This is a genomic window from Winogradskya humida (assembly GCF_016862215.1).
Lineage (GTDB): Bacteria > Actinomycetota > Actinomycetes > Mycobacteriales > Micromonosporaceae > Actinoplanes > Actinoplanes humidus.
Genome location: NZ_BOMN01000117.1, coordinates 1 through 93234 on the forward strand (window position 1 = coordinate 1; position 93234 = coordinate 93234).

At 69.1% G+C, this 93234-nt stretch carries 85 protein-coding genes, 3 pseudogenes and 1 riboswitch; of the genes and pseudogenes, 42 read left to right on the forward strand and 46 right to left on the reverse strand.

Annotation, left to right across the window (positions count from 1 at the left end):
* Positions 1 to 206 precede the first annotated feature (206 nt).
* The 4 genes from rdgB to Ahu01nite_RS40985 form a co-directional block, all read right to left on the reverse strand.
* Positions 207 to 821, reverse strand: coding sequence for an RdgB/HAM1 family non-canonical purine NTP pyrophosphatase (gene rdgB / locus Ahu01nite_RS40970; protein WP_203842156.1), 615 nt, complete (start codon positions 819 to 821; stop codon positions 207 to 209).
* Complete coding sequence (rph, locus tag Ahu01nite_RS40975; RefSeq protein WP_203842157.1) at positions 818 to 1546, reverse strand: ribonuclease PH; 729 nt, start codon at positions 1544 to 1546, stop codon at positions 818 to 820. The genes rdgB and rph overlap by 4 nt, the downstream gene beginning before the upstream one ends.
* 189 nt (positions 1547 to 1735) lie before the next feature.
* On the reverse strand, positions 1736 to 2980 hold the full coding sequence (locus tag Ahu01nite_RS40980) for a glycosyltransferase (protein WP_203842158.1): 1245 nt from the start codon (positions 2978 to 2980) through the stop codon (positions 1736 to 1738).
* A 62-nt stretch (positions 2981 to 3042) separates the two neighbouring features.
* Positions 3043 to 3789: an MBL fold metallo-hydrolase gene (locus tag Ahu01nite_RS40985; protein ID WP_203842159.1), complete on the reverse strand. Its 747-nt coding sequence runs from the start codon at positions 3787 to 3789 to the stop codon at positions 3043 to 3045.
* Positions 3790 to 4050: 261 nt separating this feature from the next.
* Here Ahu01nite_RS40985 and Ahu01nite_RS40990 point away from each other — a divergent pair, with 261 nt between their 5' ends.
* Positions 4051 to 4473, forward strand: coding sequence for a hypothetical protein (locus Ahu01nite_RS40990; protein ID WP_203842160.1), 423 nt, complete (start codon positions 4051 to 4053; stop codon positions 4471 to 4473).
* Positions 4474 to 4986: 513 nt separating this feature from the next.
* On the opposite strand, the pseudogene Ahu01nite_RS40995 reads toward Ahu01nite_RS40990, so the two are convergent.
* The 4 genes and pseudogenes from Ahu01nite_RS40995 to Ahu01nite_RS41010 form a co-directional block, all read right to left on the reverse strand.
* Positions 4987 to 5567 (reverse strand): annotated as a pseudogene (locus Ahu01nite_RS40995) (dihydrofolate reductase family protein).
* Positions 5568 to 6420: 853 nt separating this feature from the next.
* Entirely contained in the window at positions 6421 to 7386 is a 966-nt protein-coding gene (locus Ahu01nite_RS41000; protein ID WP_203842161.1) for a PLP-dependent cysteine synthase family protein, read from the reverse strand.
* Between the two features lie 5 nt (positions 7387 to 7391).
* Entirely contained in the window at positions 7392 to 7706 is a 315-nt protein-coding gene (locus tag Ahu01nite_RS41005; RefSeq protein ID WP_203842162.1) for a MoaD family protein, read from the reverse strand.
* A 66-nt stretch (positions 7707 to 7772) separates the two neighbouring features.
* Positions 7773 to 8275: pseudogene (locus Ahu01nite_RS41010) on the reverse strand (M67 family metallopeptidase).
* A gap of 154 nt (positions 8276 to 8429) precedes the next feature.
* Between Ahu01nite_RS41010 and Ahu01nite_RS41015 the strand changes: the two are divergent.
* A complete protein-coding gene (locus Ahu01nite_RS41015) occupies positions 8430 to 9296 on the forward strand; it encodes an aldo/keto reductase (protein ID WP_203842164.1) in 867 nt (288 codons plus the stop codon).
* 47 nt (positions 9297 to 9343) lie between these two features.
* Here the strand turns inward: Ahu01nite_RS41015 and Ahu01nite_RS41020 are convergent, their stop codons facing one another.
* Together Ahu01nite_RS41020 and clpS are read right to left on the reverse strand one after the other, a co-directional pair.
* The gene (locus Ahu01nite_RS41020; RefSeq protein WP_203842165.1) at positions 9344 to 9844 is read right to left on the reverse strand and encodes a DUF2017 domain-containing protein; all 501 of its coding nucleotides are present in this window, start codon (positions 9842 to 9844) and stop codon (positions 9344 to 9346) included.
* Between the two features lie 37 nt (positions 9845 to 9881).
* Positions 9882 to 10172, reverse strand: a complete 291-nt coding sequence (gene clpS, locus Ahu01nite_RS41025; protein WP_203842166.1) for an ATP-dependent Clp protease adapter ClpS — start codon at positions 10170 to 10172, stop codon at positions 9882 to 9884.
* 260 nt (positions 10173 to 10432) lie between these two features.
* Here clpS and Ahu01nite_RS41030 point away from each other — a divergent pair, with 260 nt between their 5' ends.
* Genes Ahu01nite_RS41030 through Ahu01nite_RS41040 form a run of 3 tightly spaced genes read left to right on the forward strand, consistent with a single transcriptional unit; the run spans position 10433 to position 14895 of the window.
* Entirely contained in the window at positions 10433 to 13018 is a 2586-nt protein-coding gene (locus Ahu01nite_RS41030; protein ID WP_203842167.1) for a LuxR C-terminal-related transcriptional regulator, read from the forward strand.
* A 30-nt stretch (positions 13019 to 13048) separates the two neighbouring features.
* A complete protein-coding gene (locus tag Ahu01nite_RS41035; protein WP_438874859.1) occupies positions 13049 to 14314 on the forward strand; it encodes a nicotinate phosphoribosyltransferase in 1266 nt (421 codons plus the stop codon).
* A gap of 14 nt (positions 14315 to 14328) precedes the next feature.
* Positions 14329 to 14895 (forward strand): isochorismatase family protein, encoded by a 567-nt coding sequence (locus tag Ahu01nite_RS41040; RefSeq protein WP_203842169.1) that lies wholly within the window; start codon positions 14329 to 14331, stop codon positions 14893 to 14895.
* Here Ahu01nite_RS41040 and Ahu01nite_RS41045 read toward each other — a convergent pair.
* Positions 14882 to 15376, reverse strand: a complete 495-nt coding sequence (locus tag Ahu01nite_RS41045; RefSeq protein ID WP_239159539.1) for a SigE family RNA polymerase sigma factor — start codon at positions 15374 to 15376, stop codon at positions 14882 to 14884. The two genes, Ahu01nite_RS41040 and Ahu01nite_RS41045, sit on opposite strands and share 14 nt — an antisense overlap.
* Positions 15373 to 15969: a permease-like cell division protein FtsX gene (locus Ahu01nite_RS50945; RefSeq protein ID WP_239159540.1), complete on the reverse strand. Its 597-nt coding sequence runs from the start codon at positions 15967 to 15969 to the stop codon at positions 15373 to 15375. Before Ahu01nite_RS50945 ends, Ahu01nite_RS41045 begins: the two co-directional genes overlap by 4 nt.
* 86 nt (positions 15970 to 16055) lie before the next feature.
* On the opposite strand from Ahu01nite_RS50945, the gene Ahu01nite_RS41055 reads away from it, so the two are divergent.
* Positions 16056 to 16748 (forward strand): GNAT family N-acetyltransferase, encoded by a 693-nt coding sequence (locus Ahu01nite_RS41055; RefSeq protein ID WP_203842171.1) that lies wholly within the window; start codon positions 16056 to 16058, stop codon positions 16746 to 16748.
* Between the two features lie 53 nt (positions 16749 to 16801).
* On the opposite strand, the gene Ahu01nite_RS41060 is transcribed toward Ahu01nite_RS41055, so the two are convergent.
* The 3 genes from Ahu01nite_RS41060 to Ahu01nite_RS41070 all read right to left on the reverse strand — a co-directional run bounded on the left by Ahu01nite_RS41060 (position 16802) and on the right by Ahu01nite_RS41070 (position 21147).
* The gene (locus Ahu01nite_RS41060; protein WP_203842172.1) at positions 16802 to 18031 is read right to left on the reverse strand and encodes an MFS transporter; all 1230 of its coding nucleotides are present in this window, start codon (positions 18029 to 18031) and stop codon (positions 16802 to 16804) included.
* Between the two features lie 126 nt (positions 18032 to 18157).
* Entirely contained in the window at positions 18158 to 19915 is a 1758-nt protein-coding gene (gene ctaD / locus Ahu01nite_RS41065) for an aa3-type cytochrome oxidase subunit I (RefSeq protein WP_203842173.1), read from the reverse strand.
* Positions 19916 to 20037: 122 nt separating this feature from the next.
* Complete coding sequence (locus Ahu01nite_RS41070; protein ID WP_203842174.1) at positions 20038 to 21147, reverse strand: FAD-dependent monooxygenase; 1110 nt, start codon at positions 21145 to 21147, stop codon at positions 20038 to 20040.
* A gap of 140 nt (positions 21148 to 21287) precedes the next feature.
* On the opposite strand from Ahu01nite_RS41070, the gene Ahu01nite_RS41075 reads away from it, so the two are divergent.
* On the forward strand, positions 21288 to 21641 hold the full coding sequence (locus Ahu01nite_RS41075) for a VOC family protein (RefSeq protein ID WP_203842175.1): 354 nt from the start codon (positions 21288 to 21290) through the stop codon (positions 21639 to 21641).
* Here the strand turns inward: Ahu01nite_RS41075 and Ahu01nite_RS41080 are convergent.
* Complete coding sequence (locus Ahu01nite_RS41080) at positions 21631 to 22299, reverse strand: helix-turn-helix domain-containing protein (protein ID WP_203842176.1); 669 nt, start codon at positions 22297 to 22299, stop codon at positions 21631 to 21633. The two genes, Ahu01nite_RS41075 and Ahu01nite_RS41080, sit on opposite strands and share 11 nt — an antisense overlap.
* A 72-nt stretch (positions 22300 to 22371) precedes the next feature.
* Between Ahu01nite_RS41080 and Ahu01nite_RS41085 the strand changes: the two genes are divergently transcribed.
* Both Ahu01nite_RS41085 and Ahu01nite_RS41090 read left to right on the forward strand, forming a co-directional pair.
* Entirely contained in the window at positions 22372 to 23472 is a 1101-nt protein-coding gene (locus Ahu01nite_RS41085; protein WP_203842177.1) for a DNA polymerase ligase N-terminal domain-containing protein, read from the forward strand.
* Positions 23473 to 23794: 322 nt separating this feature from the next.
* Positions 23795 to 25141: an MGH1-like glycoside hydrolase domain-containing protein gene (locus Ahu01nite_RS41090; RefSeq protein ID WP_203842178.1), complete on the forward strand. Its 1347-nt coding sequence runs from the start codon at positions 23795 to 23797 to the stop codon at positions 25139 to 25141.
* Positions 25142 to 25180: 39 nt separating this feature from the next.
* On the opposite strand, the gene Ahu01nite_RS41095 is transcribed toward Ahu01nite_RS41090, so the two are convergent.
* Positions 25181 to 25780 carry an MBL fold metallo-hydrolase gene (locus Ahu01nite_RS41095; RefSeq protein WP_203842179.1) on the reverse strand — a complete coding sequence of 200 codons (600 nt, stop codon included), beginning with the start codon at positions 25778 to 25780 and terminating at the stop codon, positions 25181 to 25183.
* Positions 25780 to 26865: an S-(hydroxymethyl)mycothiol dehydrogenase gene (locus Ahu01nite_RS41100; protein WP_203842180.1), complete on the reverse strand. Its 1086-nt coding sequence runs from the start codon at positions 26863 to 26865 to the stop codon at positions 25780 to 25782. The genes Ahu01nite_RS41095 and Ahu01nite_RS41100 overlap by 1 nt, the downstream gene beginning before the upstream one ends.
* Before the next feature lie 43 nt (positions 26866 to 26908).
* Between Ahu01nite_RS41100 and Ahu01nite_RS41105 the strand changes: the two genes are divergently transcribed.
* Positions 26909 to 29041, forward strand: a complete 2133-nt coding sequence (locus Ahu01nite_RS41105; protein ID WP_239159541.1) for a TPM domain-containing protein — start codon at positions 26909 to 26911, stop codon at positions 29039 to 29041.
* A 163-nt stretch (positions 29042 to 29204) separates the two neighbouring features.
* The gene (locus Ahu01nite_RS41110; protein WP_203842181.1) at positions 29205 to 29918 is read left to right on the forward strand and encodes a hypothetical protein; all 714 of its coding nucleotides are present in this window, start codon (positions 29205 to 29207) and stop codon (positions 29916 to 29918) included.
* Here Ahu01nite_RS41110 and Ahu01nite_RS41115 read toward each other — a convergent pair.
* The 3 genes from Ahu01nite_RS41115 to Ahu01nite_RS41125 all read right to left on the reverse strand — a co-directional run bounded on the left by Ahu01nite_RS41115 (position 29915) and on the right by Ahu01nite_RS41125 (position 32819).
* On the reverse strand, positions 29915 to 30376 hold the full coding sequence (locus Ahu01nite_RS41115) for a MarR family winged helix-turn-helix transcriptional regulator (protein ID WP_203842182.1): 462 nt from the start codon (positions 30374 to 30376) through the stop codon (positions 29915 to 29917). The two genes, Ahu01nite_RS41110 and Ahu01nite_RS41115, sit on opposite strands and share 4 nt — an antisense overlap.
* 253 nt (positions 30377 to 30629) lie before the next feature.
* Entirely contained in the window at positions 30630 to 31019 is a 390-nt protein-coding gene (locus tag Ahu01nite_RS41120) for a cupin domain-containing protein (protein ID WP_203842183.1), read from the reverse strand.
* Between the two features lie 33 nt (positions 31020 to 31052).
* Positions 31053 to 32819: an EAL domain-containing protein gene (locus Ahu01nite_RS41125; protein WP_203842184.1), complete on the reverse strand. Its 1767-nt coding sequence runs from the start codon at positions 32817 to 32819 to the stop codon at positions 31053 to 31055.
* A 391-nt stretch (positions 32820 to 33210) separates the two neighbouring features.
* Between Ahu01nite_RS41125 and Ahu01nite_RS41130 the strand changes: the two genes are divergently transcribed.
* A complete protein-coding gene (locus Ahu01nite_RS41130) occupies positions 33211 to 34779 on the forward strand; it encodes a restriction endonuclease (protein ID WP_239159542.1) in 1569 nt (522 codons plus the stop codon).
* Here Ahu01nite_RS41130 and Ahu01nite_RS41135 read toward each other — a convergent pair.
* Positions 34745 to 35131, reverse strand: a complete 387-nt coding sequence (locus Ahu01nite_RS41135; protein ID WP_203842186.1) for a cupin domain-containing protein — start codon at positions 35129 to 35131, stop codon at positions 34745 to 34747. The genes Ahu01nite_RS41130 and Ahu01nite_RS41135 overlap by 35 nt on opposite strands.
* Positions 35132 to 35182: 51 nt before the next feature.
* On the opposite strand from Ahu01nite_RS41135, the gene Ahu01nite_RS41140 reads away from it, so the two are divergent.
* A complete protein-coding gene (locus tag Ahu01nite_RS41140; RefSeq protein ID WP_203842187.1) occupies positions 35183 to 36175 on the forward strand; it encodes a GlxA family transcriptional regulator in 993 nt (330 codons plus the stop codon).
* 64 nt (positions 36176 to 36239) lie between these two features.
* A complete protein-coding gene (locus Ahu01nite_RS41145; RefSeq protein ID WP_203842188.1) occupies positions 36240 to 36704 on the forward strand; it encodes a hypothetical protein in 465 nt (154 codons plus the stop codon).
* Here the strand turns inward: Ahu01nite_RS41145 and Ahu01nite_RS41150 are convergent.
* A complete protein-coding gene (locus Ahu01nite_RS41150) occupies positions 36685 to 40953 on the reverse strand; it encodes a PDDEXK-like endonuclease domain-containing protein (protein ID WP_203842189.1) in 4269 nt (1422 codons plus the stop codon). The two genes, Ahu01nite_RS41145 and Ahu01nite_RS41150, sit on opposite strands and share 20 nt — an antisense overlap.
* Before the next feature lie 96 nt (positions 40954 to 41049).
* On the opposite strand from Ahu01nite_RS41150, the gene Ahu01nite_RS41155 reads away from it, so the two are divergent.
* On the forward strand, positions 41050 to 41955 hold the full coding sequence (locus tag Ahu01nite_RS41155; RefSeq protein ID WP_203842190.1) for a hypothetical protein: 906 nt from the start codon (positions 41050 to 41052) through the stop codon (positions 41953 to 41955).
* A gap of 51 nt (positions 41956 to 42006) precedes the next feature.
* Here Ahu01nite_RS41155 and Ahu01nite_RS41160 read toward each other — a convergent pair whose 3' ends face one another.
* The 5 genes from Ahu01nite_RS41160 to Ahu01nite_RS41180 all read right to left on the reverse strand — a co-directional run bounded on the left by Ahu01nite_RS41160 (position 42007) and on the right by Ahu01nite_RS41180 (position 46501).
* Complete coding sequence (locus tag Ahu01nite_RS41160; RefSeq protein ID WP_203842191.1) at positions 42007 to 42717, reverse strand: SDR family NAD(P)-dependent oxidoreductase; 711 nt, start codon at positions 42715 to 42717, stop codon at positions 42007 to 42009.
* Positions 42714 to 43436: an aspartate/glutamate racemase family protein gene (locus tag Ahu01nite_RS41165; RefSeq protein WP_203842192.1), complete on the reverse strand. Its 723-nt coding sequence runs from the start codon at positions 43434 to 43436 to the stop codon at positions 42714 to 42716. The genes Ahu01nite_RS41160 and Ahu01nite_RS41165 overlap by 4 nt, the downstream gene beginning before the upstream one ends.
* On the reverse strand, positions 43436 to 44956 hold the full coding sequence (locus Ahu01nite_RS41170; RefSeq protein WP_239159543.1) for an NCS1 family nucleobase:cation symporter-1: 1521 nt from the start codon (positions 44954 to 44956) through the stop codon (positions 43436 to 43438). The genes Ahu01nite_RS41165 and Ahu01nite_RS41170 overlap by 1 nt, the downstream gene beginning before the upstream one ends.
* Positions 44957 to 45037: 81 nt before the next feature.
* The gene (locus Ahu01nite_RS41175) at positions 45038 to 45751 is read right to left on the reverse strand and encodes a GntR family transcriptional regulator (protein ID WP_203842193.1); all 714 of its coding nucleotides are present in this window, start codon (positions 45749 to 45751) and stop codon (positions 45038 to 45040) included.
* A gap of 81 nt (positions 45752 to 45832) precedes the next feature.
* Positions 45833 to 46501 (reverse strand): hypothetical protein, encoded by a 669-nt coding sequence (locus tag Ahu01nite_RS41180; protein WP_203842194.1) that lies wholly within the window; start codon positions 46499 to 46501, stop codon positions 45833 to 45835.
* 354 nt (positions 46502 to 46855) lie between these two features.
* On the opposite strand from Ahu01nite_RS41180, the gene Ahu01nite_RS41185 reads away from it, so the two are divergent.
* The 3 genes from Ahu01nite_RS41185 (at position 46856) to Ahu01nite_RS41195 (ending at position 49549) form a co-directional block, all read left to right on the forward strand.
* The gene (locus Ahu01nite_RS41185; protein ID WP_203842195.1) at positions 46856 to 48040 is read left to right on the forward strand and encodes a hypothetical protein; all 1185 of its coding nucleotides are present in this window, start codon (positions 46856 to 46858) and stop codon (positions 48038 to 48040) included.
* Positions 48041 to 48053: 13 nt separating this feature from the next.
* Positions 48054 to 48248, forward strand: a riboswitch (cobalamin riboswitch).
* A gap of 42 nt (positions 48249 to 48290) precedes the next feature.
* Positions 48291 to 48914, forward strand: coding sequence for a 5,6-dimethylbenzimidazole synthase (gene bluB, locus Ahu01nite_RS41190; RefSeq protein ID WP_203842196.1), 624 nt, complete (start codon positions 48291 to 48293; stop codon positions 48912 to 48914).
* A 185-nt stretch (positions 48915 to 49099) separates the two neighbouring features.
* Positions 49100 to 49549 (forward strand): winged helix DNA-binding protein, encoded by a 450-nt coding sequence (locus Ahu01nite_RS41195; protein WP_203842197.1) that lies wholly within the window; start codon positions 49100 to 49102, stop codon positions 49547 to 49549.
* On the opposite strand, the gene Ahu01nite_RS41200 is transcribed toward Ahu01nite_RS41195, so the two are convergent.
* A complete protein-coding gene (locus Ahu01nite_RS41200) occupies positions 49541 to 50842 on the reverse strand; it encodes an AAA family ATPase (protein WP_203842234.1) in 1302 nt (433 codons plus the stop codon). The genes Ahu01nite_RS41195 and Ahu01nite_RS41200 overlap by 9 nt on opposite strands.
* Positions 50843 to 50956: 114 nt before the next feature.
* On the opposite strand from Ahu01nite_RS41200, the gene Ahu01nite_RS41205 reads away from it, so the two are divergent.
* On the forward strand, positions 50957 to 51985 hold the full coding sequence (locus tag Ahu01nite_RS41205; protein WP_203842198.1) for a beta family protein: 1029 nt from the start codon (positions 50957 to 50959) through the stop codon (positions 51983 to 51985).
* A gap of 1 nt (position 51986) precedes the next feature.
* Here Ahu01nite_RS41205 and Ahu01nite_RS41210 read toward each other — a convergent pair whose 3' ends face one another.
* Complete coding sequence (locus Ahu01nite_RS41210) at positions 51987 to 53042, reverse strand: hypothetical protein (RefSeq protein ID WP_203842199.1); 1056 nt, start codon at positions 53040 to 53042, stop codon at positions 51987 to 51989.
* Between the two features lie 169 nt (positions 53043 to 53211).
* Here Ahu01nite_RS41210 and Ahu01nite_RS41215 point away from each other — a divergent pair, with 169 nt between their 5' ends.
* The 3 genes from Ahu01nite_RS41215 to Ahu01nite_RS41225 all read left to right on the forward strand — a co-directional run bounded on the left by Ahu01nite_RS41215 (position 53212) and on the right by Ahu01nite_RS41225 (position 57723).
* Positions 53212 to 54441 carry a bifunctional DNA primase/polymerase gene (locus Ahu01nite_RS41215; protein ID WP_239159544.1) on the forward strand — a complete coding sequence of 410 codons (1230 nt, stop codon included), beginning with the start codon at positions 53212 to 53214 and terminating at the stop codon, positions 54439 to 54441.
* A 27-nt stretch (positions 54442 to 54468) separates the two neighbouring features.
* The gene (locus Ahu01nite_RS41220; RefSeq protein WP_203842200.1) at positions 54469 to 55134 is read left to right on the forward strand and encodes an SRPBCC family protein; all 666 of its coding nucleotides are present in this window, start codon (positions 54469 to 54471) and stop codon (positions 55132 to 55134) included.
* Between the two features lie 795 nt (positions 55135 to 55929).
* Positions 55930 to 57723, forward strand: a complete 1794-nt coding sequence (locus tag Ahu01nite_RS41225) for a SpoIIE family protein phosphatase (RefSeq protein ID WP_203842201.1) — start codon at positions 55930 to 55932, stop codon at positions 57721 to 57723.
* Here Ahu01nite_RS41225 and Ahu01nite_RS41230 read toward each other — a convergent pair.
* From Ahu01nite_RS41230 to Ahu01nite_RS41240, 3 genes are read right to left on the reverse strand one after another with little or no spacing between them, the layout of a single operon-like run.
* On the reverse strand, positions 57703 to 59268 hold the full coding sequence (locus Ahu01nite_RS41230; protein ID WP_239159545.1) for a hypothetical protein: 1566 nt from the start codon (positions 59266 to 59268) through the stop codon (positions 57703 to 57705). The genes Ahu01nite_RS41225 and Ahu01nite_RS41230 overlap by 21 nt on opposite strands.
* Positions 59265 to 60317 carry a hypothetical protein gene (locus Ahu01nite_RS41235; protein WP_203842202.1) on the reverse strand — a complete coding sequence of 351 codons (1053 nt, stop codon included), beginning with the start codon at positions 60315 to 60317 and terminating at the stop codon, positions 59265 to 59267. The genes Ahu01nite_RS41230 and Ahu01nite_RS41235 overlap by 4 nt, the downstream gene beginning before the upstream one ends.
* A 38-nt stretch (positions 60318 to 60355) precedes the next feature.
* Entirely contained in the window at positions 60356 to 60949 is a 594-nt protein-coding gene (locus Ahu01nite_RS41240; RefSeq protein ID WP_203842203.1) for a hypothetical protein, read from the reverse strand.
* A 158-nt stretch (positions 60950 to 61107) separates the two neighbouring features.
* On the opposite strand from Ahu01nite_RS41240, the gene Ahu01nite_RS41245 reads away from it, so the two are divergent.
* On the forward strand, positions 61108 to 61392 hold the full coding sequence (locus Ahu01nite_RS41245) for a DUF427 domain-containing protein (RefSeq protein ID WP_203842204.1): 285 nt from the start codon (positions 61108 to 61110) through the stop codon (positions 61390 to 61392).
* A 44-nt stretch (positions 61393 to 61436) separates the two neighbouring features.
* Here Ahu01nite_RS41245 and Ahu01nite_RS41250 read toward each other — a convergent pair whose 3' ends face one another.
* Positions 61437 to 61832: a hypothetical protein gene (locus tag Ahu01nite_RS41250; RefSeq protein WP_239159546.1), complete on the reverse strand. Its 396-nt coding sequence runs from the start codon at positions 61830 to 61832 to the stop codon at positions 61437 to 61439.
* Positions 61822 to 61986, reverse strand: coding sequence for a hypothetical protein (locus tag Ahu01nite_RS41255; protein ID WP_203842205.1), 165 nt, complete (start codon positions 61984 to 61986; stop codon positions 61822 to 61824). The genes Ahu01nite_RS41250 and Ahu01nite_RS41255 overlap by 11 nt, the downstream gene beginning before the upstream one ends.
* Positions 61987 to 62265: 279 nt before the next feature.
* Here Ahu01nite_RS41255 and fxsA point away from each other — a divergent pair, with 279 nt between their 5' ends.
* The 3 genes from fxsA to Ahu01nite_RS41270 all read left to right on the forward strand — a co-directional run bounded on the left by fxsA (position 62266) and on the right by Ahu01nite_RS41270 (position 65714).
* Positions 62266 to 62505 carry an FxSxx-COOH cyclophane-containing RiPP peptide gene (fxsA, locus tag Ahu01nite_RS41260; RefSeq protein ID WP_239159547.1) on the forward strand — a complete coding sequence of 80 codons (240 nt, stop codon included), beginning with the start codon at positions 62266 to 62268 and terminating at the stop codon, positions 62503 to 62505.
* Positions 62506 to 62509: 4 nt separating this feature from the next.
* Complete coding sequence (locus Ahu01nite_RS41265) at positions 62510 to 63982, forward strand: aKG-HExxH-type peptide beta-hydroxylase (RefSeq protein WP_203842206.1); 1473 nt, start codon at positions 62510 to 62512, stop codon at positions 63980 to 63982.
* A 64-nt stretch (positions 63983 to 64046) separates the two neighbouring features.
* Complete coding sequence (locus tag Ahu01nite_RS41270; protein ID WP_239159548.1) at positions 64047 to 65714, forward strand: putative bifunctional diguanylate cyclase/phosphodiesterase; 1668 nt, start codon at positions 64047 to 64049, stop codon at positions 65712 to 65714.
* A 59-nt stretch (positions 65715 to 65773) separates the two neighbouring features.
* On the opposite strand, the gene Ahu01nite_RS41275 is transcribed toward Ahu01nite_RS41270, so the two are convergent.
* Positions 65774 to 66643 carry an FG-GAP repeat domain-containing protein gene (locus Ahu01nite_RS41275; RefSeq protein WP_203842208.1) on the reverse strand — a complete coding sequence of 290 codons (870 nt, stop codon included), beginning with the start codon at positions 66641 to 66643 and terminating at the stop codon, positions 65774 to 65776.
* Positions 66644 to 66769: 126 nt separating this feature from the next.
* On the reverse strand, positions 66770 to 69193 hold the full coding sequence (fxsT, locus tag Ahu01nite_RS41280) for an FxSxx-COOH system tetratricopeptide repeat protein (RefSeq protein ID WP_203842209.1): 2424 nt from the start codon (positions 69191 to 69193) through the stop codon (positions 66770 to 66772).
* A 123-nt stretch (positions 69194 to 69316) separates the two neighbouring features.
* Between fxsT and Ahu01nite_RS41285 the strand changes: the two genes are divergently transcribed.
* Complete coding sequence (locus tag Ahu01nite_RS41285) at positions 69317 to 69634, forward strand: STAS domain-containing protein (RefSeq protein WP_239159549.1); 318 nt, start codon at positions 69317 to 69319, stop codon at positions 69632 to 69634.
* A 170-nt stretch (positions 69635 to 69804) separates the two neighbouring features.
* Here the strand turns inward: Ahu01nite_RS41285 and Ahu01nite_RS41290 are convergent, their stop codons facing one another.
* Both Ahu01nite_RS41290 and Ahu01nite_RS41295 read right to left on the reverse strand, forming a co-directional pair.
* Positions 69805 to 70377: a snapalysin family zinc-dependent metalloprotease gene (locus Ahu01nite_RS41290; RefSeq protein ID WP_239159550.1), complete on the reverse strand. Its 573-nt coding sequence runs from the start codon at positions 70375 to 70377 to the stop codon at positions 69805 to 69807.
* A 19-nt stretch (positions 70378 to 70396) separates the two neighbouring features.
* On the reverse strand, positions 70397 to 71731 hold the full coding sequence (locus tag Ahu01nite_RS41295) for an MFS transporter (RefSeq protein WP_203842211.1): 1335 nt from the start codon (positions 71729 to 71731) through the stop codon (positions 70397 to 70399).
* Positions 71732 to 71802: 71 nt separating this feature from the next.
* Between Ahu01nite_RS41295 and Ahu01nite_RS41300 the strand changes: the two genes are divergently transcribed.
* The 13 genes from Ahu01nite_RS41300 (at position 71803) to Ahu01nite_RS41360 (ending at position 85006) form a co-directional block, all read left to right on the forward strand.
* A complete protein-coding gene (locus Ahu01nite_RS41300; RefSeq protein ID WP_203842212.1) occupies positions 71803 to 72762 on the forward strand; it encodes a GlxA family transcriptional regulator in 960 nt (319 codons plus the stop codon).
* An 84-nt stretch (positions 72763 to 72846) separates the two neighbouring features.
* Positions 72847 to 74511 carry a GspE/PulE family protein gene (locus Ahu01nite_RS41305; protein ID WP_203842213.1) on the forward strand — a complete coding sequence of 555 codons (1665 nt, stop codon included), beginning with the start codon at positions 72847 to 72849 and terminating at the stop codon, positions 74509 to 74511.
* Between the two features lie 130 nt (positions 74512 to 74641).
* Positions 74642 to 75769: a type IV pilus twitching motility protein PilT gene (locus Ahu01nite_RS41310; RefSeq protein WP_239159551.1), complete on the forward strand. Its 1128-nt coding sequence runs from the start codon at positions 74642 to 74644 to the stop codon at positions 75767 to 75769.
* Position 75770: 1 nt separating this feature from the next.
* Positions 75771 to 77003, forward strand: coding sequence for a type II secretion system F family protein (locus Ahu01nite_RS41315; RefSeq protein ID WP_203842214.1), 1233 nt, complete (start codon positions 75771 to 75773; stop codon positions 77001 to 77003).
* 104 nt (positions 77004 to 77107) lie between these two features.
* Positions 77108 to 77584, forward strand: coding sequence for a type II secretion system protein (locus Ahu01nite_RS41320; RefSeq protein WP_275411820.1), 477 nt, complete (start codon positions 77108 to 77110; stop codon positions 77582 to 77584).
* A 52-nt stretch (positions 77585 to 77636) separates the two neighbouring features.
* Complete coding sequence (locus tag Ahu01nite_RS41325; protein WP_203842215.1) at positions 77637 to 78413, forward strand: prepilin peptidase; 777 nt, start codon at positions 77637 to 77639, stop codon at positions 78411 to 78413.
* Between the two features lie 15 nt (positions 78414 to 78428).
* Positions 78429 to 79454: a type IV pilus assembly protein PilM gene (pilM, locus tag Ahu01nite_RS41330; protein WP_203842216.1), complete on the forward strand. Its 1026-nt coding sequence runs from the start codon at positions 78429 to 78431 to the stop codon at positions 79452 to 79454.
* Positions 79454 to 80158, forward strand: a complete 705-nt coding sequence (locus tag Ahu01nite_RS41335) for a PilN domain-containing protein (protein ID WP_203842217.1) — start codon at positions 79454 to 79456, stop codon at positions 80156 to 80158. The genes pilM and Ahu01nite_RS41335 overlap by 1 nt, the downstream gene beginning before the upstream one ends.
* Entirely contained in the window at positions 80158 to 80775 is a 618-nt protein-coding gene (locus Ahu01nite_RS41340; protein ID WP_203842218.1) for a type IV pilus inner membrane component PilO, read from the forward strand. Before Ahu01nite_RS41335 ends, Ahu01nite_RS41340 begins: the two co-directional genes overlap by 1 nt.
* A 3-nt stretch (positions 80776 to 80778) precedes the next feature.
* Positions 80779 to 80973 (forward strand): hypothetical protein, encoded by a 195-nt coding sequence (locus Ahu01nite_RS41345; RefSeq protein ID WP_203842219.1) that lies wholly within the window; start codon positions 80779 to 80781, stop codon positions 80971 to 80973.
* Positions 80974 to 81042: 69 nt separating this feature from the next.
* Positions 81043 to 82725: a type II secretion system protein gene (locus Ahu01nite_RS41350; RefSeq protein ID WP_203842220.1), complete on the forward strand. Its 1683-nt coding sequence runs from the start codon at positions 81043 to 81045 to the stop codon at positions 82723 to 82725.
* The gene (locus Ahu01nite_RS41355; protein ID WP_203842221.1) at positions 82725 to 83414 is read left to right on the forward strand and encodes a PulJ/GspJ family protein; all 690 of its coding nucleotides are present in this window, start codon (positions 82725 to 82727) and stop codon (positions 83412 to 83414) included. The genes Ahu01nite_RS41350 and Ahu01nite_RS41355 overlap by 1 nt, the downstream gene beginning before the upstream one ends.
* Positions 83411 to 85006: an RICIN domain-containing protein gene (locus Ahu01nite_RS41360; RefSeq protein WP_203842222.1), complete on the forward strand. Its 1596-nt coding sequence runs from the start codon at positions 83411 to 83413 to the stop codon at positions 85004 to 85006. Before Ahu01nite_RS41355 ends, Ahu01nite_RS41360 begins: the two co-directional genes overlap by 4 nt.
* Before the next feature lie 563 nt (positions 85007 to 85569).
* Here the strand turns inward: Ahu01nite_RS41360 and Ahu01nite_RS50950 are convergent.
* Both Ahu01nite_RS50950 and Ahu01nite_RS41370 read right to left on the reverse strand, forming a co-directional pair.
* A pseudogene (locus Ahu01nite_RS50950) lies at positions 85570 to 85794 on the reverse strand (MerR family transcriptional regulator); the annotation flags it as partial.
* Positions 85795 to 85816: 22 nt separating this feature from the next.
* Positions 85817 to 87160 (reverse strand): outer membrane protein assembly factor BamB family protein, encoded by a 1344-nt coding sequence (locus tag Ahu01nite_RS41370; protein WP_203842224.1) that lies wholly within the window; start codon positions 87158 to 87160, stop codon positions 85817 to 85819.
* Between the two features lie 76 nt (positions 87161 to 87236).
* Between Ahu01nite_RS41370 and Ahu01nite_RS41375 the strand changes: the two genes are divergently transcribed.
* Positions 87237 to 87887 (forward strand): GntR family transcriptional regulator, encoded by a 651-nt coding sequence (locus Ahu01nite_RS41375; RefSeq protein WP_203842225.1) that lies wholly within the window; start codon positions 87237 to 87239, stop codon positions 87885 to 87887.
* A gap of 1 nt (position 87888) precedes the next feature.
* Here the strand turns inward: Ahu01nite_RS41375 and Ahu01nite_RS41380 are convergent, their stop codons facing one another.
* From Ahu01nite_RS41380 to Ahu01nite_RS41390, 3 genes are read right to left on the reverse strand one after another with little or no spacing between them, the layout of a single operon-like run.
* Entirely contained in the window at positions 87889 to 88794 is a 906-nt protein-coding gene (locus Ahu01nite_RS41380) for an LLM class flavin-dependent oxidoreductase (protein WP_203842226.1), read from the reverse strand.
* A complete protein-coding gene (locus Ahu01nite_RS41385; RefSeq protein ID WP_203842227.1) occupies positions 88787 to 89692 on the reverse strand; it encodes a helix-turn-helix domain-containing protein in 906 nt (301 codons plus the stop codon). Before Ahu01nite_RS41385 ends, Ahu01nite_RS41380 begins: the two co-directional genes overlap by 8 nt.
* 24 nt (positions 89693 to 89716) lie before the next feature.
* On the reverse strand, positions 89717 to 89938 hold the full coding sequence (locus Ahu01nite_RS41390; protein WP_203842228.1) for a hypothetical protein: 222 nt from the start codon (positions 89936 to 89938) through the stop codon (positions 89717 to 89719).
* A 341-nt stretch (positions 89939 to 90279) separates the two neighbouring features.
* Here Ahu01nite_RS41390 and Ahu01nite_RS41395 point away from each other — a divergent pair, with 341 nt between their 5' ends.
* Positions 90280 to 90750 carry a nucleotide triphosphate diphosphatase NUDT15 gene (locus Ahu01nite_RS41395; RefSeq protein WP_275411821.1) on the forward strand — a complete coding sequence of 157 codons (471 nt, stop codon included), beginning with the start codon at positions 90280 to 90282 and terminating at the stop codon, positions 90748 to 90750.
* 2 nt (positions 90751 to 90752) lie between these two features.
* Here the strand turns inward: Ahu01nite_RS41395 and Ahu01nite_RS41400 are convergent, their stop codons facing one another.
* Positions 90753 to 92615 carry a 5'-methylthioadenosine/S-adenosylhomocysteine nucleosidase family protein gene (locus Ahu01nite_RS41400; RefSeq protein ID WP_203842230.1) on the reverse strand — a complete coding sequence of 621 codons (1863 nt, stop codon included), beginning with the start codon at positions 92613 to 92615 and terminating at the stop codon, positions 90753 to 90755.
* Positions 92587 to 93072, reverse strand: coding sequence for a DUF7768 domain-containing protein (locus Ahu01nite_RS41405; RefSeq protein WP_203842231.1), 486 nt, complete (start codon positions 93070 to 93072; stop codon positions 92587 to 92589). The genes Ahu01nite_RS41400 and Ahu01nite_RS41405 overlap by 29 nt, the downstream gene beginning before the upstream one ends.
* Between the last annotated feature and the right edge of the window lie 162 nt (positions 93073 to 93234).

Sequence of the window (93234 nt, forward strand, 5' to 3'; positions counted from 1 at the left end):
CGGTCCGTGCCGGGCCATCGGTCCGTGCCGGGCCACCGGTCCGTGCCGGGCCACCGGTCCGTGCCGGGCCACCGGTCCGTGCCGGGCCACCCTCACCCGTGCGCCCGCGTTGACCCGCCGCGCCGGTTCCAATGAGGCACACTCGGCCCGCGCTGGTTGTGCACCGGGATGCCCGGCCCGCGGCGGTTCCAGTCGAGGCCGGCCTGTCAGCGCGGTAGTTCTTTGGCGATCACCTTGGAGAGCTCGCGGAACGCCTTGCCCCGGTGGCTGATCGCGTCCTTCTCCGCGGGGCTCAGCTCAGCGTTGGTGCGGTTCTGACCGTCACCCAGGAAGATCGGGTCGTAGCCGAAGCCGCCCGTGCCCCGGCGGGAGCGCAGAATGCGGCCGGGCTGCTTGCCCTCGACAAGGTGCTCGCGGCCGTTGGGCAGGACGAGGGCTGCCGCGCAGACGAACGAGCCGCCGCGGTGTTCGTCGGGGACGTCGCCGATCTGCGCCAGGACCAGGTCGAGGTTGGCCTGGTCCTCGCCGTGGGCGCCGGACCAGCGGGCGCTGAAGACGCCCGGCATGCCGTTGAGGGCGTCGACCGCGAGGCCGGAGTCGTCGGCCACCGTGGGCAGCCCGGTGCGCGACGCCCCCTCGCGGGCCTTGATGAGGGCGTTCTCCCCGAACGTCAGGCCCGTCTCCGGCACGTCCGGGTAGTCAGGGAACTCGCCGAGGCCGACCAGCTCGATGCCGCCGGTGCCGAGCGCGAGGTCGAGGATGCGCTGGAGCTCGACCAGCTTCTTCTTGTTCGCCGTGGCGAGCAGCAGGCGGGCCGTCATGACGCCAGTGCCTTCTGCTGGGCCGCGGCGAGCTCGTTGCAGCCGAGGACGCCCAGGTCGAGCAGGGCATCCAGCTGGTCGCGGCGGAACACGTTGGCCTCGCCGGTGCCCTGAACCTCGACGAAGTCCCCCTCGCCGGTGCAGACCACGTTCATGTCGACCTCGGCGGCGACGTCCTCGTCATACATGAGGTCGAGACGGGCCTGGCCGTCGATGATGCCGACGCTGACCGCCTGAATGGAGCGGTGCAGCACGTTGGCGGGCTTGCCGGCCAGGGCCTTGCGGTCCGCGAGCCAGCCGACCGCGTCGTGCAGCGCCACGTAGGCGCCCGTGATGGCGGCGGTGCGGGTGCCGCCGTCGGCCTGCAGCACGTCACAGTCGAGGACGATGGAATTCTCGCCGAGGGCCTTGAGGTCGATGCAGGCCCGCAGGCTGCGCCCGATCAGGCGGGAGATCTCCTGGGTGCGGCCGCCGACCTTGCCCTTGACGCTCTCGCGGTCGCCACGGGTGTTGGTCGCCCGCGGGAGCATGGCGTATTCAGCGGTGAGCCAGCCCAGGCCGGAGCCTTTACGCCAGCGCGGCACACCCTCGGTGACGCTGGCGGTGCAGAGCACGCGGGTGTTGCCGAACTCGACCAGCACCGATCCCTCGGGATGGATGCTCCACCGGCGCGTGAGGGTCACGGGACGGAGTTGGTCCGGCTCTCGGCCGTCGGGACGCGACATGGCCAAGAGCCTAGGCGGAACGGGAGCACTTCGCGTCGCCGGGTGCCAGCCCTGTGGATAACTCGCCCCGACCGGATGACCCTGCCTGTGGACAACCCAAGGTTCGATCATCGGCCGCTGATAGACCTGACCCAACCTTTTGAGAGGCGGGCAAGGATGCTCAGATCAACGCTGGTGGGACTGCTCGGATCACTCGCTGGCAGCCGTCGCCCAGACGTCGGTGGCGGCGGCGACCACAGCGGGCACGGCTGGACGCAGATGGCGAACCGTCTGGCGGGTCACCTTCGCCGATGGCAGCGACGTTGTCTGGGCACCATGGGCGCGCAGGAAACCGTCGACGGCCTGCGGCCATCCGAAAAGCTCCGCCCGGGCCCGGGCGGCTGCGCGGCGTTCGCCCTCCGGACGCTCCATAAGCTTGCGGACACCCTCCGCGAACGCTTCGGGGGTTCCGCGCACCGCAAGACCGGCCTGACCGACGACCTCGGGAAGGGCGCTGGCGTCGTTGACGACCACGGGAGTGCCGCAGGCGAGCGCCTCGAGGGCGGCGAGGCCGAACGTTTCGACCGGCCCCGGCGCAACCGCAACGTCAGCGCTGGCAAGGAGAGCCGCGACGTCATCACGGTCGGAGATGTGCCCGGCGAACCGCACGGGAAGCCGCGCCGACCGGTAAGCAAGCGCCGCACGACGCGAGCCGTCACCGGCGATCACGAGCACGGCAGGGGCCTTGCTCGCACGCAGCGCGGCGATCGTGTCGACAGCGAGCTCGGGGCGCTTGTCCGCGGAAAGACGGCTGCAGAAGACAACCAGCAACTCGTCGGGGCGGGCATATCGGTCGCGGACCGCAGGGTCACGACGGCTCGGGTGAAACTGCCGAAGGTTGACCCCGAGCGGGATCTCCGTCAGGTTGGGCACCCCAAGACGGCGAAACTCCGCGGCGGCAAACGCGGTGGTGCAGACGATCTGGTCGAAGGTCTCGGCCGTGCGCCTGTTCAGCCGGTCCGCGAGGGTCTCGCGCTGGGGCATGCCCCAGACTCCGAGCAGCCCGGCAAGGCTCTCGTGGGAGACCATCATCGAGCCGACGCCGGCCTCCCGGGCCCACCGGCCGGTCCAGCGCAGCGTGGAGCGGTCGGAGACCTCGAGGCGGTCCGGTGCCAGGTCTTCCAGCACCTTGGTCAGCTCGCGCCGGCTTGCCAGTACCCGGTAGCCCCCGGTGCGAGGAACCCGGTGACCGGGCAGAGTGATCACACGGCCCTGCTCGGTGATCTCGTCGGAACGTTCCCGTCCCGGCACGATCAGGATCGGCTCGTGACCGGCGCGGAGATAACCCTCGCCGAGGTGGCGTAGGGCGGTCCGCAGGCCGCCGGAACGGGGGGAGACGAAGTTCGCCAGTCGGACGATGCGCAGTCCACGCCCGCCTACTGATCGACCGGTCATGCAGGGCACTCCAAGGTCACAATCGATTCCGATGGTGCGCTCGTGCCGTCCCCTCGGCAAGCTCACAGATCGTAGCGGGCACCCGGACGGACTACCTCCACCGGACCCGCGTACGCCGCACACGCGGCCTCCACAGTAGATGCCTCGGAGCCCCAGGCGGGTACCAAATGGGTCAAGAGTAGACGGCCCACGTCGGCCTTGGTCGCGGCCTCACCGGCCTCGCCGCCGGTCAGGTGCAGGTCGGGAGGGTTGGGGCGGCCATCAAGGTAACTCGCCTCACAGAGGAACAGATCCGCTCCCTGTGCGAGGCGCAGCAACGGATCGCAGGGGGCCGTGTCCGAGGAGTAAGCAAGAACGCTCCCGTTGTGCTCCACGCGCACACCGTAGGTCTCGATCGGATGGTTGACCCGGTCGGCGGTGACGGTGAAGGGGCCGATCGGAAAGGTGCCGGGCTGCAGTCCGTAGAACGTGTAGACGTCGTCGACGGGCTCCGCCTCGGAGCTGTAGGCCGCGGAGATCCGCTCGGCCGCACCCATCGGTGCGTAGACGGGCAGCGGCGGCAACGGCCCCGCGGGGTCGTAACGGCGAACCACTACATAGGTGCACGCGTCGAGCATGTGATCGCAGTGGAGGTGAGTGATGAGGATGGCGTCGATCGCGTCGATGCCGGCATAACGCTGAAGCGCCGAAAGCGAGCCCGAACCGAAGTCGATGAGGAGCCGGAAACCCTCGGCCTCAACGAGGTAGGCGGAACAGGCCGACTCGGGACCGGGAAAACTGCCGGCACAGCCGAGAACGGTCAGTCGCATGCGGGTCCCTCTGGTTCACGCTGGGTCGTCCACGAGGCCGCCGACCGATCCCTGACGAAGTGCGCGGACCAGTCAATCACGCTGCGCAGCCTACGCCGGGATCAGCACGTCACGTAAACGTCTGATCGATTTGTCGCTAAATCGACAACCTATGTCACAGGCCACGTGAGCTGGGTCATTTTCGGTCGCGTTACGCCTCGTGAGTCGTATCCGTTGCACACGGTAAGGGGACAACAGGCGGACAAAAGGGAGGGGTAAATCGTGACGGCCACGGACGTGGACAAAACGACAGCTACTCGGGAGGTGACCGCCCCGGAAGTAGTTCCGTTCGGCTGGGAAGCCACCCGGCAGGTCGCCCGGGAGCTGGGTGACGACGAGGCCCGGTTCCGGTTCCCGGCGGCCGACGACCCGACCCCGGGCACCCGTCGTCTGCTGAGCATGTCGCTCTACGCGTCGATGCTGGGCCTGGGCGGCGTGGGAGTGGGCGTCCGAGGGCTGGTTTCGCAGTTCGGCGGTGGCGTCCCCGCCTGGTACACATGGGTGCTGGCCGTCCTGGGAATGGTCAGCGTCGCACTCGCGGTCGGCGCATTCCTCTCCATCCACCGCCGCTGGCTGCCCTGGGTCCTCCTGGTCGCCGCAGCCCTTCCATTGGCCGCCGACGTCATGCTGGCCGTCGCCTACTGAACCATCCCACGACGCCTGCGGAAACAGTCGCCCAGCAAGTCCGCAGCAGAACAATCAAAGGCGCCCATGAGCCGGGGCGGAGAAAAACAAAGCCGTTCCAGAACCCGCACACATGTACGCACACGCCGCGAACAGCCGTCCTCAAAGGAAACGAGAACCACCCTCATCCAACGGGTTCCATCGATGCGGGTCGAGGGCGACTGCAAGGTGTCGGGAACGACTGCGGCGCGGCTGCCGCGCTCGGGAACAAACAGTTTCCCGGGCAGCATGCGCATGGGAAGAAGCCCTTTTCAGAAATCGCTCACGCATGCGAATTGGCGGCTCTTCACACGTGAGGGTTCAGTCGCTGGCCGGACGGCTTCTGGCGCGTCAGTCCGGGGCAGGTGTCCAGGTCTTCCGAGGACGGCGGCTCCTGAGCCGCCCATCGGGAAGACCTCGACATGCCTGGCGCTACTTTCGACCGGTCTGACCTGACCACGTTCTGCTGCCTGAATGCTTACCCGCTCAGTTCGGTCAACGGCGCACCTGATAACGCAGGTGAAGCACCCTGTCGTCCTGAATCACCACGTCAGGATCCTCCAACAGGTGCTGCGCGTGGACCGACCCGAAGTAGCGTTGCCGGACCCGAACACGACGGGTACGACGTCCATGCGCACCTCGTCGACCAGGCCCCCGGCAAGCACCTGACCACCGACGTCGCCGGCCGCGACCTCGACCAGTCGGTCACCGGCAAGCTCCTGCGCCCTGGCCACTGCCGCCTCGACGCCGTCGACGAAGTGAAACGGTGCCCCGGGGTCCCAGCCCTCAGGCGCCGGCCGGTGCGTCACGACGACCACGTGGTCGATCCCGCTCGGCGGTTTCCCATCCCAGCCATCCGTCTGGTCGAAGACGTGCCGGCCGGCGACTGTCACCCCGATCTGGTCCCAGTACGGCCGGATGTAGTCGTAGGACGTCTGCGACACCTTCAGCACGCCGCTCTCATCCAACGGGACGTCACCGCTGGTCAACCAGTCAAACAGCGGTCCAGGCTGGTCATTCTCGTCCGCGACGAAGCCGTCCACCGACACCGAGCTGTACATGACCACCTTGCCCACAGGGCTCTCCTCTGCTTTAGGGTGCCCCCAAATTAGCGTGCCCCGAACTGCCGCTCTTGTAAGAAATCAATCGGCCGGCAGCGGCCAAGCATCCACCACGTGCGCACGGACGGGCCTTGCGAGGGGACACCTGCCGGAACCGGGGCCGGGCGCTGGGCACACCTGCCCCGCGCTGGGGACACCTGCCCCGCACTTGGGACGCCGCTGCCGAGAATCCCGCCCGCACGGGCCGGCAGTTGCCGAGATAGACGGACAGTCAGCCGGGCGGACAGTCAGCCGGGCGGACAGTCAGCCGGGCGGACAGTCAGCCTGCGGAGAGTCAGCCGGGCGGACAGGAGGGGAGGAGCACAGGCAGGCGACCGTGCTCCGAGCAGCCGAGCAGCCGGGCAGGCGAGCAGCCGGGCAGGCGAGCAGCCGGGCAGGCGAGCAGGCGAGCAGGCGAGCAGGCGGACAAGCCGGCAAGCGGCCAGGCAGGCAGGCGCGTTGAAGCGGGAAAGCGGCCAGCCGGGCGGGCAGGCGGGCAGGCGGGGAGCCGGGCAAGCGGGCCAGCGGCCAGGCGGGCAAGCGGCCAGGCGGGCAAGCGGCCAGGCGGGCAAGCCGGCAAGCGGCCAGGCAGGCAGGCGCGTTGAAGCGGGAAGGCGGCCGGCCCGGCGGGCAGAAAGGCAGCGGAAGGGCAGGCCAAGCGGGTACGAAGCCGGATAGGCCAAGCGGGCGGGCCAGACGCCGGGGGAAGTGGGAAGGCGGCCGGGAAGGAAGGCAGGCGGCCGGGTAGGGAATTTGGGGCGGGGAAGCGGGAAGGTCTGGGGAAACGGGGCGACCCTTGACAGGCCGCCCCGCTGTGCAGCTTGGGGTGCTACGCCCAGAGTTGGCCTTCGAGGGCCTCTTCGGCGTCGGTGAGGGTACCGCCGTAGGCGCCCGTGGACAGGTATTTCCAGCCGCCGTCGCAGATGACGAAGGCGACGTCGGCGCGTTTTCCGGCTTTGACCGCTTCGTGGGCGACTGCGAGGGCGGCGTGCAGGATGGCGCCGCTGGAGAAGCCGGCGAAGATGCCTTCTACGTCTACGAGTTGGCGGGTGCGGAGGACTGCGTCTCGGGTGCTTACCGAGAAGCGGCGGTTGAGGACCGTGGCGTCGTAGAGTTCGGGGACGTAGCCTTCGTCGATGTTTCGGAGGCCGTAGACGATTTCGCCGTAGCGGGGTTCCGCGGCGACGATTTGGATGTCCTCTACTTTTTCGCGGAGGTAGCGGCCTGTGCCCATGAGGGTGCCGGTGGTTCCCAGGCCTGCCACGAAGTGGGTGATCGTGGGCAGATCATGCAGGAGTTCCGGGCCGGTTGTCTCGTAGTGGGCTCGGGCGTTGGCGGCGTTGCCGTACTGGAAGAGCATGACCCAGTCGGGGTGTTCCGCGGCGATCTGCTTGGCGACGGCGACGGCCTGGTTGGAGCCGCCGGCGGCTGGGGAGAAGATGATCTCGGCGCCGTACATGCGGAGGAGCTGGATGCGTTCCGAGGAGACGTTCTCGGGCATGACGCAGACCAGGCGGTAGCCGCGGAGTTTGGCGACCATGGCCAGGGAGATGCCCGTGTTTCCGCTGGTCGGCTCGAGGATGGTGTCGCCGGGGCGCAGGCGGCCCGACTCCTCCGCCTCGCGCACCATGTAGAGCGCGGGGCGGTCCTTGATGCTGCCGGTCGGGTTGCGGTCCTCGAGTTTGGCCCAGAGCCGCACCGGCGGCGCCCCCTCGGGCACCGTCGGTGACAAGCGGGGCAGGCCGACGAGCGGCGTGCCCCCGCAGGCGTCCAGCAGGCTCTCGTAGCGAGCCATGGTGATTACCGTCCGAAGAACGCGGCTGCGGCGGCGAAGCCGAGCGCGCCACCGGCCACGGCCGGGAGGATGGTGATCGAGTCGCCGTCGTTCAGCTTGGCGTCGAGGGCGCCGAGGAAGCGGACGTCCTCGTCGTTGACGTAGATGTTGACGAAGCGGTGCAGGCCGCCCTCGGGGGTGATGAGCCGCCCCTTGAGGCCGGAGTGCTTGGCGTCCAGGTCGTCGAGCAGGCCGGACAGGGTGTCGCCGGCGCCTTCGACGATCTTCGAGCCGCCGGTGTAGCTGCGCAGGATCGTCGGAACGCGAACTTCGATAGCCATGGCTGTGATGCTCCTAGCGAAAGAGTGAGTCGAAAGATGTTCGGATATCGGTCGGGGACGAGTCGCTCAGCGACACTCGTAATAGACCGATGCCGGGCTCTGCCCGAACATGTACGACTGGACGGCGTCCCCGTCCGCACTCGCGCTCACGCGTCTACCGTCGCATCCACGATGTTGACCTTTTCCTCGGTCACCACGCCGTCCACGATGCGGAACGAGCGGATTTCCTCGGAGTCGGGCTCACGGGTCGAGACCAGCAGGTAGTGCGCGCCCGGCTCGCCGGCGAACGAGACATCCGTGCGGGACGGGTAGGCCTCGGTGGCGGTGTGCGAGTGGTAGATGACGACCGGTTCCTCGTCGCTGTCGTCCATCTCGCGCCAGACGCGCAGGTGCTCCATCGAGTCGAACTCGTAGAACGTCATCGAACGTGCCGCGTTGTCCATGGCGATGTGCCTCGTGGGGAGGTCACTGCCGATCGCTCCGGCGACCACGCCGCAGGCCTCGTCGGGGTGGTCCCGGCGGGCGTGGGCGACGATCGCGTCGACGATCGCGCTGTCGATGGTCAGCACGCTGTTCACATTACCGTGACAACCCGCATCCCTGGGCGTGGCAGTCCTCACGCCCGCCACAGCGAACGAGACGCTCGCCAAAACCGATGAAACGCTCGAAGAGCGGACAAAAAACACCGGCGTAAGGACCGGGCGCAGGGGTAGACCTTTATGTATGAAGCAACGCAGCATCGGAAATGTCCAGGTCGGCGCCATCGGACTCGGTGGCATGCCGATGTCCATCGAAGGGCGGCCCGACACCGACCGGTCCGTGCGGACCATCCACGCGGCCCTCGACGCCGGCGTGACCCTGATCGACACCGCCGACGCCTATCACCTCGGCGCTGACGAGGTCGGGCACAACGAGTCGCTGATCGCGCAGGCGCTGGCCAGCTACGGCGGCGACGCTTCGGGCGTACTCGTGGCAACAAAGGGTGGGCACCTGCGGCCGGGAGATGGGTCGTGGACCGTTGACGGTTCCCGCGCTCACCTGCGCGAAGCGGTCGAAGGTTCGCTCAAGCGCCTCGGCGTCGAGGCGATCGGCCTCTACCAGTTCCACCGGCCCGACCCGAACACGCCCTACGCGGAGTCGGTCGCCACGATCGGCGAGCTGCTCGACGAGGGCAAGATCCAGATGGCCGGCATCTCGAACGCCGACCCGCAGCAGATCCGGCAGGCGCAGGAGATCCTCGGCGGGCGCCTGGTCTCGGTGCAGAACCAGTTCTCGCCCGCGTTCCGGTCCTCGGAGCCGGAACTGGACCTCTGTGACGAGCTCGGTATCGCCTTCCTGCCCTGGTCACCGCTGGGTGGCATCGGCAAGGCCGGCAAGCTGGGCGAGAGCGGCGGCCAGAGCGAGTTCGCCCGGATCGCCCGGCTGCACGGGGTCAGCCCGCAGCAGCTCACGCTCGCCTGGATGCTCGCGAAGAGCTCCGTGGTGATCCCGATCCCGGGGGCGAGCCGCCCCGAGTCGATCACCGACTCGGCGCGGGCCACCGAACTCACCCTCTCGGATGAGGAAGTCGCCGCCCTGAACGCTGCCTGAGGAAGTTTCTGAACGCTGCCTAAGGGCTAAGGGCTAAGGGCTAAGGGTTAAGGCAGCTCAGGCAGGGAGTTCAGCAGGGATTCCTGCAGATAGCCCAGGTACGCGTAAACGGACAGCTGGAACACGCGGCTGGAGGCCGGATCGTCGACCACAGCCGCGTCCAACTCCTCACCGAGGTCCGTGTCGGGCTTGATGTCGAGGCGGGTGCCCATGGCAAGCCGCGCGTCGTTGATCGCGCGGAGCCACGCTTCCGCCTCCTCGCCGTCGAGCCGCACCTCGCCGGGGCCGTCGTCGGGCAGGGCGGCCAGGATGGCGCCCGCCGTGTCGATCTTGCCCGTCTTGAGGTCACCCTCGGTGTAGAGGCGGAATTCGGCGGAGTCGTCCGGGCGGTCCGGGTAGATGTCGGGGAAGAGCCTGCCGACCACGGGGTCGGTGTGGTCGAAGCCGTCCATCAGCAGCCCGACGACCTCGCCGGCCACCTTGCGCAACACCCGTACCTCGTCCACGGCGAAGGTGGCCACACATTGGTTGCCATTGCGCCGGAACATCAGTCGATCACCCGCCCCGAATCCGTCACAAGAATCATCACGCCTTGTCCACCGTTGCCCACAGACCGTAGCCATGAAGCTGCGAAGCGTCCATCTCCATGCGCTCACGGGCGCCGGTCGACACGACCGCCTTGCCCTTGTGGTGGACATCCAGCATCAACAGCTCGGCTTGGTCCCGGCTGTAACCGAAGAGTTTCTGAAACACCCACGTCACGTAAGACATGAGGTTGACCGGATCGTCCCAGACGATGGTCACCCACGGCCGATCATCGGCCGGTACCTCCTCGATGTCCGGCGTCTCGACGGGAGCGACCTGAGGCAACGCCATGCACCCATCGTGCCACGCCCGCCGGGAAGAAGAACCGACCGCCGAGCGATGACGGGGCCGGAGAAAGGGTGTAAGGCCGGAGCCCGGGCCGGCCCCGCCAGGCGCGGCCCGGGCACGTCCGCACCGGCACTGCAAAAAGTAATGGCCGCTCAAGGGGTCAGACAGGGGGAGTTTTACTCACTGCTGTCGACTTCTTTACTCATTCCCCATCGGCGCGCTGGGAGGGCTCCAAAGGTGATACATCTCGATATCATGTCGCCGTGGAGCACTGGGACTTCGTCGGCCGCGCCGACGAGTTGTCCCGCCTGCGGACGGTCGCGGCGAGCCCCGCCGAGCGCGGCCTGATCCTCAGCGGCGCGGCCGGCATCGGCAAGAGCCGTCTTCTGCACGAGGCGGTCGCGACCCTGCCGGCGAGCCGGTGGGCGGTTCACCGTGCCTCCGCCAACATCGCGAGCTCGGGGCTGCCGTTCGGCGGGCTGGCCCAGATCCTGCCCGCCGACCCGCCGGCCGGGCTCTCCCCCGCCGGGCTGCTGCGGTGGGCGGTCGACCGGCTCCAGCAGGACGCCGCGGGCCGGCCGATCGTGCTCGCCGTCGACGATGCCCACCTGCTCGACGCGCCGTCGGCCGCGCTGACACACCTGCTGGTCCGGGAGGGTGCGACCCTGCTCGGCACGTTGCGCATGTCGGAGCCCGTACCCTCGCCGATCAGCGCATTATGGACCGAGGGCCTGGTGGCGCATGCCGAGCTGGCGCCGCTGACCGACGCGGACTCGCAGGCGCTGCTCACCGCGCTGGTCGGGGGCGCGGTCGAGGGCGGGTCGGCGCAACGGCTCGGCCGCCTCGGTGGCGGCAACCCCCTGCTGCTGCGTGAGTTGGTCATGGCCGCGATGGGTGGCGGCGAGCTCGAGCAGGCGTACGGTTTCTGGCGCTGGACAGGCCGCCTCTCGCTCGCGCCGAGCCTGGCGGAGCTGGTGGACGCGCGGATCGGTGGGTTGACTCCGGGCGTACGGGACGTCCTGGAGCTTGTGGCTTTTGGCGAACCGATCGGGCTGGCGCTGTTGCTCCGGGCAGCGGCCCCCGCGGATGTCGAAGCGGCGGAGGAGCGGGGGCTGATCCGTGTTGTCGAGGACGAGCGCCGCCACGGGGTGCGGCTGGCCCATCCGCTCTACGGCGAGGTGGTGCGGCGGCGGTGCCCCGTCACACGGGCGCGGCGACTGCAGGCGACGCTGGCCGATCTGATCGAGAGTTCAGGTTCGCGGCGCCGCAACGACCTGCTGCGGGTGGCGGTGCTCAGGCTCGACTCGGGCACGGCCCAGGACGGCGCGCTGCTGCTCGACGCGGCGGCGCAGGCGTTCGCGGGTTTCGACATCGACCTCGCCCGCCGGCTCTCCGCGGCCGCGCACGATGCCGGGGCGGGCTATCCGGCCGCGGAGCTGCTGGCCACCGCCCTGCTCTTCGCCGACCAGCCGGAGCGGGCCCTCGCCGTGCTCGACGCGACCCCGGATGGTGGCGTCCGCTGGATCCACGCGCGCGCGGCCGTGGAGTTCTTCGGGCTGGGGCGCCCGCAGGCCGCTGAGACGCTCGCCGCGGCCAAGCCCGCGGATCCGGGTGGCGCGGCCCGGCTGCGAGCTTTCGAGTCGTTCGTCCGGCTCCAGCTCAACGAGCTTGAGCGGGCCCGTGAGCTGGCCCTCGGCGTGCTCGCCGAGCCGGCAGCGTGCAGCGCGGCCCACTCGCTGGCGCACTGCGTGCTCGCGTTCCTCGCGGGGGCCGCCGGCGATTTCAGCAGAGCCCGCGAGCTGATCGGCACGGTCGTCGAGCGCACCGCGGAATGGCGGCGCGAAGACCCGACCGTGCAGTACGCCCTCCAGATGGCCGAGGGCACACTGCTCAGCGTCGCGATGGATCTGCCGGCGATCGACCGGGTCCTGACCGCGGAGTTCGCCGGGCTGGCACAGGCAGGCGGTTTCGGCTTCGGCTCGGGCTGGGTCTCGCTGCTGCAGGCCCAGGCGGCGTGGCTGCGCGGGCGCACCGACGAAGCACTGCGCGCGACCGAGCAGGCGTGCGCCGCGCTCGCGCCGACCCGCGTCTACGACGGCAGCGCCCACTATGCCCGCGCGAACATCGCGGCGATCCGTGGTGACGTCATGCTCGCGGAGGCCGAGTTACGCGACGCCGACCACGCCGCGGACGGCACGGTCGGGCTCTACTACCACTGGCGGGAGCAGGCGCGGGCGGCCACGCTGGCCTGCGCGGGTGAGATCGACGCGGCCGTGCGGGTCCTGCTCGCCGTGGCCGATCGGCTGCGTTCCGACGGGTTTCACGGTCACGAGTTGCTGGCCCGCTACGACCTGGTCCGGATGGGCCGCCCGGAGCTCGCCGGGCAGCGCATGGGCGAGCTGGGCGCGACGGTCGGCGGGCGGGCGACCCCGCTGCTGGTGCGGCACGCGCGGGCCGGCGAGGACGGCGAGGCGCATCTCACTCTGGCGCGGGAGTTCGCCGTCCTGGGCTATCAGGTCTTCGCCGCGGAGGCAGCCGCCGGCGCGGTGCGAATCTTCCGTGCGGCGCGGGATCCACGTGCCCTGGCGGCGAGCACGCTGCTCGCCGATGTGCTGGGGCGCTGCGACGCGATACGTACTCCCGCCCTGGTGGCGGTCCAGCCTGCACTCACCGTGCGCGAGAGGCAGGTCGCGGAGCTCGCCGCCGGCGGCGTCCGGAGCCGGGAGATCGCCGACCGCCTGTTCCTGTCACCACGCACGGTGGAGAACCATCTACAGCGCGTCTATACGAAGCTCGGTGTGAACGGCAGGAATGAACTCGCACCAGCATTGCGTCTGCTCCCGCAATAGGGTGGGTGGGTGAACGACTTCGCCCCCGCCATGCTGACCGACCAGTACGAGCTGACCATGGTCAGCGCGGCCCTCCAGGACGGCACGGCCGATCGCCGCAGCGTCTTCGAGGTGTTCGCGCGGCGCCTGCCCACCGGCCGCCGCTACGGCGTCGCGGCGGGGCAGGGCCGGTTGATCGAGCTGATCCGCGAGTTCCGCTTCCACGAACGTGACGTGGATTTCCTGCGCAAGGCCGGCATCGTCGACGAGACCACGGCGGCCTGGCTCACGGATTACCGCTTCACAGGCGACATCGACGGGTACGCCGAGGGCGAACTGTTCTTCCCCGGCTCGCCGATCCTGACGGTGTCCGGGGGCTTCGCCGAGTGCGTGGTGCTCGAGACGCTGATCCTGTCGGTGCTCAACCACGACAGCGCTATCGCATCGGCGGCCGCACGGATGGTCACGGCGGCCCGGGGGCGGCCGATCATAGAGATGGGCTCCCGGCGTACGCATGAGGAGGCCGCAGTGGCAGCCGCCCGCGCCTCCTACCTCGCGGGTTTCGCCTCGACCTCGAATCTCGCCGCAGGCGGCCGTTACGGCATCCCGACCACGGGCACCTCCGCCCACGCGTTCACGCTGCTGCACGACGACGAGCCGGCCGCGTTCGCCTCGCAGGTCGCGGCGCTCGGCAAGAACACCACGCTGCTGGTCGACACGTACGACATCGCCCAGGGCATCCGCAACGCCATCGCCGTCGCCGGTCCCGATCTGCGCGCGATCCGCATCGACTCGGGCGACCTGTCGGTGCTCGCCCAGCACTCCCGCGAGCTGCTCGACTCGCTCGGCGCCACCGAGACCAAGATCGTGGTCTCCGGCGACATGGACGAGTACGCGATCTCGTCGCTCGCCGCCGAGCCGGTCGACATGTACGGCGCGGGCACCGCGGTGGTCACCGGTTCGGGCGCGCCGACCGCCGGCCTGGTCTACAAGCTGGTCGAGGTCGAGGGACGCGCGGTCGTCAAGCGCTCCGAGAACAAGGCGACCGTCGGCGGCCGCAAGACCGCGATCCGCCGGCACAAGCCGACCGGCACCGCGACCGAGGAGATCGTGGTCTCCCAGGGCGTGCCGGATCACCACGCCAACGACCGCCTGTTGCAGCGCTCGTTCATCGCCGGCGGCGAGCCGGCCCCGCTCGCGACGCTGGCCGAGTCCCGCGAGCACCTGCGCCAGTGCCTGATCTCCATCCCGTGGGAGGGCCTGAAGCTCTCGGCCGGCGACCCGGCCATTCCAGTAACCGTGGTCCCCACCGCCTGAGAGGGTTGCCGAGCATGTCCAAGGCTCTGATCATCGTCGACGTTCAGAACGACTTCTGCGAGGGTGGTTCCCTGGCGGTCCAGGGCGGTGCGAGCGTCGCCGCGGCGATCTCGCAGGCGCTGACCGACCCGGATAGCGGCTGGGACCACGTCGTGGCGACGAAGGATTTCCACATCGACCCGGGCGCGCACTTCAGCACGACGCCGGACTACGTCGACTCGTGGCCCGTGCACTGCGTGGCCGGCACACCCGGATCGGACTTCCACCCCGCCCTGGCGACGTCCCGGGTCGAGGCCGTGTTCCACAAGGGCGAATACGAGGCCGCCTACTCCGGGTTCGAGGGTCACACCGACGCGGGCCTCGGGCTGACCGACTGGCTCAAGACCCACGGCGTGACGACGGTCGAGGTCGTCGGCATCGCCACGGATCACTGCGTGCGGGCGACGGCGCTGGACGCGAAAGCCGCGGGCTTCGAGACGACAGTGCTGCTCGGCATGACCGCCGGCGTCGCGGAAGCGACCACGGCGGCCGCGCTCGACCAACTCGCCCGGGCCGGGGTGGAGACCACTACTGCAGGATGAACTCCTCGCCCAGCAGTTCGCGCAGCCGGGTGAGGGAGCGCATGCTCTGCATCTTCACGACGGACGCCGAGACACCGAGGATCTCGGCGACCGTGTCGACGCTCTGATCCTCCCAGTGCCGCAGCACCACGATGGCCTGATCCCGCACCGGCAGCGTGGCCAGTGCCCGCATCAGCGTGACGTGCAGCTCGGCGGTGGGCGTCCCCGCTCCGGGCCGGTCCGGGAGCTCGGCGAGCACCACCTCGGAGTCACTGCGCCGCTTCTTCTGGTCAAAGACGGCGTTCATCAGTACGCGGCGGCTGTAGGCCTCAAGGTTCGCCGTGCGCCAGATCCGGGCCCAGGACGCGTACATCTTCGCCAGCGTCAGCTGAGTGAGGTCCTGGGCCAGATGCCAATCCCGGCACATGAGGTACGCCGTCCGCCGCAGACGCGGCGTCGCAGCCCCCACAAACGCGGCGAACTCGGCGTCCCGCTCCTTCACTTGCCCGTCCCCGGGCACATCCCGCCGACAATGTCCTGGACCCCGGGCTGGTTCTGGTAAACGGCCAGTAAATCGGGATAGTGCGAGGCCTGCGTCATCGTCAACCGGAACGACTCGGGCAGCGACTCGGGCCCCACCGACTGCACAAAATCGGGGCTGTCCTTCCACAACTCCTTGAACTTGACGTACGCGGCCTCGCGGCTCTCGAATTCGAGGTTCCGCACCGTCGGATCGGCCTGGAGTCCCGAGTCGATGGCAGCGCGCTGAGCATCGGTGACGTCGTATGTGAGGAAAATGGAAACGTCAGTGACGTTCTGCCGCGTCGTCCAGTCACATTCAGGACGAGCCTTCGCCATAGCCGCGGCGGCAGCCGGCACCGTCAACGGCACATCCCCGTTTTCGGGACCCGGCACCACATTTACCAGCACCAATGCCCCTACCAGCGCCGCAGCAGCCGACCCGCCGACCAGGAACTGCCGTCGCCGCCGGATCCGCCGACCGGCACCCATCGCCGTCAGCGTCAGATCACCGGGTGGTGGCAACGGTTCGCCCTCGAGTGCCCGGTCGAACAATTCCTTGAGGTTCTGTTCCACAGCTTCGCTCCTGGTCTCCGGCAGCTTCCTCTCTCTAAGACCGGTCGGACAACCGGATCGGTCACACCCTTTGCGAGGATGCACCGATGGAACGTGCCAAGCAGCTCTGGCAGGAACTGGCCCGGGTCCCGGTGACCTTCGGCGACTCGGGCGTCGAAGTAGTCGTCTCCCCGACGTCCGCGCTGTGCCCGCCCGGCTGGGCCGGCATCGTCAGCCTCGGAGAAGCCGCGATCGCCACCACCCCCGACGAGGACTCCGCACGGATCCTGCGGCAAGCACTCGACGGGCTCCCGGCCGCGGCCATGACCGACCCGTCCTTGCTGCCGGTTCTCGACGTCCTCGGCCCGGCGACCCTGGCCTACTGCGACACTGCGAGCTTCCGTCCCGCAGTAACCGACGGCGTCGAATCCATCCCCGGCGACCTCCTGGGAGGTCTTCTCGCCGAGGTGCCCGCGGACGACGCCGACGAGGCAGGCCTGGAGGAGATCACCTCGCCGGCCTTCGTCCTTCGCGCCGGAACCACCATCGTGGCAGCCGCCGGTTACCGTCGCTGGCCGCGTGAAACCGCGCACCTCAGCGTGCTGACGGCCCCGGAACATCGTCGGCGGGGGTTCGCTCGCTCTGTCGCCTCAGCAGCGGTATCGCATGCATTGGCCGCCGGACTCCTGCCTCAGTGGCGGGCGCGTCCGGAGCCATCCCGCCGCGTCGCCCGGGCGCTCGGCTTCCAGGAGTGGGGCTCCCAGCTCAGCATCCGGCTCACCAACCCCGGCCGCCCTTAGTGCCTTTTTATAACTGAGGCCGGGCTGCGGCGGGCCCAGTTATGAAAAAGGCCCTAGACCGCGGCCTCCTCGGCGAGCTCGGACCTTTCGGGGGCCGGGGTGTCGGGAGGCGCGGCGCGGCGGCGGGAGATCTCGATGGGCAGGACCACTATCGCGACCAGGAGGCCCACGCCTCCCACGGCGGCGAAGCCCCAGGCCGGGGAGAGCGTGTCCATGACGATGCCGGAGAGGGGTGCGCCGAGGGCGACGCCCACGGTCAGCGAGGAGTTGTGCCAGCCCATGGCCTCGCCGCGGGCGGCCGCCGGGGTCAGGCGGCTCACCGCTGCGGCGGTCGCGGTGATGGTGGGCGCGCAGAGGGCTCCGGCGGGGAGGAGGAGCAGCCCGAGGAGCCACCAGTGGCCGCCGGCGAGGCCGACCGGGATGGTCAGCAGGGCCATGGGGGCCAGCAGGAGCAGGGGTGGCAGGCCGCGGCGGACGGTGCCGTAGGCGAAGCCGCCGAGCAGCGAGAAGACCGCCCACATCGTGAGGACGGCGCCGGTCCAGGTGACCTCGCCGGAGTGCTGGAGGACTGCGACGACGGCGACGTCGGTGCCGCTGAGGACGAGGGTGGCCGCGCTGCTGATGGCGAAGACCGCGATCAGCTCGGCGCGCAGCCAGGAGCGGCGGGTGACCCGCTCCCCGGTCGAGATCGGTGCCTCGTCGTGGCCGCGGATGGGTGGGTTGAGCAGGAAGAGGCCGACGCCGGAGAGCAGGATGCCGGCGCCGACCGCGAGCATCGCCACGCGGGGGCCGGCCGTCGTGGAGACGAGGACGCCGAGTGCCGGGCCGGTCATGAACGAGAGCTCGGTCGTGATCGAATCCAGCGCGAACGCAGGCAGCCGGTGTGACGGGGGTGTCAGGGCCGCGATCGACTGCCGGGCGATGGAGAACGCGGGCAGCGTCAGGAAACCGCCGACCAGCGCCGCGATGAGCAGGGCCCAGTAGGGGAAGACCTGCGCCGACGTCCAGAACGTGACCTCGGCGACGGTGGTGAGCACCAGGACGGGCCGCAGCCCGCGCCGGTCGGTGATCCGGCCCATGAACGGCGCGCCGAACGAACTGCCGACAGTGAACGCGGCACCGACCAGCCCCGCCGCGCCGTAGCCCAGTCCGAGATCCTGGGTGACGTGCAGCGTGAGCGTGACCGAGCCGGCCGTGATCGGTATCCGTGCCAGCGTCGCCACTGCCAGCAACGACTTGATCCCGCGCAACGCCAACGTTTCGCGGTAAGGCGTCAACATCATGAGCGGTCCTCACCTCCGCCCGACAGTCTGCCGGAGGGGTACGACAAAACCGCAGGCGGGACCGCCACCGGGCAGCAAAAAGCCCGGCCCGGTCGCGAGGACCGGGCCGGGCTCAGGAAAGCGGGGTTACTTCTTCTTGCGGTCGCTCAGGTCTTCCTTGTACGTCGCGCCGCCGTCCGATTCCGCGGTGAGCGGGCGGGCGCCGCCTTCCGGGGGGCCGGCGATCGACTGTTCGCCCGCTGCGAGCTCGGGGAACTTGGCGTCGAAGGCCGGGCGCTCCGAGCGGATGCGGGGCATCTTGTCAAAGTTGCGCAGCGGCGGCGGGGAGGACGTGGCCCACTCGAGCGAGTTGCCGGCGCCCCAGGGGTCGTCGACCGTGACGAGCTGGCCGACCTTGTAGGACTTCCAGACGTTGTAGATGAACGGCAGCGTCGACGCGCCCAGGACGAACGAACCGATCGTCGAGAACGTGTTGAGGAACGTGAAGCCATCGCTGGGCAGGTAATCGGCGTAGCGGCGGGGCATGCCCTCCGCGCCGAGCCAGTGCTGCACCAGGAACGTCGCGTGGAAGCCGATGAACGTCAGCCAGAAGTGGATCTTGCCGAGGCGCTCGTCGAGCATCCTGCCGAACATCTTCGGGAACCAGAAGTAGATGCCCGAGAACACCGCGAACACGATCGTGCCGAAGAGCACGTAGTGGAAGTGCGCGATGACGAAGTACGAGTCGGACACGTGGAAGTCGATCGGCGGAGCGGCGAGCAGGACGCCGGAGAGACCACCGAAGAGGAACGTGACCAGGAAGCCGATCGCGAACATCATCGGCGTCTCGAAGCTGATCTGGCCGCGCCACATGGTGCCGATCCACACGAAGAACTTCATGCCGGTCGGTACCGCGATGAGGAAGCTCAGGAAGCTGAAGAATGGCAGCAGCACCTGGCCGGTGACGAACATGTGGTGTGCCCACACGCTCATCGACAGGGCCGCGATCGCCAGGGTCGCGCCGACCAGGCCCTTGTAGCCGAAGACGGGCTTGCGGCTGAAGACCGGGATGACCTCGGTGATGATGCCGAAGAACGGCAGCGCGACGATGTAGACCTCGGGGTGGCCGAAGAACCAGAAGAGGTGCTGCCACAGCATCGGGCCGCCGGTTTCCACGTCGAAGACGTGGGCGCCGAGGACACGGTCGGCGGCGAGTGCGAACAGGGCCGCCGCGAAGAACGGGAAGACCATGATCACGAGGAGCATCGTCACCAGGATGTTCCAGGTGAAGATCGGCATGCGGAACATCGTCATGCCGGGCGCCCGGAGCGTGATCACGGTGGTGATGATGTTGACGCCACCGAGGATCGTGCCGAGGCCTGAGATGGCGAGGCCGACGACCCACATGTTGCCGCCGACACCCGGCGAGTGCAGCGAGTCGCTGAGCGGCGTGTAGGCGAACCAACCGAAGTCAGCCGCACCGCCCGGCGTCAGGAACCCGCTGATGGTGATCGTGCCGCCGAACAGGTAGAGCCAGTACGCGAACGCGTTGAGCCGAGGGAACGACACGTCGGGCGCGCCGATCTGGATCGGCACCAGGAAGTTCGCGAAGGCGAACACGATCGGTGTGGCGAAGAACAACAGCATGATCGTGCCGTGCATCGTGAACAGCTGGTTGTACTGCTCGGGCGACAGGAACTGCATGCCCGGGCGGGCCAGCTCCGTGCGCATGAGCAGGGCCATCAGGCCGCCCAGCATGTAGAACACGAACGCGGTGATCATGTACATGATCCCGATCTGCTTCGCGTCCGTGGTCCGCAGGATCCGCGCGAGGGCCGAGCCCTTGACCTGCTGCCTGACCGGCCACGGCCGCGTCACGATCGGCTTAGGCGCAACGGTCGTCACGGATAGCCTCCGGTGTCTCGTTCGTCCCACTGCGTACACCCGAGTGAAAGGCGTACCTCGCAGGCAGAATAGTCCCCCGCCGACCCCCGGCGGGCGCGGGGTGACCAAAGAGCACCCTTGGTCTAGAAGGGCTCCACCAGCGCCCGGTAGTGATCCGAGAAGATCCTTTGGCCCCGCCCCCGCAGCATAGGGTCGCGCTCGGAGGGCGGCACGTCCCGGGTGCGATCCCGCTCGTGGGTCTGCTCCCGTACCAGGTCACAGCGTTGCCGCCGACGATCTTCGTACGCACTGAGCGCCGAGCGCACATCCCCGCCCGACTGCTTCAGCACCTCGCCGAGCACGACCGCGTCCTCGAGCGCCATCGCCGCGCCCTGGGCGAGCGTGGGCGCGGTGGCGTGTGCAGCGTCACCGACGAGCAGCACCGAGCCCTTGGTGTAGCTGTCCATCACGACCTCGTCGGTCCGGGCGACCTGGACCTTCTCGATCGCGGCGAGGATCGCGGGCACGCACCCTCCGAAGTCGCCGAACAGCTCCCGCAGGCGGGCGCGGGGGTCGGCGGGGTTCTCGACGCCGGGCTCAGCCGTCTCGTCGGCGTAGCAGTAGAGGCGGCGGCCACCCATCGGCATCGCCACGAACTGGGAGCGCTGTCCGAGCAGGGCCGTCCAGTCGCTGAGCGGCGGCCCGCCGTTGACCACGCTGCGGTAGACGATCTGGCCGGTCGGCACCGCGGCACCGCCGAGCCCGACCTTGCCGCGGATCATCGATTTCCGTCCGTCGGCACCGACGACCAGGTCATACTCGGCTACGGACCCGTCGCCGAACTGGACCTTGACCGCGCCGTCGACGAGGTCCAGGTCACGCACGGCAGTGTCGTAGCGGACCGCACCACCGACGCTGGTGAGCAGCACCTGCTGCAGGTCGGCGCGGGACAGTGCGCGCGATTCGCCGACACCGGCCCAGAGCGCGGCGACGTCCATCTCGAACAGTTCCTGGCCCTGGGAATCCTGGAACACCTGCCGGAAGATCAGGTCACCGAGCGGCCGCAGGGGCGCGTCGAGACCGAGCACGCGCAGCGCACGAGCCGCGTTGCCGGGCAGGTAGATACCGGCTCCGGGGACCATGGTCGCCGGGAGTTCTTCCACCACGTCGGGCCGGAATCCCGCGATCCGCAGGCCTCTTGCCGCCGCGAGACCACTGATTCCGGCGCCGACGACAAGGATCCGCAAGGTCATCGCAGCAACGCCTCCGAGGGTCTTCGATACGCGCCGGAGCCAAGACACTACCGGCCGCCACCGGGGCGGGGAACCCGTGACGCCGGACCCGTCCGATTTGTTCAAGACGGACGCCGCCCGGCGTTCGTAGCGTCACCGGCATGGCACCTACTTTCAATGCGATCGGCCTCACCGTTGCCGACCTGGGCAAGTCGCTGGCTTTCTACCGCCTGCTCGGCCTGGACCTCCCTGCCGACGCGGACAACGCACCCCACGCCGAGGCTCCCCTGCCGGGCGGCAACCGGCTGATGTGGGACCAGGGCGGGAAAAGCAAGATCAACCTGGCCTTCGCCTGCGCGGACCCGGCGGAGGTGGACGACACCCATGCCGCCCTGGTCAAGGCGGGATACGAGTCTCATCAGGAGCCGTGGGACGCCCCTTGGGGACAGCGGTATGCCGTCGTGCTCGATCCGGACGGTAACGGCGTGGACCTGTACGCGCCCTCTACCTCATGACGAGCTTCCCCAGCGGCACGCCGGCCAGCGCTTTCACGTCACGTGACAGGTGGGCCTGGTCGGCGTAGCCCGCCGTCACCGCGACGTCGGCGAACGGGCTCCCGCCCCGGGCCAGCGCCACCGCCCGTTGCAGCCGCATGATCCGGACCAGCGTCTTCGTCGCGTACCCAAAGGATGTCCTGGTGCGTCTTTGCAGGTGGCGCGTGCTGAGGCCGCAGGAATCGGCGATCGCGGGGACCGGCAGCCCGGCCCGTGCCCCGGCAGCGACCCCGACCATCGCCCGGTCGGGGGTCTGCCAGCGGCGACGCGCGAACTCCTCAAGCGCGTCCATCGGGTCGGCTGCCTCGGCGAGCGGGCGCACCTCGGCGGCGGGCAGCAGGTCGGCGAGGGGCACCTGACGGTCGGTCAGCTCGTCGGCCGGGACCCCGAGAATGCCCGGCCCCACCCCGTCGGCGAAGCGCAGCGCGAAGAAGCGACTGCCCGCCGCGGTGGGCACGACCTGGGCCGTCGTGTCGGGACCCGCGACGTAGACCGCGCCGTCCTGCCAGATCACGTCGAGACAGCCGTCGGGCAGGATCCGGCCGGGCGGGGTGCCCGGTGGCACCACGCTGCGCCAGGCGATCACGTGCGGAAGGGCGGAGGGCCGTTCGCGGTACATGGACCGACCTTGGCACGGGGGTACGACATCCGCGCGAATGACATCCGTGTAGTTCGGGCGGACAATCGATGGATGGTCGACCAGCTCGAGGAGTACCGGCGCCGGCGCGATGCCCGGCGGACGCCGGAGCCGATACCCGCAACCGCTGGGGAGAAGACCACCGGGAACAGGTTCGTCATCCAGCAGCATCACGCCCGCAGCCTGCACTGGGACGTGCGGCTCGAGCACGACGGCGTGCTCGCCTCGTTCGCCGTCCCGCGCGGGCTCCCCCGCGACCGGGCCCGCAACAATTTGGCCAGACGCACCGAGGATCACCCGCTGGAATACCTCGACTTCGCCGGTGAGATCCCGGCCGGTGAGTACGGCGGCGGCCGGATGACCATCCACGATCGGGGCACCTACCAGCTCGACAAGTGGCGTGACGACGAGATCAGCGTCACTTTCCACGGCGAACGCACCTCGGGCCGCTACGTCTTCTTCCGGACCGACGGAGCTCCGCCGACCGATGGTCCAGGCGCGGGTAGCGGCACAGCCTGGATGGTGCGGCGGATGGATCCGGTCGAGCCGGGATGGCAGAGCATGCCCGAGGCCGTCGAACCCATGCTCGCGACGGCAGCCGCCGGCTTACCGCCTGACGACGAGGACTGGGGGTACGAGCTGAGCTGGGCCGGTCGCCGCACACTGGCCTATGTATCCGGCGGCCGGGTGCGGCTCACCGACGCGGACGGCGTGGACGTGACCTCGTGGTATCCGGAGCTCCGGCCGCTCGGGGCAGCACTGGCACCGACCGAGGCCGTGCTCGACGGGGAGATCGTCGCCTTCGACGGCGCCACTGTGTCCGCGGACCGCCTGGCTCTGCGCCGGGAGCCGCGTGACTCCGGGGCGGCGAAGCGGGCCGCGGAGCGTACGCCGATCCACTTCCTGGTCTATGACCTGCTCTGGCTGGAAGGACATTCCACGGTCGAGTTCCTCCGGTACGCACAGCGCCGCGAGTTGCTGGAGGGGCTGAATCTGACCGGGGCGAACTGGCAGACCCCGCCGTACTTTCCGGGCGGCGGCGAGTTCGCCCTGGAAGCGGCCGCCGCCCAGGGTCTCGGTGGCGTTGTCGCGAAGCGGCTGGATTCGCCTTACCTACCCGGCCGGCGCAGCCGCCTTTGGATGCTGATCGGCTGAATGGGTCCTTACCGATAGGCCGTTCAGTCGAACATGGCTATTTTCAGCCGATCCCCGGCGGGTGAAACGCGGCCCCGGCCAAGATCGCCTCTGACCTGGGCGGGAACGGGAAGACGTACGCCCTGACCTGGGCCGCTCCGCAAGATCCCCGGCCGGTCGGAACCCGCGTGCACATTCCTGATCCGGGTCTCTGAACGGCTCATATTCCTCATGCGAGGCGTGCGTCACCCGATCAAGGGTGTTTGCCCGGTCCCGCGGCGGAAAGGTCTATAAGTAGATGCGCAGCCCGATGCCTTATCCGCCCGCTCTAGTGATTCCGGACATGTCTGCAGATCTTTGGAATTCCGCCTCGTCCGTCCTCGACGTCAACTGGTCAGACGACCACATGGTCCCGTCTCGCCGCCTCTACCCTCATCAATGGAGCTGGGACGCCGCCTTCATCGCCATCGGTCTCGCCTATGTGAACCCGTCGCGAGCCTGGCGTGACCTGCGCAGCCTCTTCGAAGCACAGTGGCCCGACGGCCGCGTGCCGCACATCGTGTTCGACCCCCGCACCGCGGAGGGCGACTACTTCCCGGGCCCCGGCTTCTGGAACGTCCCCGCCTACAACGGGCGCGCCGCCCGCGGCAGCACCGGGCTCGTCCAGCCGCCGCTGCACGCGATCGCCGCGTGGGAGGTCTACCGGCGCGCCGCGGCGCACGGTGCGGCTGCGGCCCACGAGGCCGGCGACGAGCTCAAGTGGCTCTACCCCCGCCTGGTCGCCCAGCAGGAATACCTGAGCCGGCGCCGCGACGCCGCAGGTGAGGGCCTCGCCAGCATCGTGCACCCCTGGGAGTCGGGGCTGGACAACAGCCCGTCCTGGGACACCGCGATGTCGGCGGTCCCCGCCGACATGGGGCTCCTCACGCGGTACACGCGCCGGGACCTCGAGGTCGCCGACGCCTCGCACCGGCCGCTGGACATCGACTACGCCCGCTACCTGGGGCTGGTCCTGAACTACCGGGACGGCGGTTACTCCGACACCGCCCTCGCCCAGCGGCACGACTTCGTGGTCGAGTGCCCGTCGTTCAACGCGATCCTGGCCGCTGCCGAGCTGGCGCTGGTGCACATCGCCGAGGTCGTCGGCGCGGACCCGGAGGTGCACCGCGAGCGGGCACAGCGGATCACGGCGGCGATCTCGAAGCATCTGTGGGACCCGCAGACGCGGACATTCCGGTCACGTGACGTGCGTACCAAGACCCTCAGTCCGGCCCGGTGCGTCAACGGCCTGGTGCCGCTGATCCTGCCCGACCTGCCCGACCACCAGGCCGCCGCCATCATGGCGGAGGCCGCGTCGGAACGGTTCGGCCTGCCCGAGGCCACCGGCCTGCCGGTGCCGAGCTACGACCGGACGGCGACGGACTTCGACACACTGCGCTACTGGCGTGGACCGATCTGGATCAACGTCAACTGGCTGCTGCGCCGCGGCATGCTCGTCCACGGGTACCGCGGCGAGGCCGAGGACCTGCGCATGGCGATGATCCGGCTCATCCACCGCTCCGGGCACTACGAGTACTTCCACCCGGTCACCGGCGAGGGCATCGGTGCGCCGACGTTCAGCTGGACGGCGGCGCTCTCGCTCGACCTGCTGGCCGACCGGTCCGTCCCCGCGTACGCACGAGCGGCCTGAAATCCCGCCGGGCCCATCGGCCCGGCGGGAAATACCGGATTAGAAGGCTTCGGCTTCGAGCGTGGTGTCGGAGCCGTGGCCGGTGTGCACCACCGTGGTCGGCGGCAGCGCGAACAGCCGCTCGCGGATCGACTTCTCGATGGTCGGCCGGTCGCTGTACGAACGACCGGTCGCCCCCGGGCCGCCCTGGAACAGGGTGTCGCCGGTGAACACGGCGCCGAGCTCAGCGGCGTACAGACAAACTGCTCCTGGGCTGTGACCCGGGGTGTGCAGAACCGTGAGCGTCGCACCGCCCGCCGGGATCTCCTGGCCGTCGCTGAGTGCAGCGGGCATCGGCAGGCCGGGGTGCGTCAGCTTCCACAGCACCTCCTCGGCGGGGTGCAGCAACAGCGGCGCGCTGGTGCGCTCGGCGAGCTCGGGCGCGACCCGGACGTGATCGTCGTGCGCGTGGGTGAGCACGATGGCGGTGACCTTGCGACCCGCCACCACCTCGAGGATCGCGTCCACCGAGTGCGGCGCGTCGATGACCACGCACTCGGCGTCGTCCCCGACCACCCAGACGTTGTTGTCGACGTCGAACGTCTCGCCGTCGAGCGAGAACGTGCCGCTGGTGACCGCGTGATCGACCCGGGCCGCCATCAGAAGATCACGACCGAGCGCAGCACGCCGCCGCCGTGCATCTTGGCGAAGGCCTCCTCGACCTGGTCCAGGCGGATCTCCTCGGTGACGAACGCGTCGAGGTCGAGCCGGCCCTGCTTGTAGAGCTCGGTCAGCATCGGGAAGTCCCGGGTCGGCAGGCAGTCGCCGTACCAGCTGCTCTTCAGCGCACCGCCGCGGCCGAAGACGTCGGCCAGCGGCAGCTCGATCGTCATGTCCGGGGTCGGCACGCCGACCAGCACCACCGTGCCGGCCAGGTCACGGGCGTAGAACGCCTGCTTGTACGTCTCCGGGTGACCGACCGCCTCGATGACGACGTCCGCGCCGTTGCCACCGGTCAGCGCCTGCACCTCGGCGACGACGTCCTTGCCCCGCGCGTTGATCGTGTGGGTGGCGCCGAACTTGCGGGCCCACTCCAGCTTCTGGTCGTCGGTGTCGATCGCGATGATCGTCGTGGCGCCGGCCAGCGCCGCACCCGCGACCGCACCGTCGCCGACCCCGCCACAGCCGATGACCGCGACCGAGTCACCGCGGGTCACCCCGCCGGTGTTGATCGACGCGCCGATCCCCGCCATGACGCCGCAACCCAGCAGCCCCACGGCCGCGGGCCGGGCCTCCGGGTCGACCTTCGTGCACTGCCCCGCCGCGACCAGGGTCTTCTCCACGAACGCCCCGATGCCGAGCGCGGGCGACAGCTCGGTGCCGTCCTCCAGCGTCATCTTCTGGGTCGCGTTGTGGGTGTTGAAGCAGTACCACGGCTTGCCTTTGCGGCAGGCGCGGCAGTCACCGCAGACCGCCCGCCAGTTCAGGACGACAAAATCGCCCGGGGCGACCTCGGTCACCCCGGCACCGACGGACTCCACGATCCCCGCGGCCTCATGGCCGAGCAGGAACGGGTAGTCGTCGTTGATCCCGCCCTCGCGGTAATGCAGGTCGGTGTGACAGACCCCGCAGGCCTGCACCTTCACGACGGCTTCGCCGGGACCCGGGTCCGGCACGATGATCGTGGTGACCTCGACGGGGGCACCCTTGGCGCGGGAGATGACTCCGTTGACTCGCTGGCTCATATGCACAACCTTGCCATCCGAACCTGGGATCTAGGGTGGGCGGGTGACCTTCGCCCGACGCGTACTCCTGCTGGTCCTGGCACTGCTCCTCGTGCCCGCACCCGCGCTCGCAGACCCACCGGCGCGCCTCGCCACCCAGGTGACCGACGCGACGGGCGCACTCGGCAGCGGCCGCGGCTCGGTCGACTCCGCGCTGGCCGCCTTGCAGAAATCGACCGGCATCCAGCTCTTCGTCGTTTTCGTCGACTCCTTCGACGGCACCGCCGCCCAGACGTGGACGGACCAGACCGCCCAGCTCAGCGATCTGGGAGACCGCGACGCTCTGCTCGCGGTCGCCACCGGTGACCGGGCGTACGCGTATTCGTTCCCCGACGACTCCCGCATCACCGACGACGAACTCGCCGACGTCGCGTCCCAGGACATCGAGCCGGCTCTGGCCAAGAGCGACTGGGACGGTGCCGTTGTCGCGGCCGCCTCGGGCTATGAGGACGCGGCCGGCGCCGGTGGCAGCGGTTCCGGCGTCTGGATCGTTGTGCTCCTCGCCGTGATCATCATCGGCGCCCTGATCTGGGTCTTTCTTCGTCGTCGCCGGCGCGCCCCGGCTCCCGCTTCGCCGGGTTGGACGGGATCTGCTGGGCCGGGTGGGCCGGGTGGGCCTATTGGCGCGGGTGGGCAGGCTGGTGCGGGTGGGCCCGGTGGACAGGTTGGGCCTGCTGGGCCAACGACTGAGGCTTTGACAGCTGAGGCGAATGCGCTGCTCATCGAGCTGGACGACGACCTCCGCGAGAGTGAGAGCGAGCTTTCCCTGGCGAGCGCGCAGTACGGCACGGGTGAGACCGCCCGGTTCCGGACGGCGCTGGAGGCCTCCCGCCAGGACGTGGCGGAGGCGTTCCGGCTGCGGATGACGCTGGAGGACACCCCCGCACCCGACGAGCCCGCGCGGCGGCAGATCCTGGGCGAGATCATCGCCCGGTGCAAGGCCGCCGACGAGCGCCTGGACGCCGAATCGGAAGCATTCGACCGGCTCCGCGACCTGGAAGGCAGGGCCGATCAGGCCGCCACGGAGGTCGAGGCACGCAAGCTGGCCGTGGAGGGCACGCTCCCTGCGGCGGCAACAGCACTTCAAAATCTCATTGATCAGTACGCGGGCCAGACCGTCAACGCCATCTCCAGCAACATCGACCAGGCCCGCGAACGCCTCCAGTTCACCGCCACAGCGATCGACCAGGCGCGCGCCGCCCTCGCCGCTGCGCCTACCCCTACCTCTCCTACTGCTCCCACTTCTTCCACCGAGTCGACATCTTCGACCGTTCCGGGTGGCAATCGGGCGGAGGCTGCGCTGGCCGTGCGGGCGGCGGAACAGGCTGTTTCCCAGGCCGAGCAACTTGTCGCGGCCGTGCACCGGGCGGCCGACGACGTGGTGACGGCCCGCACCGCCGCGGACGCCCTCATCTCCGAACTGGAATCGGAGATCGCCACAGCACACTCCCTACCCACACAGGCTGGCCTCACCGCCGCCGTCACGGGGGCGGAGACGGCGCTCTCTTCGGTGCGTACGCAGCTTTCCTCGCCCAGGACCGACCCCGTGCAGGCGGTCGCCACGTTGCAGTCCGCTGACGGCGTCCTCGACCGGGCTCTTGCGAACGCACAGGACGCGGCCGAACGATCCGCCCGCAACCAGGCCCTGCTCAACCAGGCCCTCCCGGTGGCCAGGGCCGAAGTCGCGGCCGCGACCGACTTCATCTCCACCCGGCGCGGAGCGGTCGACGCGGGCGCCCGCGGATCGTTGTCAGAGGCCCAACGCCACCTGGCCCTGGCTGAATCCCTCGCCCCGTCCGACCCGGCCACCGCCCTGAACCACGCCCAGCAAGCCCAGAGCCTCGCCTCTTCCGCAACCCGATCCGCCCACGCCGATGTGCAGTCCTGGTCCGGCGGCGGCGGTGGGTTCAGCGGCGGCGGGCCGGGTTATGGCGGTCAGCGCGGTGGCTTCGACGCGGGCTCGTTCGCGGGCGCGGTCCTCGGCGGCATCCTCGCCGGCGGCGGAGGCGGCAGGTCGCACGGAGGGGGCTGGTCAGGCGGCGGTTTCGGCGGCAGCTCGACCCGCGGCCGTCGCACCGGCGGTGGCGGAGGCGGCGGGGGTGGCGGCGGCCGTCGTGGCGGCGGTGGGCGCTTCTGACCCGGTCAAACGCACGGCGGCCGGTCGGCAGCTTCACCCGCGGCCCTGTCCAGGCGGGCAACCGCAGAGCACCGATGACCGGCTGTCGGCGAGACGATCCTGCCGATGGGCGGGACCGTTCTGCGGGCGGTTAGTGAAGGTCGGGCGTCGCTATCGTGTGGCCGTGGACGACGAAGCTGAGTTGCACGCGGCGCTCGATCTGGCGGTCCGGGACGCGGCTGGGGCGTGGCGCTTCATAGCGATGTTCGCCGAGCGGTACGCGACTCCGCTGGTTGCGCAGGACGGTTACGGAGATGAGGAGCTTCGGGCCGCCGCGGCGGCGCTGGGCTTCGGATTTCCGGAGGCGCTGCTGGTGGCGTACCGGATGATTGGTCGGCGTCGTGATCTGACCCGCAGGCAGGACGTCCTGCTCAGCCCCGATCGGGTGTACGTCGATTACACCGGCGGGGTGCTGGTCTTCCGGGTGGAGAACCAGAACGTCGTCCAGTGGGGAATCCCGCTGTCAGCGATCGCGGAGCCCGACCCGCCGGTGCTGCTGCGCCTGGAGTCCGGCTGGCGTCCTTATCTCGACCGCGTCTCGCTGGCCTGTGTAGAGATGGTTCTGTCGGAGTGGATGCTGGCCGATGAACCGGCGGACAACCGGGAGCTTGACGACGAGGCCGTCGCGACGCTGGAGCGGCGGTTCCGGCGGTTACCGATGCCGGATTACGTGCTCTGGGCCGATCCCGATGGGAAACCGATGCGGTGGTTCAGCGGTCTGGGCGCGATTCTGCGGGAGGACGCAGGCCATTGGCTCTGGGTCCGGGCGGACAACGCCGGGGCGGTCGCGGCGGTGCGGCAGGCGCTGCCTGGTGACTGGCTGATGGTCGAGGACTAACGGGGCTCTTCGGGGGTGTCGAGGAGGGCTTCGCAGAGTTTGGTCAGCTGGCGTACCTGAGGGGTGGTCAGGCGGTCGAAGACCAGCTGCTGGACCGACTCGGCGTGGCCGGGTGCGGCCTCGACGACCTTGGCGTAACCGTCCTCGGTGAGGACGGCGATCTGGACGCGGCCGTCTTCCGGGTCCCGTTCGCGGCGGACCCAGCCCTGGGCCTCCAGGCGGGCGACCACGTGGGAGAGGCGAGAGAGGGAGGCGCTGGCCCTTTTGGCGAGGCGGCTCATCGGGAGGCGGCGGTCGTCGCGTTCCGAGAGGGTCGACAGGACGAGGTAGCCCATGTGGGTGAGGCCGGCGTCCCGCTGGAGCTGGCCCTCGAGGGCGGCCGGGACCTTGACGAGCACCTCGACCAGTTTGCGCCACGCCTGTTGCTGCTCGTCGGTCAACCACCGCGGCTCGTCCATGGCAGCAGGTTAGTAAGCGCCGGGCAGGCCGTGTTGCACGGGGCTCCCACGCCTCAGGCAAACAACGGGCAAACAACGGAGCCGGTCGATCGACTTTCTTGAAGCGTCAAGAGTAAGGTTCGGCCCGGCTCAACCCCTCGTCACGGCGCTGGGGCCGGCTGGCTGGGGGGCCACAGCCGGCCCCGGCACCGTGACGCCCGGCCATGATCAGCCCGGCCGCGATAAGCCCGGGCCATAGTCAGCTCAGCCGGGATCAGCTCGCCGGCGGCTCGTCCTTGCCGGCTTCTTCGAGCTTGTCGGCCTCTTCCTTGGTCTTGTGAACGGCGCCGTCAGCGTGCTCCGGCGGCCCGTAGACCGTGTAGAGGACGAGCGGGTTGGGGCCGTCGTTCACGAAGTTGTGCTTGTGGCCGGCGGGCACCACCACGAGGTCACCCTGGGCGACCTTGCGGGTCTGGCCGCTCACCTTGGCCTCGCCGACGCCGCTCACGAACGTGAGGATCTGGTCCACCTCGTGGACCTCCTCGCCGATCTCGCCACCCGGCGGGATCGTCATGACGACGAGCTGGGTGTGTTTCCCCGTCCACAGCACCTGGCGGAAGTCGGGGTTCTTCTCGGCAATCGTGGCGATCGTGTAGTGCTCCATGCCGATCACATACCCGTAACCGGGCCCGCACAATCAGGGATTGCGTGATCGCAAGCGGGTGCCCGCGCCGAGGGACGCGACCGGTGCCGGCTTGCCGATCAGGTAACCCTGGACGAAGTCGACGCCGAACTCGCGCAGCATCCGCAGGGTGGGCTCGTCCTGGACGTACTCGGCGACGGTGTGGATGCCGTACGCCTGGCAGACCTGGACCAGCGCCTGCACGAGCACCTGGTCCTGGGGGTTGTTGACCAGGTCGCGCACGTACTCCCCGTCGATCTTGACCAGGTCGATCGGGAAGAGTCGCAGGTAGCGGAACGACGCGTAGCCGGAGCCGAAGTCGTCGAGCGCGAGCTGGCAGCCGAGGTCGCGGATGCGGTCGGCGAAGATGCGCGCTTCGCTCAGGTTGCCGATCAGCGCGGTCTCCGTGATCTCGAACGTCAGCTGCTCGGCGTTCACGGCGTACCGATCAAAAAGGGCCTCGACCTCCGCGGTCAGGCGCGGATCCCCGACCGTACGCCCGGAGAGGTTGATCTGGAACGCGTGTGTGGGCAGGGAGGCCGCGAGATCGAGCGCGTGCTCGACCACCCACAGGTCGATGTCGTAGACGGCGTCGAGGCGTTCGGCGGTGTCGAGCACCTGGATCGGCGACTGGGGCGTGCCGTTCTCGTCGATCACGCGTAACAGCAGCTCGTGGCGGAGAACCCGGTTGGTCTGGAGCTCGAGGATCGGCTGCGCGTAGAGGGTGAACCGGTCGGTGCCGACCGCCGCGGCGACCCGGGTGCGGTAGGAGCCCTGACGGTCCTTGGCCGGCACCGGGTCGGGCACGAGCGTGACGGGGCGATCCGACTCGCGGGCCTGCCGCCACGCGTGCTCGGCGTCGATCAGCAGGTCGTGGCTGCCCGCCTCGCTCTCTGGCCGGAATCGGACAAGACCGGCCCAGGCGCGCGCGTGCACCCACGCCTCGGGCAGCACGAACGGCTGGGTGCGGATCGCCTCGACGAAAAGATCCGCCTGGCGGCGGGCCATGGCCCAGGACGCCCCGGGCAGCAGGATCGCGATCTCGTTCGGACCGGCGCGGCCCAGGAGGTTGTCGGGCTGGGCAATACCTTCGAGTACGCGCGCAGCCCGGTGCAGCAGCTCGGCATCGTCCCTGCGCACGCCGTCGGTGCGGTCCGGCTCGACCCGCACGACCAGGACCGCGCCGCCACCCTTGCTCTGCGCCTTGTCGACCGCGTCGGCGAAGCGCGCACGGGTGAGCAGGCCAGTGTCGGGATCGGGATCGATGATCGAGGACTGCACCGTCTCGCCGCGGCGGGAGAGCCGGGCGACCTCGCGGCGGGCGCGCTCGCGCACGGAGACGTCGCGCAGCGCGCCGCGGATGCCGCTGATGGCACCGTCGCGACCGGCGATCGGCTCGAGCCGGCAGTCGACGTCGAACCAGCCGCCGTCGGCGCGCAGCAGACGCACCGTGGTGCTGGCCGCCTCGCGGGCCGTCCACGCGCGGGTGATCGAGCCGAGCGCCTTGGCGTGGTCGTCGCGGTGCACGTAGCGGGCCAGGAGCTCCCGGGTGACCTTGGAGCTGTCGGCGGGCGTGCGGCCGAGCAGGGCCGCCAGGCCGTCGGACCAGACCACCCGATCCCCATCGGCCATATAGAGGAACCAGACCTCACCGTCCACGGGTGTGCGCGCCTCGGGCAGATGGGCGGGCGTCGGACCCGAGTTGGGGCTCAGCCTCGGACGCCGGGAGAGGCGGTCGCGCAGGGCGCGCGGACGCGGAAAACGCTCGTCGGGTGCCGTCATACGTCGCCGCCACCTCCCCTCCCGAGTGAACGATGCCCCCGCCCTATTACGACCCGTCACCGGTCGATGTAACAGGGGGCTTTCGCCCCAATGTTTTCGCACCTGGCCCCAGAACACAAAGAACAGGCTGTTCTCCGCCGATCAGAGCGTGAATTTAGCCGATCGGATGACGGTCTTGCTGCACTGAGCAACCGTGTGCTTACCCAGAGATCCATGACGGACAGTTACTGCGAGTGGTGACAGTGGAACCAAGAGCAACCACCTCACTCGTGATCTTGCGGAGGGCCTCCGCGGTCGTGATCGGTAAGCGGTGGATATGGTGGCGGTCCGGGCACAGAGTCGATGACAGAACAGACGTCAGCGAGGACGACGCATGGGCATCATTCGGGACATGCAGCGCGCGCAAGCGACGCAGGCCGCCGCTGACCAGCGCGGCAACACCGCCGCCGCGCAGCAGCGCCAGCTGATCCGGCGCAACGCCGACCTGGCGATCGCCGCCGCCCAGCAGGCCGCCGCCGACGCGGACCGCCGGCGCGAGCACCGCCGGCTCTACGCGGAGGCACGCACGGCTGACGCCGCCGCCGCGAACGCCGACCTGCGCGCCCGGCTCACCGATCTCGACACGCTGCTGCTGTCCACACTGGACGTCGACGACCACATCGATCTCGACCGGTTCAAGAAGCCGATCAAGGTGCAGCCCTTCGACCCGGGCCCGCTGGGCCGGCCCGTGCCGGAGCCGTCGTGGCCGAGCTACGAGCCGCCGGAGCCCCGCGGCGTCGGCAAGATCCTCGGCGGGGAGCGGCTGCACGCGCAGCAGGTGGCCGCGGCCCGGCGCGCGTTCGAGCAGGCCAAGGCGCAGTGGGCGGAGCGCGAGCAGCGGCGTGAACGCCAGCTCGCCGCGCGCCACGCGCAGTACGAGGACTACAAGCAGCGGCACGAGGCGAAGCTGCTCGCGTACAACGCCGAGGTCGACCGGTTCGCCAAGGCGTTCGCGAGCGCCGACCCCGAGTCGGTGGTCGAGTACTTCGCGATGGTGCTCGGCAACTCCGTCTACCCGGATGACTTCCCGCAGCACTTCCGGCTCGCGTACCTCCCGAAGCAGCAGCATCTGCTCATCGAATATCACCTGCCGCCCGTCGAGGTGATCCCGGTGATCAAGGATTACCGCTACGACCGGGTCCGCGACGACCTGCTCGCCTCTCCCCGCGACGAGAACGAGATCCGCCGCCGCTACGCCGAGATCATCGCCATGGTCGCGCTGCGCACCGTGCACGAGGTCGTCGAGGCGGACCGCGGTGGTCTCGTGGGGAAAGTCCTCTTCAACGGTATCGTCGATACGATCGATAGGAGAACGGGGCAATTCGTGCGCCCGTGCCTGGTCTCGGTCGCCACCGATCGGGACACCTTCGCGGCGATCAAGCTGCGCCGCGTCGACCCGGTCGCCTGTCTCAAACACCTACAGGGCGATCTCTCGGGTACGCCCGATCAGCTCGACGGCGTACGCCCCGTCCTCGAATTCGACCGCGAGTCGGACAACGACTTCACCCAGGAGTTCAACGTCCTGCGTGACATCGACGAGCGCCCCAACCTGGTCTCCATGCCGGCCGCGGAATGGGAGCAGACGATCGCCGACCTCTTCTGCGCCATGGGCCTGTCGATGGGCACGGCCAAGGACGGGCGGTGGCTGGCCTCCGACCCCCGCCCGCTCTTCGGGGGCCCGGTGGTCATCCACGCCGTACGAGGTCAGGTCGACGTCGCGACGGCTTCCGCGGTCGCCGCCGAGGTCATCGAGGCGGGGGCGACCAAGGGCATCCTGGTCGCCACGGACGGCTTCCACCCGGCGATCCAGGACGAGCTGACCGGCCGGCCGATCGAGTTGCTCGACGGGCCGGCCCTGCTCAACCTGCTCGCCGAGCACGCCGGCATCAAGGCGCGGATCGAATCGGATGACCGGTCGTAGCGTCGACGTGCGCGGGCACCTCGTCGTGGCGGTCGCCGACCGTCACGGTCCCGGTCGGCTCGAACATCAGGATGGCCGCGCCGCCGGGTGAGGCCGGCTTGTGCTCGGTGCCGCGCGGGACCGTGAAGACGTCGCCCGTACGCAGGACAACCGTGCGGTCCCGCAGCGCGATCTCGAACTCACCATCGAGCACGAGGAAGAACTCGTCGGTGTGGTCGTGCGCGTGCCAGACGTGCTCGCCCTGCACCTTCGCCACCCGCACGTCGTAGTCGTTGACGCTGGTCACGATGCGCGGGCTCCACGGCGTGTCGAACGTCGCCAGGGCCGCGGTCAGGGAGATCGGTTCGCTCATGCTTTGAGATTGGCGGTTTTATCAGTACGCCGTGAGTGCTAGAAATCGCGTATGCCGCAAGAATCCTTGCACCGCGTAGTGGTCCTGGTCGACGAGAACTCGAACCCGTTCGAGCTGGGCTGTGCGACCGAGGTCTTCGGCCTGCACCGCCCCGAGCTGGGCCGCGACCTCTACGACTTCCGCCTCTGCGCGGCCGGTCCGATGACCCGCATGCGCGACGGCTTCTTCACCCTGACCGGCGTCGCCCCGCTGACCGAGGTCGACCGGGCGGACACGGTGATCGTCCCGAACCGCCCGGATGTCGAGGTCCCCCGCCGCCCCCAGGTCCTGGACGCGATCCGCCGGGCCCACGCCCGCGGCGCCCGCCTGATCGGTTTCTGCAGCGGCGCCTTCACCCTGGCCGAAGCCGGCGTCCTCGACGGCCGCCGCGCCACCGCCCACTGGCAGTGGGCGGACGCCTTCCGCGAACGGTTCCCGCAGGTCGAGCTGGAGCAGGACGTCCTGTTCGTGGATGACGGCGACATCCTCACCGCAGCCGGCAGCGCGGCCGCCCTCGACCTTGGCCTGCACGTGGTCCGCCGCGACCACGGCGCCGAGATCGCCAGCGCGGTGAGCCGCCGCCTGGTCTTCGCCGCCCACCGCGACGGCGGCCAGCGCCAGTTCATCGAACGCCCGATCCCCGACATCCCGGACCATTCCCTGGCACCGCTGCTGGCCTGGGCGCAGCAGAACCTGGACCAGCCGCTGACCATCCGGGACCTCGCCGACCAGGCCGCGACCAGCCAGGCGACCCTGCACCGCCGCTTCCGCACGGAACTAGGCACCACTCCCCTGGCCTGGCTGACCGGCGAACGCCTGACCCTCGCCCGCCGCCTGATCGAACGCGGTGAAGCCCGCCTCGACGTCGTCGCCCGCCGCAGCGGCCTCGGCACGGCAACCAACCTACGCTCCCTGATGCGCCGCGAGACCGGCCTCACCCCGACCCAGTACCGCCTGCGCTTCGGCGTGAACCCGCTCGCGGGTCGCGGGCAAAAGCAGGTGTGAGCATTTCTGATGAGGTTCCCGTCGGCCGGCCAATGGACCATGGTCCGGGCGCACGATGACCGCCGTGTACCTGTCGGCTGACACAACCAGCGATGTCTATCTCTGCGTCGACGATCGGTACACTCCGCAGAGAACACCCGCGCAGATCCGGACGATCGACCTCGACGGCAGGACCGCATACCTGGCCGACACCGGGCCGGCAACCGGGACCGCGACCGGGCAGCCGACGTCGGTGCTGAGTTGGCAACGCCGTCTGCGGGCGTTCAAGGACAACACGATCCTCACCCTCGCCGACCCCGCCTCCACTGCCACGCTCAGCGTCAGTCTCGTGCCCCACCCCACCTACCTGGACGGCCTGCAACAGATTCGTATCGGTGCCCGCCGCGGCGAGATCATCCGGACCTCCGACGGCTGGTTACTGCAGGTGGAGCCGGCGGACGGCCGGGCGTTCCAGCTGCAGGCGCCGGCTCAGCTGAACCTCGACCATGTCATAGCCATCGCCGAGCAGGTCAGCGTTCGACCGGAGTGACTCCCAGTTCGTCGATGCGTTGCCAGAGGGGGCGTAGGGCGGCTTCCGGTTCGCGGTTGAAGATGCTGCCGCGGATCCTGACGAAGACGCAGTTGCCCACCCGCTCCAGGACGGCCTGCCTGCGCATGTCGCGTTCCCACTGCTCCGGGCCCTGGTACGCGTCCCCGTCGCATTCGATCGCGAGACGGCGGCCGTCCGGGGCGTTGAGGATGAAGTCGATGCGGTAGCCGCCGATGGCGTACTGGACGATCGGGTCGAAGCCTCGTCGGGTCAGGCGGCGCAGCACCTCGGCCTCGAAGTCGTTCTCGGGTTTTCCTGCCGGCGATGACGATGTGCCGAGGTTCTGCGCGTAGTTGAGCAGCAGGGCGCGGGCGTCGTCGGCGTTCAGGGAGGCGGCGCGTACCGAGTGGAAGATCCAGAGCTGGTCACGGGCGCGGGAGGCGGCGACGTTGACGCGGCGGTGGTATTCGCGCTTGGTGAAGGCCGCGAGCCGGCCGTCGTTGTCGGAGACCACCATGGACACGAGGACCACGTCGCGTTCGTCGCCCTGGAACGTGTACGCGTCGCCCACGCGCAGGCGGCGGGCCTCCATCTCGTCCTCGCCGATGGTCTCGCGGAGCTTGGCGAGCAGGTAGTTCGCCTGGCCGCTCGTGCTGAGGAGGCTGATCACGCCGAGCGTGCGACCGGCGTAGGCAGGGTCCGCGACGATACGCGCGATCCGGTCGGCCAGCGCGTCCGCCTCGGGCACGTTGACGTCGCCGAACGGGGGAAGCGGACGGCGTACGCCGTCCGGGATGAACTGCGTGCGTACGGGATCAAGTGCCGGACGGTCCGCACGCAGCGGCTGGATCTTCCCGTCGTAGTAATGGCGTGAGGAGAAGCTGATGATCTGCGGGACGCAGCGGAAGTGTTCGGTGAGCAGGATGCGTTCCGGTGAGCGCCGCACCGCGTGGTCGTAGAGCGACGACTCCGGGTCGAAGTGCTCGGCTGACGGGACGTCGCGCAGGTGGCTGTTGATCAGGCCGGTGACCGCGCCGACAAAGCCGAGCTGCGGGCCGATCTGCTGGTCGTCGCCGACCACCACGGCCCGTTCGGCGAGCGACAGCACGGGGAGCGAGAACAGGTCCGCCTGCGAAGCCTCGTCCACGATCACCACGTCGAAGTGCGCGCCGCCCGCGAACTGTTCGATCGCCCGGTCCACGGACATGACCCAGACGGGTACGGCTTCGACCGCTGATTCCATCGCCCGTTGCGCGTGCGCCTGCCAGGCCGCGGCGCTGCGCCCGGTCCCCTTGCCGATCTTGCGCAAGGCGGTGGTCCAGTCGGCGAGCGCGGCCCGGCGCCGATCGTCGAGCGACCGCGCAACCTCCAGCCACGCCGACGCCACCACGAGGTCACCCGTGAGCCTGCGAATCTTGTCGCGTCCCTGTTCGACGCGGCGGTTCAGCACGGCCGGGTCGACCGCGCCGACCACCTGGTCGAACCACGTCTGCACCTGCCGCCACCGCCAGGCCCGCAGGCACGCGGCACCGGAGACGGCCGGCACCGATCCGGCGTCCACCTGCCCGGCCCATATCGGCGCCATTTCGGCAAGCCTGGCATGCAAAGCCAGATACCGGTTCACCTCATCGCGCAGGGCAAGCAGCCGCCGGGTTTCGGCCAGCGCTTCGTCCCAGCCGTCAAGGGTGCGCCAGGCCGCGGCGAGCTGCGGCCACGGCGCGAGACCGTCGGCCACCGCGCGGTCGGCGTCGTCCAGCCGATCAAGTTCGAAGACCACGGGCGCGTCGTCCAGCAGGGTCTCGATCTCCGCGAGCCGGGCAGGATCAAGATCAAGTTCTTCCTGGGGTACGAGCGAAGCCAAGCGACCGGACAGCTCAGGCCACTCCCGCGCATCCCATCCGAGCGACTGAGCCGCCTCAGCGAGCAGGCCACCGGCCCACACCTCCGGATCGCCCTCGCGCGGCGGAATGCCGAGCCGCTGCACCCATTCCGCCCAGTGCTCGCCGAGCCGGCGCTGAGCCTGCTGCCGCCGCACCCACGCCATGGCAACGTCGACGTCCGCCACGGTTCGCAGCGGTTCGTCGTCCACGCGTACGTCCTCGGCGAGTTTGAACAGTGCGGCCTGGAGCAGCCGGTTGACACCCTTGCCGGCGGTGAACCGGGATCGCAGCTCACCAAGACCGGCCATAAGCCGTTTGGGTTCCGCGGCGAGCTGCTTCGGGACGGCGACGCGGTGGCCCGCGAGTGTTCGCGTCAGGTCAGCGAGCGACTGCTGCAGCGACTCGGTGGCGGTCACGTGATCGGCCCAGACCGTCGCCCAGTGCGGATCGGCGAGCAGTCGTCCGAGCCGGTCGGTCCAGGTGCCCGCGCGACGGTTCAGCCAGGCGACCGCGTCGCGGAGTCCGTCGAGGAGAGCGGTCAGGGATTCGGGGCCCAGGGTGCGTACCGAATAAGGGTCAACACCGGCCGACGCCAGGCGCGACACCCGCTGCGAGGCCGCCGCCCGATCAGCCCGGTCCTGTTTTGCCCGCGCCGCATCGGGCAGCGCCGCGACGTCCGGCAACTGCCGCACCGACGCCGCACGATCCGCGGGATTGAGCCGCCCGGCGAGCGCGAGCAACTCGCCGAACTCCTCCTCGGCAAGCGGCGGAACACCCTGACCGACCGCGTCCGGGATGCCGCCGCTGGTTGCCGCATGCTCGCGGAGCCACGCCCCGGCCTCCGCGGGTGACAGCGCGGCGTCGTCGATGCGGTAGGTTGCCGACTCGTTCTCGGCGATCGCGCGCAGACCGCCGAGCGCCTGAGCCAGATCACCCTCGGCCTCCTCCAGGCGATGCGTCAACCGCTCGACCCTGCGGGCCTCCGCGGCTTTGTCGAGCGTGGCGGCCCGGTCGGACAACTCACGCGCGGCGAGCTGCAACTGCACAAGCTGATCGGTGGTACGCCCGAGCACGGCAAGACACAACGCCCGCACCTCTTCCGGCAGCCCGTCGCGGAGCACCCGCAACGGATCCTCCTTCTGCGCGACGACCAGCACACGCTTCCCGTTCGCCATCAGATGACAGATCAGGTTGCGGATCGTGTGCGTCTTCCCCGTCCCGGGCGGCCCCTGCACCGCAACATTGCGATGCTGCGCCAACCGCCGCGCAATCGACTCCTGCGCCTCGTTCGTGGGCAACGGCATGAGCAGCCGCTCCCCGACCCGCTCCCAGTCCCCGGGCCGATCATCAGGCATCCGCAACTTGCTCGGCTCGTGCGCCACGATCGCGGACAGCGCCCCGATGCTCGCCGTATCCCCGGCCAGCAACCGATCGCGAAGGCTCTCCAAAAACCCGCGCAGCAGCCGCTGCTTCGGCCGCGCGAACAGCACACTCGTATCGACGATGTGCGGCCGCGTGCCGCCGCCCTTGGTGTTGCCCTGGTCCGGGTCCACGATCAGCTTGTCGTAGCCGAGCCGGCCGAGCGCACGCTCGAAGAACTCACGCCGGTCCAGGTCGTTCCACAGGTCGACCTCCAGGGTCCCGGCCGGTCCGGCCAGCGCGAGCAACTGGCCGAGATACCGTTCGTCGAGCCCCGCCAGCGCATCGGTCTGCAACCGCGACGGCCCCTGCGGCGAGACGGTGATCAGAGAGCGGTCCGGCTCATACCCGATCAACACCGGCGTCGCGACCAGCGGATACCGCACCCGCTCCCCGTCGATGACGGTCTCCAGGATCCCGTGCCCCCAGACGAGCTCGGTGGTCGCCGCCGCCATGTCGATCTGATGCATCCGATCGAACAACTGCCGATGCACGGTCCGCGTCTGCTCCGCAGCCCGGCTCCGCCCCACCCACGGCCGCCAAACCTCCTCCCGCCAGGCCTCGAACCCGTCACCCGGTTCCTCCGCCGGAGACAGCTCCAGCTCCAGCTCCGGCTCCAGCTCCGGCTCTTCGGGAGCGCTGAACTCGGGCCTATCGGCTCTATCGGCTCTTTCGGCGGGAGGGAGCTCGTTGAGGCGGCGGCGGAGTTCGGCGGGGACCGGGGGTGAGCCCGGCAGATCGGGCAAACCGACCCGCAGCCAGGTCGTGCCGTCGGGGGCCGGGCCGACCTCGCACTCCGGGTGCGCGGGCAATTTGTCCAACCAGTGCGCGTCCCCGGGGACCGTGCGGGCGGGGCGCTCCATGTGGGCGCGCACGGCGAGCAGGTAGTCAGCGACGGAGACAGCCCTGTCCCGGATGACGGTGGGTGACTCCAGCTGCGGCTCGGGCATTCTTCGCAGGTTATCCCTTGCGGTCTCGTCCGGGGCAGCGCCGCACACACCGCGACCGTTAATGTCGGCCCCACCCATCTATCCGACGGGGGAACAGTGTCCGCGAGCTTTGCCGCCGACCCGAACGATCCGCTGGTCAGCACTGACTTTGTCGGCTGGTGGCGGCGCAGTTTCGCGCTTCTGCCCGCGACCTGGAAACCGCTCGCCCTGATCAACGGCATCGTGGCCGCCGCCGGCACGATCGTCAGCGTGCCCGCGCTGGTGCAGTTCGGCGTCACGCAGCGGCAGATCGAGGACGAGCTCGCGCGGCGCGGCCCCGGCGCGGACATCGACCTCCAGCCGTACCTTTCCGGTTTCGGCGCGGTGTTCGCCCTGATCCCGGTCACCGGCCTGCTCTACCTCATCGGCTCCCTCTTCTCGGTCGCCGTGGTCCTGGCTGCGGCAACCGGCCACACCACCAACCTGCGACCCGCCCCGACCGGCGCGGCCCAGACCAGCCCTGCCCAGACCGGCACGGCCCAAACCAGCCCGGCCCTGATCCGAATCGCCCTGACCAGCGCGACCCGCCGCCTTCCGGCCCTGGTCGGCTGGTCGATCCTCGCGTTCGTCCTGGGCGTCGTGGCGTTCGGTTTGTGCTTCCTGCCGGTCATCTACGTCGGCGCGGTCCTGACAGTGCTCCCCGTCGTGGTCCTCGTGGAGCGGACGAACGCGATCGGCCGCTGCTTCACCCTCTTCCACGCGGACTTCGGCGTCGCGATCTCCCGGGTCTCCACCATCGGCGGCCTCACCGTCGCGGGCGGCCTCGTCACCGAGCTCCTCGACCTCGTCGCCGCGGCAGTCTTCTCCGGCACGACCAGCACCGGCTACGCGATAACCGCGGCCGTCCTGCAGGGCATCTTCTGGTTCGCCGCCGGCATCGTCCTGACCCCGCTCCTGCTCACCGCGTACGCCGACATGCGCGCCCGCCACGAACCGTTCGCCACCGCAACCCTCACCCCGTGACCCACCACCCGCCACGCCGTCGACCACGCTGGTGAGGGCGGCCGGATCGGCCTAGCGTTCTTCGGGGTCGCGCCCCTGGGCGGATCTGCCGCCGTCGACAGGGATGATCGCGCCGGTGATGAAGCTCGCGGCGTCGGAGAGCAGAAACGCCACCGCGTCCGCGACCTCGGTAGCCCGCCCGAGCCGTCCGAGCGGCTGCAACAGCGCAATCTCCCGGGCGAATTCCTCCCCGTGCGCGTCGGACCGCGACGTGGCGACAGAACCCAGAGCAACCGCATTTACGCGTACGCCCCGGGGCCCGTAATCAACCGCAAGCGCCCGGGTGAGCCCTTCCACAGCCGCTTTCGCGGTGGCGTAAGCAAGCGCACCGCGCACAGCCCGCTGCCCCTGATGCGACGAAACGTTGACGATCGCCGGGCACCCCGCCCCGATCGCCGCCGCACTGCCCACGATGACCGGGTTGAGGTTGCGCCCGATCAGCGAGGCGACGCGCAGCGGGTCCTCATGCAGCCACGCGTCCTCGAAGATGGCGGCGTTGTTGACCCACCCGGTCAACGGCTCCCCCACCGCAGCAGCCCGGGCGGCAACCGCGGGATCCGACGCGTCGCCGATCACCGGCACGATCCGGTCCTGACCGGACGCCCATGCCAGCGTCGACGCGTCGAGCTCGATGACCGCCACGTGCCCACCGCCCGCGACGAGCCGTTCCACGATTGCCCGCCCGATCCCACGCCCGCCACCTGTGACGACATACCAGCTCATACCGTGAATCTACGCAGGATGCCCGTGTACGCCTTGGGCGGCGGCTGCGCGTACTCGGAACGTGCGGAAGTGCGCAGTCCCAGCGTGACCAGCGACTGCGCGAAGAGGGTTGCGGCGGCGACGCCGTCCACGACCGGGACGCCGAGCGCCGCCGACACCTTCTCGGCGAGGTCCGCCATGCCCGCGCAGCCGAGCACGAGCACGTCGGAGTCGTCGTCGTGCAGGGCGGTGCGGCCGAGGGCGACGACCCGGTCCAGCACGTCGGGGTCCTTGTCCAGCTCGAGCACCGGGATGTCGCAGGCGTGGACGCCGCGGCACGGGGAGCCGTAGCGCGTGGCGAGTTCGTGCGCTCGTCCGCGCGTACGGTCAAGAGTGGTGACCACGCTGAAACCGCGACCGAGCAGTGCCGCGGCGTGCATCGCCGCTTCTGCGATGCCGACGACCGGACCGTGCGCAAGCTCGCGGGCCGCATCCAGGCCGGGGTCGCCGAAGCAGGCGATCACGTACGCGTCGACGCCCTCGGTCTCGCCGCGGGCGATCTCGGTGAGGATGCCGGGAACGCTGAGCGCCTCGTCGTAGTGGCTCTCGATGGAGGCCGGTCCCATGCTGGGATTGACCGCGTCGAGGCGGGTGCCCGGACCGGCGACGGCCCGGGCACTCTCCTCGATCTTCGCGGTCATCGCCGCCGTGGTGTTGGGGTTGATGACCCGGAGAAACATCAAACAGCGACCGTGTCGGTGGCCGGCTCAACCGGAGTTGACGTGCGCCACTGGTTCGCGGTCATCAACAGGTAGCTGACGAAGCCGAGGCCCATACCGATGAACCAGCTGTACTGGGCGGTGGTGTGCATGCCCGGGCCGCCGCTCCAGAGCACCGGCACCATGGCGACGACCGCGCCGATCGCCGTGGCGATGATGGCCGGCGGGTTGTAGCCCTTGCGGTACCAGTAGCGGCCCTCGGGCGCCATGGTGAACAGGTCGTCCACGACCACCTGCTGCTTCTTGACCAGGTAGTAGTCGGCGATCAGCACTCCGAACAGCGGGCCGATGAAGGCGCCGAGCGTCTCCAGCGTGTAGTGGATGACGTCCGGGTTGTTGTAGAGGTTCCACGGGGTGATCAGCACCGATCCGACCGCCGCGATCATGCCGCCGGCGCGCCAGCTGATCTTCTGCGGGCTGACGTTCGAGAAGTCGAACGCGGGTGAGATGAAGTTCGCGACGATGTTGATGCCGATCGTGGCGATGCTGAAGGTGAGCGCGCCGAGCACGATCGCGAACGTGCTGTCGATGCGGGCGACCGTCGCGACCGGGTCGGTGATGAGCTCGCCGAAGACCGGGATGGTCAGCGACGAGGTGATGACGACCAGGAGCGAGAAGGCCAGGAAGTTCACGGGCAGGCCGAGCACGTTGCCGGTCTTGACCGCCTTGAACGACTTGCCGTAGCGGGAGAAGTCCCCGAAGTTCAGCATCGGGCCGGAGAAGTACGACACGACCAGGGCGATCGCGCCGAGCATGATCGGGATGGCGTCGGCACCCTTGTACTTCACCTCGCCGAGGCTGAGGTTGATGTGCCCCCACCCGGCCTTGTAGATGAGGTATCCGGCGAGCGCGATCATCACGACGTAGACGGCCGGGCCGCAGAAGTCGATGAACCGGCGGATCGTCTCCATGCCCGTCCAGAAGACCGCGGCCTGCAGGACCCAGAGCACCGCGTACGAACACCAGCCGAGCAGCGGCAGCCCGAGGAAGCCGTACTGGTTGACATCCGCGTACGGCGCCAGGTCCGGGAACAGCTTCAGCACCACGACGTCGAGCGCGGCGCTGGCCAGGTAGGTCTGGATGCCGTACCAGGCGACGGCGATCGCGCCGCGGATGATGGCCGGCACGTTGGCGCCGAGCACCCCGAAGACCGTGCGGCAGATGACCGGGTAGGGCACCCCGGCCTGCTGGCTCGGCTTGGCGACCAGGTTGCAGAAGAAGTAGACGATGGTGATGCCGACGAGCAGCGAGACCAGCACCTGCCAGCTCGACAGCCCGAGCGCGAACAGCGAACCCGCGGTCACGTACCCGCCGACGCTGTGCACATCGGACATCCAGAACGCGAAGATGTTGTACGAGCCCCACGTCTGCTTCTTCAGCGGCGCGAGATCCTCGTTGGTCAACCGTGGGTCGTATCCGGGCTTGATGAGGCCGGCGCCGACCGGCATTCCGGCGGCCTCGACGAGATCGTTGTTTGTCATGCCCACTCCTGGGGTCGAGCGGCTGAGTTGCAGCTCAACCTAGGAATGGCCTGTTTCGATTCGATGAGCGGAGATATATATCTATGAGGATTGGTGGAACAGACCGGTGTCCTGGGGCAGACGGGAGATGTAGGACTGCAGCCGCCGATGGTGCGCACCGCACACCTCGATGAGCGCGTCGGCGTCACGCGAGATGAAGGCCGCGAGCATCACGTCATGGTCGCCGTGCAACAACGCCCGTTCGGCGGCGTCGAGGTGCGACATGGGTTGCAGCGGCTCGGTCATGTTCCAGGCCGTGCTCAGCATGTGCAGCAGCCGGTGCATCGCGCACGGTTGGATCAGCGCCAGATGAAAACGCCGGCTCTCCCGGTGATGCGCGCGACCGTCACCGGCGACAACCGCCTCGCTCAGCGCGGCATGCGCGGCCCGAGCAGCATCGTCGTCGCGCGCACCTGCCAGCCCGACAGCAACACGCATCGCCGCGGTCTCCAACGCCTCGCGCACCAGATAGATCTCGCCGAACTCGCCCGGCGTCATCATGGCCACCCGATACCCGGTGTGCGCGCGATGGTCGACCAGACCTTCCCCGATCAACGTCATCAGGGCTTCGCGTACGGGTATGCGGCTCACCCCGAACGAAGCCGCGACGCCGTCCACGGGGATGGGGGAACCCGGAGGCACCTCACCGTCGAGGATGCAGCGGCGCAGCTCGTTGAGGATCTCGGTCTGCGAGGAGCCCTCCGGCCGGGCACTCAGCCGGGACAGCAACACGGATCGAACGCGCGGGTTGGGCATGACCCCTCCCAAGGAAGAACCCATGCCCGACGATATTCCCGCCGCGTTATCGCCGTGTTACTCGCTGTCCACGAAAGCTGCTCACGGAAACTGCAGTCGCCTGGGCCGGGGGATGACCGGGGGCGGCAGCGGCAGGTCGTCCAGATGGCTCCAGTTGAGCGCGCCGTTGTCCGTGGACTTGATCTCGCCGAGGCAGGCGCGGAGCAGACCGAGGTGCGGCGCTCCCGCGTACCCGGCGATCACCACCTCCGGGGCCGGATCGATGCCGGCGATCGCGGCACAGATCTTGGCCACCTCCCGTTCGTCGACCGCGTCCAGCGGCAGCGGCGCCTCCACCTGCGATCGGCGCCAGGGCGGGCCGAAGCGGCGGAGCAACTCGCGGGCGAGCCGGCCGAACGAGCGGTCCACCGCGGCGTCACGCATGGAGTCGCGGGCGGACTGGCCGTAGCACCACGGCACCACCACGTGCCCGTTGATGACCACGAGCTGGTAGACCGACCGCGGGATGCTGATGATCTCGGCTCCGGGCAGCGTGCCCAGGAAGAGCACGAGCTCCTCGTACGGGAGCGGCCACCGGGGGTTGGCCAGCACTCGCTCCGTGGTTTGGGTCATCGAAGGATGGGCGTTGACCTCACGCTCGATCGCCGTGCTCAACGCCTCGGGAACCCGGGTCCAGATCTCGGCGGCGACCTTGTCGCCGAACTGCTCGACAACCCAGTCGCTAGGACCGACCAGAACGTCGGGACGCATTCCACCACCACCGTCCGTGTCGCTGGCGCTACGTCTGGCTAGAAGAGTTCCACCATCGGAGATCGACTGGAAGGGTCTTCTACCGAGATCTCAAAAACGTCCATGAATGAAAACCGGCAGGACGGGCAAACCGTTGCCGCGACGTTGGAGCAGCAGGTCCGTGACTCGCGAAACGTGCAACTTGCAGGGCGAACCGCTCCCGCAAGTTGCACGTCGGCTCGCGAATCAGTCCTCTATTTGACAGTGAATCGCATCCATATTTCGAGATGGTGACCGACCTGCAAACATCAACGGACAGTGATCGACTGATGCGGACCCGCTGGCCGGCACAGCCCGGGTTGATAAGGTCCCGGCGTGACACGGTTCCGGCGCCTCTTGCCGGTCGCACTCGCCCTCGCGGCGCTCGTGTGCGGCGGGGTGCTGATCGTGCGGGCAAGCGCCCTGCGCGTACGCGATGCTGAACAAACAATCCGCACGGCCCTGGACAATCAGGGGTCTGCCCTGCTGCGCGGCGACCGCAGCGGTTGGTTGCGCGAGGTGGACGCCTCACTCTGGCCGGAAATGATCCGTCTGTACGCCAACCTGCGCGGTTTTGAGTTGTCCAGCTGGATCCCGCGCACCACCAGCGTGTCCGGCACCGGATCCGTGTGGCATGCGTCGGTGCAGGCCCGCGTCTGTTTTGCGGGCGCACACTGCCGTCGCGACCCCGACTCGTACGTTCCCCTCGGCGACGTGCTCACCGCGTCGACAACCTGGCGCATCACCGCGGGCCACGCGACCCTGACCGCGTTCGCCCAGCAGTCCACCCCGGCAATGCCTGCCGCGGTCCCGTGGAAGTCAGCGGCACTCACCTTCGCCACAGGCGCCCGCGTGATCGTCGCCGCCTCGGACGACTCGGTGCGACCGTCAACCTGGCTGGCAGCAGCGGACCGCGCAGCCCAGGCAGCCGACCGTTACGCGCTCTCCTCCCCCCGGCCCGGCAAATACCTGATCTACCTCGCAGCCTCCGGCGAATGGGAAACAGCCATCGGCGACGACCGCGAAGCCGAAGCCTTCGTCGACCGGACTAGCAAGGAAACCGCGTTCACCGTCGTCGACGCCGCCGAACCCTCCGACGAACGCCTCCTGCGCCACGAACTCGGCCACGTCGCCACCCTGCTCGGCACCCTGGGCGGCCACGCCGACTGGGCGATCGAGGGCATGGCGGAATACATCGCCTGGGAACAAACCCCGATGACCGCCTACCGCCTGACGTCGGCAGCCCGCAACCACATCACGCGTACGGGCTGGAAGGGCCGCCTCGACCTCGACTGGTCAACGGACCCCACCGACCGCGTGGGTTTCTACGCGATGGCCTACCTGGCCTTCCGCTGCCTCGGCGCCACCTACGGCGACCGAAAACTCCTGTCCTTCTTCGCCACCGTCGTCCGCGAAGGCCGCACCCCGGCGGAAGCGGCCCCGCCGACCCTGGGCGCCCCCTGGCCCGAGATCCAATCCACCTGCGCCCCGAAAATCCGCTCCTGGCTCGCGCTGCATTAGTGTCTGGCACGGCACAACTTTGTTGCGAGGTGCCCCGCTCCACAGCGGGGAGAATCGGGAAGCCGGTGCAATTCCGGCACGGGCCCGCCGCGGTAACCGGGAAGCTGCCGCCCACGCGCACACGCGCAGCCACTGGCTCACCAGCTGGGAAGGCGGGCGGTGAGGTGACGATCCGGAAGTCCGAAGACCGGCCTCGCAGACGCACGCCCCGGCCCGACGCCGGGGCCCTCAGCGCAGCGGGAGCCTGCCCATGGACCTCTACGAAACCATCCACCGCCGCCGCGACGTCCGAGGCCAGTTCACCGGAGCCCCCATCCCGGCCCCCACCCTCGAAAAAATCCTCACGGCCGCCCACGCCGCCCCCAGCGTCGGCCTCACCCAACCCTGGGACTTCATCCTCATCAAAGATAAAGGAATCAAAACCGCCTTCCACACCCACGTCCAGCAGGAAAGAAAAACCTTCGAATCAACCCTCGACGCCCCCACCGCCAAACGCTTCGCCACCATCAAAATCGACGGCATCCTCGAATCAACCCTCTCCCTCGCCGTAACCTACGACCCCACCCGAGGAAGCCCCGCAGTCCTCGGCCGCCACGCCATCGCCGACGCCGGCCTCTACTCCGTCTGCCTGGCCATCCAAAACCTCTGGCTCGCCGCCACCGCCGAAAACCTGGGCATCGGCTGGGTCTCCTTCTACCGCGAAGACTTCCTCACCCAGTTGCTGGACATCCCCACCGGCATCCGCCCGGTCGCCTGGCTCTGCCTAGGCCCGGTCACCCACCTCGAGAAAACCCCCGACCTGGAAAGGCACGGCTGGCGAACCCGCCGCCCCCTGTCCAAAGCCCTCCACGAGGATCGCTGGACATCCAGCTGACCAGATGAGCCGGCGCAGCCTCCCAGCCGCGCCGGCTCCGCGGTAGCGGCGCGACCACGACCGTGCCCAGGGCACCGGCTCTCCGAGGCAGTACGACCGCGACCGTGCAAGGGCGCCGCTTTCAGCATCGGGATTCAGCTCCCCGTGGTTGACCTCAACTGTTGTTCACTTTTTACGGTGCCGGCATGAAGGATTACTCCGAGGCCGAACTCGCCCGCCAGCCCATCGGCTATTGGAGCGGGGAGGCGTATCGCATCATTGTCGGGCGGATCAGGGCCGCGTTGGCGGAGGAACAGCTCACCCAGCCGCACTGGTGGATGTTGAACCACGTGTCCGGGGCGCCCGGGGAGTGGGGGCGCGTGGCGCTTGCCGAACGGTTGCGGCGCTTCGACGACCTCGGCATCAGCTTCGACGACGTGTTCGATGACCTCGTGGGTCGCGGGTGGATGGTCGACACGGGTGCCACTCTCACCCTGACCGAGGACGGTCTAGCGGGGCTGGCGCGCGCGCGTGAACGCAACGCTCGCGTGCATGAGCAGACCCATCAGGGCATAACGACCGCCGAGTACGCCGCGGCGCTGACCGTGCTTCGACGCATGATCGACAACCTGGGCGGTGACAGCGACCTACCCTGATCTGGGGAGGGCCGCCAGGTGGGCGAGCATTGCCTGGTTGGCCTCCCAGCCGTCCGGGAACTTCACCGGGACTCCCAGGTGGACCGGCTCCGTTGACGGGTGGGCGTCGAGGAGGTCGGCAATTCCCTCGCGGGCCACCACTACACAGGCGTGGCGGTGGCGGGAGGTCAGGACGCAGAGGCGGCCCGATTCGAGGTGGAAGGCGGTGGCGTCGCGGCGACCGGACAGGGGGTGCAGGACGACGGTCAGGTCGTACTCGCGACCCTGGAGGCGGTTGGCGGTGTCGACGGTGATGTCCTGGGCTTGGGGTGGCAGGAAGGCTCGGATGGCGGCGACCTGGTCGCGGTGGGCGGCGCCGATGGCGATGCGGTCGGCGGTCAGGGGGCGGGTGCCCGCTTCGGAGTGCGAGACGCCGTCGCGGGCGAGGGCCCGGGTGGCGATCAGGGCGCAGGCCGCGGCGGCTTCGGCGTCGGTGCGCACGGTGAAGCGGGCGGGGAGCTCGTGCAGGCCCCAGCCCGAGGCCGCAGCGGTGTCGAGCACTTCGTCGATCGGCGACGCTGCGACCGTACTGAAAGAGAGAGATCTGTCGGACGGACCGGTGCCGGACCGGAAGCCGGTGAAAGGGTAGAAAGCCTTGGCCACCACCGGGGCCGCGGAGGCCGGGAGGCGCCAGGAGACCGGGAGGCGGTGGACCGGGAGCTCGGGGTTGTGGCGCAGCAGCACGGCGACGGCGCTCTGCATCGGGTCCCAGGACAGGCCGGTCCAGCGGTCGACCTCGACGGTGGAGAACGGGTCGAGCTGACCGGGGTCGCCGACGAACAACGCCCGCTCGAAGCGGGGTGCCACGCGGAGCAGGGCGTCGGAGCGCATCTGGTAGGCCTCGTCGACGATCGCCCAGGGCCAGGTGCCGTCGGTGACCGTCGCCCATTTCGCGGCGGTGCCGATCGTCACGACGGCGCCGCCCAGGTCGGGCACCTTGGCGCCGACCCGGCAGGACGGGTGCGCGCGGACCCGCTCGGTCGCGGCGTAGTCCACCGCGGAGAGCCGGCCGATGCCGAGCCCGGGATGCTTGTCGCCGAGCCGTTCGATGAGATCGTCGACCTGCTCGTTGGTCTGCGCCACGATCATCAGCGGCGTGCCGGTGGCGGCGAGCACGCCGGCAGCACGCACGACCAGGGTGCTCTTGCCCGCGCCCGGCGGCGAGTCGACCACGATGCCACGATGCACCGACGTCGCCAGATCATCGAGCACGGCGTCGACGATCCGCGTCGCCTCGGCGCCGGGGCTCTCCATCGTCTGCGTCACGGGACCACCGTATCCGTGTCCTCTGACATTTTTTGATTCACCTGGAGTGAGACAACGCGCACGGATCAGCCATGATCGGCGGCACCCGGCTACTTTGAGTGAATGACCGTATTCACGGCGACCGAGGCTTCGGACGACGGTGTCTACCGGCCCATCCTCCGTTCCCGCCGGGGCGAGCTCACCGCCCTGCACCACCTCGACGCGACCGCCGCGCGCCGGGTCATGCCGATCATCGAACTAGGCAGCGGCGACCGGCTTCCGCAGCTCATCAAGCAGGTGCCACCCCGGACCGGGGCGATCGGGGTCGACCTGGGCGCCATCCCGGACCCCGCCGACCCGCTCACGTCGCCGCCGCTCGACCTCGCCGAGGAGCTGGCCGGGCTCGGGGTGGCGATGCTGCCGGTGCTCCGGGCGTACGACAGTCCTCGCCGCCTGGTGGAGCACGGCCTGGCCGCGCGCATGCACCTCAAGCGTGCTGTCCTGCGGCTTCAGCCGCATGTGGACGCCCGCAACCCGGCCGGGGCCACCAGCACAACCGACCGTCTGCTCACCGGTTCCGGGCTCGACCCCGAACATGTCGACCTGGTGATCGACCTCGCCGAGACGGCCTGCGCCGCGCATGCGGACCGTTTCGAGGAGCGCGCCCGGCACGTGCTGCGGTGGGCGCGTGATCAGCCATGGCGTTCGGTCACGGTCGCGGCGGGGGCGATGCCGGCCAACCTCGACGACCTGCCGACCGACGAGGCGGTCACGGTCGGACGTCTGGACGCCCAGGTGTGGGCACGGCTCTGTGAGCCGGGCGTCGGCTATTCGGACTACGGCGTGACCTCTCCCGTACGCCGAAATGGCGCCCACCATCGCCAACTGCCAACTCTGCGTTACACGGCGGACCGGGACTGGTGGATCTATCGCTGGGCCCGCCGCGGCGGCCGGAGCGACGACCGCTGCCACGACCTGTGCCGGACGCTGGTCGACTCGCCGCACTGGCCCGCGACCGGCTCGCACTTCTCGTGGGGTGACGCCCAGATTGCTCGCCAGGCGAGGAGTGCACGGGGTGCCGGCAGCTCGGCCAGCTGGGTGGCCTGGGGCACGTCCCACCACATCGCTCACGTCCTGCGGGGCCTCGCCTGAGTCAGCCCATCTTCCAGGAGGCGGCCACGTCCTTGAGCGGGTAGACGAAGACGATGTCTCCCTTCTTGCTCGGCACGTCGAACAGGATGGACGACGTGTACGTGCGCCCGGCCGAGAGCCGCCGGAAGAACCCGCTGTATTCGTCGGGGGGTATGCAGGACCCGCCGTAGGCCGAAGGCAGCCAGGAACCATCGGGCTCCTGGAACCGGAAAGCGAACTCGCTGACGTCCGGCTCGCCCTCGAGCACCTTGAGTTTCAGCTGGACCATCAGGAATCCGCCGTGCTCGGGCTTGGGCGAATATGCGTCGCAGGCGGTCTTGCGGAACTTCCCCGCCTTGACGGTGATCTCGAACTTCGAGTTGTCCTCACCCGTCATCACGAAGCCCTGCCCGTTGGCGAGCCGCTGCGGCCCGAACCGCGCCCGAGCCGGGTCAGGAGAAGCGGACGGCGTCTTGGGAGGCTGCGACCGCGACACCGTGGCGCCGTTGTTGCCGCGGGAGATGGTGACCGTGGCGTCCTCGGACACGTCCTGCCCGTAGGTCCGGACGCTGAGCACGACAACCGCGGCGACCCCGAGCAACAGAAGCACGATTCCGCCGGCGAAGTAGGCCGTGACCCAGCCCTTCCCCAGCTTGCGCGACCCCCGGCCGATCCGGACGGGCTTGATCGCAGCCGCGGGGACCGGAGCTGTCGTCAACTCGCCGGGCATGCTCGAGCCCGGATCCACGCGCGGGGTCAGCCAATCCGTCACGCCGGCACCGGGGAACGACCGCGCGGGAGCGGGCGCCACCGATTCGTCGAGCTGCAGATCGGCTGGGTTGCCCAGGGCCGGGTCGGGGCGCTCGGCACCGGCGTGGCCCACATCGGACCGCTCGCCGGTCGTTGCGACTCCGGCCCCGGCCCAGGGGTCGGCTGCCTCGTTCTGCGCATCATTCGCATTGTCCACGGCACCATCGCCCCGCGGCGGCAGCGTGTCGTCGAGCGGCCGGACGGACTCGGTGCCCTCCCTCAACGAGCCATCCCGGGGCGTGGCAACGTCGTGCGGCTTCTTCGTCACGGCGACTGTCCTCCTCGGTCGGTGCGGGGTGCGGCTGGAGCGGCTGATGAGAGGGCAGCATAAGCGGGATCGAGAAACCTTCGCGACCCGCCTGTGGACAACGCGAACCGTCGTGCCAGCCTGTGGATAACTTCCGCGAAAACCTTCGAACACTCGTACACTTGTTCGAATGAAGGTCAATTACGCACCCGCCCTCAGCGCCGCCCTCGCCTACGCCCGGCACGGCATCCCCGTCCTGCCGGTGCACACACCCGGCCCGGGCAGCACCTGCTCCTGCGAGCGGCCGGAGTGCGACCGCCCCGGCAAGCATCCCCGCCTGCGGCACGGCCTGACCGACGCCAGCATCGACCCCCACCGGATAGAGATGTGGTGGCTGCGCTGGCCCGATGCGAATGTCGGCCTCCGCACGGGATTCGCGATGGACGTCGCCGACGTCGACTCCCCGCTCGGCTGGCACGGCCTGCGCCACCTCCTCGGCGGCGCGATGCCACCGGGGCCCCAGGTCCGCACGGGCGGCGGCGGCTGGCACTTCTGGTTCCCACCCCTTGGGCACGGTAACCGCGTCCGCCTTCTCCCCGGAGTCGACTGGCGCGGCATCGGGGGCTACGTGGTGGCCCCACCATCCCGCCACGCGTCGGGCGCCACCTACCACTGGGTGGTGCGCCCGAATGCCGAGCTGCCCACCGCGCCGGCAGCGTTGGAGGAGCTGATCGCAGGCCCCGAGCCTCCATCCCGAAGTCCACTCATCCACCACCGGTCTCCAGCTCAGGGCGGATCAGCCGAGGCGGCCGCTTGGGGGACGGATGCGGGCGGCGACAATCCGAAGCGGAATCACAGCGTCGACACGGATGGCCGACCTGATGCTCTCGACCGGGTCGGCCACCACGGCAACGAGTCAACCGGGCGGCTGACGATCGCGCACCCCGACCGATACGCGGCGGTCGCCGTCGCAGCCGAGACCGACCGGGTCGCCCGAGCACCGGTGGGCACGAGGAACGACACCCTGAACCGAGCGGCGTTCGCCCTGGGGCGCCTGGTCGGTGCCGGCCTGCTCGACGCCGCCACAGTCGTGCGAGATCTGACCGCGGCAGCGGCATGGTCGGGCCTGGGACAGGCGGAGACCATGCGGACGATCCGCTCCGGACTGAGCGCGGGCCGCCGCACACCGCTTTCCGATCGGGCTCCCGTTGCGGCGCCCCTCACCGCCGACGGCCGGCACACCCGACCACCGCAGGAACGCACCGACAGCCAGCTCGCCCGGCCACCGCGCGAACGCGCCGACGACCGGCTCGCCCAGCCACCGCGCGAACGACCCGGCCCGCAGGGACAACAACTCCGCGGGGCCTCCCGGGAAAGGTGGGAAAACCACGCAGAAAGCGCGCAGGATCGCGTGGCGTAGTTCGTGCGTTACCGCCAGGATAGGGACGTGACCGATCGAGAGACGCCGAAGTCTTACCACGTGGAGATGAGCCTGCCCGTCGGACGCGACGAGGTCTGGGACGCCGTTACGCAGCCTGGCGTGCTGCGGCAATGGTTCGGGTGGGACTACGACGAGTTGGACGCCGAGATCCAGCACATCTTTGTGAACGAGGCGACGCTCCGGGCCCCCGAACGCATGGGATGGGCCGACGGTTCCTATCTGGAGGTGATCGGCGACGACGACAACACTCTGGTGCGGGCAGTGCGAGAAGGATCCTCCGCCGAGCCCGAGCGGTACGACGCGGTTGAGGAGGGGTGGCGAGCCTTCCTGCAACAGTTGCGATACCTCCTGATCGAACGACCGAAGGGAGCGCGACGAACCATCTACCTGACCGGCGCGACCACCTGGCGCCAGGTGCTGGCCACGGCCGGCGGTGAACCCGCAACCCAGGGCAGCCGCCTGGCAACCCTGACCGACGCGGACGGCCACCTCGTGGTGATCAGCGGCCGGGAGCCACGCACCAGCCGGGGCGCCGGGCGAATGGAGGTAACGATCTCCACCTACGGCCTGGACGACGCCGCCTTCGAACTGACCCGCAAACGCTGGGCCGAACGCTGGTCACCCCTGGCCCGCAACGCCCAGCTCACCACCGCGGACACCCCCGCCCCCTGACCAACATCGAATCACTGCCCACCACTCAAAACACCGCCCACCACCGACCCCCGGACCAACGCGGGACCAGCCTGCGACCGAGAATCCCGGCCCTGGCCAATGCGCGGCGGACGTCGCGCAAGGTGCGGCCGCAGAAGGTGCGGCCGCAGAGGGGTGAGCGGGTTGATGCCTGCAAATTGCCGCGGCGTGCGGCCCGCTAGAAGCGTGCGGTTTGGTAAGACGTGCGGCCTGGAACAAGTCGAACAGACCGCAGAGCGTGAGCGGCCCACGACGGCGAGCCGCCGCGGCACGCGGCCCGTTAGAAGACGTGCGGCCTGGAAGAAAGTCGAGCAGGCCGCAGAGCGTGAGCGGCCCTCGACGGCGATGTCGCCGCGGCGTGCGGACCGTTTGAAGGTGTGCGGACCGGAGGAAGTCGAGCAGACCGCAGAGCGTGAGCAGGTCCACAACGGCGAAGTCACCGCGGCATACGGCCCGTTAGAAGGCGTGCGGACCGGAAGAAGTCGAGCAGGCGCTAAAACGGTGAGGCCGCAGGGGGTGGAGCCAGCGCAATGTGAGGCCGTGGAGGGTGAGGCCGCAGAGGGGTGAGGTGGTGTGCGGGCGGAAGAGGATCAGTGAGGTCAGGCGGGCAGGGAGGCCGGGTGGTGACAGACTGGCGAGGTGCTTGGTGCGGTGGGGGCAGGGCGGGGACCTGCGGCTGCGTGGCTGATTCGTGTCATGGTGGCGGGCGTGGGGTATGGGGTGGGCGGGTAGCCTGGTTGATCGGATGGGCGCCGGGGGGCGACTTGGGGAGGGAGCATGGCCGAGGTCGGCGACGGTGGGGTGCGGGAGGTTGGGGGGCTTTCTGACCCTGCGAGGCTTCGGTCGCTTCGGCAGGTTTCTGCGGGGCCCGAGCCTGACGCCGCCTTTGACCGGTTCGCGTCTTTGGTGCAGCGGATGCTGGGGGTGCCGGTTGCTCTGGTGTCGCTGGTGGACGACCTTCGCCAGTTCTTTCCGGGGCAGGTCGGGTTGCCGGAGCCTTGGGCGGGGAAGCGGGAGACTCCACTCAGCCATTCTTTCTGCCAGCATGTGGTGACCGAGGGCGTGGCGAAGGTTTTCCCGGATGCTCGGATCTATGCGCAGGTTCGGGACAACCTGGCGATCCCGGATCTCGGGGTTGTGGCGTATGCGGGGATTCCTCTGAACGATGCCGAGGGTCGCACGCTCGGGTCGTTGTGTGCCATTGATACCAAGCCTCGGGCCTGGACGAAGGACGAGTTGTCGATCCTGACCGACCTTGCCGAGGCCTGCGCTTCCGAGTTGCGGTTGCGGATCGCCCGGGAGGTGGCCGACGAGGCGCGGCGGCATGCCGAGACCGCTCATGCTCAGTTGGCGATGCAGGCCGAGCTGACCGAGGCTTTTGCTCGGACGCTGGACATCGATGAGGGGATGCGGCAGCTCGCTGAGGGGGTTGTGCCCCGGCTTGCCGATTGGTGCCTGGTCGCTCTGGTGAGTCCCGACGGTGGGGTCCGGCATGTGGCCGGGGCGCATCGCGACGCGGCAGCGCAGGCTGACGTCGATCGGTTCGCCGGGCTCATGATGTCCCAGCTCCTGCCGGGGTCAGCGGTGCTCACTGTGCAGCGGTCCGGGAAATCCATCCGGCGCAGTGCCGAGACCCCCGAGGACCTGCTTTCCCGTGCAAGCGATCCGGCGATGGCCACGATCGCCGAGCGGCTCGGGTATGCGTCCTTCGTCGTTGTTCCCGTGACCGCTCCGGTCAGTGGCGAGATGCTCGGGTCCATCACGTTCGTGAACGGGCCGGGGCGGCCGGGGTTCACCGAGGCCGAGGAGCGGACGGCGCTCGACATCGCGCGGCGGGCCGGGCTTTCGATCGACAACAACCGGCTCTACCGGCAGCAGCGGCATGTGGCCGAGGTGTTGCAGCACAGTCTGCTGACCGAGCTGCCGACGATCCCGGGGATGGAGCTGCATGCCCGTTACCTGCCGGCGCAGGACGGTGCCGCAGTCGGTGGCGACTGGTACGACGCATTCGCCCAGCCCGATGGGACCGTGATGCTCGCCGTCGGCGATGTCTCCGGGCATGACATCGAGGCGGCGGCCGGGATGGGGCAGCTCCGTAACCTGGTGCGCGGTGACGCGTACGGCCGGGAGGACAGCCCCGGTCATCTGATGTCCCAGCTCGACCGGGCGATGCGGGGTCTGAACGTCCGCACGGCGGCCACCGCGATTCTGGCCCGGGTCAGGGGCTACGAGGTGGAGTTCGCGAACGCGGGCCATCCGCCACCGCTGCTCCTGCGCCCGGACGGCACCGTCGACGTGTGGTGGGAGAAGCCGGAGCCGCTGCTCGGGCTCGCGCCGCTGGACAGTCGCAGCACGCACCGGCGCACGGTCCCGGCCGGTTCGACGCTGGTGCTCTACACCGATGGGCTGATCGAGGATCCCGCGAGGATTCTCGACGACGGCATCGAGCGTATCGAGCAGTGCCTGCGGGACAACGCTGACCTGCCCGGCGAGGAGCTCTGCAACCTGCTGATCGGAGCAGCCGCCCGCCGCGCCGACGACACCGCCCTCCTACTGATCCGAGTCCTGTAAAGAAGGGTCCGGCGTGGAAGGGTCCGGCGTGGAAGGGTCCGGCGTGGAAGGGTCCGGCGTGGAAGGGTCCGGCAAGGAAGCGTCCGGCAAATCGGAAACCGAGAAGGGGACGGGCGGGCCGCCGTGCGTCCACGGGGTCTGGTCGGGTTCGGGGAAAGCGCCCCCCGGCCGGTAAGCCTCGTTCAAGGTGGTCAGCAGCAGCCGCTCCCCCACCTCGGGCACGCTGCCGGGCTCGGCGACCATCTTCCGGCCCATCCCGCCGGACAGCTCCAGCAGCACCTCCGACTTCGAGGCCGCGGAGGCGTCAAGCCGCGTGACCGAGATGACCTTGGCTTTCTGGCTGGGCCGGGACGGGGAGGTCAGGACGGCACCGGCGGCGACCCCAACCGGTTCCGAGGTGACGACCATGATCCGGGGGCGTAGCACCGGCCGTTTTCCCGTGTCGTCGATCCGGTCGGCCTTGGCCAGCGTGACCTCGCCCGCGAACGCCGCTCCCGACAGCCGGTATTCGGCCATGACGAGGGGATCGTCGAACGCGCGCTGGACGGCGTACCTGGTGGCTGCGTTCTCGAGGCGCGAAAGCCGGGCCGCGGCAGCGACCGCGCCGTCCCGCCGAGGTTGCGGCGGACCGCCCTCCTCGAGGTGCTGCACGAAGGCCGAGTAGGCATCGCGGTCGCTGTCCCACCGCCCTGCGACCCGAGCGGCTACCGGGAGTGTCCGCAGCAGATCGAGCGCCCGCCACATCAGGTTCCAGGTCGGCAGGAGCTGGCCGCGAAGCACATCCGACAAAGCAACCAGCGAAGGCGCGGCCGAGGACAGCAGCGGAGCGAGCACGTGATTGTCGAACGACGGGTCGGTGGCCGGGCCGGCGGGTGGGGCGACCGACGGATCCTCCGCCGCGGCCGCGGCCTCGAAAACAGTCATCCCCGGCGGTGGGTCGAGCCACCCCATCAGGGCCGCGAGCTGGGCGTCCTCGGCACCGCTCTGCCCGGTCGCCCAGTGTGACGACAGCGCCTGTACGCCGTTGAGCAGCAACGACGACCCCGCCATCTCCGCCGACGCGGCGAAGAACGTGAGCCACCGCCCGAGCAGCGGCACCGAGGCCGGGACGGCGTACTCGCCTTCGGTGCTGCGGAACCGCGTCGAGCGCCCGAAGAGTTTCAGGAAGTCGACGCCGCCCGGGTTCGGCACCCAGAGCTGCGGCGCGTCCGTGAACCGGTATCGCACGTCGCGCCCCCGGTCGACCGCGACGGCCTCGGTCTGGCCGGCGAACGAGTCGACGTAGCCGATCAGGATCGCGGCGAGCTCGGCGGCGAACGCGAACCGATCGTCACGGTTGCGGGGCTGGGCGACGACGAGCAGCCGGGGGTTGTCGCGGTCGGTGCCGACCATCGCGGCGAGCGGCGCGTTCGCCTCGCCGGCCATGGCGTACGGGATGAGGATCAGCGGGCGCTCGTGCAGGTGCAGGTGGCGCACGGTGGCCAGAGGCTGGGCGCGGGCCTCGGCGAACGCTTGGGCGCGGGCGAGCGCGGTGAGCGTACTCATAGGATCTCGGCGCGCAGGCGGGCAGCTGCCTGGAGCAACGCCGCGGCCTCGACCTGTTCCTCGGTGGGTGTGCGGGTGCCGGCTGCCAGCTCGAGAACCTCGTTGATGGTTTCGACGCCGCCGAGCGCGTCGCGGACCGGCCGGCCCAGCGCCGCGGTGTGCCCGGCCGACTCGTGCCGGCAGAAGACCGCGAGCTCGCAGGTCGAGAGGCATTCCGGCGCGTAGCGGGCCTCGACGGCGTGCAGCGACGCGACGAGGTCGGCGGGCGGCATCGCCATGTCGAAGCTGACCCCCGGCGGCAGCGCGGCGGCCAGGTCGGAGACGGACGCGAGCCGGGTGAGCTGGCGGGTCAGCGTGGCGAGCTGCTTGCGGACGTCGATCACCTCGGCCGCGGGCGTGAGCGAGAAGTCCTTCGGGCAGACCAGCACGACGTCATGGCTGACCAGGGCCGGGTCGTGGCCGAGCTCGGCGAGCAGCCGGCGCAGCGCCAGCACGTAGACCGCCGCCTGCACGGCCGCCGCCGAGACCTTGGCGCTGTCGGCCTGGCCGTCGACGATCGCGAAGGACTTGATCTCCACGACGTGGAGTTTGCCCTCGACCTGGAACGCGATCAGGTCCGGTTCCAGGAAGACCTGCCGCCCGGCGACGTCGAGGGTCAGCAGTGGGTGGTCGACCAGGGCGGCATTGGCGGCGGCCGCGAGCAATTTACGGGTACGCCCATGGCGCGCACCCAGCGTCGCATCGTCATCGTCACCGAGGTCGTCGTAACTGACCGAAGGCGTGTCCAGGCCGAGCACGTCACGTAGCACCGACAGCAACAGCGCACAGTTGTCGGCCTTGAGCATCGCCTCGAACCCGTTACCGCGGGCCAGCGCGAAGCGTGACTGCCCGAACCCCATCGGGAACCCGATGTGCTGAGCCAGCCGGGGCTTGTCCACCCCGGCTGCGTCGAGCACGGCCCGCCGCGAGCAGCCGGGGTTCCCGGTCAGCGCGGCGATCGTCCTGGCGTTGTGCCGTTTGGCGGGAGAATCCCCACGAAGCCGGTCCAAGCCCGCAGTGGAAGAGCCAGCGGTGGAAGAGCCAGCCGTCACGCGCCGCCCCGCTGGTGGGGCAGGCTGTGGATGCCGAAGAGCCGCTGCCGCTCGGGGAGCAGCTCCCAGCGGGAGACGAGCGCGTCGGGGGCGGGCGAGGGGGTGAGCTCGGCCAGCGCGGCGCGGGCGGCGTCGGCGAGCGCCCGGGGGTCGTGCACGAGGAACGCCTCGGCACCGCCCGGGACGTTCTCGGCGAGCCGGCGCAGCAGCCCCATGGCGGCGACGCTGGCGCTCGCCCGGATGATCACGAACTCGGCGATCCGGACCACCGCGGCCAGGGCGTCGGCGCGCGCCTGCCGGGGCGACACCAGCCGGCGGGCCACCGACCAGCCGGAGAGCGTGATCAGGCCGCGGGCAGCCGACAGGTCGTGGTGCAGGGCGGGGACGATCCGGTACGCGGTGCACACGTCGGGATCGTAGTTACGCTCCTCGTCCCGAAGCTCGGCGGCGAGATCGGCAACCGCGAGATCGCCGTCGAACAGCGCGCGGTGGACCTCCACGACGAGCCGGGTCGTGGCCGGGGCACCGAGCAGGACAAGAGCGTGGTGGGCCTGCTCGCGGGTTCCCGGCAGGGTACGAAGAGTACTCATCGGCAGCGGCTTCCAATGGGGGGCTCGTGGGGCGGATCGACCTTAGATCCTCTTACAACGACGTGGCAATGGCGGGATGACGCACCACGTTTCACCCACGGGAGGCGAAAAACCCCCGCATATCGGACTGACGCTGCCGGGCGCGCTACGTTCGGGGTATGCCGAAGGCCATCTGGAACGACGAGATCATCGCCGAGAGCGACGACACCGTGGTTATCGAGGGGAATATCTACTTCCCTCGGTCGTCCCTGCGCGAGGACGTGCTGCGCCCGTCGGAGACGCATTCCGTCTGCGTGTGGAAGGGCAAGGCCTCCTACTACACCCTCGAAGCCAACGGACACGTCAGCGAGGACGCCGTCTGGTACTACCCCGAGCCGAAGCCGGACGCGAAGGCCGTCATCGACCGGGTCGCCTTCTGGAAAGACGTCAAAGTAGAAGCCTGATCCACCGACAGAGCCCGGCGCGGGTCCTTCAAAGCCCGCGCCGGCTAGCCGATGCGCGGGTGTGCTTCCTCGATGGCGTCCACCTCGAGATAGTCGAGCATGTCCTTGCGCTCCGCGTCGTCCAGCGCACCGAACGCCTCGTAGGCGCAGGAGCGCGCGTGCGGTGTCTCCGCCGCCAGCAGTGCGATGATCGCCGACCAGGCCAGTGAGACCCGGTCGAAGAGCCGGGCGTGGCGCAGCGACGTCAGCCGGCTGAGCATGGCCACCTTGGTCGCCGCGTCGTCGTCGTGGGCGATCCGGTCGGAGAGCTCGAACAAAGCCTTGCCCCGATAGGGGTGCTCCGCCTCGATCATGCGCGCCAGCTCGGCGTTGTCCATCTGGTCGACGGCCGGGGCCGGCCCGCGCCGGGGCAGCCGCGGCCGGGGGTCCTCAGCGGGCACGGCTGTCGCGCCCGCTCTCGAACCCCACACCCGGCGCCTGCTGCGGCAGCGTCGGCACGCTCTGGAACGCGGGGAACGGCGGCGCGGGCATCACCGGGGTGGCGGTGGGGTCGTCGGCAGGCTCCTCTCCCTCAACCTCGGGGGAATGGCGCACCTGCTCTCCGGTCTTCCCGTCTCGGCCCAGCACAGTTTGTCCTCCGTTGCCGACTTTTCGGTATTGGCGTCCTATGAGATCACGGCGCGACGGCGACGGCGACCCCACCCTGGGACACGCCCGGACATCACCCGACCCGGCGACCGTCGTAATGTGGCGGCAATACATTGATCGTTGCTGGCAGGCAAATAGGACTGTGCGAGAAGTAGGGCAGTGCGAGAAGTAGCGCAGTGCGACAGTGCCTGCGAGCGACGAGGACACCGATGAAAGTAGGCGGGCGTGGACGGGGCCGTGAACACCACGGGTGCGACGCCGGAATGGCGCTCCGCGATGATCGACGTCTCCGGGCTGTCGATCGGCGACCTGACCTCGAAGGTTACCTCCGCACCCGGTGGTGACGCAGCCGATGACACCGACGGCGCCATAAACGGTAACGCCCTGGCGCACTGCCTGCGCCGGCTTGCCGACGACCTGGCGAACCCGGGCGAGCCGATCGCCGGCTTCAACTCGGCCCTCTGAGCCCATGAGCACCGCCGCGCTCGCCGACGCCCGTCCGCACCGGCTCAGTGATGCGGCCCTGGCGTCGCTGGGTGCGGGCCGGCCGGACCGCGCCACGGTTGTCGAGCTGAAGAAATCCCAGCTCAGCCGCAATCTTCTACTGCTGCACGAGATCGCCGCGGTGGTCGGCCCGGGACCGCTGACCGAGCTGGCCGAGGCCGAACGCGCCAACCCCACCCGGGTCCGCGAACTCATCGCCCGCCCGCTGTTCGGCGTGTGGGCAGCCGGCTGCCTCCGCGCACTCCAAGCAGGCAAAAATCCGGAGATATCACACCTGAGCGCCCTCGCACGAGCGGCTCGCCTTCCTCGTCAGCAACCCGATAAAAGCCAACAACCCAATAAAAGCCTCAAAGCAACCCATAACGGCCAATCCATCACCGTACGCCTGGACGACAGCGATCCCCTCCGCGCACACCTCGGCTTGCGCCCCGCCCCACCCCTCGACCCCGCGCAACACGCCCGCTGGCAGCGCACCTTCACCGAAGCGTGGCGACTCCTGGTGACCAGCGTGCCCGCCGACGCAGAGGTCCTCGCCGCCGTGCTGGACTGCGTCGTCCCGGTGCTGCCCGACCCCGCAGCCCGCGGCATCAGCGCCACCTCCGCCGACGCCTTCGGGGCGGTGGCCATCTCCGAACCGGCCGACGCCACCGCGCTCGCCGTAGGGCTGCTGCACGAGACCCAGCACAGCATCCTGAACGCGGTCCAGTACCTCTTCGACCTCCTCGAAAAGCCGGCAACGCTCGGTTACTCCCCCTGGCGTGACGATCCGCGACCGGCTTCAGGAATCCTGCACGGTGCGTACGCGTATCTCACCGTCACCCGGTTCTGGCGCACGCAGAGCACCGACCCGCTGGCCCAGACCGATCCGCTGGCCCAGTTCGAGTTCGCGCGGTGGCGGGCAGCGGTCAGCGACGCGGCGGGCAAGCTGCGGGACCTGACCCCGGCCGGCGCGCGGTTCATCGAGGCGATGAGCGCCGAGGTGCGCCCCTGGCTCGACGAACCGGTGGATCCCGGGGTGCTGCGGCTGGCCGAGAGCGCGAACAGGGACCACTACCTGCGCTGGCGGCTGCGCAACCGCCACGTCGACCCGGCCGGCGCGCGGGAACTGCGGCGGGCATGGCGCGCGGGAGAGGCGAGGCCGGACGTCACGTCCGAGCTGCGACCGGCACCGAAACGGGCCCTGGAGGCGAGCGCCCGCCTCGACCTGACCCACCGGTTCCTCCGCGGCGACCCGCTGACCGGGCCGAGGGGCGAGCCCCTGACCGGGTCGGACGGCGATGTCGCGTACGTGCGGGGGGACGTGGCTGCTGCGCTCCGGGCGTACACGGATGATGGGGTGGGGTTGATCCTGGCCGGGGGTTTTGATGTGGCCCCGGAGCTCGCGGCGGTCCTCAGTGACGAGCCCGACAGGCTCGCGATCCTGGGGTGGCTTTCCTAAGGTCCGGCACCGGCGGGTCGATGTTGGCACCCGTTGGAGGTGAGGCATGAGCCGGAGCGGTGCCATGGATCAGGTACGTCGCTGTGTCGACGTGACCATGATCTTCACTTCGCTGCTGCTGCTGTCGTGGCCTGCGATCTTCGAGGACGTGGTCGCCGGGACATCGGGTGCGCGAGGTCTGATCATCGGCGTGGCCACCGTGGTGGTGCTCGGCATCGGCGTGATCATCCTCGCGCGGCGCTGGCCGATGCTCGGCTACGCCCCCGCCGCGTCCGCCGTGATCATGGCGGGCTTCTGGTTCGGCCGGCACGGTTCGATCAGCCCCGCGCTGACCTGGCTCACCATCGCCGTCGCCGCGGTCATCCTGATCCGCCAGTTTCTCGGCCAGCGCACCAACGACGGCCTGGTCCGGGACCTGACCCGGCAGCGGGCACAGCTCGCGCGGCAGGCGTTCCGGGACCCGCTCACCGAGCTCGGCAACCGCAAGCTCTTCATGGACCACGCGACCGACGCCCTCGCGGACGCCGACGACACGATGACCGCCGTGCTCCTGTTCGACCTGGACGGGTTCAAAGAGGTCAACGACACGTACGGCCACGCCACCGGCGACGAGATGCTGCGTACGGCGGCCGAGCGGCTCAACGCGAACGTCCGCGGCAACGACACCGTCTCCCGCCTCGGCGGCGACGAGTTCATCGTGCTGCTCCCCCGGCTGACCGACGACACGATCGCGGACACCGTGGCGAACCGGATCCTGCGCGACCTCGCCCAGCCCCTGGTGATCGGCGAGACCGTGCTGACGATCCCGGCCAGCGGCGGCATCGCGATCACCCGCGGCAGCGGCATGCTCCTCGACGACCTCATGCGCGAGGCCGACCTGGCTCTCTACCAGGCGAAGGCCGACGGCAAGGGGGTGGCGCGGCGCTTCGACCCGGCCCAGTTCGCCGAGGCGGAGGCTCGCCGGCGCGAGGAGAACGACCTGCGCCGCGCCCTGGACGCGGGCGAGTTCGAGGTCCACTACCAACCCATCGTGCACCTCAACGGCGAGCGTACGGTCGGCGTCGAGGCCCTCGTTCGCTGGAACCACCCCGAGCGGGGCCTGCTGCCACCGGCGGCGTTCCTGGATCTGGCCGAGTCGCTGGGTCTGCTGCCCCGGCTCGGCGGCTGGGTCCTCGAACAGGCGTGCCGGCAGGCGGCGATCTGGCAGGCGCAGGAGCCGGGCTTCGAGCTCAACGTCAACCTGTCGGCCAGCCAGCTCGGCAACCCGGACCTGATCGACGAGGTCCGCGACATCCTGGACCGCACCGGTCTGCCGCCGTCGCTGCTGGTCCTGGAGCTGACCGAGTCGGTCGCGCTGGTCGACCTGATCGAGTCGGCGCGGGTCCTGGGCGCCCTGAAGAGCCTCGGGGTGCGGATCGCGCTCGACGACTTCGGCACCGGCTTCTCGTCGCTGAGCCACCTCGGCGCGCTCCCGGTCGACGTCGTGAAGATCGACAAGTCGTTCGTCCAGGCCATGCAGGAGAGCAACGGCGCGTCGGTGGCCGAGGCCGTGCTGCAGATCGCGCGTACGTTCAACCTGGCCCCGGTCGCCGAGGGCGTCGAGGACGCGGAGCAGGCATCACGGCTGCGCGAGCTGAACTGCGCCCAGGCCCAGGGCTACCACTTCGCCAAGCCGATGCCGGCCGGCGACCTCACCGCCCTGCTGCACCGCCAGTCCGCACTCTCCAACTAGAACCAGATCCTGCGGCGGGTCGCCGGTTCACCAGGCCCGGCGACCCACCGCAGGGGGTCTCACCAGCCGTTGCCGATCTGCACCCGGCCGGCCGCGCTGTAGCCGCGCTTCGACTCACCGAGGTAGACCCACAGCCGCCCGGTGCTGTCGCGGGTCACGATGTCCTGGCGGTGGTCGGCGTCCCAGTCGGCGATGTCCGCGAACGTGTAGGGGTTCCAGCCGTTGCCGATCTGGACCCTCGGCGCGGAGCTGTACCCGCGCTTCGACTGTCCCGGGTAGAGCCACACCAGTCCGGCGCTGTCCCGCGCCACGACGTCGGGGTGGTGGTCGGCGTCCCAGTCGGCCACGTCGGCGAAGACGTACGGACCCCAGCCGTTACCGATCTGCACGGGCGTTGCCGCACTGTAGCCCCGCCGCGACTGACCCGGGTAGAGCCAGAGTCGTCCCGATCCGTCCCGCGCGACGATGTCCTGATGACCGTCGCTGTCCCAGTCCTCGATCCCGGCGAACGTGAACGGGCTCCAGCCGTTGCCGATCTGGACCCGCGCCGCTGAGCTGTATCCACGCTTCGACTGCCCCGGATACAGCCACACCAGACCCGAGCCGTCCCGGGCCACGATGTCCTGGCTGCCGTCCCGGTCCCAGTCCGCTATGCCCGCGACCGTGTAACCGTTCCAGCCGTTGCCGATCTGCACCCGCGCGGCCGAGCTGTAGCCCCGTTTCGACTGCCCCGGGTACAGCCACAGCCGGCCGCTGGTGTCCCGGGCGACAATGTCCTGGTGACCGTCGGCATCCCAGTCCGCGACCCCCGCGAAGCTGTAACCCGGCGTGTACGCCGCCGCAGCCGGCGACCCGGCCACCGCGACCCCGCCCGCGGCCACCACGACTGCGGCGACCACCTGCAGGAACTTGCTCGACGTGCTGTTCATGACCATTCCCCCGTTGTCGTCCTTCGCCACGGAAAGCGGCGCTGACGTTCACCGAGAGTAGGGATCGCGGGGTGAAATCCCCGTCAAGTGTCAGGTTCCAGTCAAATCGGACTTTTCTGAGCGCTTCTACAGCGGAGGCAGCTCGATCTCTGTCTCCAGACGCCGCCCGGCCAGGGCGCGCTCCGGCACCGGGTGCCCGTCGCCGTACACCTTCGCCAGCTCTTCGATCGCAGCCTGCATCGACGACTCGTCACCGTCGTCCAGCGCCACGTTGAACGCGCACGCGAGCGTGTCCGGGTGGTCGGCGCCGCGCAGGCTCCGCGACCGGTTCAGCGTGTCCAGCGCGATCTCCCGGGCCGGCTGCGCCTCCCCCACCGCGATCAGGTCGGCGGCGAACCCGTTGGCGCAGCTGAGCGTGAACGGATGGTCCCGGCCCACGCTGCGCCGCAGCCCGCGCAGCGCCTCGTCGTCGATCGTCCGGGCCTCCGCGAACCGGCCGATGGCACGCACGACCCCGGCCAGGTCACACGCCGCGGCCAGGGTGAACGGGTGCTCGTCGCCGAGCACGGCGTGATAGCGCGCCACCGCGCGTTCCAGCAGCCGGTGCGCCTCGTCGTAGTCGCCGGCGTCGCGGGCACAGTTGGCCAGCGACACCACCGCTGCCAGCGTGTCCACGCTCAGGTCGCCGAACTTCTGCCGGTAGAGCTCCACATTGACCGCCGCCCGTTCCCGCGCGTCGGCCTTCCCGGCGCGGCGGGCCGCCATCGCCGCGAACCGCCCCGCCCACAACGCCATCGGATGGTCGGCACCGAGCGCGTCGAAGTGCCCGGAACCGGCGAGCAGCGCCGACGCGCCCGCATAGTCGCCCAGCCCGAACAGGTCGAACGCGAGCCCCGCACGCGACGACAGCGTCTCCGGATGCCCCTCGACAAAAATCATCTGCCGTTGCCGCAGCACCTGCTCGTCCAGCGCCCGGGCACCCCGGAAGTCGCCGAGCAGGCGCAGGTCTGCGGCGAGGTTGTTGGCGCAGCGCAGCGCCGTCGGGAAACTCTCGCCGAACAGCCGCCGGTAGCGCACGAGGTTGTCCGCGTCGAGCTGCCGGGCCTGATTGAAATGACCCTGCATCCGCAGGTCGGCGCCGACGCTGTTCGCGGTGGCGAGCGTGGTCTCGTCGTCGCCGCCGAGCACGTCACGCTGGGAGCGCAGGGTCTGGGCGTTCAGTCCACGGGCCTCCGCCGTGCGGCCCACGGCGCGCAGCGCGTTCGCGAGGTGGAACGACACCAGCATGGTCTGCTCGTCGGTCTCGCCGAGGCTGTCGGTCCAGCGCGCCACCGCCTGCGCGGCCAGGTCGCGGCTGGAGTCGTAGTCGCCGCGGGCGTAGAGGAAGCGCACGCAGTTGATGACCAGCTGACGGATCTCCTCCACGTCACCGCCGAGCGCATCGGAGTGGACCAGGTGCGGGACGATGGCCGCGTACCTCGGCCAGTGCGCGGGGTTGTCCGGGTCACCGGGGTCGGCGGCGGCGAGCATGGCCCGCACGGTGCGCAGCATCGCGGCATGCCGCTCCGACGTGAGCTGCTGGCCGAGCATGCCCCGGACCAGCGGATGCACGATCAGGCCGGCGCCGGGCGGGTCGAGGTCGGCCAGCCCGTAGCGCCCGATCAGCCGGATCGCGGCCTTGAGCCGCCGCTCGATGCGCAACGTCCGGGCCAGCTCCGGCGAGGCCAGCCCGCGGGCGGCCCAGAGCAGCTCCCACGACACCGGGGCACTGGCCAGGAACGCGCTGAGCTGCAACAACTCGAAGGCAGCCGGGGACGCCTCGGCAAGCGCGTCCGCGGCCAGGCCCCACGCCACCCGGATCGGGGTGGGGAACGCCAGCTCGGCGGCGCGCTCGTCGTAACGGCGCAGATATTCGTCGATGCTCCACCCGGTCGCGGCCCGCACCGCGGCGGCCTGGTCGAGCGCCATCGGCACGTCGTCGAGGTGCACGGCGAGCCGCTCGGCATCGGCCGCCACCAGCTCGGGGGCACGGCGGCGCAGGAAATCCACGCTGTCCGTACGGTCGAAAACGGGCACCGGCATCGCCTGGGCGACCTCCGAGGTCCACCGCGGATTGCGCGAGGTGACCAGCACATGCCCGGCGCCGCTCGGCAGATAGGGCTTGATGTCCTCGGGCCGGTTGGCATTCTCGAAAACGACCAGCCAGTTGCGGAACGGCTCACCCCGGCTCAACGCGTCACGCACCGCGCCCAGCGTGCGGTTGATGTCACGCGCCTCGGGCAGCTTCAATTCCTGGGCGAGCCCGACCAGCGCGGCCCGCATCCCGGCGGTCTGCTCGGCGGGAATCCACCACACCAGGTCATAGGTGTCGGCGTAACGGTAGGCGTATTCCACGGCCAACTGGGTACGTCCCGTACCACCGAGCTGGTGATCGGCGGAAGGCAGCAACACCACCGGTCCGTTGCCGAGCAGTCCGCGCATATGGGCGAGCAATTCCTCTCGCCCCACGAACCGCGGATTACGCGGCGGCAGGCCACCCCGGATCGGCACGCCGCTCTCCCCTGATAGTGACTGGTCCGCCGGATAGTGACCGGCCCGGTTACTGTCATGCTCGCGATTACCGTACGTGGAACCATCGCCACTGCGGAAGTTCGTCCCAACGGAAGGCGCCCGGTGACCGAGGAACCAGTGACGAGTCTGGACCGTCAAGCCGACGTGGCAACGGTCGCACTGCACGGCGAGGTCGACGTGCTCAACGTGGACCAGGTGCGAGTTGCGCTGGTGGAGGCCCTGGAGACCCGGCCCCGCTCGGTCGTGGTCGACCTCGCCGACCTGTCCTTCATCGACTCGACCGGGCTCGGCGCGATTATTTTCGGATTTCAGCGCGCCCGCGACGAGGGGATCGGCTTCCAGCTCGCCCATCCGAGCCGTGGCGTACATCAGATTCTCGTCCTGAGCGGGTTGCTCGAGGTCGTGGAAGTCAAAGAATAAAAAGTAGAAGCACAAGCAGATGTCGTGCCTGGGTGCATGGTGCTGACCGCAACTCCCGTCGAGGCCGGGCTCGACCGGTTGCTCCGCCGTCTGATAGTCCAGGCTTGGGTAGCAACACAGACGCTGACGCGTCAAGGCAACCGGCCGAGCCCTTCATTCTGCGTGAGTGGTCAGCCTGTAAAGACAAACTCCCGGGCCGGTACCGCCGCCGATGTCGCGAAGAGGCGGTTGACCGAGGCGATTTCGGTGGAGTTCGGGTTCGGGTTGGTGCAGGAGACCGGGGCGCTGCTGCCGGACATCAGATCGGTGCACAATCCGGTGCGGCGGTCCGGGAGCCCGAGAATGTGACCGAACTCGTGGGCGGCGATACGCGGCTTGTAGTAACCGTCGTTGACGGCTTCCCGGCCCATGTACCAGTAGCCGTTGCCGAGCGAGGACGTATAGGTGCGGGGCCAGCCATTGTCGGCGTACACGCGGATATTGGGGGTGCGCCCGGCCGGCACCGGCAGGAGCTGGACGGTGGTCACCCGGCTGTTCCAGATCTGCGCACCCTGATTGACCACCGCGACGAATTCCTGCGCCTGGCTCGCGTCGTAATAGAGGATGCGCGCCGCCGCAGCCGCCGGTTCAGCACTGACGACCTGCACCCCGGCCAGCGCCAGCGCCGCTACCAGCGCCGCGGCGAATCTCCTGAGCACCATGGTGGGACCTCCCTTAGTCGGTCCCACCACCGTGTCACTCATTGAACTCTATCTATACATATCAGCTACGTGATACCGGCTCTTCCGCCGTCGGCGTCGCGGCGGGGAAGGCGAGGCCGATGCCCGGTCCAGCGGGCCCCTCGCGGCCCAGGCGGCGCCCGGCGATCAGCATCAGCGACATGAGCGAGGCGAGCAACGCCAGCGCCCCGGCGCCGTACCAGGCCCAGTCGTAATCGCCGAGCCGGTCGCGGACCAGACCGGCCGCGCTCGCCGCGATGGCCGCCCCGAACTGGTGCGAGGCGAACACCCAGCCGAAGACGACGGCGCCGCTCGTCCCGAAGTACTCGCGGCACAGCGCGACCGTCGGCGGCACGGTCGCCACCCAGTCCAGCCCGTAGAAGAGAATGAAGATCACCATGCTGGGGTGTGCGGTCGCGGCGAACAGCGACGGCAGGAACAGCAGCGACAGCCCGCGCAGCGCGTAGTAGCCGCCGAGCAGCACCCGGCTGTCGACGCGGTCGGTGAGCCAGCCCGACGCGATCGTCCCGGCGATGTCGAACAGCCCGACGAGCGCGAGCAGGCTGGCCGCCGTGGTCTCCGCCATGCCGTGATCGTGGGCGGCCGGGATGAAGTGCGTACCGACCAGGCCGTTGGTCGTGGCACCGCAGATAGCGAACCCACCCGCCAGCAACCAGAACGCCCTGGTCCTGGCCGCCTGCCGCAACGCACCCAACGCCGTCCGAACCGCGTTCCCGGGGTTGACCACGGGCAGCGACGCAACGTCATCCGGCCCGGCACCATAAGCCGTAGTTCCAAGATCCGTCGGCCGGTCCCGCAGCCGCCACCACACCAGGGGCACCACGGCGAGCGCCGCGGACGCGACCACCAGCGCCGCCGTACGCCAACCGTGCTCCCCGGTCAGCCGCGCCAGCAGCGGCAGGAAGATCAGCTGCCCGGTTGCGCCGCCCGCGGTGAGCACCCCGGTGACCAGGCCCCGCCGGCGCACGAACCAGCGGTTGGCCACGATCGCCACGAAGCCCAGCGCCATCGACCCGGTGCCCAGCCCGACCAGCACCCCCCAGCAGAGGATGAGCTGCCAGCTGGCCTGCATGAACACGGTCAGGCCACTGCCGAGCGAGACCAGCAGCAGCGCCGCGGCCACCACCCGGCGCATCCCGAACTTCTCCATGAGCGCGGCGGCGAACGGCGCGGTCAAGCCGTAGAGCAGCAGGTTTACCGAGACCGCCGCGGAAATGGTGCCGAGCGACCAGCCGAACTCGGCGTGCAGCGGCTGCAGGAACACCGACGGCGTGGCACGGAAGCCGGCGGCACCGATCAGCGCGATGAACGCCACGGCGGCGACGAGCCAGGCCGGGTGAAGACGTCGAGTAGTCACGTGATCAGTCTCGCCAGACACCGGCCGCCCGGACGAGTGGCCGGGCGGCCATCGTGCGCAAGAATCGGGCCATGGCTCATCGCATCGCGCTGCTCGCCCTGAACGAGGTGGTCGGATTCGACCTGAGCGCCCCGGCCCAGGTGTTCGGCGCTGCCCGCGCGCCCGACAACACGCCGTTCTACGAGACGTTCACCTGCGGCATCGGCGGCCTGCCGATCCGCGCGTCCCGGGGCGGCTTCCAGATCCTGCCCGACCACGACCTCGAGCCGCTGACCAGCGCGGACACCGTCCTGGTGCCCGGCACCTACGCCGCGCTCGCCAGCGGCACCGTCGAACCGGTCGTCACCGAGGCGCTGCGGGCCGCCCACGAGCGCGGCGCCCGGATCATCTCCACCTGCACGGGAGCCTCGGTGCTGGCCGCCGTGGGCCTGCTCGACGGCCGCCGGGCCGCCAGCCACTGGGACTGGGCAGGCCGTCTGCGCCGTTTCTGGCCCGCCGTGGAATGGGACTTCGATGTGCTGTTCGTCGACGACGGCGACGTCCTGACCTCGGCCGGAGTGGGAGCCGGCATCGACCTGTGCCTGCACGTGGTCCGCAGCGACCACGGCAGTCTGGTCGCCAACCAGGCGGCCCGGCGCTGCGTGGTCCCGCCGTTCCGCGAGGGCGGCCAGGCCCAGTACATCGAACGGCCGATCCCGCAGGGTGGCACCGGCGGAACAAAAGCCACCCAGTCGTGGGCCTTGGACCGGCTCGCCGACCCGGTCAGCCTCGACGAGATGGCGACCCACGCCCGGATGAGCATCCGGACCTTCACCCGCCGGTTCCGCGACGAGACCGGCCTCAGCCCGCAGAAGTGGCTCCTCCAGCAGCGCGTCGCCCATGCCCGCCTCCTGCTCGAACAGACCGATCTCAGCGTCGACCTGGTCGCCCGCCGCTCCGGCCTGGGCAGCGCCACAGCTCTGCGCCAGCACTTCCAGCAGTCCGTCGGCGTGGCCCCCAGCGCGTACCGGCGTACGTTCCGCGGCCTTTAGGGGGTTGTAACAACAGCCTCAGATACGGGCAGAAGTGGCCGATGGGACAGGCGTACCCCGAACGTACCGTTTCCTGAGGATGACATGGATCAGACCTTCCGCCCGCTGCTCGACGCCCTGAAACAGATCGGCGTCGACGCCGTGGCGGTGGACGCGGCGGCGGACGAGGCGCAGCGCAGCGGCCGGTCGGTCCGCGCGGTCCTGATCAACGACCAGGTCGTCACCGAGGAGCAGCTGACCTCGGCAGCCGCGGCGGCGTTCGGCATCAACACCCTCGACCTGGTCGGGTACAGCCCCGACCCGGCCGCGCTCAAGCGCATCCCGATGGCCGTCGTACTCCGCCACCGCGTGCTCGGCCTGGCGATCAACGACGGCGAGCTCGTCGTCGGCGTGACCGACCCGGGCGACGTCGTGGCCCTCGACGACGTCCGCGCCTCCACCGGCATGACCGTGCGGCCCGTCGTGGTGGCCCGCAGCGAGGTACGCCGGATCATCGAGCGCCTCCAGCGCGAGGACAGCGACCTCGGCGACCTGGTCGACACCTCGCTCGAGGACTCGGCGATGGCCACCCAGGTCAACGGCGCCGACGATGCGCCGATCGTGCGGTACGTCAACAACCTGATCGAGCAGGCCGTCCAGAACCGCGCCTCCGACCTGCACCTCGAGCCGACCGAGGACGACATGCGGGTGCGCTACCGCATCGACGGCGTGCTGCACGAGCTGGACACGGTCCCCCGCGGCGTCATGGCGGCGCTCACCTCCCGCCTGAAAATCATGTCGGGCGTCGACATCACCGAGAAACGGATCCCGCAGAACGGGCGTATCACCGCGCTCATCCGGGACCGGACGGTCGACCTGCGTACCGCCACGCTGCCCACGGTATGGGGCGAGAAGATCGTCCTGCGGGTCCTGGACACCGGCGGCATCGATCTGGAGATGACCAAGCTGGGCTTCACCCAGCACAACCTCGACCGCTTCGCGGAGTCGTTCACCAAGCCGCACGGGATGGTCCTGGTCACCGGCCCCACCGGTTCCGGCAAATCCACCACGCTGTACGCGACCCTGGGCCGGATCAGCAAGCCCGAGATCAACGTGATCACCGTCGAGGACCCCGTCGAGTACCGGCTCAGAGGCGTCAACCAGGTGCAGGTCAACGCGAAGGCCGGGCTGACGTTCGCGGCCGTGCTGCCGGCGATCCTGCGCTCCGACCCGGACGTCGTGCTGATCGGCGAGATCCGGGACAGCAGCACCGCCCAGATCGCCGTCGAGGCGTCGCTCACCGGTCACCTCGTGCTCTCCACGCTGCACACCAACGACGCGCCCGGTGCGGTCACCCGGCTCACCGAGATGGGCATCGAGCCGTTCCTCGTGGGCTCGTCGCTGGACTGCGTGCTCGCCCAGCGGCTCGCCCGCCGGCTCTGCGACTGGTGCAAGGAGGCGTACGCGCCGAGCGAGGAGGAGCTGGAAGGGGCGAAATGGCCGCACCAGGACCTGAAGATCCCCGAGGTCCTGTACCAGCCGATCGGGTGCCGCAACTGCGCCAACACCGGTTATCGCGGCCGGATCGCGCTGCACGAGGTCATGCCCGTCTCGCCGGAGATCGAGTCGCTGACGATCCGGCGCGCCTCCTCCAACGAGATCCGCGAGGTGGCCATCGACCAGGGGATGTACGACCTGCGCGCCGACGGCCTGGCCAAGGCTTCCGGGGGGCTGACGTCCGTACGCGAGGTGTCCCGGGTCGCGATCTGATCGAGGGCCGGCAGCGTACCCGTTTCGCAACCCGTACGCGCATTTCCGGCGGAAGAGGTCCTAAAGCCACCCGGGACCGTGCCGAATGAGGGAGGCGTCAGAGAAGTCCACGAGATTGTCGGTGCCACGGATGTATGCCGTCGAACAGGAAGTGCCGCACCAGGCGGGCCCCGCCGAGCCGGGTGCCGGCGACCTGGCCGTGCTCGACCAGATGCTGGTCTCGCTCGTCGAGGCCCGGGGCTCCGACCTGCACCTGACCGTCGGCTCCCCGCCGATGATCCGTGTCGACGGCGGGCTGCGCGCCCTGCCCGGCTACGGCAAGCTGAACTCCGCCGACACCGCGATGCTGGCCCGCGCGGCGGTCTCCGGCGCTCAGTGGACGACCTTCCAGCAGGTGCAGGAGCTGGACTTCGCACACAGCATCGTCGGCGTCTCCCGCTTCCGCGGCAACCTCTACATCCAGCGCAACTCGTGCGGCGCAGTCTTCCGAGCCATCCCCCACAAGATCAAGCCGCTGGACGAGCTCGGCATGCCCGACTCGGTGGCCCGCTTCGCCCACCTGCCCCGCGGCCTGGTGCTGGTGACCGGTCCGACCGGCTCCGGCAAGACCACCACGCTCGCCTCGGTGCTGGACCTCTGCAACCGCTCGCGGGCCAGCCACATCATCACCATCGAGGACCCGATCGAGTTCCTGCACCCGCACAAGCGCAGCGTGGTGAACCAGCGCGAGGTCGGCTCGGACACCGAGACGTTCGCCCAGGCCCTCAAGCACGCGCTGCGCCAGGACCCCGATGTCATCCTGGTCGGCGAGCTGCGTGACCTGGAGACCACCGCGACGGCGCTGACCGCCGCGGAGACCGGTCACCTGGTGCTGGCGACGCTGCACACGCAGAGCGCCACCCAGACCATCGACCGGGTCATCGACATCTTCCCGCCGCATCAGCAGCTGCAGATCCGCGCGCAGCTGGCCGCGAGTCTGCAGGGCGTCGTCACGCAGGCCCTCGCGCCGCGTGCCGACGGCAAGGGCCGCGCGGTGATCTGCGAGATCCTCACCGCCACGCCGGCCATCCGAAGCCTCATCCGCGAGGGCAAGTCGCACCAGATCCCGTCCTTCATGCAGGCCGGCGGCAACGACGGCATGCTCTCGTTCGACCAGCACCTGGCCGACCGGGTCCGCGAAGGCGTGATCAACATGCAGGCCGCCCTCGAGATCTGCCACTCCAGTGACGAGCTCAAGCGCCTGATCGGACGGGTCTGACATGCCGGCGACGAAGACGTTCCACTACAACAGCATCGACTCGACCGGCCGCAAGACCAAGGGCACGGTCGAGGCGGTGAACGAGACCGCGGCGACGAGCATGCTGCGCCAGCGCGGCGAGGTACCACTGGAGATGGTCGCTGCGGGCCAGGGCCTGCAGATGGACATCAAGATCCCGGGGCTGGGCAACCGCACCAAGCTCAAGGATCTGGCCGTCTTCGCGCGCCAGTTCGCCACGATGACCGCGTCGGGCATGTCGCTGCTGCGCTCGCTGGCGATCCTTGAGGAGCAGACCACCGCCGCCTCGCTGAAGAGGGCGATCGGCGAGGTCCGCGGCGACGTCTCCGGTGGCCTCTCGCTCTCCGGATCCATGGCCAAGCACGACAAGATCTTCCCCCGGCTGATGGTCGCCATGGTCCGCGCCGGTGAGGCCGGCGGTATGATCGACAAGGCGCTGGAGCAGATCGCGGACAGCCTGGAGAAGGACACCGCGCTCCGCGGAAAGATCAAGGGCGCGCTCACCTATCCCGCCATCGTGCTGAGCTTCACGTTCGTGATGATCGCGGCGGTGCTCAAGTTCATCGTCCCGATCTTCGAGAACATGTTCAAGAACCTGGGCGGCCAGCTGCCGGCCATCACCCAGTTCCTGGTCGACACCAGCCACAACATGTACTGGATCGGGCCGACGTTCCTCGGTGTCACGATCGGCGGCACGATCGCCTACAAACGACAGCAGCGCGCCAGCGCCGACTTCCGGCTCAAGGTCGACAAGATCAAGTTGCGCCTGCCGGTCTTCGGCTCCCTGTTGCAGAAGCTCGCGATCAGCCGCTTCTCCCGCAACCTCGGCCTGCTGCTCAACGTCGGCGTGCCCGTGATGCAGGCGCTCGCCGTGGTCGGCGAGACCACCGGCAACGAGGTCATCAACGCGGCCATGAAGGACGTGCAGTCCGCCGTGCGCGACGGGCAGCCCATGTCCTCGGCGATGCGGCTGCACAAGGTCTTCCCCGAGATGGTCACACAGATGATCGAAGTCGGCGAAGAAAGCGGTCAGATCAGTCAGATGCTCGACAAGGTTGCCGATTTCTATGACAGGGAAGTCGACTCCGCCGCCGAGTCACTGACCGCCTCGATCGAACCGATCATGGTCCTCGTCATGGGCACCGTGGTCGGCGGAATGGTGATCTGTCTGTACCTACCGATGTTCACCATCTACCAGAACATCCAGAGCAACTAAAAGCCCTGGAGCAGTATGCGACCGGTCTCCGGTCGACGTCGGGCACCCGAGCCCGGACAACCCCATCCCCGCTTCACCCCTGACGCCCTACGGAGGCACCCCCAATGCAGGACATCATCACCCGGATGCGCGCCAAGAAGGACGACGAGGGCTTCACCCTCATCGAGCTCCTCGTGGTCGTGGTCATCATCGGCGTCCTGGTCGCCATCGCCGTCCCGGTCTACCTGAACTACCGCCAGGGTGCCGCCGACAAGTCGGCCCAGTCCGACGTCCGCGGCGCCATCAGCGCGGTGGAGCAGTACTACACCGACAACGGCAACACCTACCCGGCTCCGGGCACCACCCTGGTCGACCAGAGCGGCGCGTCGATCACGATCGGCAACCAGAAGATCACGCTGTCCGACAAGACGCACCTGACCCTGTACCTGGCCAGCAGCACCGCGACCACGTACATGCTCTGCGCGTACAACACCGGCGGCAGCACGGGCAAGTTCTACGTCTACGACAGCTCGGCCGGCGGTTCCGTCAAGGGCGTCACAAGCGCGTCCCCCGCGGCGACCTTCATGACCAAGTGCGTCTGATCCCGTCCGCTTTCTGAAACATCTCGCACCGCGAGACCGAGGAGGTCCGAAGATGCCAGAGCCTCTGCTGCTCGGCGTCGTCGGCCTGCTCGGTCTCGCGGTCGGCTCGTTCCTGAACGTGGTGATCTACCGGGTGCCCCGCGGCGAGTCCCTCGTCCGGCCGGGCTCCCACTGCCCGCACTGCGGCAACGAGGTCCGCAACCGGCACAACATCCCCGTCTTCGGCTGGCTGATGCTGCGCGGAAGATGTGCCGACTGCAAGGCCCCCATCAGCGCCCGGTATCCCCTCGTCGAGGCGGGTACCGCGGCGCTGTTCGTAGCCGTGGCGGCCAAGTTCGGCTGGTCGTGGGAGCTCCCGGCGTACCTCTATCTTGCCGCGATCTCCATCGCCTTGGCCGCCATCGACCTGGACGTCTACCGCCTGCCCGACCAGATCGTGCTCCCGTCCTACAGCGTCGCGCTGCTGCTGCTCGTCCCCGCGATGATCGCCGGCGACGGCTGGGACGCCGCGACCCGGGCACTGATCGCGGCCGGCGTGATGTGGCTGCTGTTCCGGGTCATCGGCTTCTTCGGCATGGGCGGCGGCGACATCAAACTCGCGCCGCTGCTCGGGCTCTACCTCGGCTGGCTCGGCTGGAGCTGGGTCGCGGTCGGACTGTTCGCGGCGTTCCTGCTCGGCGGGGTCGCCGGCTCCCTGCTGCTGGCCCTGCGCGTGGTCAAGCGCAAGAGCCGCATCCCGTTCGGCCCCTACATGCTCACCGGCGCGTTCGTGGCGGTCTTCGCCGCGGCCCCCATCGCCGGCTGGTACTCGTCCCTGCTCGTGGTCTGAAGAAGAGGAGAACAGATGGCGGGCGTCAACCCGATCGGGCTGGACATCGGCTCGTCGTCCATCCGCGCGGTAGAGGTGAAGCGCGCGAAGGACGAGTACACCCTGACCAACTTCGGGCAGGTCCCGCTGCCGCACGGCACCGTACAGGGCGGCATCCTCTCCGACCCGGTCGCGGTGACGTCGGCGCTCAAACAGCTCTGGGCGGCGTGCAAGTTCAACACCAAGCAGGTCATGCTCGGCGTGACCAACCCGCAGCTGGTGGTCCGCGAGATGTCGGTCTCCAACCTGCCGCCCAAGGAGATGCACCGGTCGCTGCCGTTCCAGGTACGCGACATGCTGCCCCTCGCCGTGGAACGCTCGCTGCTCGACTTCCGGCCCCTCGAGGAACCGGGCACCAACCCGACCGTGCGCGGGCTGCTGATCGCCATGCCCAAGGACGCGGTGACCGAGCTCGTCCAGGCCGTCGAGAAGGCCGGGCTGCACGTCGTCGACGTCGACCTGGCCTCGTTCGCCCTGCTGCGCGCCGCCTCCCGGCTGGACGCCCAGGTCGAGGCGATCGTGGACATCGGCGCCGAGGTCACCAGCGTCGTCGTGCATGCCGACGGCGAGCCGCTGATCGTGCGTACGGTGCCGCGCGGGGGTGTCGAGATCACCGAGAGCATCGCCACCCGGCTGGGCATCACGCCGGCCGAGGCCGAGGCGCTGAAGTGCCGCTTCGGGCTGCACGGCGACGGCCAGCCGGACACCGACTCGGCCGCCGCGGACGCGATCCGCCCGCTCGTCAACGAGCTGCGCAGCTCCTTCACCTACCTCGCCTCGGGTGAGCGGCAGAAGCAGGTCACCCGGGTGGCGCTCTGCGGCGGTGGCGCGCTGATGCCCGGCCTCGCCGAGCACGTGCAGCAACAGCTCGGCGTGGCTGTCATGTACGCCGACAGCGCCGCCCGCCTGCGCGACACCCGCAAAGCGCGTACCCGCGGCTTCGACAGTTTTGTCCCGTCGGCAGCGGTGTCGATCGGCCTGACCCTGGGAGCGGCAGCCTGATGGCCACGACCCTGATGCCGGTCGACCCGGCGATGTCCCCGCAACGGGCGACCCGAGTGCTCCACATCTCGGCGAGCCTGCTGCCCGAGGAGATCATCAGCGCCCGCCGGGCCCGGCGTACCCGCGGCTGGGCGATCGTCGCCGTGATCATCGTCGCCTGCCTGCTCGGCGGCTGGTTCTTCGTCGCCAACCAGGAGACCCGGGCCGCCGACGACGAACTGTCCACGGCCACCACCGAGGTGACCGACCTGCAGCGCAGCCAGCGCGCGTACAAGGAGGTGGTCGACGTGCAGAACTCCACGGACACCCTCTCCAAGCAGCTGAAGGCCGTGATGAAGAGCGATCTCGGCTGGGCCGCGCTCTACGTCACGCTCAACGACACGGCCGCGGCGTCCGGCCTGACCCTCAACGGTGTTCAGGGTGCTCTCAGCACAACAGGCGGCAGCGCCGCAACGGGCACATTGCCCAGCACCTCCACCGCCGCCACGGTCGGCAGCCTGGTCATCACCGGTAGCGGACCGGACAAGGAGGCAGTAGCCGCCTACGTCGACGCGCTCGGGAAGCAGACGGTGGTCGCCAACCCGTTCGTCACCGCGGTGAACTCCGACGCCCAGTCCTCTGATGACGTCACCTTCAGCATGAACGTCGACATCACCTCCCTGGCGCTCTGCGGCCGCTTCGGCGAGAAATGTGAGACCAAGTAATGGGCGCCCGGCACGCGGACCGGCTCTGGATGATCGCCGGCGGGGTCGTCATCGTGGTGATGGCCCTTGTCGCCTGGTTCCTGCTGATCAGCCCCCAGTACGCCGAGGCGGGCGATCTCCGCTCGCAGACCGACACGGCCCGGTCGCAGGCGAGCCAGCTCCGCAAACGGATCGTCGCACTGCAGAAGGACAAGGCGAACCTGACCAAGCTCAAGGCGACGCTCTCCACCTACCAGGACGCGCTCCCGTCGGACTCCGGTGTGCCGGCGTTCCTGCGCCAGCTGCAGGCGGCCGGCAATGACCTCGGGGTGTCGGTCAGCGGCGTCACGGTCGGCTCGCCCACCGACTCCACCGCCACCGCCGGCGTCAAAGAGCTACCGATCCAGCTCACCGTCACGGGCTCGGTGCAGGAACTCAACAGCTTCCTGGAGCAACTCCAGGGCGGCGGACAGAAACGCGCGGTCCTCATCACGTCGGCGACCTGGGGCTCCGCCCAATCCGCGGTCACGGCCGACGGCAGCACCGACACGACCGTGAAACAGAGCGTCGACCTGCAGCTCAAGGCGTTCGTGGCACCGCCGGTAGGCACCGACGCCCCGACCGTCACCACCGACTGAGCCATGGACGGCGTCGAGGGCGCGATGCAGACCCGCGACGGGCAGTGGCGGGTCGAAGCGGTCGTACGCCGCCGCACCCGCTGGTACCGCATCGTCCACGGCGACGAGGTCTACGACCGGCTCTCCATCGCCGGGGTCGAACGCGTCCTCGACGAAGCCGGCGTCGACCGGCACCTCTTGATCGAAGTTGAGCAGTAATCCTCAGATTCGGCACGCAGCGATCGATGGTGTGGTAACGACCGCCGACCGCACGAGGAGTGGGGCACGATGCCGTTCCGCCGCAGACCCCCGTCGGGGGAAGACGGGTTCACCCTCGTCGAGGTGCTGGTCGCCATGGCCGTCATCGGCACGGTCATGGCCGGCGCCGCGCCGTTCCTGACAAAATCACTCGCCGTCGTCAACCAGCAGCGGGTCACGCAGATCGCGGTCCAGGTCGCGAACGACGCGCTCGAACGGGTCCGCGCCCTCGACCCGTCGTCGCTGTCGACCGGCCGCAGCGCCACCGCGATCGCCGCGCAGAAGGCCGCCGCCCCGGCCAAGGTGCTCGCCTACCTGAACACCATGGACCTTGCGGCCGACCCCATGCTGCCGAGTATCTCGACGGCCGGCATCACCGCGCCGCTGCCCACCGAGGCCGTCCCGATCATCTCGAACGGCACGACGTTCCAGCAGCAGTGGTACGTCGGCAAGTGCAACCAGAGCCAGGCGACCATCGCGCTGCCGATCGTCAGCTCCTGCAAGTCCGCGGGGCTGCTCTCCGTCGGCCTGCCCTTCTTCAAGGTCGTGGTCTCGGTGACCTGGCCGGACAAGTTCTGCACCGGCGGCACCTGCGTCTACGTCGCCACCACGCTCGTCAGCATCGGTAACGACCCCGTCTTCGACACCAAGACGGCGGCCCCGACGGTCACCGACCCGGTCGCGCAGAAGTCGTACGTGGGTGAACTGGCCGGTCTGCAGGTCCTGTCCAGCGGCGGCAAGCTGCCGCTGACGTGGACGGCGACCGGGCTCCCGCCGGGCCTGACGATGACGAGCGCCGCCCTGATCAGCGGTACGCCCACCACGGCCGGCTCGTACACGGTGACCGTCACGGTGACCGACGCGCAGAGCCGCACCGACGACTCGACGTTCGCCTGGACGGTCGCGGCCGCCCCGGCGATCACCAACCCCGGCGCCCAGACGACCCGGACGAGCACCGCGGTGAGCTTCCAGCCCGTCGTGACCGGGGGCGTCGCCCCGCTCACGTGGACCGCCACCGGCCTGCCGACCGGCCTCAGCATCAACGCGACGACCGGCCTGATCACCGGGACGACGTCGACGACCACGCAGACGACCGCCGTCATCCTGACCGCGACGGACTCGGGCACGATCCCGAAGACGGTGACCGCCACGTTCTCGTGGCGGATCCTCACCCCCGTGGCGTTGATCAACCCGAACACGCAGACGGTGAACAACGGCACCAACATCGGCTCGTTCACGGCGCTCGCCTCGGGCGGGCTCACGCCGTACACCTGGTCGACCACGAACCTGCCCGACGGCCTCGTCCTGAACACGTCGAGCGGCGCCATCACCGGCACGATCACCCACGGCACCCGGTACCTGACAACCGTCACGGTCACCGATGCCGCCGGCGGGTCCGCCTCGATGGTCGTCCCCGTCGTGGTGAACCCCAACCCCGCCGCCACCGACCTGCGGGTGACCACACCGGCGCCGGCCTCACCGAACCAGTCGACCACCGCCCTCGCCACGGTTTCGCTGCAGGCAGCGGCCTCGGGTGCGACGCCCGCCTCGTACGTGTGGACCGCGACGGGCCTGCCCACCGGCCTGACGATCAGCACTTCCGGCCTGATCAGCGGCAAGCCGACCACCAAGGGCACCTACACCGTCCTGCTCACGGTCAAGAGCACCGGTACCACCCAGAGCAACCTGATGTTCGTCTGGACGGTGGCGTGATGACCCGCTCACTACGGTTCGGAGCTCAAGCTTCTGAGCACGACGACACCGAGACCCCCGGTGACGCCGGGGTTTCCATGATCGAGATCATGACGACCCTCGGGATCATGAGTGTCCTGATGGTCCTGTTCACCGGCGCGATCCTGCAGGTGTTCAAGACGACGTCGGCGACGGACGCGCTCAGCGAGGCCCAGCGGGAGCTCTCGAACGCGTTCCAGCGCTTCGACCGCGAGCTGCGTTACGCCTCGTGGATCGGCGACCCGGGCACGGTTGGCAACCGGCAGTACGTGGAGTTCGCCGGCCCGGTCCCCACCACGTGCTACCAGCTGCGCCTGAAGCCGGGCGCGGACGGCCTGGGCGTGCTGCAGATGGTCACCTGGACGCTGGGCACCCCACCGGCGGCCTCCGCCAACGGGCAGACGATCGCCTCGCAGATCGACCTGACCACCGGCGTCGCCCCGTTCACCAAGCAGGGCTACGGCGCTAAGCCGTACGCATCGGCCAGCGCCAGCCCCGGCGGCGCCATCGTCGGCGGCGACTTCACCAGCGTCTTCCAGCGCCTGCGGGTCCAGCTGACCACCAAGGTCGCCGCGGGTGACGCGCAGATCGACACGACGTTCACCGCCCTGAACACCTCGAACCAGACGCTGGCCACGAACGGATGCAGCGAGGGGAGACCCACCACATGATCACCACCCGACGCTTCGGTAAGGGGTTGCGCCGGCGCTTCGATCAGCGCCCCGACTCCGACGAGGGCTCGATGGCGATGGCCATGATGGTCACCCTCGTCGCCATGACCTTGACGGCCGGCCTCGTCCCGCTGGTGCTGAACCAGCTCAACACCACCCGGACCGTCGACGCCCGCACGGTTTCGCTCGACGCGGCCCAGGCCGGCATCGACGCCGCCGTCGGCCAGCTGCGCGGTTCCACCTCGCTGACCACCCTCACCGACGGCACCACCAAGCTCGTCGGCAGCCTCCTGAGCCTGCCGCCGTGCCTGGTCTCCGGCACCGCGGACCCGATCGCGGGCATCACCTCCAGCGTCGCCGTCCTGCGCTACAACGTCAAAATCGCCTACTACGGCGTCCCTGACGCCGCCACGGACGAAACCCCGACGCTCCTCAGCTGCCCCACAGCACTGCTCCCGCTGACCACCGTGCCCTCGACCGCCGTCCTCACCTCGACGGGATCGAGCTCCCCCACCGGCTCGCTCGACCAGGGCAGCACCAACACCCGCACCATCCAGGCGACCTACACCTTCAAGGTCAACAACGAGAACATCACCGGTGGCGCCATCCAGCTCGCCGCTCCCACCACGAACCCGCTGTGCATGGACGCCGGCCCCACCGCCTCCCCCGCCGCGGGCGCCGCGGCCACCGTCGCGCTGTGCAAGACGGGCGGCAGCAGCGACCAGCGCTTCGCCTACACCACCGACCTCGCGATCAAGCTCATCGGCTCGGAGACCAGCGCCGCACCGACCGGCATGTGCCTGGAAGCCCCGGTCCCGCACGCCACCGACGGCGCCGTCACCTTCCAGCCCTGCGCCGGCCGGGTAGCGAAGCAACAGTGGAGCCTCGACGACAACTCGAACTTCCGGGGCACCGGCAACGGCGTCAGCCTCGACAGCTTCTGCCTCAACGCGAAGACAGCCGGCAGCGCCGGCCCGATCGTCCTGGGCAGCTGCAGCGGCACCACGAACAAGAACGTCTTCCGCTCCCAGGCGGGCGTCGGAGCCGGCATGGCCTCGGCAACCACCAAGCAGCTGGTCAACTACAAGCAGTTCAGCCGCTGCCTCGACGTCACCAACTTCGACTACACCAACAAGAACGTCGGCTACGAGATCGTCTGGTACTGCAAGCAGGCACCCGACGGCAACGTCCCGATCAACCAGCAATGGGTCCTCCCCGCCATCTCCCTCGACCTCGCCACCGCAGTAACCGGCCGCATCCGCACCCCCGCCGGCTACTGCCTCAAAACCCCCACCACGACTGCCGGCTACGTCACCATGGCCGCCTGCACTCTCACCGGCATCCTCACCGACCCCAACCTCGGCTGGAAGGTCTACGGCGACACCGGCAACTACGCCACGAGCTACCGCATCGTCGACGCCAACGGCTACTGCCTCACCCCCACCGACCTCACCGTGGCCAACCCGGACACCCACTCCGACGGCACCGCCAAGGTCAAGGTCGCCCCCTGCACCAGCTCCGAACTCCAGAAATGGAACGCCCCGGCCAACTTCAACCAGCCCCTGGCCGTCACCAACACCCAGGAGAAGTAACCCACCCCGCCCCGTCCCGCGGAGCAGAGCCCGTCCTCATCAGGCGGCTCTGCTCCGCGGTGTGCTTATCCCGGGAGAGCCGGCCGGTTGCGCACCAACTCGGCTCGTTGCTCCCCGGTCATGCCGTCCCAGGCCTCCTGTCTGCGCGCGGACATCGCCGCGAGCTCCTCAGACGACAACCGCTCGCTCGACTCCCGGCGGTATGCGGCCATCCGCTCCAACTCCTCAGGCGTATACGTGTGCTCCACTGCCGTCGTCCCTTCGATAAGTCGCACAAGCACCCCCGCGGACGGGTCGCCCACAGCATCGAACTGGGCCAGCACCACCTCGAGCCGATCCCGCAACTCACTCGCCCGGGTGATCCGATCAACCACCTGATCGAGCTGCCGCAACACCAACTCCCGCACATCCAGCCCACCACCCACACCGCCGCCACCGCCACGGCCGCTGCAATCACATCCGCCGCAGTCACCGCCGCCACGGCCGCCGCAGTCACCGCAGTCACCGCAGTCACCGCCGCCACAGCCGCCACGACCGCCACGGCCGCCGCCGGAACCGTCGCCGTCGAGCAAGGCGGCGATCTCGGCCAGCGAAAACCCGAACCCCCGCAGCGCAACCACCCGATGCAGCCGCCGAACATCCCCGGCTGTATATCGCCGATGCCCGGCAGCATTGCGCCGCGAAGGCCGCACCAACCCGATCTCGTCGTAGTGATGCAGCGTGCGCACGGTCAAACCCGTCGCGGCAGCCAGCTCGCCAACGCTCCAGGTGGGCTCTTCAGCTCCCATGAATCGACCGTACGACCTCCCCTTACGGGAGGGGCAAGCGCCAAACGGTGGTGGGCCCCGTCACAGTCGGGCAGGCGAGGTAGGGCAGCGCAACCTGGCATCCGTAGGACCGTGCGGTATCCAGCGATCCCACCGTGTGCGGCACCCCGTCGGCCGGATCCAGCAGCTGCACCCAGGTCCGGCCCGCGATCCGCAGGTCAGCGCGGAGTTGCAGCCCCTGCGCCGTCCAGTCGACCTCCGCCAGCAGCCGCAGCACCGCACCGGTCCGCGGGTCGATCGCGGCGTATTCGGGTGGTCGCGCCACACGCCGTTCGTGATCGTCGACTCCGGAGCCGACACCGGAGTTGACCACCGGGCCGTCCGGTGTGGGCCGGTACAGGATGACCGTGCCGTCGCTGCGCTGGGACACACCGGACCAGCCAGGGGCCGTCCAGCGCACCGAGCCGTCCGCCGGGTCCAGACCGCTGACCTCGTTGTTGCCGGCGACACAGAGCATCGGGCCGCAGGTGGTCACGGCACCGTAGGGAATCTTGCGAGCCTGCCATTCCAGGACCAGGCCGGGCAGCCGGTACGCAGTGAGCGCCCCCATCTCCGTGACGTAGACCCTGTCCCCGGCGGCGTCGACGATGACGTCGGTCGTGTCGGGCTTTCGGCGTACCCCCAGATCTCCCTCTCCCAGCACGGACCCGTCAGCGAACCGCAGGGTGGTGACGTGCCCGTCGAGACCCAGCACCACGATCCGGCCGGTGGCTCTGTAGTTGTGCGGGTCGGAGAGAGCGTCGATGGAGCGGCGCCAGATCGTCGTGCCGGTGCGGCCGTCGGCGAGCCTGAGCTCCGCTGTGGTCTGGGTGAGCTCGGTCCGCAGCAGCACCTTGCCGGCGGCCGTCGTGACCACCGAGGTGTTCGCACCGGTCACGCGCCAGAGGATCGTGCCGGTCGCGGCGTCCAGGAGGGTCATCCGGGGGTCCGAGGCGGACCGCGCGAGCAGCAGGGTGCCGGTGTCGTCCAGGGTCAGCACCTGCACGAGCTGGGGAACCTTGGTGGCCCAGAGTTCCTTGCCGGGGCCTTCGGGCCCATTGCTCAGGGCGTACCGATGGATGCCCGCTTCGACGGAGGGGTTGCGGCCGAATGTGGCGGTGAAGAGTGCATCCGGCGACAGTTTGTAGGCCGCGGCAGCGTCGGTGCCGGCGGCGAGCACCTCGCGCAGCTCTCCTCGCGACGGCACCGACGCGGTCAGGCTGAGCAGGGCAGCGGCCAGGAACGCGCCCACCAGCACCGGTCTGAGCCGCGGGCGCGGGATTCGGGCCACCGGCGGCGCGGGCGGCGGTGGTGCATCGAGATCGATCAACGGCACGGTGTCCGGCACGCTTGTCAGCATGCCCGCTCCGGGCGTCCATGGGTACGCCTAACCACCGCGTGGTGACTGTGGGTAGGCTGCCGGTATGTCCTACACGGTCCCGCCGACCCGCACGGCTGCCGTGGTGCGTCAGCTCCGCAACGAGATCGTCACCGGGGAGCTCCCGCCCGGCACGCTCATCAAGGACGCGGAGCTCGCTGCCCGCCTCGGTGTCAGCATCACGCCGGTCCGCGAGGCGATCGCCCAGCTCTCCGTCGAGGGCCTGATCGACATCGCGCCGAACCGCACGCGCCACGTCACCAAGATGACCCAGAAGAACGCCCTTGAGTTGATCGACGTCATGAGCGTGCTCGCGTGCGCCGGCTTCGAATGGGGCGTCGAGAACCTGACCGACACCCACCTCGACCTGATGCACCAGCGCCAGAAGGAATTCGTCGAGGGCCTGCGCACCGGAAACGTCCTGGGCGCGGCCGCCGCCGGCGCCGATTTCAGCACCATCGTCATTCTCGCCAGCGGCAACCGCGAGCTGCAGTCCATGGTCGACCTCGTGGTCGCCCGCACCAACCGGATCCTGCTGATGACCCCGGAGAGCGACATCTGGCAGGTCTGGATCGACGGCCACCAGGAGATCCTGGAGCTGCTCGAACGCGGCGACAAGACCGGCGCGACGACCCGCTACAAACAGATCTACACCGAATACCGGGCCAAGGCGGAGAGCCACCTCTTCGACGAATGAATCAGACCGTCGCCAGCTCCGGCAGCAGGGGCGCGAGCAGATCAAGGGCATTCCGGCGTACGGCATAGCGCGTGATCCCCCAACGCTCACGATTCCGGCGCACCGCCCCGACGATCTCGTCCGGGGTGCCGACGAGGAGAAACGGCACCTCCCGCAGGTCAGTCACGCTCAGCCCGAGTGAATCGGCCTTCTCCGCCAGCGCGCCCGCGGGATCGTCCGTGATCTCGACCTGCTGCACCAGCGCCTCCAGCACCGGCTCGCCATCCGAGCGGGCCAGGGCCACCTGCGCATCGACATCGTCGAGCCGCCACCGCGCCTCGTGCTGATGCCCATCGGCCTTGGTCCGCCCCAGCCCCGTCAGCCCGACGATGTCAGCATGCCCGCTCGCCCAGCGCAACAACCGCGAATTCGCGGTGCCGACCAGCAACGGAACGCGACCCTGCACCGGCCGCGGCTCGGTCAGCTCAGCACCCAACATGGTCAACTCAGGCGTCGCCACAGTGACCTTCTCCCCGGCAAGCAACCGCACGGTCGCCTCAGCCACCGCAATCGCCCGATCCACCCGCCCCCGCGCATCCGGCCGCACCTGCCCGACCGCATCCCACTCCGCAGGCGTGTGCCCCGCCCCCAACCCGAGCACAGCCCGCCCACCCGAGACCACATCCAGGGTGGCAACGTCAGCCGCGAGCAGAATCGGCTCCCGCACCCCGGCATTCGCCACGTACGACCCCAGCTTGATCGCCGAGGTCACGGCCGCAGCCGCAGCGAGCGCCACAAACGGCGACGCACACGACCCCGGATGATCCGCAACCAGCAACGCGGAAAACCCCGCCCTTTCCGCCCGCCGCGCGGTCTCGAGCCACCCCGCAGCATCATCCGGATCCGCCTGAACCGAGAACTCAGCCATGCCCCGATTCTCCGGACCGCCACCTCGCCGCGCCGCCCCGCGAGCCCGTTTCCGCTTCCGCCTCCGGCGAAACGACCTCCTGGGTAGCGGCCAGCGACCCGAGCAGGGCCAGCGAACGGGCGCTCTCCGACCCCGCCTCGGCGTGATAGATCACCAGCAGCTGCCCGTCGCTGCCCCCGATCTCGAGCTTCTCCCGGCGCAGGGTCAGATCACCCACCTCCGGGTGATGAAATGCCTGCGGCGCACCCTCACGGATCTTCACATCATGGCGAGCCCACAGCCGCCGAAAATGCTCACTGACCAAAGACAATTCACCGACGAGTTGTACGCACCTGGCGTCATCGGTCGCCGAACCCACAGAAACCCGGAACCCGGCAACCATGCCCGCCAACGCCCGCTCGAGGTCGGGATAAAGGGCCCGCTCGCCGGCGTCCAGAAACATCGACCGCAGCCGGTTGGCCCCCACCACAAGATTCGGCGACAACGCCCGAGCCATGGCGTTGGACGCCAGCACGTCGAAGTACCGCCCCTCGACAAACGCCGGCAACCCGACCGTCTCCACCAGCTGGGCGATCCCGACCGGCACCCGCTCCCGCCGTGGCCGTTCCCGCCGCGCCCGCGACCGCGGCTGAGCAAGGGTGATCAGATACTCGGCGGCCCCCGGATCAAGCTGAAGCACCCGGGCCAGCGCCTCCAGCACCTGCACGGAAGGATGCCGGTCCCGCCCCTGCTCCAACCGCAGGTAGTAATCGGAACTGATCCCGGCCAGCGTCGCCACTTCCTCACGCCGCAGTCCGGCAACCCGCCGCAACCCACTCACCCGCAGCCCGACATCCTCCGGACCGACCAACTCCCGCCGAGCGCGCAGATAATCACCCAGCGCATTACCCTCGTCCACCCACCCAAGGTAACCCCGCCCCCCTCAACTCCCAGGCGCCAACCCCGGCCCGCCGACCACAGCCGGATCCCCCTGCAGCAGCGCCAACGTGGCATGCACCTGAGCCAGCGCCGCAAGCGCATGCGCCTTGGCCACCTGCTCCGGCGAGATATCGGACGGAATCACCGCCCCGCTCCAGATCCGCAACTGCTTCGTAGCGGCAGACAGCAACTCTTCGGCCTGCCCGGCATGCTCTTCGGGGGTCATGCCTCCCAGCTTCCCAGGAGGCCTCCCGCACCGGAGCAGGCACCAGGCCCAAGTTTGACCATGCCTCGCAGACAACTCCCCGACAGCCCTGAGCTGGAGTCGTCCCAGGCCGGATACAAGGCGGCACGCAGCACTACATGTCTGTCGCCCGGCAGGGTGACATCACGCCGTTGAGAAGTGTGTGCAGATAATCCACAGCGGCCTTGCTTCGGGGCCGCGCCACAATCACGGCTGATTTTTCGGCGCTCTTGGGGGGCCGGAGTCTTCACGCACCCGCGAATGTCCTATCTTGGCTCCGGCATCGCAACGTCGGACGTCACCCAGAAGATTGGTTAATCCCATTGCAGTCGAAAACATTTACTCGGGCGGACCAGGCGCCGCGCGTAGGCGTTGCTGTCTTCGTGTGCAAGGACGAGCGTTTCCTCATGGGCTTTCGAAAAAGCTCGCACGGCCATGGCACCTGGTCCTTACCGGGCGGACACCTTGAGTATGCCGAGTCCTTTGAGCGAGCTGCTGAGCGGGAGGTGCGTGAGGAAACTTCCATCACCATCAAAAACGTCCGGATCGGAGCGGTGACGAACGATTTCTTCGAAGAAAGCGGTCGCCATTACGTAACCGTATGGGCCGTGGCGGATTACCTTTCCGGAACCGCTACAACCCTGGAACCGGAAAAATACGTGAACCCAACATGGGTATCTGCCTCCGAGGTGCCGGGCCCCCTGTTCGAGCCTTGGGAAAGGTTGCTCAAAGTTACCTCCGTCGAGGAAATTCTTCGCGCCCCGCTGGTCGCTGCAGCCGACCTCGGCCGATGACCTCAGCCAGCCATTCCACCCAATTGCAGCAGATGTGCGAGAAATCCAGCGACGTGCGATGCCGCCCGCTCCTGCAGTCGGTTCTTCCGCACTCCCTTGGCGCCGTCCGCCCAGTCGGAGATCGCCTTGATGACTATCCAGTCCGTCTTGAGCCTGTGCGCGGCAGCATAAGCGCCCGCCCCCTCCATCTCGCCTCCTACCACTTCACCGCCACAAAGACTCACCAGTTCATCACGGAAGGAGCTGTTATCAATCAGCTTCTCGCCTGACAACATCAGCCCAAAATGAAGATTGGCGCCTTGCCAGGTCACCGCGGCAGTGCGCGCCCGATCCAACAATCGCGGGGAACAACTTGCGCGGTCGCCACGCATGACAACTTTTCTTTTCAGCGAAGATCCACCGACTCGCTGCAGTTCGTAGCTAACCATCTGCCGCGAGACGACAATGTCCCCGATTCTCCGGTTTACGCCCGGTACGCCGAATGCGATTCCGGCCACGAGAACTGACCCGGGGTGCAGGTATCCGATCATTTCTGAAACGGTGAGCAAGGATCCGGAGGAGCCGCCGCTACCCATTTCAGTCTGCACCAGGTGCACGTTGGCTCCGGCAATGGAACCCAGGTCCCAACAGGACTTGATACCAACATGATAGACGCGGGTCGACCGAGAAGAGACCGCCTCGATCGCCGAGATGACTGCACGGGTCTCTACCAACGTCGCCGTCACGATGAGCACGTCGACCTGCGCTTCCCATCGATTCCTCGCGCTGATCTCCATGGCGTGCGCGAGCCGGGGATTACGCTGCAGGCGGGCGCCGAACGACTCCATCAAAATAATTGCCTGCGCCAGACGCTCCTCGATGCCACCAGCTCGCATCTGAACCCCGTCAGCCAGTCGCTGGATCATAGACACGACTTGGCTCCGCAGCCCGAACTGCGAGATGCCCGGTGTCGCCTCGCCCACCGCCAGGGCAAGTCCACCGATCAGAACCCGGAACTCCTGCGTCAACCGAGCATGCGCTCCGGTGCCCCGTAGCCCAAGAAAGCGATGCCAGTCATCGCTGGGAGCACGCTCACCGGGATCCCCCGTTACCTCCAGCCCGACCAGCCGGAGGGTTGCCTCGAGCACTGGTAGGTCGATGAACGGGAAGTCACGAGCAAGATTGGCGTCAAAATACGCGAGGCCATCAATCCCCGTCGGGATGTCCCCGTCAGCAAAACTCAAATAGTGCTGGGTGTATCCAAGCGATATGACACGACGGATGACATTCTCGACGGGTCCAGCAGATGGCACCGGCTCCACGAATCGAGAAAAGTACGTATAAGTCAGCGCTTCCGATTCCCGGACGGAGAGAGCGGTCATGACGAGTCGACGCGGAAGCTTCCCGACCGTTCCGGCACCCTGCGGGGCGGATGCCGCCCAACCACCCAGATAGACTTCGAGACTGGCAGTCGTATCTTCCAGCTTGTGCAACTTGGGAACAAGCGAGGTCAGCGTCGGCGCGTTTTCGGCGAAGTACACGGGGTACCTCATCGAATCATGACTGTACAGCTGTTGACGAGAATAGATGAAGTCGTCGAAGGATCCGCTGTATGAAACGGGATGGAGTACGCCGGCCAAGGAGAGATCCGTCACGAAGGAACGGCTCACCGTATCCAGGAAGTCATTTTCCCAAATTATCGATATCCCGCTGTACAACGGCGAACTCGTCCCCATCGCAAGAATGCGCAGAATTCGTATCAGCCTCGCCGGACTGGACGTACATCCGACGGACTGCGCAAGCTCGCGATCAAGGAAGTGCAGGTAAATCGGCCTCGCCGCGCCGATTCCACCAGGATCAACGTGCGGACGCCGCATGCTGGTCATTGGCAGCGCGGTGAGCACTCTCGAGCGCCTCGCGGATCTGCTCCATCGCAAGCCCGGTCGTCTGCAACACTTCGTCCTCGACGGTCACCACGCTGGGCAAAACCTCGACGATCTCCGAGACCCTGGTTCCCAGGGTGAAGTATCGGACCGGTTTGCCGAGCTTCTCGGCGAGCCGGATCTCCAGAAGAACACCGTCCGCTATGTCGCCGAAAACCCAGATCTCGTTCGCGATACGGACGAGGTTGTTGTTACCACGACGGACAAGATCACGGTCGACCCGATCACCGAGAAAATAATCGAATATCCGGAAAGGATTTAAAGGCAAACGATTCTGCCTCAGGACAAATTCCGCTATGACATCCCTGCAGAAGAAAGTCAACTTTGAATGCGCAGTGTAGACGACCGGTATCACCCCTGTGACGTCCTGCACCTTCACGTCCTTTCTTTCATATTCCATGGATACTCACTCCTGCGCGTGCGCCGACAAAATATCCACTCACCAAGGCAGCCGTCAAACCGCGAAACACTCCGGTCGCGTCACCTGCCACCCAGACCCGATGACCACTCAGTCCAAGATCACTATTGAGCGAGAAGTACTCACCAATTCCCTCGACCGTCC

Coding starts and splice junctions, on each gene's coding strand:
- rdgB (WP_203842156.1), bottom strand. CDS start 821: ATGACGGCCCGCCTGCTGCTCGCCACGGCGAACAAGAAGAAGCTGGTC.
- rph (WP_203842157.1), bottom strand. CDS start 1,546: ATGTCGCGTCCCGACGGCCGAGAGCCGGACCAACTCCGTCCCGTGACC.
- Ahu01nite_RS40980 (WP_203842158.1), bottom strand. CDS start 2,980: ATGACCGGTCGATCAGTAGGCGGGCGTGGACTGCGCATCGTCCGACTG.
- Ahu01nite_RS40985 (WP_203842159.1), bottom strand. CDS start 3,789: ATGCGACTGACCGTTCTCGGCTGTGCCGGCAGTTTTCCCGGTCCCGAG.
- Ahu01nite_RS41000 (WP_203842161.1), bottom strand. CDS start 7,386: ATGGCTCGCTACGAGAGCCTGCTGGACGCCTGCGGGGGCACGCCGCTC.
- Ahu01nite_RS41005 (WP_203842162.1), bottom strand. CDS start 7,706: ATGGCTATCGAAGTTCGCGTTCCGACGATCCTGCGCAGCTACACCGGC.
- Ahu01nite_RS41015 (WP_203842164.1), top strand. CDS start 8,430: ATGAAGCAACGCAGCATCGGAAATGTCCAGGTCGGCGCCATCGGACTC.
- Ahu01nite_RS41020 (WP_203842165.1), bottom strand. CDS start 9,844: ATGTTCCGGCGCAATGGCAACCAATGTGTGGCCACCTTCGCCGTGGAC.
- clpS (WP_203842166.1), bottom strand. CDS start 10,172: ATGGCGTTGCCTCAGGTCGCTCCCGTCGAGACGCCGGACATCGAGGAG.
- Ahu01nite_RS41035 (WP_438874859.1), top strand. CDS start 13,049: ATGCTGACCGACCAGTACGAGCTGACCATGGTCAGCGCGGCCCTCCAG.
- Ahu01nite_RS41040 (WP_203842169.1), top strand. CDS start 14,329: ATGTCCAAGGCTCTGATCATCGTCGACGTTCAGAACGACTTCTGCGAG.
- Ahu01nite_RS41055 (WP_203842171.1), top strand. CDS start 16,056: ATGGAACGTGCCAAGCAGCTCTGGCAGGAACTGGCCCGGGTCCCGGTG.
- Ahu01nite_RS41060 (WP_203842172.1), bottom strand. CDS start 18,031: ATGATGTTGACGCCTTACCGCGAAACGTTGGCGTTGCGCGGGATCAAG.
- Ahu01nite_RS41070 (WP_203842174.1), bottom strand. CDS start 21,147: ATGACCTTGCGGATCCTTGTCGTCGGCGCCGGAATCAGTGGTCTCGCG.
- Ahu01nite_RS41075 (WP_203842175.1), top strand. CDS start 21,288: ATGGCACCTACTTTCAATGCGATCGGCCTCACCGTTGCCGACCTGGGC.
- Ahu01nite_RS41080 (WP_203842176.1), bottom strand. CDS start 22,299: ATGTACCGCGAACGGCCCTCCGCCCTTCCGCACGTGATCGCCTGGCGC.
- Ahu01nite_RS41085 (WP_203842177.1), top strand. CDS start 22,372: ATGGTCGACCAGCTCGAGGAGTACCGGCGCCGGCGCGATGCCCGGCGG.
- Ahu01nite_RS41090 (WP_203842178.1), top strand. CDS start 23,795: ATGTCTGCAGATCTTTGGAATTCCGCCTCGTCCGTCCTCGACGTCAAC.
- Ahu01nite_RS41095 (WP_203842179.1), bottom strand. CDS start 25,780: ATGGCGGCCCGGGTCGATCACGCGGTCACCAGCGGCACGTTCTCGCTC.
- Ahu01nite_RS41100 (WP_203842180.1), bottom strand. CDS start 26,865: ATGAGCCAGCGAGTCAACGGAGTCATCTCCCGCGCCAAGGGTGCCCCC.
- Ahu01nite_RS41115 (WP_203842182.1), bottom strand. CDS start 30,376: ATGGACGAGCCGCGGTGGTTGACCGACGAGCAGCAACAGGCGTGGCGC.
- Ahu01nite_RS41120 (WP_203842183.1), bottom strand. CDS start 31,019: ATGGAGCACTACACGATCGCCACGATTGCCGAGAAGAACCCCGACTTC.
- Ahu01nite_RS41125 (WP_203842184.1), bottom strand. CDS start 32,819: ATGACGGCACCCGACGAGCGTTTTCCGCGTCCGCGCGCCCTGCGCGAC.
- Ahu01nite_RS41130 (WP_239159542.1), top strand. CDS start 33,211: ATGCAGCGCGCGCAAGCGACGCAGGCCGCCGCTGACCAGCGCGGCAAC.
- Ahu01nite_RS41135 (WP_203842186.1), bottom strand. CDS start 35,131: ATGAGCGAACCGATCTCCCTGACCGCGGCCCTGGCGACGTTCGACACG.
- Ahu01nite_RS41140 (WP_203842187.1), top strand. CDS start 35,183: ATGCCGCAAGAATCCTTGCACCGCGTAGTGGTCCTGGTCGACGAGAAC.
- Ahu01nite_RS41150 (WP_203842189.1), bottom strand. CDS start 40,953: ATGCCCGAGCCGCAGCTGGAGTCACCCACCGTCATCCGGGACAGGGCT.
- Ahu01nite_RS41160 (WP_203842191.1), bottom strand. CDS start 42,717: ATGAGCTGGTATGTCGTCACAGGTGGCGGGCGTGGGATCGGGCGGGCA.
- Ahu01nite_RS41165 (WP_203842192.1), bottom strand. CDS start 43,436: ATGTTTCTCCGGGTCATCAACCCCAACACCACGGCGGCGATGACCGCG.
- Ahu01nite_RS41170 (WP_239159543.1), bottom strand. CDS start 44,956: ATGACAAACAACGATCTCGTCGAGGCCGCCGGAATGCCGGTCGGCGCC.
- Ahu01nite_RS41175 (WP_203842193.1), bottom strand. CDS start 45,751: ATGCCCAACCCGCGCGTTCGATCCGTGTTGCTGTCCCGGCTGAGTGCC.
- Ahu01nite_RS41180 (WP_203842194.1), bottom strand. CDS start 46,501: ATGCGTCCCGACGTTCTGGTCGGTCCTAGCGACTGGGTTGTCGAGCAG.
- bluB (WP_203842196.1), top strand. CDS start 48,291: ATGGACCTCTACGAAACCATCCACCGCCGCCGCGACGTCCGAGGCCAG.
- Ahu01nite_RS41195 (WP_203842197.1), top strand. CDS start 49,100: ATGAAGGATTACTCCGAGGCCGAACTCGCCCGCCAGCCCATCGGCTAT.
- Ahu01nite_RS41200 (WP_203842234.1), bottom strand. CDS start 50,842: ATGGAGAGCCCCGGCGCCGAGGCGACGCGGATCGTCGACGCCGTGCTC.
- Ahu01nite_RS41205 (WP_203842198.1), top strand. CDS start 50,957: ATGACCGTATTCACGGCGACCGAGGCTTCGGACGACGGTGTCTACCGG.
- Ahu01nite_RS41215 (WP_239159544.1), top strand. CDS start 53,212: ATGAAGGTCAATTACGCACCCGCCCTCAGCGCCGCCCTCGCCTACGCC.
- Ahu01nite_RS41225 (WP_203842201.1), top strand. CDS start 55,930: ATGGCCGAGGTCGGCGACGGTGGGGTGCGGGAGGTTGGGGGGCTTTCT.
- Ahu01nite_RS41230 (WP_239159545.1), bottom strand. CDS start 59,268: ATGAGTACGCTCACCGCGCTCGCCCGCGCCCAAGCGTTCGCCGAGGCC.
- Ahu01nite_RS41240 (WP_203842203.1), bottom strand. CDS start 60,949: ATGAGTACTCTTCGTACCCTGCCGGGAACCCGCGAGCAGGCCCACCAC.
- Ahu01nite_RS41245 (WP_203842204.1), top strand. CDS start 61,108: ATGCCGAAGGCCATCTGGAACGACGAGATCATCGCCGAGAGCGACGAC.
- Ahu01nite_RS41265 (WP_203842206.1), top strand. CDS start 62,510: ATGAGCACCGCCGCGCTCGCCGACGCCCGTCCGCACCGGCTCAGTGAT.
- Ahu01nite_RS41270 (WP_239159548.1), top strand. CDS start 64,047: ATGGATCAGGTACGTCGCTGTGTCGACGTGACCATGATCTTCACTTCG.
- Ahu01nite_RS41275 (WP_203842208.1), bottom strand. CDS start 66,643: ATGAACAGCACGTCGAGCAAGTTCCTGCAGGTGGTCGCCGCAGTCGTG.
- Ahu01nite_RS41290 (WP_239159550.1), bottom strand. CDS start 70,377: ATGAGTGACACGGTGGTGGGACCGACTAAGGGAGGTCCCACCATGGTG.
- Ahu01nite_RS41300 (WP_203842212.1), top strand. CDS start 71,803: ATGGCTCATCGCATCGCGCTGCTCGCCCTGAACGAGGTGGTCGGATTC.
- Ahu01nite_RS41305 (WP_203842213.1), top strand. CDS start 72,847: ATGGATCAGACCTTCCGCCCGCTGCTCGACGCCCTGAAACAGATCGGC.
- Ahu01nite_RS41310 (WP_239159551.1), top strand. CDS start 74,642: ATGTATGCCGTCGAACAGGAAGTGCCGCACCAGGCGGGCCCCGCCGAG.
- Ahu01nite_RS41315 (WP_203842214.1), top strand. CDS start 75,771: ATGCCGGCGACGAAGACGTTCCACTACAACAGCATCGACTCGACCGGC.
- Ahu01nite_RS41320 (WP_275411820.1), top strand. CDS start 77,108: ATGCAGGACATCATCACCCGGATGCGCGCCAAGAAGGACGACGAGGGC.
- Ahu01nite_RS41325 (WP_203842215.1), top strand. CDS start 77,637: ATGCCAGAGCCTCTGCTGCTCGGCGTCGTCGGCCTGCTCGGTCTCGCG.
- pilM (WP_203842216.1), top strand. CDS start 78,429: ATGGCGGGCGTCAACCCGATCGGGCTGGACATCGGCTCGTCGTCCATC.
- Ahu01nite_RS41335 (WP_203842217.1), top strand. CDS start 79,454: ATGGCCACGACCCTGATGCCGGTCGACCCGGCGATGTCCCCGCAACGG.
- Ahu01nite_RS41340 (WP_203842218.1), top strand. CDS start 80,158: ATGGGCGCCCGGCACGCGGACCGGCTCTGGATGATCGCCGGCGGGGTC.
- Ahu01nite_RS41345 (WP_203842219.1), top strand. CDS start 80,779: ATGGACGGCGTCGAGGGCGCGATGCAGACCCGCGACGGGCAGTGGCGG.
- Ahu01nite_RS41350 (WP_203842220.1), top strand. CDS start 81,043: ATGCCGTTCCGCCGCAGACCCCCGTCGGGGGAAGACGGGTTCACCCTC.
- Ahu01nite_RS41355 (WP_203842221.1), top strand. CDS start 82,725: ATGACCCGCTCACTACGGTTCGGAGCTCAAGCTTCTGAGCACGACGAC.
- Ahu01nite_RS41360 (WP_203842222.1), top strand. CDS start 83,411: ATGATCACCACCCGACGCTTCGGTAAGGGGTTGCGCCGGCGCTTCGAT.
- Ahu01nite_RS41375 (WP_203842225.1), top strand. CDS start 87,237: ATGTCCTACACGGTCCCGCCGACCCGCACGGCTGCCGTGGTGCGTCAG.
- Ahu01nite_RS41380 (WP_203842226.1), bottom strand. CDS start 88,794: ATGGCTGAGTTCTCGGTTCAGGCGGATCCGGATGATGCTGCGGGGTGG.
- Ahu01nite_RS41390 (WP_203842228.1), bottom strand. CDS start 89,938: ATGACCCCCGAAGAGCATGCCGGGCAGGCCGAAGAGTTGCTGTCTGCC.
- Ahu01nite_RS41400 (WP_203842230.1), bottom strand. CDS start 92,615: ATGACCAGCATGCGGCGTCCGCACGTTGATCCTGGTGGAATCGGCGCG.
- Ahu01nite_RS41405 (WP_203842231.1), bottom strand. CDS start 93,072: ATGGAATATGAAAGAAAGGACGTGAAGGTGCAGGACGTCACAGGGGTG.